Origin of the sequence: Microbulbifer zhoushanensis, from assembly GCF_021729055.1 — a bacterium.
GTDB lineage: Bacteria > Pseudomonadota > Gammaproteobacteria > Pseudomonadales > Cellvibrionaceae > Microbulbifer > Microbulbifer zhoushanensis.
In genome coordinates this window covers 690,125-805,467 of sequence record NZ_JAJSAO010000001.1, presented here as the reverse complement: position 1 = coordinate 805,467, position 115,343 = coordinate 690,125, and the positions used below count along the sequence as shown (strand labels likewise).

99 protein-coding genes and 6 tRNA genes (2 of these 105 running past the window's edge) are annotated in these 115,343 nt (G+C 60.9%); 65 read left to right on the top strand and 40 right to left on the bottom strand.

Features of this window, described 5'->3' with window-relative positions; translation table 11 throughout:
• The 4 genes from LVD10_RS03530 to LVD10_RS03515 all read right to left on the bottom strand — a co-directional run.
• Positions 1–358 carry the beginning of an Fpg/Nei family DNA glycosylase gene (locus LVD10_RS03530; protein WP_233005698.1) on the bottom strand. It extends 428 nt beyond the left edge of the window, so only the first 358 of its 786 coding nucleotides appear in the window; it begins with the start codon at positions 356–358; the stop codon falls past the left edge of the window.
• A 51-nt stretch (positions 359–409) separates the two neighbouring features.
• Positions 410–2,128, bottom strand: a complete 1,719-nt coding sequence (polX, locus tag LVD10_RS03525) for a DNA polymerase/3'-5' exonuclease PolX (RefSeq protein ID WP_233005697.1) — start codon at positions 2,126–2,128, stop codon at positions 410–412.
• 138 nt (positions 2,129–2,266) lie between these two features.
• Positions 2,267–4,318 carry an NAD-dependent DNA ligase LigA gene (ligA, locus tag LVD10_RS03520; RefSeq protein WP_237061867.1) on the bottom strand — a complete coding sequence of 684 codons (2,052 nt, stop codon included), beginning with the start codon at positions 4,316–4,318 and terminating at the stop codon, positions 2,267–2,269.
• Positions 4,319–4,536: 218 nt separating this feature from the next.
• On the bottom strand, positions 4,537–5,541 hold the full coding sequence (locus LVD10_RS03515; RefSeq protein WP_233005695.1) for a tRNA dihydrouridine synthase: 1,005 nt from the start codon (positions 5,539–5,541) through the stop codon (positions 4,537–4,539).
• A 164-nt stretch (positions 5,542–5,705) separates the two neighbouring features.
• Here LVD10_RS03515 and LVD10_RS03510 point away from each other — a divergent pair, with 164 nt between their 5' ends.
• Genes LVD10_RS03510 through LVD10_RS03500 form a run of 3 tightly spaced genes read left to right on the top strand, consistent with a single transcriptional unit; the run spans position 5,706 to position 9,203 of the window.
• Complete coding sequence (locus LVD10_RS03510) at positions 5,706–6,029, top strand: OadG family protein (RefSeq protein ID WP_233005694.1); 324 nt, start codon at positions 5,706–5,708, stop codon at positions 6,027–6,029.
• A gap of 57 nt (positions 6,030–6,086) precedes the next feature.
• The gene (gene oadA, locus LVD10_RS03505) at positions 6,087–7,877 is read left to right on the top strand and encodes a sodium-extruding oxaloacetate decarboxylase subunit alpha (RefSeq protein WP_233005693.1); all 1,791 of its coding nucleotides are present in this window, start codon (positions 6,087–6,089) and stop codon (positions 7,875–7,877) included.
• A 12-nt stretch (positions 7,878–7,889) separates the two neighbouring features.
• The gene (locus tag LVD10_RS03500; protein ID WP_233005692.1) at positions 7,890–9,203 is read left to right on the top strand and encodes a sodium ion-translocating decarboxylase subunit beta; all 1,314 of its coding nucleotides are present in this window, start codon (positions 7,890–7,892) and stop codon (positions 9,201–9,203) included.
• Positions 9,204–9,271: 68 nt separating this feature from the next.
• Here the strand turns inward: LVD10_RS03500 and LVD10_RS03495 are convergent, their stop codons facing one another.
• The 4 genes from LVD10_RS03495 to LVD10_RS03480 all read right to left on the bottom strand — a co-directional run bounded on the left by LVD10_RS03495 (position 9,272) and on the right by LVD10_RS03480 (position 14,858).
• Entirely contained in the window at positions 9,272–11,440 is a 2,169-nt protein-coding gene (locus tag LVD10_RS03495) for an NHL repeat-containing protein (RefSeq protein WP_237061865.1), read from the bottom strand.
• A 138-nt stretch (positions 11,441–11,578) separates the two neighbouring features.
• Entirely contained in the window at positions 11,579–13,753 is a 2,175-nt protein-coding gene (locus tag LVD10_RS03490) for a xanthine dehydrogenase family protein molybdopterin-binding subunit (RefSeq protein ID WP_237061864.1), read from the bottom strand.
• On the bottom strand, positions 13,750–14,214 hold the full coding sequence (locus tag LVD10_RS03485) for a (2Fe-2S)-binding protein (RefSeq protein ID WP_233005686.1): 465 nt from the start codon (positions 14,212–14,214) through the stop codon (positions 13,750–13,752). Before LVD10_RS03485 ends, LVD10_RS03490 begins: the two co-directional genes overlap by 4 nt.
• Positions 14,211–14,858 (bottom strand): hypothetical protein, encoded by a 648-nt coding sequence (locus tag LVD10_RS03480; protein ID WP_237061863.1) that lies wholly within the window; start codon positions 14,856–14,858, stop codon positions 14,211–14,213. The genes LVD10_RS03485 and LVD10_RS03480 overlap by 4 nt, the downstream gene beginning before the upstream one ends.
• Positions 14,859–15,093: 235 nt before the next feature.
• Here LVD10_RS03480 and djlA point away from each other — a divergent pair, with 235 nt between their 5' ends.
• From djlA to LVD10_RS03465, 3 genes are all read left to right on the top strand, one after another.
• On the top strand, positions 15,094–15,867 hold the full coding sequence (djlA, locus tag LVD10_RS03475; protein WP_237061862.1) for a co-chaperone DjlA: 774 nt from the start codon (positions 15,094–15,096) through the stop codon (positions 15,865–15,867).
• Positions 15,868–15,890: 23 nt separating this feature from the next.
• Positions 15,891–16,196, top strand: a complete 306-nt coding sequence (locus LVD10_RS03470) for a BolA family protein (protein ID WP_233005683.1) — start codon at positions 15,891–15,893, stop codon at positions 16,194–16,196.
• Between the two features lie 359 nt (positions 16,197–16,555).
• Complete coding sequence (locus LVD10_RS03465; protein ID WP_237061858.1) at positions 16,556–17,374, top strand: OmpW/AlkL family protein; 819 nt, start codon at positions 16,556–16,558, stop codon at positions 17,372–17,374.
• An 80-nt stretch (positions 17,375–17,454) separates the two neighbouring features.
• Here LVD10_RS03465 and LVD10_RS03460 read toward each other — a convergent pair whose 3' ends face one another.
• Positions 17,455–18,951 carry a CoA-acylating methylmalonate-semialdehyde dehydrogenase gene (locus tag LVD10_RS03460; protein ID WP_233005681.1) on the bottom strand — a complete coding sequence of 499 codons (1,497 nt, stop codon included), beginning with the start codon at positions 18,949–18,951 and terminating at the stop codon, positions 17,455–17,457.
• A 226-nt stretch (positions 18,952–19,177) separates the two neighbouring features.
• Positions 19,178–21,010, bottom strand: coding sequence for a DNA helicase RecQ (gene recQ, locus LVD10_RS03455; protein ID WP_233005680.1), 1,833 nt, complete (start codon positions 21,008–21,010; stop codon positions 19,178–19,180).
• A gap of 185 nt (positions 21,011–21,195) precedes the next feature.
• Between recQ and LVD10_RS03450 the strand changes: the two genes are divergently transcribed.
• The gene (locus LVD10_RS03450) at positions 21,196–21,618 is read left to right on the top strand and encodes a hypothetical protein (RefSeq protein ID WP_237061856.1); all 423 of its coding nucleotides are present in this window, start codon (positions 21,196–21,198) and stop codon (positions 21,616–21,618) included.
• On the opposite strand, the gene LVD10_RS03445 is transcribed toward LVD10_RS03450, so the two are convergent.
• Positions 21,606–22,421 (bottom strand): glutaminyl-peptide cyclotransferase, encoded by an 816-nt coding sequence (locus tag LVD10_RS03445; RefSeq protein ID WP_237061854.1) that lies wholly within the window; start codon positions 22,419–22,421, stop codon positions 21,606–21,608. The two genes, LVD10_RS03450 and LVD10_RS03445, sit on opposite strands and share 13 nt — an antisense overlap.
• A 33-nt stretch (positions 22,422–22,454) precedes the next feature.
• Here LVD10_RS03445 and LVD10_RS03440 point away from each other — a divergent pair, with 33 nt between their 5' ends.
• Positions 22,455–23,111: a DUF502 domain-containing protein gene (locus LVD10_RS03440; protein ID WP_233005677.1), complete on the top strand. Its 657-nt coding sequence runs from the start codon at positions 22,455–22,457 to the stop codon at positions 23,109–23,111.
• A gap of 9 nt (positions 23,112–23,120) precedes the next feature.
• Here LVD10_RS03440 and mnmC read toward each other — a convergent pair whose 3' ends face one another.
• From mnmC to LVD10_RS03420, 4 genes are all read right to left on the bottom strand, one after another.
• Positions 23,121–25,130, bottom strand: a complete 2,010-nt coding sequence (gene mnmC / locus LVD10_RS03435) for a bifunctional tRNA (5-methylaminomethyl-2-thiouridine)(34)-methyltransferase MnmC2/FAD-dependent 5-carboxymethylaminomethyl-2-thiouridine(34) oxidoreductase MnmC1 (protein ID WP_237061852.1) — start codon at positions 25,128–25,130, stop codon at positions 23,121–23,123.
• Positions 25,127–25,651, bottom strand: coding sequence for a flavodoxin FldB (fldB, locus tag LVD10_RS03430; RefSeq protein ID WP_237061850.1), 525 nt, complete (start codon positions 25,649–25,651; stop codon positions 25,127–25,129). Before fldB ends, mnmC begins: the two co-directional genes overlap by 4 nt.
• Before the next feature lie 19 nt (positions 25,652–25,670).
• Positions 25,671–26,135 (bottom strand): tRNA (uridine(34)/cytosine(34)/5-carboxymethylaminomethyluridine(34)-2'-O)-methyltransferase TrmL, encoded by a 465-nt coding sequence (trmL, locus tag LVD10_RS03425; protein ID WP_237061848.1) that lies wholly within the window; start codon positions 26,133–26,135, stop codon positions 25,671–25,673.
• Positions 26,136–26,226: 91 nt separating this feature from the next.
• Positions 26,227–26,757: a glycine cleavage system transcriptional repressor gene (locus LVD10_RS03420; RefSeq protein WP_233005673.1), complete on the bottom strand. Its 531-nt coding sequence runs from the start codon at positions 26,755–26,757 to the stop codon at positions 26,227–26,229.
• Between the two features lie 203 nt (positions 26,758–26,960).
• On the opposite strand from LVD10_RS03420, the gene LVD10_RS03415 reads away from it, so the two are divergent.
• From LVD10_RS03415 to LVD10_RS03400, 4 genes are all read left to right on the top strand, one after another.
• Positions 26,961–27,272 carry an MTH1187 family thiamine-binding protein gene (locus LVD10_RS03415; RefSeq protein WP_233005672.1) on the top strand — a complete coding sequence of 104 codons (312 nt, stop codon included), beginning with the start codon at positions 26,961–26,963 and terminating at the stop codon, positions 27,270–27,272.
• An 88-nt stretch (positions 27,273–27,360) separates the two neighbouring features.
• Entirely contained in the window at positions 27,361–28,302 is a 942-nt protein-coding gene (locus LVD10_RS03410; RefSeq protein ID WP_233005671.1) for a class I SAM-dependent methyltransferase, read from the top strand.
• Positions 28,303–28,387: 85 nt separating this feature from the next.
• Positions 28,388–28,612 carry a YheU family protein gene (locus tag LVD10_RS03405; protein ID WP_237061846.1) on the top strand — a complete coding sequence of 75 codons (225 nt, stop codon included), beginning with the start codon at positions 28,388–28,390 and terminating at the stop codon, positions 28,610–28,612.
• Positions 28,605–29,258, top strand: coding sequence for an alpha/beta family hydrolase (locus LVD10_RS03400; protein WP_233005669.1), 654 nt, complete (start codon positions 28,605–28,607; stop codon positions 29,256–29,258). Before LVD10_RS03405 ends, LVD10_RS03400 begins: the two co-directional genes overlap by 8 nt.
• Before the next feature lie 72 nt (positions 29,259–29,330).
• Here the strand turns inward: LVD10_RS03400 and LVD10_RS03395 are convergent, their stop codons facing one another.
• Positions 29,331–29,618 carry an antibiotic biosynthesis monooxygenase family protein gene (locus LVD10_RS03395; protein WP_233005668.1) on the bottom strand — a complete coding sequence of 96 codons (288 nt, stop codon included), beginning with the start codon at positions 29,616–29,618 and terminating at the stop codon, positions 29,331–29,333.
• Positions 29,619–29,765: 147 nt separating this feature from the next.
• Here LVD10_RS03395 and tusA point away from each other — a divergent pair, with 147 nt between their 5' ends.
• Complete coding sequence (tusA, locus tag LVD10_RS03390) at positions 29,766–29,999, top strand: sulfurtransferase TusA (protein ID WP_233005667.1); 234 nt, start codon at positions 29,766–29,768, stop codon at positions 29,997–29,999.
• A 32-nt stretch (positions 30,000–30,031) separates the two neighbouring features.
• On the opposite strand, the gene LVD10_RS03385 is transcribed toward tusA, so the two are convergent.
• Positions 30,032–30,718 (bottom strand): hypothetical protein, encoded by a 687-nt coding sequence (locus LVD10_RS03385; RefSeq protein WP_233005666.1) that lies wholly within the window; start codon positions 30,716–30,718, stop codon positions 30,032–30,034.
• A gap of 305 nt (positions 30,719–31,023) precedes the next feature.
• On the opposite strand from LVD10_RS03385, the gene LVD10_RS03380 reads away from it, so the two are divergent.
• The 5 genes from LVD10_RS03380 to LVD10_RS03360 are packed head-to-tail and all read left to right on the top strand — an operon-like array spanning position 31,024 to position 35,765.
• Entirely contained in the window at positions 31,024–31,605 is a 582-nt protein-coding gene (locus LVD10_RS03380) for an elongation factor P hydroxylase (RefSeq protein ID WP_237061844.1), read from the top strand.
• Positions 31,602–32,543: a 5'-3' exonuclease gene (locus LVD10_RS03375; protein WP_237061841.1), complete on the top strand. Its 942-nt coding sequence runs from the start codon at positions 31,602–31,604 to the stop codon at positions 32,541–32,543. The genes LVD10_RS03380 and LVD10_RS03375 overlap by 4 nt, the downstream gene beginning before the upstream one ends.
• The gene (locus LVD10_RS03370) at positions 32,540–33,682 is read left to right on the top strand and encodes a 4-phosphoerythronate dehydrogenase (protein WP_237061839.1); all 1,143 of its coding nucleotides are present in this window, start codon (positions 32,540–32,542) and stop codon (positions 33,680–33,682) included. Before LVD10_RS03375 ends, LVD10_RS03370 begins: the two co-directional genes overlap by 4 nt.
• Positions 33,679–34,818 carry an ATP-NAD kinase family protein gene (locus LVD10_RS03365; protein ID WP_237061837.1) on the top strand — a complete coding sequence of 380 codons (1,140 nt, stop codon included), beginning with the start codon at positions 33,679–33,681 and terminating at the stop codon, positions 34,816–34,818. Before LVD10_RS03370 ends, LVD10_RS03365 begins: the two co-directional genes overlap by 4 nt.
• A complete protein-coding gene (locus LVD10_RS03360; RefSeq protein ID WP_233005661.1) occupies positions 34,815–35,765 on the top strand; it encodes a class I SAM-dependent methyltransferase in 951 nt (316 codons plus the stop codon). The genes LVD10_RS03365 and LVD10_RS03360 overlap by 4 nt, the downstream gene beginning before the upstream one ends.
• 37 nt (positions 35,766–35,802) lie before the next feature.
• Here LVD10_RS03360 and LVD10_RS03355 read toward each other — a convergent pair whose 3' ends face one another.
• Positions 35,803–36,201, bottom strand: coding sequence for a hypothetical protein (locus LVD10_RS03355; RefSeq protein WP_233005660.1), 399 nt, complete (start codon positions 36,199–36,201; stop codon positions 35,803–35,805).
• Positions 36,202–36,215: 14 nt separating this feature from the next.
• Positions 36,216–37,430: a pyridoxal phosphate-dependent aminotransferase gene (locus tag LVD10_RS03350; RefSeq protein ID WP_237061835.1), complete on the bottom strand. Its 1,215-nt coding sequence runs from the start codon at positions 37,428–37,430 to the stop codon at positions 36,216–36,218.
• Between the two features lie 130 nt (positions 37,431–37,560).
• Here LVD10_RS03350 and msrB point away from each other — a divergent pair, with 130 nt between their 5' ends.
• The 12 genes from msrB (at position 37,561) to LVD10_RS03290 (ending at position 45,878) form a co-directional block, all read left to right on the top strand.
• The gene (msrB, locus tag LVD10_RS03345; RefSeq protein WP_233005658.1) at positions 37,561–37,965 is read left to right on the top strand and encodes a peptide-methionine (R)-S-oxide reductase MsrB; all 405 of its coding nucleotides are present in this window, start codon (positions 37,561–37,563) and stop codon (positions 37,963–37,965) included.
• Positions 37,962–38,726 (top strand): DUF1499 domain-containing protein, encoded by a 765-nt coding sequence (locus tag LVD10_RS03340; protein WP_237061833.1) that lies wholly within the window; start codon positions 37,962–37,964, stop codon positions 38,724–38,726. Before msrB ends, LVD10_RS03340 begins: the two co-directional genes overlap by 4 nt.
• Before the next feature lie 178 nt (positions 38,727–38,904).
• Positions 38,905–38,980 (top strand) — tRNA-Glu (locus tag LVD10_RS03335).
• Positions 38,981–38,982: 2 nt separating this feature from the next.
• Positions 38,983–39,058, top strand: a tRNA-Gly gene (locus LVD10_RS03330).
• 119 nt (positions 39,059–39,177) lie between these two features.
• A tRNA-Glu gene (locus LVD10_RS03325) sits at positions 39,178–39,253 on the top strand.
• Between the two features lie 40 nt (positions 39,254–39,293).
• Positions 39,294–39,369, top strand: a tRNA-Gly gene (locus tag LVD10_RS03320).
• Positions 39,370–39,550: 181 nt separating this feature from the next.
• On the top strand, positions 39,551–40,915 hold the full coding sequence (locus tag LVD10_RS03315; RefSeq protein ID WP_237061825.1) for a patatin-like phospholipase family protein: 1,365 nt from the start codon (positions 39,551–39,553) through the stop codon (positions 40,913–40,915).
• 140 nt (positions 40,916–41,055) lie between these two features.
• Positions 41,056–41,988 carry an ABC transporter ATP-binding protein gene (locus tag LVD10_RS03310; protein WP_233005655.1) on the top strand — a complete coding sequence of 311 codons (933 nt, stop codon included), beginning with the start codon at positions 41,056–41,058 and terminating at the stop codon, positions 41,986–41,988.
• On the top strand, positions 41,988–42,761 hold the full coding sequence (locus tag LVD10_RS03305) for an ABC transporter permease (RefSeq protein ID WP_233005654.1): 774 nt from the start codon (positions 41,988–41,990) through the stop codon (positions 42,759–42,761). The genes LVD10_RS03310 and LVD10_RS03305 overlap by 1 nt, the downstream gene beginning before the upstream one ends.
• Before the next feature lie 85 nt (positions 42,762–42,846).
• The gene (gene queF, locus LVD10_RS03300; RefSeq protein ID WP_237061823.1) at positions 42,847–43,683 is read left to right on the top strand and encodes an NADPH-dependent 7-cyano-7-deazaguanine reductase QueF; all 837 of its coding nucleotides are present in this window, start codon (positions 42,847–42,849) and stop codon (positions 43,681–43,683) included.
• 176 nt (positions 43,684–43,859) lie between these two features.
• Entirely contained in the window at positions 43,860–44,381 is a 522-nt protein-coding gene (locus LVD10_RS03295) for an HdeD family acid-resistance protein (RefSeq protein WP_233005652.1), read from the top strand.
• Between the two features lie 54 nt (positions 44,382–44,435).
• Positions 44,436–45,878, top strand: coding sequence for an alpha/beta hydrolase (locus LVD10_RS03290; RefSeq protein WP_237061821.1), 1,443 nt, complete (start codon positions 44,436–44,438; stop codon positions 45,876–45,878).
• Between the two features lie 56 nt (positions 45,879–45,934).
• Here the strand turns inward: LVD10_RS03290 and LVD10_RS03285 are convergent, their stop codons facing one another.
• Entirely contained in the window at positions 45,935–47,341 is a 1,407-nt protein-coding gene (locus LVD10_RS03285; protein WP_233005650.1) for an adenylate/guanylate cyclase domain-containing protein, read from the bottom strand.
• A gap of 262 nt (positions 47,342–47,603) precedes the next feature.
• On the opposite strand from LVD10_RS03285, the gene LVD10_RS03280 reads away from it, so the two are divergent.
• A complete protein-coding gene (locus tag LVD10_RS03280; RefSeq protein WP_237061820.1) occupies positions 47,604–48,167 on the top strand; it encodes a nitroreductase family protein in 564 nt (187 codons plus the stop codon).
• A 213-nt stretch (positions 48,168–48,380) separates the two neighbouring features.
• Positions 48,381–48,468, top strand: a tRNA-Ser gene (locus tag LVD10_RS03275).
• 131 nt (positions 48,469–48,599) lie between these two features.
• On the opposite strand, the gene LVD10_RS03270 is transcribed toward LVD10_RS03275, so the two are convergent.
• Together LVD10_RS03270 and LVD10_RS03265 are read right to left on the bottom strand one after the other, a co-directional pair.
• Positions 48,600–49,049 (bottom strand): hypothetical protein, encoded by a 450-nt coding sequence (locus LVD10_RS03270; RefSeq protein WP_237061818.1) that lies wholly within the window; start codon positions 49,047–49,049, stop codon positions 48,600–48,602.
• 5 nt (positions 49,050–49,054) lie between these two features.
• Positions 49,055–49,546 carry an ImmA/IrrE family metallo-endopeptidase gene (locus LVD10_RS03265; RefSeq protein ID WP_237061816.1) on the bottom strand — a complete coding sequence of 164 codons (492 nt, stop codon included), beginning with the start codon at positions 49,544–49,546 and terminating at the stop codon, positions 49,055–49,057.
• Positions 49,547–49,886: 340 nt separating this feature from the next.
• On the opposite strand from LVD10_RS03265, the gene LVD10_RS03260 reads away from it, so the two are divergent.
• Complete coding sequence (locus LVD10_RS03260) at positions 49,887–53,384, top strand: class I SAM-dependent DNA methyltransferase (RefSeq protein ID WP_237061814.1); 3,498 nt, start codon at positions 49,887–49,889, stop codon at positions 53,382–53,384.
• Between the two features lie 504 nt (positions 53,385–53,888).
• On the opposite strand, the gene LVD10_RS03255 is transcribed toward LVD10_RS03260, so the two are convergent.
• The 4 genes from LVD10_RS03255 to LVD10_RS03240 all read right to left on the bottom strand — a co-directional run bounded on the left by LVD10_RS03255 (position 53,889) and on the right by LVD10_RS03240 (position 60,516).
• Positions 53,889–56,354: a DUF3987 domain-containing protein gene (locus LVD10_RS03255; RefSeq protein WP_237061812.1), complete on the bottom strand. Its 2,466-nt coding sequence runs from the start codon at positions 56,352–56,354 to the stop codon at positions 53,889–53,891.
• 667 nt (positions 56,355–57,021) lie between these two features.
• The gene (locus LVD10_RS03250) at positions 57,022–58,287 is read right to left on the bottom strand and encodes a tyrosine-type recombinase/integrase (protein ID WP_237061811.1); all 1,266 of its coding nucleotides are present in this window, start codon (positions 58,285–58,287) and stop codon (positions 57,022–57,024) included.
• A 625-nt stretch (positions 58,288–58,912) separates the two neighbouring features.
• Positions 58,913–59,473 carry a cytochrome b gene (locus LVD10_RS03245; RefSeq protein ID WP_237061810.1) on the bottom strand — a complete coding sequence of 187 codons (561 nt, stop codon included), beginning with the start codon at positions 59,471–59,473 and terminating at the stop codon, positions 58,913–58,915.
• Positions 59,470–60,516 (bottom strand): catalase family peroxidase, encoded by a 1,047-nt coding sequence (locus LVD10_RS03240; protein WP_237061809.1) that lies wholly within the window; start codon positions 60,514–60,516, stop codon positions 59,470–59,472. The genes LVD10_RS03245 and LVD10_RS03240 overlap by 4 nt, the downstream gene beginning before the upstream one ends.
• Positions 60,517–60,605: 89 nt before the next feature.
• Here LVD10_RS03240 and LVD10_RS03235 point away from each other — a divergent pair, with 89 nt between their 5' ends.
• Positions 60,606–61,100 carry a MarR family winged helix-turn-helix transcriptional regulator gene (locus LVD10_RS03235; RefSeq protein ID WP_233005646.1) on the top strand — a complete coding sequence of 165 codons (495 nt, stop codon included), beginning with the start codon at positions 60,606–60,608 and terminating at the stop codon, positions 61,098–61,100.
• 266 nt (positions 61,101–61,366) lie between these two features.
• Here the strand turns inward: LVD10_RS03235 and LVD10_RS03230 are convergent, their stop codons facing one another.
• Both LVD10_RS03230 and LVD10_RS03225 read right to left on the bottom strand, forming a co-directional pair.
• The gene (locus tag LVD10_RS03230) at positions 61,367–64,507 is read right to left on the bottom strand and encodes an efflux RND transporter permease subunit (RefSeq protein WP_237061808.1); all 3,141 of its coding nucleotides are present in this window, start codon (positions 64,505–64,507) and stop codon (positions 61,367–61,369) included.
• A gap of 12 nt (positions 64,508–64,519) precedes the next feature.
• A complete protein-coding gene (locus tag LVD10_RS03225; RefSeq protein ID WP_233005644.1) occupies positions 64,520–65,695 on the bottom strand; it encodes an efflux RND transporter periplasmic adaptor subunit in 1,176 nt (391 codons plus the stop codon).
• A gap of 436 nt (positions 65,696–66,131) precedes the next feature.
• On the opposite strand from LVD10_RS03225, the gene LVD10_RS03220 reads away from it, so the two are divergent.
• The 8 genes from LVD10_RS03220 to LVD10_RS03185 all read left to right on the top strand — a co-directional run bounded on the left by LVD10_RS03220 (position 66,132) and on the right by LVD10_RS03185 (position 75,684).
• Positions 66,132–66,791, top strand: a complete 660-nt coding sequence (locus LVD10_RS03220; protein ID WP_233005643.1) for a LexA family protein — start codon at positions 66,132–66,134, stop codon at positions 66,789–66,791.
• A complete protein-coding gene (locus tag LVD10_RS03215) occupies positions 66,788–68,071 on the top strand; it encodes a Y-family DNA polymerase (protein ID WP_237061807.1) in 1,284 nt (427 codons plus the stop codon). Before LVD10_RS03220 ends, LVD10_RS03215 begins: the two co-directional genes overlap by 4 nt.
• An 810-nt stretch (positions 68,072–68,881) precedes the next feature.
• Entirely contained in the window at positions 68,882–70,117 is a 1,236-nt protein-coding gene (locus LVD10_RS03210) for a cation:proton antiporter (RefSeq protein ID WP_237061806.1), read from the top strand.
• A 25-nt stretch (positions 70,118–70,142) separates the two neighbouring features.
• Entirely contained in the window at positions 70,143–72,332 is a 2,190-nt protein-coding gene (locus tag LVD10_RS03205) for an FUSC family protein (protein WP_237061805.1), read from the top strand.
• Between the two features lie 50 nt (positions 72,333–72,382).
• On the top strand, positions 72,383–72,595 hold the full coding sequence (locus LVD10_RS03200; protein ID WP_233005639.1) for a DUF1656 domain-containing protein: 213 nt from the start codon (positions 72,383–72,385) through the stop codon (positions 72,593–72,595).
• 3 nt (positions 72,596–72,598) lie between these two features.
• On the top strand, positions 72,599–73,723 hold the full coding sequence (locus LVD10_RS03195; RefSeq protein ID WP_237061804.1) for an HlyD family secretion protein: 1,125 nt from the start codon (positions 72,599–72,601) through the stop codon (positions 73,721–73,723).
• Positions 73,698–75,218 carry an efflux transporter outer membrane subunit gene (locus LVD10_RS03190; protein ID WP_237061803.1) on the top strand — a complete coding sequence of 507 codons (1,521 nt, stop codon included), beginning with the start codon at positions 73,698–73,700 and terminating at the stop codon, positions 75,216–75,218. The genes LVD10_RS03195 and LVD10_RS03190 overlap by 26 nt, the downstream gene beginning before the upstream one ends.
• Before the next feature lie 16 nt (positions 75,219–75,234).
• Positions 75,235–75,684, top strand: a complete 450-nt coding sequence (locus LVD10_RS03185) for a potassium channel family protein (protein WP_232942984.1) — start codon at positions 75,235–75,237, stop codon at positions 75,682–75,684.
• Positions 75,685–75,691: 7 nt separating this feature from the next.
• Here the strand turns inward: LVD10_RS03185 and LVD10_RS03180 are convergent, their stop codons facing one another.
• A complete protein-coding gene (locus LVD10_RS03180) occupies positions 75,692–75,919 on the bottom strand; it encodes a hypothetical protein (RefSeq protein ID WP_232942983.1) in 228 nt (75 codons plus the stop codon).
• A gap of 374 nt (positions 75,920–76,293) precedes the next feature.
• On the opposite strand from LVD10_RS03180, the gene LVD10_RS03175 reads away from it, so the two are divergent.
• The 4 genes from LVD10_RS03175 to LVD10_RS03160 all read left to right on the top strand — a co-directional run bounded on the left by LVD10_RS03175 (position 76,294) and on the right by LVD10_RS03160 (position 80,782).
• Positions 76,294–78,219 carry a glycoside hydrolase family 3 protein gene (locus LVD10_RS03175; protein ID WP_232942982.1) on the top strand — a complete coding sequence of 642 codons (1,926 nt, stop codon included), beginning with the start codon at positions 76,294–76,296 and terminating at the stop codon, positions 78,217–78,219.
• A gap of 147 nt (positions 78,220–78,366) precedes the next feature.
• Positions 78,367–79,071, top strand: coding sequence for a 5-oxoprolinase subunit PxpB (gene pxpB, locus LVD10_RS03170; protein WP_232942981.1), 705 nt, complete (start codon positions 78,367–78,369; stop codon positions 79,069–79,071).
• Positions 79,064–79,993: a 5-oxoprolinase subunit C family protein gene (locus LVD10_RS03165; protein WP_232942980.1), complete on the top strand. Its 930-nt coding sequence runs from the start codon at positions 79,064–79,066 to the stop codon at positions 79,991–79,993. The genes pxpB and LVD10_RS03165 overlap by 8 nt, the downstream gene beginning before the upstream one ends.
• 54 nt (positions 79,994–80,047) lie before the next feature.
• Positions 80,048–80,782 (top strand): 5-oxoprolinase subunit PxpA, encoded by a 735-nt coding sequence (locus tag LVD10_RS03160; protein ID WP_237061802.1) that lies wholly within the window; start codon positions 80,048–80,050, stop codon positions 80,780–80,782.
• 36 nt (positions 80,783–80,818) lie between these two features.
• Here LVD10_RS03160 and LVD10_RS03155 read toward each other — a convergent pair whose 3' ends face one another.
• From LVD10_RS03155 to LVD10_RS03145, 3 genes are all read right to left on the bottom strand, one after another.
• Positions 80,819–81,508 (bottom strand): aspartate/glutamate racemase family protein, encoded by a 690-nt coding sequence (locus tag LVD10_RS03155; protein ID WP_237061800.1) that lies wholly within the window; start codon positions 81,506–81,508, stop codon positions 80,819–80,821.
• Positions 81,505–81,840 carry an antibiotic biosynthesis monooxygenase family protein gene (locus LVD10_RS03150; RefSeq protein ID WP_232942977.1) on the bottom strand — a complete coding sequence of 112 codons (336 nt, stop codon included), beginning with the start codon at positions 81,838–81,840 and terminating at the stop codon, positions 81,505–81,507. Before LVD10_RS03150 ends, LVD10_RS03155 begins: the two co-directional genes overlap by 4 nt.
• Positions 81,841–81,946: 106 nt before the next feature.
• Positions 81,947–82,834 carry an N-acetylmuramoyl-L-alanine amidase gene (locus LVD10_RS03145; RefSeq protein WP_237061798.1) on the bottom strand — a complete coding sequence of 296 codons (888 nt, stop codon included), beginning with the start codon at positions 82,832–82,834 and terminating at the stop codon, positions 81,947–81,949.
• Between the two features lie 726 nt (positions 82,835–83,560).
• Between LVD10_RS03145 and LVD10_RS03140 the strand changes: the two genes are divergently transcribed.
• From LVD10_RS03140 to LVD10_RS03130, 3 genes are read left to right on the top strand one after another with little or no spacing between them, the layout of a single operon-like run.
• Positions 83,561–84,937, top strand: a complete 1,377-nt coding sequence (locus LVD10_RS03140; RefSeq protein WP_237061796.1) for an SH3 domain-containing protein — start codon at positions 83,561–83,563, stop codon at positions 84,935–84,937.
• Entirely contained in the window at positions 84,934–86,028 is a 1,095-nt protein-coding gene (locus tag LVD10_RS03135) for a dipeptide epimerase (protein WP_237061794.1), read from the top strand. Before LVD10_RS03140 ends, LVD10_RS03135 begins: the two co-directional genes overlap by 4 nt.
• Before the next feature lie 41 nt (positions 86,029–86,069).
• Positions 86,070–86,861, top strand: a complete 792-nt coding sequence (locus tag LVD10_RS03130; protein WP_232942973.1) for a MurR/RpiR family transcriptional regulator — start codon at positions 86,070–86,072, stop codon at positions 86,859–86,861.
• 101 nt (positions 86,862–86,962) lie between these two features.
• Here LVD10_RS03130 and LVD10_RS03125 read toward each other — a convergent pair whose 3' ends face one another.
• Positions 86,963–88,462 carry a transglutaminase-like domain-containing protein gene (locus LVD10_RS03125; protein ID WP_237061792.1) on the bottom strand — a complete coding sequence of 500 codons (1,500 nt, stop codon included), beginning with the start codon at positions 88,460–88,462 and terminating at the stop codon, positions 86,963–86,965.
• Between the two features lie 231 nt (positions 88,463–88,693).
• Between LVD10_RS03125 and LVD10_RS03120 the strand changes: the two genes are divergently transcribed.
• From LVD10_RS03120 to glcF, 10 genes are all read left to right on the top strand, one after another.
• Complete coding sequence (locus LVD10_RS03120) at positions 88,694–90,337, top strand: serine hydrolase (protein WP_232942971.1); 1,644 nt, start codon at positions 88,694–88,696, stop codon at positions 90,335–90,337.
• Positions 90,338–90,348: 11 nt separating this feature from the next.
• Positions 90,349–91,395 (top strand): S66 peptidase family protein, encoded by a 1,047-nt coding sequence (locus LVD10_RS03115; protein WP_232942970.1) that lies wholly within the window; start codon positions 90,349–90,351, stop codon positions 91,393–91,395.
• Positions 91,396–91,520: 125 nt separating this feature from the next.
• Positions 91,521–92,915, top strand: coding sequence for a Na+/H+ antiporter NhaC family protein (locus tag LVD10_RS03110; protein ID WP_232942969.1), 1,395 nt, complete (start codon positions 91,521–91,523; stop codon positions 92,913–92,915).
• Between the two features lie 18 nt (positions 92,916–92,933).
• Positions 92,934–94,856: an aminotransferase class I/II-fold pyridoxal phosphate-dependent enzyme gene (locus LVD10_RS03105; protein ID WP_232942968.1), complete on the top strand. Its 1,923-nt coding sequence runs from the start codon at positions 92,934–92,936 to the stop codon at positions 94,854–94,856.
• A gap of 131 nt (positions 94,857–94,987) precedes the next feature.
• Positions 94,988–95,656 (top strand): M15 family metallopeptidase, encoded by a 669-nt coding sequence (locus tag LVD10_RS03100; RefSeq protein WP_439651207.1) that lies wholly within the window; start codon positions 94,988–94,990, stop codon positions 95,654–95,656.
• Positions 95,657–95,739: 83 nt separating this feature from the next.
• Positions 95,740–96,924: an exo-beta-N-acetylmuramidase NamZ family protein gene (locus LVD10_RS03095; protein ID WP_237061789.1), complete on the top strand. Its 1,185-nt coding sequence runs from the start codon at positions 95,740–95,742 to the stop codon at positions 96,922–96,924.
• A 3-nt stretch (positions 96,925–96,927) separates the two neighbouring features.
• Positions 96,928–98,118 (top strand): acyltransferase family protein, encoded by a 1,191-nt coding sequence (locus LVD10_RS03090; protein WP_237061787.1) that lies wholly within the window; start codon positions 96,928–96,930, stop codon positions 98,116–98,118.
• Positions 98,119–98,139: 21 nt separating this feature from the next.
• Positions 98,140–99,588, top strand: a complete 1,449-nt coding sequence (locus LVD10_RS03085; RefSeq protein WP_237061785.1) for an FAD-linked oxidase C-terminal domain-containing protein — start codon at positions 98,140–98,142, stop codon at positions 99,586–99,588.
• Complete coding sequence (gene glcE / locus LVD10_RS03080; protein WP_237061783.1) at positions 99,581–100,645, top strand: glycolate oxidase subunit GlcE; 1,065 nt, start codon at positions 99,581–99,583, stop codon at positions 100,643–100,645. The genes LVD10_RS03085 and glcE overlap by 8 nt, the downstream gene beginning before the upstream one ends.
• Positions 100,646–100,648: 3 nt before the next feature.
• Positions 100,649–101,920, top strand: a complete 1,272-nt coding sequence (gene glcF / locus LVD10_RS03075; RefSeq protein ID WP_237061781.1) for a glycolate oxidase subunit GlcF — start codon at positions 100,649–100,651, stop codon at positions 101,918–101,920.
• 122 nt (positions 101,921–102,042) lie between these two features.
• Here glcF and murQ read toward each other — a convergent pair whose 3' ends face one another.
• From murQ to LVD10_RS03060, 3 genes are all read right to left on the bottom strand, one after another.
• Entirely contained in the window at positions 102,043–103,017 is a 975-nt protein-coding gene (gene murQ, locus LVD10_RS03070) for an N-acetylmuramic acid 6-phosphate etherase (RefSeq protein WP_237061779.1), read from the bottom strand.
• Positions 103,018–103,155: 138 nt separating this feature from the next.
• Positions 103,156–104,025, bottom strand: a complete 870-nt coding sequence (locus LVD10_RS03065) for a glucosamine kinase nucleotide-binding domain-containing protein (protein ID WP_237061778.1) — start codon at positions 104,023–104,025, stop codon at positions 103,156–103,158.
• A complete protein-coding gene (locus LVD10_RS03060; RefSeq protein WP_232942959.1) occupies positions 104,022–105,596 on the bottom strand; it encodes a sodium:solute symporter in 1,575 nt (524 codons plus the stop codon). The genes LVD10_RS03065 and LVD10_RS03060 overlap by 4 nt, the downstream gene beginning before the upstream one ends.
• 216 nt (positions 105,597–105,812) lie before the next feature.
• On the opposite strand from LVD10_RS03060, the gene LVD10_RS03055 reads away from it, so the two are divergent.
• Positions 105,813–106,682, top strand: a complete 870-nt coding sequence (locus LVD10_RS03055; RefSeq protein ID WP_232942958.1) for an SIS domain-containing protein — start codon at positions 105,813–105,815, stop codon at positions 106,680–106,682.
• A 429-nt stretch (positions 106,683–107,111) separates the two neighbouring features.
• Here the strand turns inward: LVD10_RS03055 and LVD10_RS03050 are convergent, their stop codons facing one another.
• Together LVD10_RS03050 and LVD10_RS03045 are read right to left on the bottom strand one after the other, a co-directional pair.
• Entirely contained in the window at positions 107,112–107,804 is a 693-nt protein-coding gene (locus LVD10_RS03050) for a 2OG-Fe(II) oxygenase (protein ID WP_232942957.1), read from the bottom strand.
• A 288-nt stretch (positions 107,805–108,092) separates the two neighbouring features.
• Positions 108,093–108,767, bottom strand: coding sequence for a type 1 glutamine amidotransferase domain-containing protein (locus tag LVD10_RS03045; protein WP_232942956.1), 675 nt, complete (start codon positions 108,765–108,767; stop codon positions 108,093–108,095).
• Between the two features lie 238 nt (positions 108,768–109,005).
• On the opposite strand from LVD10_RS03045, the gene LVD10_RS03040 reads away from it, so the two are divergent.
• From LVD10_RS03040 to LVD10_RS18025, 3 genes are all read left to right on the top strand, one after another.
• Positions 109,006–110,022, top strand: a complete 1,017-nt coding sequence (locus tag LVD10_RS03040) for an isoaspartyl peptidase/L-asparaginase family protein (RefSeq protein WP_232942955.1) — start codon at positions 109,006–109,008, stop codon at positions 110,020–110,022.
• 94 nt (positions 110,023–110,116) lie between these two features.
• Positions 110,117–110,242 (top strand): hypothetical protein, encoded by a 126-nt coding sequence (locus LVD10_RS17900; protein ID WP_255701151.1) that lies wholly within the window; start codon positions 110,117–110,119, stop codon positions 110,240–110,242.
• A 158-nt stretch (positions 110,243–110,400) separates the two neighbouring features.
• Complete coding sequence (locus LVD10_RS18025; RefSeq protein WP_237061777.1) at positions 110,401–112,419, top strand: mechanosensitive ion channel family protein; 2,019 nt, start codon at positions 110,401–110,403, stop codon at positions 112,417–112,419.
• An 11-nt stretch (positions 112,420–112,430) separates the two neighbouring features.
• Here the strand turns inward: LVD10_RS18025 and LVD10_RS03030 are convergent, their stop codons facing one another.
• Together LVD10_RS03030 and LVD10_RS03025 are read right to left on the bottom strand one after the other, a co-directional pair.
• Positions 112,431–113,882, bottom strand: a complete 1,452-nt coding sequence (locus tag LVD10_RS03030; RefSeq protein ID WP_237061776.1) for a hypothetical protein — start codon at positions 113,880–113,882, stop codon at positions 112,431–112,433.
• A 316-nt stretch (positions 113,883–114,198) separates the two neighbouring features.
• Positions 114,199–114,274: transfer RNA gene (locus LVD10_RS03025), tRNA-Arg, on the bottom strand.
• A gap of 369 nt (positions 114,275–114,643) precedes the next feature.
• On the opposite strand from LVD10_RS03025, the gene LVD10_RS03020 reads away from it, so the two are divergent.
• Entirely contained in the window at positions 114,644–114,823 is a 180-nt protein-coding gene (locus tag LVD10_RS03020; protein WP_232942952.1) for a PA3496 family putative envelope integrity protein, read from the top strand.
• Positions 114,824–115,135: 312 nt separating this feature from the next.
• Positions 115,136–115,343, top strand: the 5' portion of a protein-coding gene (locus LVD10_RS03015; RefSeq protein ID WP_232942951.1) for an STAS domain-containing protein. Its footprint extends 140 nt past the window's final position; only the first 208 of its 348 coding nucleotides appear in the window; the start codon lies at positions 115,136–115,138; its stop codon lies beyond the right edge, outside the window.

Genomic DNA, 115,343 nt, shown 5'->3' with positions numbered 1-115,343 from the left:
TGAGAGCAATACGCCCCAGTTTACGCGGACAGCGGTAGGCCAGCCGGTAATTACTATCAAAGTCGATCTCGAGTTGTGTATATTGCGGCGGGCTCTTGACCGACTTTGAATAAGACAGATTTCCACTCATGCCGAAATGCAATACCAGGCAGCTACCCGAGTCCAGCAGCGCGAAGAGATACTTGCCGTGGCGTTCGGTTTGCGTGAACCTGGCCCCGTGCAGAGCGCGGCCCAGTCCCTGGGGGCTTGTTTCCACCAGCAGCTCGGGTCCGGGCACGCGCACTTGTCGGATTACCTGGTGTAGCGCAGTGGCATCGAAGTAGCGTCTATAGGTTTCAACGTCGGGAAGTTCGGGCATCTGGGGTCGTGTCCAGTAGCATGACGACGGGCGGAGGCAAGGTGCCGGCGCTCAGCGCCTGAAGAGCTTCATCAACTTGTCCAGTGGCAGGCAATTGACCACATCGGCTTTTTCCAGCCAGCCCCGCCTCGCCTGGTCGACACCGCAGCGCATATGCTGCAGGTCAGAGGTACTGTGGGCGTCGGTGGCAATTGAAATTTTCACTCCCAGCTCCCTGGCCATCCGGCAGCCCTCGTCGGTAAGGTCGAGGCGCTGGGGTTGTGCATTCAGTTCCAGGATGCAATTCCGTTCCTTCGCCCGCTCCAGTATTTTCTCCAGGTCCGTCTCATAGGGGGATCGCTCATTGATCAGGCGGCCGCTCGGGTGGGCGAGAATATTGAAGTAGTCGTTATCCATGGCCCGAAGAATGCGCTCGGTCTGTTTTTTGCGGGAAAGGTCAAATTTGTGGTGGATAGCGCAAACGGTAAAGTCCAGCTCTTTGAGAACGGTGTCTTCCAGGTCGAGGGAGCCATCTTCGAGAATGTCTACTTCACTGGATTTCAGCACCACGATACCGTCGAGCTTTTCGTTGAGCTTGTCTATCTCCCGCACCTGCGCCAGCAGCCGTTTCTTGTCGAGGCCATTGGCGACAGTCAATCGCTGTGAGTGATCGGTAATCGCAAGATACTCATAGCCGAGTTCACGGGCGGCCTCGGCCATTTCTTTCAAACTGTTATGGCCGTCACTGGCCCTGGTATGGGCATGCAGGTTGCCGCGGATGTCTTCCAGGGTAATGAGCTGTGGCAACTTTCCTTTTCGCGCGGCTTCAAGCTCCCCATGATCCTCCCTAAGTTCCGGGGGAATCCACTCCAGTCCCAGCTTCTCATAGACGGCTTTTTCCGTTTTACCCGAGATACGCTCGTCGTCCTTGAATACACCGTATTCATTGACTTTGAACCCTTTTCGGATTCCCAGCTTGCGCAGGGCAATGTTGTGGGACTTGGACCCGGTGAAATAGACCTGCGCCGCGCCGAAACTGACCTGGGGAACGACCCGCAGGTCCACCTGCATGCCGGAACGAAGAAACACGGTTGAGCGCTTTTTACCCTTGGAGTCGATCTCATTGACTTCGTCATAGCTGGTAAAGTGATCCATCACCGACGAGTCCTGCTTTGCGGTCACCAGGATATCCAGGTCGCCCACCGTCTCTTTTCGCCGCCGGTAACTCCCGGCAATAATGATATCCTTGAGTCCCTCGGCCTCTTTCAGGTATTGGACCAGTGGCCTGGCAACTTCCTCCGCATCAATCAGGCGAGTGCGTTTCTCTTCACCGGAATATTTTTCCAGGCGGCTACGAATTTTTTCTTCACTTTTTTCGCCAAATCCGGACACTTCCCGGATCTCGCCGGCCTCGGCAGCTCTCTCAAGGTCCTTGAGGCTGTTGATAGCGAGTGCATCATGAAGCGCCTTGACCTTTTTGGCCCCGAGGCCCTCGATCATCATCAGCTCACTGAGGGCCTCCGGAGTCCGCTCCTCCACCTCCTTGAGAAGGGGAAGTTCACCGGTTTCAACAATCGTCTTGATTTTCCCTGCGAGGTCGTCGCCGATATCCGGTAGCTCGCTCAGGTCCTCGCCGTCATCGAGCAGGTCCGACATGCTTCTCGGGTAGCCGCGGATGGTGCCCGCGGCGTTGCGGTAGGCACGCACCCGGAACTGGTTGGCACCCTCAATCTCCAGCAGGTCTGCCAGTTTCTCGAAGCAATCCGCGATCTCACTGTTATGAACCGTCATTTGGGGAGGTCAGTTGATTTCAAATGGTATACTGCCACTGCCGGATTCAGGGAGGGCCCTCAGTTGCTGCTACTCCCCGGATATACTGGTGCTAAGACGGGATTATAGAAGAGTGATTGCCTGTGTCTTGCTGCCTGCTCAGCTTTCATCCATGAGCTTGAAAAACTCCTCTTCGTCGATGCAAGGCACGCCCTGTTCTTTGGCTTCGTCCAGCTTGCTACCCGGGTTTTCACCCACTACCAGGTAGTCGGTCTCGCCACTGACGCTGGACGTGGCGCGGCCTCCCAGTGCCTCGACTCTCTCCCGGGCCTCGTCCCGGGTCAGCCTGTCCAGGGCGCCGCTGAAGACGAAAGTCTTACCTTCCAGGGGCTGCCTGTCCCGCCGTGGCATGGGTGTAACCTCAACTCCCTGCTGCTGCAGGCGCCGCAGGATTTGCCGGTTTTGGCTGTCGTGGAAAAAGGCGGTGGTGGCCATTGCGATCTCGCTGCCGATACCGTCGATCACTGAAATGTCGTCCTCTTTGGCGGAGGCGACCTTGTCCAGTTTCCCGAACTCCCGCGCCAGTTGCCGCGCGACCCGCTGTCCGACAAGGGGGATTCCCAATGCGTACAGGAAACGGTCCAGGCGGGCCTTGTGGGCCGCCTGGATTGCGTCATGCAATTGCTTCGCAGAGCGCCGGGCAAACCCCTCCAGGGATTCCAGGTCTTCCACAGCAAGCCCATAGAGGTCGGCAAGGTTGTGCACCAGGCCGCGCTCAACCAGCTGTCTGGCCGCCTTTGCGCCCAGGTGATCGATATCCATCGCGTCCCGCCCGGCATAATGCTGAATTCTCCCCCGTAGCTGGGCGGGGCAGGCGAGCCCCGCTGTGCAGAGATAGTAGGCGCCATCGCGGGAGACTGGCGCTTCGCAGGATGGGCAGTGCCCGGGCATGCTGAATGGCTCAGCGCGTTTCTTTCCGGGACGCTTTATTCGCTCTTCGATTTCCGGAATCACATCGCCGGCGCGAATAACACGAACGGTGTCACCGACCCGGATATCCTTACGCCGGACCTCGGCTTCATTGTGGAGCGTAGCGCGACTGATAGTGACGCCCCCCACATCCACCGGGGTTAGCAGGGCTACCGGTGTCAGCATGCCAGTTCGACCCACCTGGACGACGATATCCTCGACTGTGGTGGTTTCCTCCCGGGGCTTGAATTTCCACGCAAGCGCCCAGCGGGGGCTACGGTCGCGGTTTCCCAGTTTTTCCTGCAACTCGACCTGGTCCACCTTGATGACAATGCCGTCGATTTCGAAATCCAGTTCGTCCCGCTTTCCCTGCAACTGCGCATGATAGTCCCTGACCTCCTCAAACGAACTGGCAGCCTTGTTCAGTGGGCTGGTCCTGAGACCCCAGTCGGAGAGTTTCTGTAGCGCTTTCTGGTGGGATTGCGGCCGCTCGTCGTCCATCTCGAGGATTTCGTAAAAGAACACGCTGACAGGCTTGCCGGCTGCCTGCCGGGATTCATACTGGCGCATCAGCCCCGCTGCAGCATTGCGCGGATTGGCAAAGGGCTCTTCACCACTTTCCACCCGCTGGCGGTTCAATGCAGTAAAGCCCTTTTTACGCATATAGACCTCACCGCGAACAGCCAGCAGGCCTGGGGCATGTGCAACATCCTGCAATGACAGCGGCAGGGTACGAATCGTCTTGAGGTTGTGGGATATATCTTCGCCGGTTTTGCCGTTGCCGCGTGTGCTGCCGTGTTCGAATTGGCCCTCGCGATAGACGACTTCGATCGACAGGCCATCGAACTTGGGTTCCAGGATGAGGCGGGGGAATTTCCTGTCTGCTGCCTTGCGGATCGATTCCAGGAAAGTGCGGACATCATCGGCATCCAGCTTTGCCTGCAGGCTCAGCAGGGGCTTCCGGTGTGAGATCTTTTCCAGTTTGCTGACCGGTGAGACACCCACGCGCCGGGTGGGGGAGTCGTCGGTGCGCAGGTCCGGGAATTCCTGTTCGAGGTCTTCCAGTCGTGCGAACAGCTTGTCGTACTCGGCGTCCGAAATTTTCGGCGAGCCCTTAACGTAGTAGAGGTGGTCGTGGTAGTTGATGCCCTCGCGTAACGCGCGGGCCTCTTCGGAGGCCTCGTCCTTATCGAGGTCCTCTACTGGCCTGAAATCAGTATCCGGTTTGCTGGTGAAATCCATGTCACTTTCGCATACCGGGCCCGGGGACCGGCCAGGCCGCTATTGGGTGTGGATTGGCTGGTGGGACACTCGTCAAGTTCGGTAATAAAGGCACACCGCCAAAGCGATCAGATCAAGGCGAGAAAGCGCTGGGATAGTAGCGTTGCTTCAAGCGTTTCTCAACGCAGGGCCGGACGATTTGGCGAAGCAAACTTTGATCGAACTATACTTACGGCCCACTAGGCTGCCGCGGTCTCTCCCATGCTGGCAGCGAGCTCTTCGGCAAAGGCCTGTTCGATGGGCCCCTGGTCGCGAAGGCGCTTGAAGCCATCAAAGAAGACCTGTGCCTCAGGGTAGGCCAGTTTCAGGTAGGCCAGCCACTGCTTGACCCGGTTGCCGAGGTATTTGGCCGGGTATTCGTCGCGGGTGGCCTGGTAGTAGTTCCACAGGAGCTGGACGACCTCGCCCCAGGGCAGGGGGGTGTATTCATGTCCGGCGCAGTGCGCCTTGACCTGCAATGCCAGGTCGGGCCGGGCCAGCAGGCTGCGACCGAGCATAAAGGCGTCACACCCTGTGACCTCCCGGCAGCGCTGGAAGTCCGCCACGGTCCAGATATCGCCATTGGCAATGACCGGTATCGCGAGCTGTTCACGAATTTCACCAATATATTCCCAGTATGCCGGGGGACGGTAGCCGTCTACCTTGGAGCGGGCATGAACGGCCAGTTCGGAGGCGCCTCCGTTTTCCGCGGCGCGGGCATTGTCCATGTAGCTGGAGCGGTCCTGGTATCCCAGGCGGATCTTTGCAGTGACCGGTATCTCAGCGGGGACGGCGTCTCGTACGGCCGCCACGATACTCTCGACCCGGTGCGGACTCTGTAACAGGCAGGCGCCACCGTCACTGTTGTTGACCGACTTGGCCGGGCAGCCGAAGTTCAGGTCGATGGCCCGGGCACCGGAAGCCACAGCGCGGGAGGCATTCAGGGCCATCGATTCCGGGTTGCCGCCGAGCAGCTGCAGCCGCACCGGTACACCGTGGCGGGTCCGGGCACCGGCTGCCAGTTCAGGGCAAAGCCGGGTAAAGACCTTGCGCGGCAGGCGCGTATGGGTCACACGGACGAATTCGGTCACGCAGATATCCACGCCACCAATCCCGGACAGCAGGGCCCGGACGTGATGGTCGATAACGCCTTCCATGGGAGCCTGGTATATCAGCGGGGTGTGTTTGTGGGACTTATCGGTCATGATTCTGCGGTGCCAGCTTGGTGATGCAATTCATCCCCATGGCAGGCCGTGGGGTGGTTTCCGGCTATTTTACCAGTGCTATGACGCGTCTACTAATTAAAAGTGCGTAATGTCATTTAAGGCAGTTTGTGGGTGCGGTTTGCGTGTCTTCCGGGATGTAATTCATGGTTGCGGCTGTAACTAATAAGTATTTGATTTTAAAAGGTTGTTGTATTGATAATAGCGCCCGCCAAAGTGGAAATCAGGGGGCAAGCGTGGAAGAAACGCTATTGCAACAGGGACTGGACATCACACTGTTCGGTATGGGAATTGTTTTTACATTCCTGCTTCTGCTGGTGATCGGCACCAGTATCATGTCCCGCATTATTATCCGTAACTTTCCCGAAGCGGAGCCCGTCGCTCCCGCTGCCGGCAGTCCCGCCACCGACGATGCGCGCCTTCGCGCAATTATCAAGGCCGCCATTGATCAGCATCGCAAACGCCGCTGATCTTATTTTTCAAGCGACTGCCAGATAAACCCGAATAGATAGCGAGAGAAATAACCCATGACTGAGGTTAAAAAGCCACTGGGGATTACCGATGTAGTCCTGCGCGATGCTCACCAGTCACTGTTCGCCACCCGCATGCGGCTCGACGATATGCTGCCCATTGCGGAGAAACTGGACAAGGTTGGCTTCTGGTCTCTGGAGTCCTGGGGCGGGGCCACCTTCGATGCATGTATCCGTTACCTGGGTGAGGATCCCTGGGAGCGGATCCGTGAACTGAAAAAGGCCATGCCGAATACTCCACAGCAGATGCTGTTCCGCGGCCAGAATATCCTTGGCTATCGCCATTACGCCGATGACGTGGTGGAGAAGTTTGTCGAACGCGCTGCGGAAAATGGTGTGGATGTATTCCGCGTATTCGACGCCATGAACGATATGCGCAACCTGCAGACGGCCCTGAAGGCTGTGAAGAAGCAGGAGCGGCACGCCCAGGGCACCATCTCTTATACCGTGAGTCCCGTTCATACCATGGACCTGTGGGTAGACCTGGGGCGCCAGATCGAAGATATGGGCGCAGATTCCATTGCCATCAAGGATATGGCGGGCCTGCTGCGCCCGTACGAGGGTTACGAGCTGGTCAGGCGGCTGAAAGACGCGGTGGATATTCCCATCCACATGCAGTGCCATGCCACCACCGGCCTGTCGACTGCTACCGCGCTGAAGTGTATCGAGGCGGGAATTGACAATATCGACACCGCTATCTCTTCCATGTCCATGACCTACGGCCATAGCCCCACAGAATCCGTGGTTGCCATTCTCGAGGGGACCGAGCGGGATACCGGGCTGGATATCAACCTGCTGGAAGAGATTGCCGCATACTTCCGCGAAGTGCGGAAGAAGTACGCCAGGTTTGAAGGTTCCCTGCGCGGGGTGGATTCACGCATCCTGGTCGCCCAGGTACCGGGTGGCATGCTCACCAATATGGAGAGCCAGCTGAAAGAGCAGGGCGCCGGCGACCGACTGGATGAAGTACTGGAGGAAATTCCCCGCGTGCGTGAGGACCTGGGCTTTATCCCCCTGGTGACCCCCACCTCGCAGATCGTCGGTACCCAGGCGGTGCTGAACGTACTGACCGGAGAGCGTTACAAAACCATCTCCAAGGAAACTGCCGCGGTGCTCAAGGGCGAATATGGCGCTACAGCGGCGCCCGTGAACAGCGAGCTGCAGGAACGCGTACTGGAGGGCGGCGAGCCGGTAACCTGTCGCCCTGCCGACCTTCTGGAGCCGGAGCTCGACAGGCTCACCGGTGAGCTGAAGCAAAAAGCCAGCGATGAAGAGATCTGGCTGGAACAGGGCGAGCGCGAGATCGACGACGTGCTGACCTATGCGCTCTTCCCGCAGATCGGCCTGAAGTTCCTCAAGAACCGGGACAACCCGGACGCTTTTGAGCCGGTGCCCACCGGCAATGAGGGTAGCGCGGTTACCAATGACAAGGGCGAAGAGGTCTATACGGTCTCCGTCGAGGGCCAGAGCTATACCGTGACTGTAGCCGACGGCGGTGACCTGACCGGTATTGCACCGGTGGGCAGCGGCGGCAGCACGGCGCCATCAGGTTCTGGGGCGGCCCCCACCTCCGGCGGCGAGCCGGTGTCCGCACCGCTGGCCGGCAATATCTTCAAGGTACTGGTAAAACCCGGTGACCAGGTGACCGAGGGACAGACCATCGTTGTCCTCGAGGCGATGAAGATGGAAACTGCGGTCAGTGCGCCGCGGTCCGGTGCGGTGACGGAAGTGTCAGTAAAAGAAGGCGATTCTGTCGCCGTGGGCGATGCCCTGCTGAAGATCGCTTAAACGGGGGCATGTGTGGATAACCTACTTAATCTCTGGCTGGCCTCCGGCGCTTACAAGATGTCGAGTGGCCAGTTCATCATGATCCTTGTGGGACTGGCGCTGCTGTTCCTGGCCATCCGCAAGAACTTCGAGCCACTGCTGCTGGTTCCCATCGGTTTCGGCGGCATACTCGCCAATATCCCTGGTGCTAACCTGGCCCTGTCCGCGGCAGAAACCGCACTGGTATCGGGCGACCCGGAAATGCTGCGGCAGATGGCCCAGTTGCTGGGGGTTGGTGCCACTGACTCCCTGTATGCACTCAAGGAGGCGCTGGCTAATGCCCCGGCAGCCTTACAGTCGCGGGCGGCGGAGCTGGCGACGGATGCCGGTTTCAATAACGGCATGCTGTACAACTTCTACAACGTGGCAATTGCCTCCGGTGTGGCGCCGCTGGTGATTTTCATGGGCGTGGGCGCGATGACGGACTTTGGCCCGCTGCTGGCCAATCCCCGTACCCTGTTCCTGGGCGCGGCGGCCCAGTTCGGTATCTTTGCCACGGTACTGGGCGCGGTGGGGTTATCAGTGGCCGGGATAATGGATTTCTCCATTGCTGATGCGGCGGCCATCGGTATTATCGGCGGCGCGGATGGTCCCACGGCAATTTACGTATCCAGCTTGCTGGCTCCGGACCTCCTGGGTGCCATTGCAGTAGCCGCATACTCGTATATGGCCCTGGTACCCCTGATCCAGCCGCCCATCATGCGCGCGCTCACCACCCCCGAAGAGCGTCGTATCGAGATGGTGCAGCTGCGCCATGTGACCAAGCGGGAGAAAATCACCTTTCCCCTGCTGCTGTTGATCCTGGTAGCCCTGTTCCTGCCGGACGCGGCGCCGCTGCTGGGGATGTTCTGCTTCGGTAACCTGATGCGCGAGTGCGGCGTGGTAGCGCGCCTGTCCGATACCGCCCAGAATGCGCTGATCAATATTACCACCATCTTCCTCGGCCTCTCCGTAGGCTCCAAGCTGGCAGCAGACAAATTCCTGGACCCGAAAACACTCGGGATCCTGGCGCTGGGTATCGTGGCCTTTTCCATCGGCACTGCGGCGGGCGTATTGATGGCCAAGCTGTTGAATGTCTTCAGCCAGAACAAGGTCAACCCCCTGATTGGTTCCGCTGGTGTATCGGCGGTGCCCATGGCGGCGCGCGTATCCAACAAGATCGGGCTGGAGGCCAATCCGCACAACTTCCTGCTGATGCATGCCATGGGCCCGAACGTGGCTGGTGTGATTGGTTCGGCAGTGGCTGCCGGTGTGATGATTACCATGGTGCGGGCAATGACTGGCTGATTGGCCTTTTCCTGCCTCGAAGTGAAAGGGCGAACCAGGTGGTTCGCCCTTTTTGTTATCTGCCTGACTCAGTGAAAAGTTCTTGGCGGCCCGATTAATGGGGTCTTCACTGGCTTGGCGGCACCCGGTACGATCACAAATGAATTAGCCCCTGGATTGGTGCTGTAGAACAGTGGCCCGTCCTTGCGCCAGTTGTTGAGCAACCAGATATTGCCGGAGGGGTCGATAGCCCCTCCGGTAATTCGTTCCAGGGCGTCACTGGTGTACCCGGTGTCGGGGGAGATCGCGTCCCCGAGGCCCAGCCCATGGGGGCAGCTGCCAATGCCACAGAGGCGGGTGATGCCGGTATCCGGCCACTCCTGGTCGTCGTCGGCGTCCTCTAGTGGCACGCGGCCGAAATTGAACACCCACAGGGTATCTTCGCCGTCCACTGCGCTGCCCCAGGGTATCGTCAGCCCGCCGCGCTGGTTGAATTGCTTTGGTTTGCCTCCGTCCGCGGGGTAAAAGATTACCGAGGGATTCTCTCCACCCTGCGAATCCAGCGGGTCGATACAGACGATATTGACGGTATCAGAGCTGGATACCCACATGTTTCCCCGGCTGTCACTGGAGATCCCCATCGGCCAGGAAACCGAGACCTGTGAGGAATCGACGGTATCGACTGAACCGTCGAGGGACACGATATAGATTTCCTGTGCTTTGTTGCCGGTTACCCAGGCGCGGCCCTGTGGGTCGATGGCAATGGCGAAGGGTTTCAGCAGCGGGGATTGCGAGTCGGGTTCGGTACCTCCGCCGGGCAGTGCAATGTTGCGGGCCAGCCAGGGGTTCCCCTCCGGAATGACAGTGATGCTGTCACTGCCACAGTTCGCGACCCAGATATTGCCTTTGCGGTCTGATACTGTCGCCTGGGGCCAGAATATCTTCCCCTGCGTGAACCCCCTGAATGGTGATATCGGGACGCCATTCGGAAGGAATAGGGACACACTGTTATGGGTCGCTGGTATCTTGTTCCCGGGGGCAGGTGGGATGGTGCCGTCGGCACAGGCCTCTGCCTCAAACCCAAAATTTCCTACCCAGATATTGCCCCTGGTGTCCAGGGTGATACCGTACCCGGCGCCACTCAAGCCGCCGCCGAAGTACGGGGAGCCGGGAAAGGTCTCACCCCAGGGAAAGAACTTGAGCAGGCGCTGGCCAGCACAGGCAAAATCCGTGGGGGCGGCCGGGACATAGTTGTCATTGATCCAGGCAAAGCCGCGGTGGTCGAGGGCGATATTACCCGGGCCGTTGATCAGGTTGTCATTATCCTGCTCGCTGTACTGGCCCCCGGTAAACTTCAGGAACAGCAGCCAGTTTGTCGGGCGTTCAAGGCGCAGCGGTCGGTAGATCGGTGAAGCGAGGGACAGCAGGAAGATCGGGTCATCTGCGTCCTTCGGGTAATTGGGATAAGACGGGTACCTTGTTAGGTTTGCGAGCGCCTGCAACACGGTCTTCGGGCGCTCGCCACCTGCTGGCGTGGTAGCGGCAAAGAGCAGCTGGCAGTAACCCGCATCTGCGATACAGGCGGCCACCACGTTGGCCAGGGAGTTGAAGGTCCTCAGGGTTGAGGTGTCTGTGCCATTGGGGGAGTTCGCCAGCACCGAAGCCAGGGCACCGGTGCGGGGGTTGGCCATATTCGCGGCCATGCGCACGGCATTGAGCATACCGTAGCGGTTTCCCGAGATACTCTTTTCGCCAATGAACTGGGCAAAGGCGGTGCCGGTGGCGACAGTGGTGCGTTCGTTGATTTCTATCTGCCGCGGGAGCCGGCGACCAGACCCGATTGCGCTGGCCAGCATCGCTGTGTGTTTTTTTGCGATGACATAGTAAATGGGATCAAGCCTGTGTGAGAGGATCAGTGGCAAGCGAAGGTGCAAGTCGAATTTCCCATCCAGCCGGGAAGTAGTGGTATCGAGCACCAGGTCGTAACCGACCCCGGGGTACGTAACATGGAGGCTAACCCGGTAACCTGCGAGCGGGTTGCCATTGCCGCTCAGGCGTCCGGCAATACGCTGTTCCCGGCCCAGGATTGGCCCGAGTCCCTGAGGGAAGTTTTGCTGTGGATCTGCCGCAGGCTGTTTTTCACTGGCAACAACCTGTAGCGCTGCCGTAAGCAGGCCCAGTAACAGGAGCAGGGAAAAAAGCTGGGGCAGGATCTGGCTGCAGGAACTGCTCGACGGGAAACTGCGGACATCATCCATGAGTCGTACTTCCTAATGCTTTCCTCTCCAGTCACTGCCCGGTACCAGAGCTGCAATTTAACTCCCGCCGGGCACCTGAAATCAGTATGGCACAGGCCTGCCACCGGGAGACGATTCCCGGCGGAAGGCACTGTATCGTCAGGTCATCAAGAAGGGCATGGAGTACATGCGTTTGCCAGTCGCTGCGGTAATCGCGTTACCGACTGAGGGCGCCAGGGGAGGCAGGCCCGGTTCGCCGAGTCCGGTGGGGGTGCCGGTGGAAGGGACAATATGGACTTCGACCTCCGGCATATCCGCGATGTGGGTGGGAATAAAGTTGTGAAAATTACTCTGCACGACCCGGCCTTTATCCAAAGTTATTTGATTACGCAGTAGGGTGGAGAGGGCGAAGCCGACGGCGCCCTCCACCTGCGCAGCGACAATATCCGGATTGATGGCAGTACCGCAGTTAACCGCCGCCGTGATTTTCCGGACCTGGAAGTCGCCCTCACCGGCGTCCACCTCCGCGACCAGGGCAACCGGGGTGCCGAACGATTTGTGGAATGCCAGGCCGCGCTTATCACCGGCACCCCGCCAGCTTGTCTTCTCGGCGACCAGTTGCAGCACGGACTTGTCACGCTCATCCTCGAGTAACTGCAGGCGAAATTCCAGCGGATCCTTGCCGGCGAGCTTCGCTAGCTCATCCAGGGTGGTTTCCATAACATGGGCAGTATGGGTATTACCCACCGAGCGCCACCAGTTGACGCTGACCGGTGATTTCGCGTTGTATGACAGGACGGAAAAATTGTCGATCTGGTAGGGCGTATCGGCCACGCCCTCGACACTGCTGTGGTCCACGCCATCCTTGACCATGAAGGACGTGAACGGAGTCTCGGTGCTGGCAAAGATCGACTGTGTGACAATCTTGTGTTGCCAACCGGCGATATTACCATCTTTATCGATCCCGGCCTCCACCCGGTGGAGTACCATCGGCCGATAGTAGCCGCCCTGGATATCGTCCTCGCGGGTCCAGACAAGCTGAATCGGCGTCTTTTCCTTTATCGCCTTACTGATCGAAGCCAACTCTGCGACCCAGTCACCGACTGCGGTGCCGCGGCGACCGAAACTGCCACCGCCCAGGGTGGTGTGTATTGTTACTGCTCCCGGCTCGATCCCCAGGGTTTTGGCCAGCACGTTGGTATCGATCGTCTGCAGCTGGCTGCCGCCCCAGAGCTTGGCCTTGTTGCCATCGAATTCCAGCACCCCATTCAGTGGCTCCATTGGCGCGTGCGCAAGGTAGGGGAAAAAATACTCCGACTTTACTTTCTTCTCCGCGCTGGCAAGTGTGCCGGTGGCATTGCCCCGGTTGGCCGCCACCAGCCCCTTGCCATCGGCGAGCTTGCCGTATTCCGCCTGGATTTCGTCGGTGGAACGGGTCTCGGCATTTGCCGAGTCCCACTCGACCTTCAGGGCATCGCGACCACGCAAAGCGCTCCAGGTGTCCTCAGCCACCACTGCAACACCGCCCGGGACTTTTACCACCTCGCGGACGCCGGGGACTTTCTTGCTGGCACTGGCATCGAAGTTCTTCAGGGTGGCGCCGAATAGTGGCGGGCGCGTGATAACCGCCCGGCGCATACCCGGGCGGCGTACATCCAGTCCGAACTGGCCGCTGCCATCGGTCTTGCCGCGGGAGTCGATGCGTGGCAGTTGCTTGCCGATCAACTTCCAGTCCCCCGGCGCCTTGAGTGCCGGTTTTTCGGGGACCGGTTGTTGCATTGCCTCCTGGCCCAGCTCGGCAAAGGTGGCACTTTTGCCAGATTTGTGGGTGATGGTGCTGTTCTCGGCTTTAAGCTCCGCCTCCGGCACCCGCCACTTTTCAGCAGCGGCGGCCAATAGCATGGCCCGCGCTGCAGCGCCGGCCATGCGCATCTGCTCCCAGGAGTTGTGCATGGAGCTGGAACCGCCGGTGCCCATCATCGGGCCGAAATCCAGATTGTTGTAGACACTGGTGTCGTTTGGTGCGAAAGCAAAGCGCATTTTCGACCAGTCGGCTTCCATCTCTTCTGCCAGCAGCGTGGCCAGGCCGGTGGTGACGCCCTGGCCCATTTCCAGGTGCTTGCTGATCACGGTGACCCAGTTGTCACTATCGATTTTTACAAACAGGTTGGGCTTATGGATCGGGGGCGCATTGTTGGTGGGCTGCTGTGCCAGTGCGCGGCGTGAAAAGGGCACATGGCAGGCGAGCAGGAATACTGTGGCTGCAGCCGAACCCCGCAGGAAGCGGCGGCGCGACGGGGAACTGAGTCCGGCTTCTGCGTCGGTATCGTTCATGCCTCACCCCCGGCTTTTTTGGCTCCCTGGTGGATGGCTGCGCGGATGCGCTGATAGGTTCCGCAGCGGCAGATATTGCCGACCATACTGCTGTCGATATCCGCGTCCGTGGGTGAGGGGTTCTTGGTCAGCAGGGTTATGGCGGACATAATTTGCCCGGACTGGCAGTAGCCGCACTGGACCACGTCCAGGTCGCGCCAGGCACCCACCACGGCCTCGGCCACCGGACCGGACACGCCCTCGATGGTGGTGACTTTCTTGCCGTCGACATCACCCACCGTGATCGAGCAGGAACGCGCCGCCTCTCCGTCGATGTGCACAGTGCAGGCGCCGCACAGGGCCCGCCCGCAACCGAACTTGGTACCTGTCAGGTCGAGGTGATCCCGTAGCGCCCACAACAGCGGCATCTGCGGATCCACATCCAGTTCCCGCTGCTCTCCGTTGATCTCCACACTGATCATGCTGAGTCCTCACTTTGCTCTTGCTGTGGGCAGGGTGTGCCGGCCGCCACCCAGGCCCTGAACACCTCCATGAACTTGTCGTGCTGGATTGGAACCGGCTCGCGGTCGGCACCGGGCTGCCAGCCCCACAGCACCAGCGGGTCCTCTCCCATATGCTTGGCCAGGTCGTCCGGGGTCCGCCCACCATTGCGCTTGGGATCAAGCAGCTGCTGGCAGAGCTCGGCCGTCGAGAGGCCCGACCAGTTCATCGACTCCGGCGCCAGGGACCAGTGGGGGGCGCCGGGAACTCCCGAGGCCTGGTTGTTGCCAGACTTGTGACAGTTACTGCACCGCATGGCCGCAACGCCCATATTGTCCGGCCCGCGTTCTACCCGCGGGATATGCGGGCGACCGTCGCCCTGCAAAGGCATTTCGACCTGGTGGCAATTGAGGCAGCGTGGATGCGTCAGTACGCTGGCGATCTGTTGCCAGTGATCACCGTCCTGGCTTGCCCGGGCAGGGGGGGGGTTGTCCGGCCTTTCGGCCTTGCGCTCTCCACAGCCTGCAACGAGTAGCAGGGCTGCTAGGGCGAGGGTGGCAGCGGGGCCGACCCGTTGGGAGGGGGGCAGGGGCGAAGGCCACCCGTATTCATGTCGCAAGTCCATGTTGCGAATCCCGGTTGTTGTAGGGTTGGGAAACAGTAACCAAGCGGTGGCGACCGTGACAGGTTCGCGGGCGAACTCAGGTGGCAACTAACGCCGTTTGAGCCCGGGGGTGGATACCCGTGCCGAACGGGCAATGACCGGGGAGTCCGGCTGCAGCGGGATATGGGGGGCGCGTGATATGATGGGCGCCTGTTTTTACATGACTGGGTGCCAAGGGGCGCCGAGAGGAGCATATATGTCCTGGCTTGGGGCCGGCATCGGGGCCGGTATCGGGTTAATGTTTGGCGGTCCCATTGGCGCCGCACTGGGCGCCTGGGTCGGCAGTTCGTTCGGGTCCGGGCTCAAGCGGGTTGGCCACAATGCGGCACTCGGGCGCGACGGGGCCCAGGCGGTGTTTATCGTTACCGTATTCTCCATGCTGGCCAAGATGGCCAAGGCCGATGGGCAGGTGAGCCGGGCCGAGATCAACCTGATCGAGGAGTTCATTGCCAATAACCTGCGCCTGGGCGCCGAGGATCGCAAACAGGCGATCCAGATTTTCCAGAACGCCAAGTCCGATGGCTACAGCATTTACGACTATGCCGAGCAATACCAGCAACTGGTCCGCAACCAGGCCATGCGCGAAATGGTTTATCGCCTGCTCTTTGCCGTTGCCCATGCAGACGGGGAACTGCATGCAGCAGAGGAGGATATCCTGCGGCGCATACCGGAGTACCTGGGCCTGCACGCTTCCATCTTTGCCGCCATGCAGGGCGAGTTCGGTCGCCGCGGCCCCGCAGCCACCGGTACCCTGGAGCAGCACTATGCGGTGCTGGGCTGCTCGCCAGATACCAGTGACCGCGACCTTAAGCTGGCCTACCGGCGCAAGGCGGCGGAATTCCACCCGGACAAGATTGCCTCCAAGGGGCTGCCGGAGGAGTTCATGCGCTACGCCGAGGACCAGATGAAGAGCGTCACCGTGGCTTACGACACCATCATGGAGGCGCGCAAGAGCCGCGCGGTTTCCTGAGTACAGCATTGAGGAGGTAACGCATGAGCCTGGCCAGGCAAATTGAGACCAAATTGTTGTCCGCTTTTGATCCTGAGCATATAGAGGTGGAGTGTGAGAGCCACCTGCACAATGTGCCAGCAGGCTCCGAAATGCATTTTCGCGTGGTGCTGGTGAGCGAGGCTTTTGCGGGCCTGCGCAAGGTGCAGCGGCACCAGCGAGTATACGGTGTACTGGCCGACGAGATGGCGGGGCCGGTGCACGCCCTGGCCCTGCATATCTTCAGCCCCGAAGAATGGCAGGGACGGGCACCGGATAGCCCCCAGTGCCTGGGCGGCGGGAAGCACTGATCGATTGCCCGCAGCGGTTTGCCACCATTATTTACTGTCCCTCCTGGCGCGCCACCTCATGGCGCGCTTTTGTTTCCGGATGACGTTGATGCTGAAGTCATTCCGGGACTTGCCCCGCCAAATTTGACGCGAAACTCATTAAGTTGCCGCAATTTTATTTTTCTATTCTGGCGCACGAATTTTCTTAAAAGTATTTATCGCGCCAAAAGAAATATTCTGCTGACAGAATTACGCAAAAGTTCCACTTTTGCGGTGAGAAGTTGGATGTTTTTTCTACAGGGGTGTCTTTGCCTGTCTAGACTGAAAAGTGATTGGGTTAATTGCTGTTCAATTTGCCGAATATCAATGGAGTAAGACCTATGAAAATGACGCGCATTCTGACACCTCTGGCTATTGCTGTATCTGCCATCGTTGGAGCGCAGCAGGCCGTGGCCGGCCCGTCCGGCTATGCACCGCCCGCCGGACCGGTACCGATTTATCATGCCGGTACCGCAGTGGTTCGCCTGGGTGCCGGTTATGTCGATCCGGATTCCACTTCCAGCAACCTGAGGAACCCGGACATTTTCCCGGAGTATTCAGGCCTGAAATACGACCTGGATGACAACACCACCTGGCAGTGGAGTGCCATGTTCATGCCGATTGACCACTTCTCAGTGGAATACGGCTACGTCGGCGAGTCCGATCATGACCTGGAAATCCGCCGGCTGGGACTGCTGGAGCGTGAGGACCTGCAGGGCAACCGTCGTAACCTGGGCAGCCTGGAGCGGACTTCCAGCACCCTGATGGTTAACTGGTTCCCCGTATGCCAGGAGTCCTGGGTTCAGCCCTACATCGGCTTCGGTGCTGTCTACACGGATTTTGACAGTGTTACCGTACGCGAGCCGGTCAATGAACTGCTGGTGCAAGTCGGTGACGCAATCGGCCCGGGCCGGGTCAGCGTGGATGATACCTGGGGCTGGGCAGGCCAGATCGGCATCGACATCATGTTCGGTCGCGAGAGCAACTGGCTGGCCAATGCCGCAGTGCAGTACCACGATGTGGAAACCACTTCGAGCCTGCGTTACGCAGTCCGCGGCCTGGACAACTCTGGCGATGAGCGGACTTTCTATAACACCGTGAGAACGGACCTGGATGTGGATCCCTGGGTATTCAACCTGGGTATCGGCTACAAGTTCTGAGTAGCCTCCCAATCCGGAAAAAGGCGCTTCGGCGCCTTTTTTCGTTGTGCGGCCAAAAACCGCAGGTACAGCCTGGTGACTCACCCGTTACTGGGAAAACTGAATTGTGCGCCCTCACGCAGTCCCGAAGCGGGCCAGCGCTGGGTGACTGTCTTGCGCCGGGTGTAAAAGCGCACCGAGTCGGGACCGTAGGTACCCAGGTCCCCGAAAAGTGACCGCTTCCAGCCGCCGAAGCTGTGATAGGCTGCAGGGACAGGCAGCGGCACATTGATGCCCACCATGCCGATACGAATATGATCGGAGAAATACCTGGCCGCCTCGCCGTCCCGGGTGAACAGGCAGGTGCCATTGCCATATTCGTGTGCATCGATGATATCCATGGCCTCTTGTAGCGTTGCCACCCGCATCACGCAAAGTACCGGGCCAAAGATCTCCTCCCGGTGTATCACCATGTCCTCGCGTACCCGGTCGAACAGGCAGGCGCCCAGGTAGTTACCTCCCTCCAGACCGTTCACTTTGCGGTCGCGGCCATCCACTACCAGTTCCGCTCCCTCCCCGATGCCGCGATCGATATAGCCCAGTACCCGCTCCAGGTGGGCTCGGGTTACCAGTGGGCCCATATCATTGTCGTTATCCCTGCCATCGCCGAGCCGCAGGCCGGCAATCTGGTCGCGCAGCTTGCTTACCAGGGCATCGGCGGTGGCATCGCCCACCGCCACCACCACGGAAATCGCCATGCAGCGTTCGCCGCTGGAACCGTAAGCAGCCCCCATGAGCGCACTGGCGGCATTGTCGAGATCCGCGTCGGGCATGACGACGGCGTGGTTCTTGGCACCGCCGAGTGCCTGTACACGCTTGTGGTGGGCGGTGCCAGTGGTGTAGACATACTCGGCCACCGGCGTTGACCCGACAAAGCTTACCGCGTCCACTCGCGGGTCAGCCAGGAGTGTGTCCACGGCTTCACGGTCGCCGTTGACGACATTCAGGACACCGGCCGGGACGCCGGCCTGGTGGCCGAGTTCAGCGATCAGGAGTGCGGCGCTGGGATCGCGCTCCGAGGGTTTCAGTACAAAGGTATTGCCACAGGCAATTGCCATGGGCCACATCCACAGGGGCAGCATCGCGGGAAAGTTGAATGGTGTAATCCCCGCACACACACCCAGGGGCTGGAATTCACTCCATGAATCGATGGCCGGTCCGACATTCCTGCTGTGTTCGCCTTTCAGCAGCCCGGGGGCGCCGCACGCGTACTCCACAACTTCGATGCCGCGCTGCAGCTCGCCCATGGCATCGTTCAGTACCTTGCCGTGTTCACGGGTAATCAAGGCGCAGATCTCGTCGGCATTTTGCTCCAGCAGGTCCTTGAGGCGAAACAGGATCCGGGCCCGCTTGATCGGCGGGGTATCGCGCCACTGCGGAAATGCGGCCTGTGCTGCGCTGATGGCCTGTTCGACAGTTTGCCGGTCTGCCAGGGTGACGGTTGCCGTTATCTCGCCGGTGGATGGGTCGACAAGTTCCTGCTCTCGCCCGGTGCCGCGGGTGCGATTGCCATTGATCAGCTGGGTGATGTTATCCATGGTGCTGCTCCCTCCAAAATATCCGTGTTCGAATACTGCTTGCAGGGGCGGCCGGCTAGCGCGACTGGAGCCCGGGGTAATGCGGGCGATAAAGGGGGACCAGAGTCGTGTTATATCGGTCGCCGAAGCAATTTATGCTTGTGCTGCAGCGAGTTTAGGAGTGCCGCTGCGGATCGGCAACGGCACGGGTTTGCGGTGCCCATGGCCCGGTGGCGGGAACCTGTGGTTATTGCGCGGGCTGGGGGGCAAACCCCTGCAGCACCTCGAGGAAGTCGGCGCCAAAGCGGGCCAGCTTGCTGTCGCCGACGCCGGAGATTGCCAGCAACTCGACCTCGCTCTGAGGTTTCGCTGCGACCATTTCGCGCAGAGTGGCGTCGTGGAATACCACGTAAGGAGGAACGCCCCGCTCGTCGGCGAGGCGTTTGCGGCAGGCACGCAGGGCCTCCCAGAGCGGTTGGTCGGCGGTGTCGATTTCCGTTGCAGAAGTTGTACGGCGTTCGCCGGGCCCCTGGCGGGCGGCGGCTGGCAGTTTGCGTAGCTGGATTTCTTCCTCACCTCGCAGGAGCGGGCGACAGGCCTGGGTCAGCTTGAGGGCGCCAAAAGCCTCGCCGTCCACCTCCAGGTAGCCGCGTACAACCAACTGGCGGACAACACCGCGCCACTCGGCAGTGCTGAGTTCCGTGCCAATGCCCCAGGTGGAGAGCTGGTGGTGATCAAAGCGGTGAATTTTTTCGCTGTTGCTGCCGCGCAGCACATCAATCACATGGGCGGCACCGAAGCGCTGGCCGGTGCGGTATACACAGGAGAGCAGCTTGGCGGCAGCCTGTGTACCGTCCCAGGTCTCTGGCGGCTCGAGGCAGGTGTCGCAGTTGCCGCAGGGCCGGGGCAGCTCCTCGGCAAAATAGCGCAGCAGGGCCTGCCGGCGACAGCTGGTGATCTCACACAGCCCCAGCATGGCATTGAGGCGCCCCCGCTCGCCGCGCTTGTGCTCCTCGCTGCCCTCGGAGCCCGCCATCATCTGCCCGAGCTTTACCACATCCTCGAGCCCGTAGAGCAGCAGCGCTGTTGCCGGTTCACCGTCGCGTCCGGCGCGGCCGGTTTCCTGGTAGTAGGCCTCGACACTCTTGGGCAGGTCGAGGTGGGCGACGAAGCGCACGTCCGGTTTATCGATGCCCATGCCGAAAGCGATGGTGGCTACCACGATCACACCTTCCTCGCGCAGGAACTGCCGCTGGTGCGTGGCGCGGGTGTCCGCGGGCAGCCCGGCGTGGTAGGGCACGGCGGTGAAGCCCTGCTGGCACAGCCAGTCCGCGGTGTTTTCCACCTTGCTGCGCGACAGGCAATAGACGATACCGGCATTGCCCTGCTGCTCGTCGCGCAGGAACTGCAGCAGTTGCCGCCGCGGGTTGTTTTTCTGCGCAATCCGGTACTGGATATTGGGGCGGTCAAAGCTGCTGACGAAGTGCCGGGCGGACTCCAGGTCCAGGCGACGGGCAATTTCCCCGCGAGTGCGCTGGTCCGCTGTGGCGGTAAGCGCGATACGCGGCACGTTCGGGAACTGCCGGTGCAGGCAGTCGAGTTGCAGGTAGTCGGCACGGAAATCATGTCCCCACTGGGAGACGCAGTGGGCCTCGTCAATGGCAAACAGGGATAGCTGGACCCGCTCAAGCAGCCCCAGCGTGCGTGGCTGCAACAGTCGTTCCGGAGCCAGGTAGAGCATGTCCAGTTCGCCGTGCAGCAGCTGGGTCTCGATATCCTGGGCCTGGTCGAAGGGCAGGGAGGAGTTCAGGAATGCGGCACGAACCCCGGCCGCCTGCAGGGTTTCCACCTGGTCCTGCATCAGGGCGATCAGGGGCGAAATCACCACTCCGCAACCCGGGCGCGCCAGTGCCGGGATCTGGTAGCAAAGCGACTTGCCACCGCCGGTGGGCATCAGCACCAGCGCGTCCCCGCCCTCCATCAGGGTGGAAATGACTGCCTCCTGGGGGCCGCGGAAATCGGCAAAACCAAAGGTATGTTCGAGGACGTATCGGGGGGATGGGGGTGCCTGGGTACTCATGGGCGGCAGTATAACGCGCGGCGGCACTGCCGTCGCCGGCGCTTGAAACTAATGAATGACAGTTATGTCGGCATGAGTGTTCAGTGAGCGGGTGAAATGGTTCACAATAATGTCGTGAATTGAGTCTCCCGAGGCCTTTGGACGGTCTATAATTGACCGCCGCAGACATAGACAAGGATAAGCCTATGCGCGCTGTAATCACGATTTCCCTGCTGGTGGGGATACTCGCAGGATGCGTTGCCACCTCCCCCCGCAACCTGGTCCAGTCGGGCCTTGCTGATACTCACCTGGGCTGGCAGCCGGCACCGGAAAACCAGCTGGCTTTTTCCCTTGCCACCGCTTCGGGTATTGCCCGGATCGAGCTTCGGCCCCTGCCGGGTGAACTCGAGGTCCTGTCCCTGGACATGCCGGGCATGGAAAAGGTGGAGGGAGTCCAGTGGCTGGGCAGCGATGGCGGTCACGCCATGCTCTTCAGCGGTGTCCCGGAGGCGACGGGTGTTACCCTGGAGCGCAAGCCCCGGGGATTCCGGCTGGTAATCGCCGGGGAGGCCCTGGAGCTGATTCGCGGCGGCGGTGTGCTGACCGTGATCGATTACTACCGGGGCTGACTGCCGGTGTTGGGTCCCCCGGTCGCTTTCCGGTCTTCCCCAGCGGAGCCTGTGCTGGCACCAGTGGCAAACCCCAGGCCCTGCGGCCGTATCAGGTAGAGTCGCGGCCAGTACTTGCCGGTCACCCACAGCGCATTGCGCTGGCGATCCCAGGCAATCCCGTTGGCGACGGTGCCCGGCTGACGCACGTCGGGTTGCAGGGCCGCCAGGTCCACCTGTCCCCGCACCTCGCCGGTTTCCGGATCGATGGCGATAATCCGGCTGTCCTGCCAGATATTGGCCCACACGAGTCCGTGGGCATACTCCAGTTCATTCAGGTGCGACCAGTCGCCATCCCCGCCGTGTACCTGGAGGCGGCGCTTGATGGCGAACGTGTCCGGGTCGCGGAATGTCAGCTCGTCACTGCCGTTGCTCATGATCAACAGCTCGCCATCGGTGGTCAGGCCCCAGCCTTCACCGGCGTAATGGCGGGTGCCCAGCCGCGACAGGTCGTCGCTGCGGTAAACCTGTAATTCCCCCGCGCGCCAGGTCAGCAGGTAGAGCTTGCTGCCCAGCACTGCCAGTCCCTCGGCAAAGCGGTTGGCCGACAGCCACTGGCGCCGTACCGGCGACTTGCCCGGATCGGTATACTGGGCCAGCCATGACTGCCCGTAGCGGCCACTGCTCTCCCACCAGCGCTCACCATCGTAGTAGAGCCCCTGGGTAAAGTGGTCGGTACCGCGATCGCGCTGCTCCAGCAGTACATAGTCGTGCTGTGGTACTGGCGATTCGGCCATCACGCCGCCAGCGAGCAGGGCGGCCATAAGTGTAATCAATCTTCGCATCAGAACTGGCATATGACCCGAATAAAAGCGTTTATCACCCTGACTCTCCTCGGTGGCCTGGCGGTGGTACTTCCCATCGTGATTTTTGCGCTCCTGTTCCAGTGGCTGTTTGGCCAGGTCAGTGACCTGGTGGCGCCAGCGGTACAGTGGCTGGAAGCGCATACCCGGTTAAAGGATACCCTCGCCAGGCTGGTGGTAATAGCCGTGATACTGGGTGCCTGTTTCCTGATCGGGCTGGCGGTCAAGACCAGCGTGGGTCGCTGGCTGCACCGCCACCTCGACCTGTGGCTGGGACGGCTGGCGCCCGGCTATAACACCATCAAGGACCTGGTGCTGCAGTTTATCGGCGGCGGTGGCGGGGAGGGGGTACTGTCGGGGCAGGTGGCGCGGGTGCGGATCCACGGGATCGATAATCCGCTCTCGGTCACCGCAATCGTCACCTCCCGGCACGACAACGGCGATTACACCGTCTATGTCCCCACCGCACCGGTGCCCACCTCCGGGTTTGTATTCCATGTGCCGCCGGCATGCGTGGAGTTCCTGCCGCACGTGAGCGTCGAGGCCGCAATGAAATCGATTGTTGCCTGTGGTTCCGGCAGCGGTGTGTTGTTGGCGGAGGCCAGTACTTCCGGAAACGAGGCCGCTGCCGGTACCGCTGTGCGGGAGTGATCTTCGGGGTCAGCCGTCGCGGTTCCTGCCCAGGGCGCGAATCGCAAACCGCGCCGGATGCAGGGCCCTGGCCAGGCCTGCGGTCACCGGCAGGGGGTGTCCCAGCAGCCAGGCCGATACCGTCTCCGCTGCCAGTGGCGCATAGGTAAAGCCACGGGAGCCCAGTCCCCCCAGTACAAACAGGCCCGGGTAATAGGGCGTGGTGTGGGGAATCAGCTGCTTGCGGTTTTTACGCAGGGCAGCATAGCTCTCCCCCAGTGCATCCCAGCGCGGCACCGGGCCCGCCATCGGCAGGTAATCCGGCGTGGCGGCACGTACCGCGGCGCGTCCCTCCAGGTGCTGTGGCGCAAATTCCCGGGCCACCCGCGGCAGCATGCCCGCCAGGGTCTCCAGGTTTTCCCGGTGTTCGCTTTGCCGGGTCTCCGTTGCGGTCTCGCGGAGTTTGAAGGTGGCGCCGAAGCTGTGCCAGCCCCCGGCGGCCGGCGCAACATAACCCTCTCCGCAAAGCACCCGCTGCAACCTGCGCGAAGATTCGCCCTCGGCGGCCCGGGAAACCTGGCCGCGAATCGGATTCAGGGGCAGGGGAGCGGTCTGTGCAAAGCCCGCCAGGCCGGTTGCGCTGCAGACTACGACGGCACCGGCATGGTGGTCGTCCTTCCCGGCACGCAGGGTCCAGCCACCGCGGTCGTCTCCTTCCAGAGTGTCGATCCGGGTATTGCATTGCAGCTGGATATTTTCGTGAGCGAGCAGGGTCTCGCAGACCCGGCGCGGCTCCAGCCAGCCGCCCCCGGGAAAATACAGCCCGCCGAAGTCCAGCGGCAGTCCCGCCAGTTCACCGGCCTCGCGGTCGTCCACCGGCCGGGCCAGGCCCGTCGCATCGTGATGGCGCAGCCAGACTGCCACCTGCGCCTGCAGTGCGGCTTCTTTTTCTGTCTGCGCCAGTTGCAGCATACCGCAGGGGTGGAACACACCTGGGCAGTAACGCCGGTAGTAACGCAGTGCGAACATCAGCGCGTGCAGGTTGAAGTCACCGTTGGGTCCCGGTTTGGGTGAAAGCTTGGCGTACAGGATGCCCTGGTCATTGCCGGACGCACCCGCCCCGGCGTGGTCGCCCTGCTCGAACACCAGCACCCGCCGACCCTGTTCCGCCAGGTTCCGGGCCACCGCGGCGCCGGAGATACCGCCACCGATCACTGCCACGGCAGCGGCCCCATCGCGGGGGGATTTCCCCACTGGTGGCAGATGCCACGGGGTTGCCGAAAACCCTGGTGCGGCCCCTGCAGCACTGGTGAGGCGGCCGCGCAGCATTTCGCGCTTGCGGCCGAAGCCGGGTACCTTCTCGATCCCGAAGCCGACATCCTTCAGGCCGCGCTTGACCAGCCCGGCGCAGGTAAAGGTGGCGAAGGTGGCCTCCGGATGGCTGAGGGCGCTGATCTCGCGAAACAGGGATTCGCTCCACATGGCGGGATTCTTGGACGGGGCAAAGCCGTCCAGGAACCAGGCGTCTACCTGCCGGTCCCGTGCCGGGTCCTCCAGTCGCAGGGTGCGAAAGGCTTCGCTGGCCTCGCCGATTACCAGGGTGAGGCTCACCCGGTCGAACAGCAGGCGGTGTACACCGGTAGCCAGCAGGGGCGGGTAGGCCTCCACCAACTGGTCGGCATAGGTCGCCAATTGTGGCCATAGCGCCAGGGCCCGGGACAGGTCGCGGGGATGGAGCGGGTATTTCTCCACGGAAATGAAATGCAGGTGCGCATCCGCCGGGGCTGTTTCTTCCCACAGTGCGCGGGCGGCGAGGAAATTGAGCCCGGTACCGAAGCCGGTCTCGCCGATGGTGAAGGTCGCGGATGGCGGCATTTCCCGCCAGCGTTCCCCGAGCCCGTTCTGCTGCAGGAATACATAGCGGCTCTCTTCCAGGCCCGAGGCACTGGAAAAGTAGACGTCGTCAAACGCGCGCGAGAGTGGCTGGCCGTCTTCGCGCCAGGCGATCTCCGCGTGCCCGCTGCCGCGCCGGTCCGTCACTGCTGCAGCCCGAACTCGCGCATGACCTGTTCGCACCAGCGGGCAATGCGGTCTTCCGACAGGTCGAATTCGTTTTCCTCGTCCAGGGCCAGGCCGACAAAGTGGGTCCCATCGGCTGTCAGTCCCTTGGACTCCTCGAATTCATAGCCTTCGGCGGGCCAGTAGCCCACTGCCCGCGCGCCCTGTGCCACCAGCTGGGCGTGCAGGTAGCCCAGGGCATCCTGGAACCATTGCGGGTAGCCCTCCTGGTCCCCCAGGCCGAACAGCGCGACGGTCTTGCCCTGCAGGTCCAGCCCGGCCAGGTCCTCCCAGGCTTCCTCCCAGTCTTCCTGGAGCTCGCCGTAATCCCAGGTGGGAATGCCGAAGATCAGGAAGTCGTACTGTTCGGCGAGGCGGATATCGTCTTCGGCCACATTGTGGAGGTCGATCCACTCGGCGCCGATGCGGTCACGGATTTTCTCCGCGGCCATTTCGGTGTAACAGGTGCTGGAGCCGTAAAACAGTCCGATAGGTGCAAGCATGTTCCGATTCAATTCTGTGTCATTGGGCGCCGGTAAAACCCAGCTGGCGCCAGGCCTCGTAAATTACGATGGCCGCGGCGTTCGACAGGTTGATACTGCGGCTTTGTGGGCGCATGGGGATTCGCAAAGTGTTTTCCGGGCCGGCGGCGGTGAGAAAATCCGCCGGCAGGCCCCGTGTCTCCGGGCCGAACACGATGGCATCGCCTTCGCGGTACTGGATTTCAGTGTGGGGGCGCTGGCCCCGGGTGGAGAGCGCCAGAACCCTGGGCGGCCGCTCAGTGTCCAGAAAAGCCTGCCAGTCGCGGTGTCTGACGACGCGGCTGTATTCGCCGTAGTCGAGGCCCGCGCGCCGCAGGCGTTTGTCGTCCATGGTAAAGCCCAGCGGCTCGATCAGGTGCAGCTCTGCGCCGGTATTGGCGCAAAGGCGGATGATGTTGCCGGTATTGGGGGCTATTTCTGGCTGGTACAGGACGATCTTGAACATTGCGTCTGCTTGTCGGCGGCGTCATTGCGACCGGCACGGGACTCCGGCCCCGGGAAGGGCCGGCCCCTTCGAGGCGCGGATTATTTCACAGTTACTGGGGGGAGGCGATCTCCTCGCAGTCGATTTCGACCCCGAGTTCGTCCGCTATGCTGTCCAGCTCGTCCTGCAGGCCGTCCAGGTCCATATCGCCCGCTACCTGGATCACGCACTCGGCGGTAAACAGTGGCTCACCGCTCCAGGGCGTGCTGTCATAGCCGGTATCGAGCTGTTCCATGTTGATATGCCGGGCCGCAAGGGCGCGGGAGATCTCCCGCACGATGCCCGGGCGATCGTTGCCCACCAGCTTGAGGGTCAGTGTCTGCCGGTCGCCGGCAGCCACCGCTGACGCTTCCTCGATCTGGAGCTTGTAGCCCTCGACGGACAGCGCTACCAGGGCATCCTTCAGTGGCTGGCAGGAGTCGCTGGGCACGCTGACCCGCAATATGCCGGCAAACTTGCCGGCGAAGTGCGCCATGCGGCTGTCCTCCCAGTTACCGCCCTTATCCGCGATAACCGCAGAGAGTTTCTCCACGACACCGGGCTTGTCGTCACTGATGAGGGATATCACGAGATGCTGTTGCATGGCAGGGTCCTTCAGGTTAATTCCGTAAGCTGGCGCCCGATCTGTCAGGCCATCGGCATGCCAGCGGCCATTAGTATGGGCCAGCCGGCCGGGTTACACTCAACCTATTGTAGCGACTGGCGGCGCGCCTGATAACTGCCCGTGCCTGGCAGGCGCCGCGCCGGTCCGTGACCGCAACCGGGATTGACCAGGAGGACCGGAAGATGAAAGTCCATGCGGACCTGTGTGTAATACCCATTGGCGTCGGCGTGTCTGTCGGTGAGTATATTGCGGAGTGCCAGCGGGTACTGGAAGAGGCGGGGCTTGAGCATCGCATGCATGCCTACGGCACCAATATCGAGGGAGACTGGGACCGGGTGATGGCGGCGGTAAAACTTTGCCATGAACGCATCCACAGGATGGGAGCGCCGCGTATCAGTACCAGTCTCAAGTTGGGAACCCGTACCGATCGTGCACAGTCTTTACAGGATAAACTCGACAGTGTGGAATCGAGGCTGGACAGCTCGGGCCACTAACTAGATTCTGCATCAATCCCGTGACCGTACTTGTGGCAACGGGGTTGCCTGGAGAATTCTTGGAAAACAACTCACAGGAGGGGGTTATATGAAGATAAAAGATTTGTCAGCCGGGTTGGCATGTGCTGCGCTGCTACTGGGCGCCGTTGGCTGCACTGAGAAAGAGAGTGTGGATGGCCAGGAGATGGAGAGCATGCAGGCCACCGATAATGGTGGCATGGAGAGCGCCACCGAAAATGGTTCGATGGAGCAGCCGGCGGACTCCGGCAGCGATGCGATGGGTGGCGGCAATCTCGACGCGGTGATCGCCGGCGACCAGCGCACACCCAAGAATGCCGAGCGCGACCAGTTCCGCCATCCGGCCGAGACCCTGAAATTCATGGGTATCGAGCCCACCATGACCGTGGTGGAAATCAGCCCGGGCGGCGGCTGGTACACCGAAATCCTGGCTCCATACCTGAAAGATTCCGGGACCCTTTACGCGGCACATTTCCCGGCGGACAGCGAGGTCGGCTACTTCAAGAAATCCCTCAAGGGTTTCGAGGAAAAGGTGAAGGGCAACAGCGACGCCTATGGTGCCATCAAGATGGCCGAATTCGACCCGGCCGATGGTTCGCTGGAAAATGTGCCCGAGGGCAGTGCCGATGCCGTGGTGACCTTCCGCAACGTGCATAACTGGATGGGCGGCGGCAAAGAGCAGCAAGCCTTCAATAACTTTTTCGCCGTGCTGAAGCCCGGCGGCGTACTGGGAGTGGTGGAGCATCGCGCGAAGCCAGGAACCAGCAAGGAAGATATGAAGAAAAGCGGCTATGTCACCCAGGACTACGTCGTGGAACTGGCGGAAGGGGCCGGCTTTGTGCTGGAAGAGGCGAGTGAAGTCAACGCCAACCCGAAAGACACTGCGGACCACCCGAAAGGTGTCTGGACCCTGCCACCGTCCCTGCGCCTCGGTGACGAGGACCGGGACAAGTACCTGGCGATCGGCGAAAGCGACCGCATGACCCTGCGCTTCCGCAAGCCGGCCGAGTAAACCCGGCCCCGCAGCCGGCACCGGGAATCCCCGGTGCCGGTATTGTTCTTCAAGTAGTTTTTACCAGCAGTATTTACCACTCCCCATGATTATTCCCCACCAGCAACTGGATCCCGGCACCCTGCAGAACCTGCTCGAGGAATACGCGACCCGCGACGGCACCGATTATGGTGAGCGTGAAGTGAGCCTCGAAGACAAGGTGGCGAGCCTGCGCCGGCAGCTGGCGTCGGGCGATGTGGTGATCTGGTTCGAGCCCGGCGATGAGTCGGTCAACCTGGTACTGGCACAGGACCTGCCGGCCGATGAGTGAATACCTGGTTGACTCCCCGACCGGCACACCAGTGGCCCGCTACCTGTTTGCCCACGGTGCCGGCGCGCCCATGGACAGTGATTTCATGGTGGCGATCAGTGCGGCGCTGGCGGGGCGGGGTATTGAAGTGCTGCGCTTCGAGTTCCCCTATATGGCCCAGCGGCGCCATGGGGGCACGCGCCGGCCGCCCAACCCGGTCGCGCAGTTACAGGAGGATTTTCGCGAGGTGCTCTCGGAAGTGAGCGCACGCGACCCGCGGCTGCCGCTGTTTATCGGCGGCAAGTCAATGGGGGGGCGCGTCGCGAGCCTGCTTGCCGATGAATCATACGCGGCGGGTAACATTGCCGGGCTGGTGTGCTTCGGCTATCCGTTCCACCCCCGCGGCAAGCCGGAAAAGCTGCGCACCGGGCACCTGCTGGAGATGGCCTGCCCGGCACTGGTGGTGCAGGGGAGTCGCGATCCGCTGGGAAGCCGGCAGGAAGTGGAAGGGTATGGGCTGGCGCGGCAGATCCAGGTGGGCTGGCTTGAGGATGGTGACCATGATTTCCGGCCGCGCCGCGCCAGCGGTTTTACCCGGGAGGGACACTGGCAGGCGGCGGCGGATGCGGCTGCCGATTTCATCCTGGGTTGGGTTTCCCGGGATTGATACGGGGCGGCATTGCCCCGTGCGTTACCCCGGGCTCGGTGCCGTGTCTTACTCCGCGGCTTACCCCTCGATTTACTCGGCGCCCTCGAGAATGGTGATGCGCTCGGGCTCGGACAGCAGCGGGCCGAGCAGTGACATCTGCGCGCGGCGGTCCTCGCTGGTGTACCAGTGCTGCCAGTGAATCTCTGACTGCCACTTGGACAGGGTGAAACGCCGCAGCGGATCCTCCTTCGACTGGTAGGTGTGGCCTTCGATAAAGCCCACGGTGCGATATGCGTGGGTCAGCAGTTTGCGCGCCGCCTCTTCATAAGTGCTGCGCATATCCTCGGCGATGTGTCGCTCGATCAATACGTAGATCATCTTCTCTCTCAGGTTGCCCGGTTAGCCGGCAGGGGCAGGGTAGTGTGGATTCTATCGCGGTCACGGACCAGTCGGCCGGGCATATTGGCCGCGGAAGCGGGCAAATTTGCAGGTGACGACCCGGCGGAAATTTCCGACAATAGCACCATGAATTCAGATCATACCCTCGATGCCCGCGGCCTGCTGTGCCCCGAGCCTGTCATGATGTTGCACTCCGCGGTACGCAAGGTCGCGCCCGGCGAGGTGCTGCAGGTTATCGCCACCGATCCCTCCACGCAGCGGGATATACCCAAGTTCTGCCAGTTCCTGGGGTATGAGCTGGTGGAGCACCGGGAAGAGAACGATGAGTTCTATTACTGGATAAGGAAGGCGGGGGACTGAGGCGGGCGGTCCGGGACCGCCCGCCTGCCGTGTTAAGGGTTGGTGACCAGTGCCGCGATGGCCGCGAGGGCCTCGGGGTCCTCGGACTTGATCTTGTTGGCGATGTGGTGCTGGAAGAAGTAACGGAAATCCGTCGCTTCCTGTGCCGGGTACAGGCACAGGTCCCCGGGCAGTACCGGTGTGGTCACCACGCTGTCGTGGTCGATCAGCATGCCGTGGATCTCACCACTGGCGTGGAGGCGCCAGCTGACCACTTCGGTAAGGGTCAGGTTCTCGCGCGGCTCATCCATGAATACCGCGTGGGTGCCGATGGTATCGGGTATTTCCTGCATCACCTCGTCGGCCTTGTTGCTCTCGTACTCGAAATACTCCGCCGCAGTCTCCAGCTCGACGATCTTGTGAATGGGGGGCTCGTGGAATATCTCCTCGATTCCCGGGTCGTAATAGCCTTCAAAGCGTCCGTCCAGAGGGTCCTTGATCTCGGGGCACGGGACAATGGAGTTTAACCAGGGGACGAGACCTACAATCTCGCCATTCGCCTTGAGGCCCCAGCACAGGATTTTCAGGCTGTAGAGGTCAGAGCCGCTGGAGCTGTTGGAGTAGAGCATTTCCAAGCCATCGAGCTCCGGCGAAAGGCGGATAAAGCGCCTGCTCGCTGAAGTTTCGATCGGCTCGCCGGTGAAGAGGTCAACCACGTTGGAATCACTGTGGTCGGTCATGGAGCACCTCCTTGCAGGGCCGGTTGTGGTGCCGGAGGGCGTTTTTACTGCTTGTTCCCCCCATGAAGGACCCCGGGCCGGGCGGGCGCCATTACCGGAGTCCCTGCTACTAAAGGTATATGCTGGTATCACGAAATACAACCAGCGTGACGGTCCCCGGCCGGCGCCGCTGCCTTTCCGGAGGCGGCTGAATGCCCCGGGTGCCGCGTATCCCTGCAGCCGGAGGGCAATACGTGCCCTTGAACTGCGCTGCGCGGTTGCTATAGTCCGCGGCTTTCCAGTAAACCTGTATTGTGGAGCCGCCCGTGACCGCTGAGTCCCGAGCTAATGCCTATCCCCTGGCCGACCCGGTTGCGGCGCGCATTGTCGCTGTATTCGACCAATGCTTCGCGGCCCCGGACGGACTCAACACCCGTCTCTGCGGTGGCTGCGAAGAGCCTTTTTACCGCCCGGCGGGAAGCGGCCGCAGTCACCACCAGATCGAGTTCACCCGTGATTACCCGGCCAGCGCCCTGCATGAAGTGGCTCACTGGTGTGTCGCTGGCGCCGCGCGCCGCCTGCAGCCGGATTACGGCTACTGGTATGCCCCGGATGGCCGCACCCTGGCGCAGCAGCAACTGTTCGAGAAAGTGGAGGTGCGGCCCCAGGCGCTGGAGTGGATCTTCGCCCGCGCCTGCGGCCTGAAGTTCCGGGTCAGTGCCGACAACCTGGAAAGTGGACTGGGTCCCAGTAGGGAGTTCCGGGAAAACATCTGGCGGCAGGCGCGCGACTACTGTTGCGGGGGCGTCAATGAACGCGCCGGTCGGTTCGCCCGTGCACTGGCAGTGGAATTCGGGCGACCGGACCCATTCGCCGTCGACCTCTACCAGCTGGAGCATCTTTTGTGAGCGAATTTCCCGGCGGCCGCGCCCAGGGCAGCACCCTGCTGGTGGATGCTTCGGTTTATATCTTCCGCTACTACTTCGCGCTGCCGCCCAACTGGGTCAGCAGCGCCGGCTACAGCACCGAGGCGGTATACGGTTTTACCAACTTTCTACTCGACCTGCTGGCGCTGCGGCCCGCGCGCATCGCCTGCGCCTTTGACGAGTCCCTGGGCAGCTGCTTCCGCAACGAAATCTACCCGGATTACAAGTGCAGCCGGGCCCTGCCGGACGAGGCACTCGCCTTCCAGCTGGTGGCGTGCCGGGAGATGGCAGAGGCACTGGGGATTGCCAGTTTTGCCAGCGAACGCTACGAGGCGGACGACATCCTGGCCACTCTCACCTGGCTGAGTCGTGAGCACAGGCCGGTGATCATCAGCCGCGACAAGGACCTGGGCCAGCTGCTCGATCGCGGTGCAGTGTCCCTTTGGGATTTCGCCGCCGATCGCCATATGGATGCGGCCGCGCTGACCGCGCGTTTTGGTGTGGCACCCGGCCAGATTGCCGACTTCCTGGCCCTGGTGGGGGATCCGGGGGACGATATCCCCGGTGTGCCGGGGGTCGGGCCCAAGACCGCCGCACAGCTCCTGGCCCATTACGACAGTGTCGACGCGCTACTGGATAATCCTTCCGGGGTGGCGGACCTGCCCGTGCGCGGGGCGAAGGGGCTGGCGCTGAAGCTGGCGGAATACGCCGGGCAGATTGCCATGGCCCGGCGCCTGGCAGCCCTGGAAGAAGGGGTGCCACTGGCCAGCAGCGCCCGCGACTTGTGCTGGCGCGGCGCCGACACCGAATTGGCGCAGTCACTTGCGGACGAGTTCGGTATCGGCGGCCTCAAGGCTAAAATCGGGCGGATACTTGCCGCCAGTCCCGGCGAATTAACAGAAAACAGGGAGACCGTGTGAGCCAGAGACCGCTGAGTATCGTTGCCGACGAGAATATCCCGGCCGTCGAGGAGTGTTTCGGTGACCTGGGAACCATCACCCGGGTAGCCGGCCGCAACCTGCAGCCGGCCCAGCTGGTGGATGCGGATATCCTGCTGGTGCGTTCCGTGACCCGGGTGAACAGCGAACTGCTCACCGGCTCGCCGGTGCGCTTCGTGGGCAGCTGCACCATTGGCACCGATCACCTGGATACCGACTGGCTGGAACGCCAGGGGGTCGCCTGGAGCGCGGCGCCGGGCTGCAATGCCAACTCGGTGGTGGAGTATGTCTTCTGTGCACTGGCGGCGCTGGGCGCGGACTGGCGCCGGCGCGACTTCGGCATCGTTGGCTGCGGCAATGTGGGCGGGCTGTTACAGCGCCGCCTCCACACGCTCGGAATCGACTGTGCCGTCTACGATCCCTGGCTGCCCGACAATCCCGACGCCGCTTCACTGCACACCGTCCTGGAGCGGGATGTAGTCTGCCTGCACGCGCCGCTGGTGCGTGGCGGTCCGCATCCCAGCCATCACCTGCTGGGTGCAGCGGAGCTGCGGCTGTTGCGGGATGACGCGGTACTGGTGAGTGCCGGCCGCGGGGCGGTGGTGGACAATCGCGCGTTGCTCGAGCGCCTGCGCGCTGGCAATGGCCCCATGACGGTGCTGGACGTCTGGGAAAACGAGCCCGATATCGACCTGGAACTGCTCCGGCAAGTGGATATCGGCACACCGCATATCGCCGGTTACAGCCTGGACGGCAAGCTGGCGGGCACGCGCATGGTGCGCGCCGCCCTGGACCGTTTCCTGGGCATTGCCGGGGCCGGCACCGCGCCAGAGGATGATCACCGGGCCACGGCAGCCGGCCGGGTGCTGGAAACGCCTGCCGCCCGGGGGTTCGGGGCCATGGCGGAACTGTTGCTGCAGGTCTATGACCCCCGCGCCGATGACCGGCGCCTGCGGGCGGCGGCGGAGCGGGCGGCTGCAGGCGGAGAGCCAATGAGTCTCGGTTTTGACCGGCTGCGCCGGGAGTACCCGGAGCGGCTGGAATTCTCGCACTATCGCATCGATGACGCCGGACCCGGGGAAGGGGAACGGCACCAACTGGCAGTACTGGGATTGTTGTGAAACTGAAAAAACTGGGACTGGTAATCAATCCGTGGGCGGGGGTCGGCGGCCCAGCGGGGCTGAAGGGTAGCGACGGCGCCGAGACGGTGCAGCAGGCGCTGGAAGCCGGGGTGGAGCCCCAGGCGCAGAAGCGGGCGGCCACGGCCCTGGCCGGGCTGGCCGACTTTCGCGACCGGCTGGAGATTCTCTGTTTCGCCAACGATATGGGTGAAACCGTGGCCCGTGATGCGGGATTATCCGTGACGGTGGTGGGGGAAGCCGCAAGCGAGCCAACCACCCCCGCAGACAGTGAGCGCGCCGCACAGGTGATCCGCGACAGCGGCGCCGACCTGGTTGTATTTGTTGGTGGTGACGGCACGGCGCGCAATATGGTCAATGCCCTGGGGGATGACTTCCCGGTGCTGGGCATTCCTGCCGGGGTCAAGATGCACTCGGCCTGTTTTGCCATTTCCCCGCGCGCCGGCGCCGAGGTGTTACGCCGGCTGATGGCGGGGCAGCTGGTGGACCTGCGCGAGCGCGAAGTGCGCGATATCGATGAGAAATCCTTTCGCGAGGGCCGGGTGAGTACCCGCCATTACGGTGAACTGCTGGTGCCGGAAGAGGGGCATTTCCTGCAGGCGGTCAAGAACGCCGGCCGCGAGGTTGAAGAGCTGGCGGTGGCGGATGTCGCCGCCGATGTGGTAGAGGACCTGGACCCGGAAACCCTCTACATCGTCGGGCCCGGCTCCACCACCCTGGCAATCCTCGATGAGGTGGGTTGTGACGGCACCTTGCTGGGGGTGGACCTGTTGCTCGATGGTGCGCTGGTGGCAGAGGACATTGGTGCGGCGGAAATCGAAGCGGCCATCGAGGGCCACCAGGGCCCGGTAAAAATTATCCTCACCGCCATCGGCGGCCAGGGGCACCTGATTGGGCGGGGCAACCAGCAGTTTTCCCCCGCAGTACTGCGTGCTGTGGGCAGGGACAACCTGATTGTGGTGGCCACCAAGACCAAGATAACCGAGCTGGGCGGGCGGCCACTGCTGGTGGACAGCGGCGATGCCGGGCTCGATGAGCAGTGGAGCGGGTTTATCCGGGTGATTACCGGTTACCGGGATGCAATTCTCTACCCGCTCAGCAATGGAGAATTTGAATGATCAGCGCCGATTGGGGCCCCCTGCTGGAACAGGTGGTGGAAAAGCTCGAGCAGGACAGGGCCGCCGGCAATCGAGACAGTCGCCGGCTTTTCCACGGGCGCGGCCGTCGCTGGCCTGGGCTGGAGCAGGTGTGTGTGGACAGCTTCCACCCGGCAATGCTGGTGACCTTCTTTGAGCCCCATGAGAGCGAGGAGGCGCTCTGCCAGGCGTTATGGGCGCTGGCTGGGCCCCATGGCTACCGCGGTGTGGCCGCCCAGCGGCGCTACCAGCAGGGTGCGCCGGTAGAGTGGCCCTGTGGCCTGCCGGTGGCCGAGCCTGTGGCCCGGCGCGGCGAACTGGCTTTCCCACTCACCTTTGCACGCCAGAACGTAGGGTTTTTCCTCGATATCGAGCCGGGCCGGCAGTGGTTAGAGCAGCAGGTGCGGGAGCAGCTTGCGGCAGGCGCTGACCTGAAGATGCTCAACCTGTTCGCGTTTACCTGTGCTTTCTCGGTGGTGGCGCGGGCCTGCGGTGAACTGAAAGTGGTGAATGTGGACCTGAACGGCGGTGTCCTCAAGCGGGGCCGGCAGAACCATGCCTTCAATGACCTGCCGCAGAAAGGGATCCAGTTCCTGAAAATGGATGCGCTGCGGGAGTTCGATCGCTTTGACCGGCGCGGCCCATTCCAGCTGGCGGTGGTGGACCCGCCCACGCGCCAGAAGGGCCGCTTCGACGTCAATGAGCACTATGCAGAGCTGTTGCCCTTGCTGCCCGCATGCCTGGCAGACGAAGCCGATCTGTTGCTGGTGATGAATTCGCCCGGGCACAGCGAGCAGCTGTTCCGTGAGATGATCGAGCGTGCCGACGCACGCTACGAGATCGTGCGGCGTTTGCCACAGAATCCCGACTTCCCTGATCGCGATCCGGATGCGGCACTGAAAATGCTGCATGTGCGTTTTCGCCGCTGACCTTCCCTGTTGGCTTTCCCCTGAAGCCGGCCCCGCGTCAGAGCAGGGCCATCTCACGCATCAGGTGTTCCATCAACTCCTGTAGCTGGGGGGAGGAACCGCTGCGCACCACCTGGTCCAGGCGCTGTGCGTTGCTGATCCCGTCGCCGTCGCGGCGCACCAGCAGCAGGAAAGCGCTGTGGGTGAGACTCGCCTCCTCCACTGCCTCCTGGCGCACCAGCTGGGTGAAATGGATATAGCCACTCTGCTTCAGCCAGGTCATGGCACCCAGGCAGGCCAGGTGGCGCGGTGAGTGCAGGCCGAATTCGTCCGGGGTATCGGGCCCCGCAATATCCTCCACATACACCGTCGACGGTGCGGGAAACTGCAGGAACAGTGCCAGCAGGGTGCGGCCGGCATCGCGGTAAAAATCGTGTATGTGCAGGTCGTCCAGCATATCCAGGCTTCGGTTTATCCCGTGTAACGCTCGAGGAAGTTGCCCAGCCGGCCAATGGCGTCGGACAGGTCGTCGACGCGGGGCAGGAAGACAATGCGCAGGTGGTCGGGTGCGTCCCAGTGAAAGGCGCTGCCCTGTACCAGCAGGATTTTCTCCTGGCGCAGGAATTCCAGCACCAGTTGCTCGTCATCCTTGATGCGGTGGCGGTCCAGGTGTATCCGCGGGAAGAGGTAAATGGCTCCCTTCGGCTTTACGCAGCTGACCCCGGGGATGTCGTTCAGCATATTCCAGGCCAGGTCACGCTGCTGGCGCAGGCGGCCGCCGGGCAGTACCAGGTCGTTGATGCTCTGGTAGCCCCCCAGGGCGGTCTGCACGGCGAACATCGCCGGTACGTTGCCGCACAGCCGCATGGAGGAGAGGATATCCATGCCCTCGATAAAGCCCCCGGCCCGGTGGCGGGCACCGCTGACAATCATCCAGCCAGAGCGGAACCCGGCCAGGCGGTAGGACTTGGACAGGCCATTGAAGCTCAGGCACAGCACATCCTCGGCCAGGCTGGCCATGGGGGTGAACTCGGTGTCGTCGTACAGGATCTTGCTATAGATCTCGTCGGCGAAGATCACCAGGTCGTGCTGGCGCGCCAGTTCCACTATTTCTTCCAGCAATGCGCGCGGGTAGACGGCTCCGGTGGGGTTGTTGGGATTGATGACTACAATTCCCCGGGTACGCGGTGTTATCTTTGCCCTGATGTCGTCGATGACGGGTAACCAGTCCGCCTGTTCGTCACAGCGGTACAGGACCGGGTTGGCGCCGGTGAGATTGGTGGCTGCCATCCACAGGGGGTAGTTGGGCATAGGCAGCAGGAGTTCATCGCCATCATTGAGCAGAGCCTGGGTGGCCATGGAAATCAGTTCGGATACACCATTGCCCAGGTAGATATCATCGATATCGACATTCGGGATCCCCAGGGTCTGGCATTCCTGCATGATGGCCTTGCGGGCGGCAAACAGCCCCTTGGATTCCACATAGCCCTGGGCGAGGGACAGGTTGTGAATGACATCCTGGATAATTTCATCGGGCGCGTCGAAACCGAACGGGGCCGGGTTGCCGATATTCAGCTTGAGGATGCGATGGCCTTCCTCTTCCATCCGGTAGGCGTGCTCCATGACCGGGCCACGGATTTCGTAACAGACGCCGTGCAGCTTTTCCGATTTCAGAATGTCCTTCATGGTGAGTCAGGTAATCCTTGGCAAGGTGCTAAACGTAGGATGTTGCTCACAGGCGATGATGATGGCCGGGGGGCCGGCATCACCCGTATGCGGGGTTCCCACTGCGGTAACTGATTAGGGACAGGAGAGTATGTCAAAAGAGAAAGACGATAACTACTGGCGCGAGCGACTCACCGATGAAGAGTTCCATGTCTGCCGCAAGGCGGGCACGGAGCGGCCCTTCTCCGGTGAATACTGGGACTGTTTCGAGGACGGCACCTACCGCTGCCGCTGTTGCGGCGAAGTGCTGTTTCACTCGGAATCCAAGTTCGATGCCGGTTGCGGCTGGCCGAGTTTCGATGCCGCAATTCGCAGTGGGGCGGTCGAGGAGCGTCCGGACAATTCCCTGGGGATGCAGCGTATCGAAATTCTCTGCGCGAGCTGCAACTCCCACCTGGGACATGTATTCCCGGATGGGCCCACGGAAACCGGGTTGCGCTACTGCGTCAATTCGTTGTCGGTGAAACTGGATCCGGACAAGGGGGGCAAGGAATGAAACATACCCATTGGAGTCGTTGGCTGGTAAGGATCCAGCTACTCCTGATCGCCATCATCTTTATGGCCGGCCTGGCACTACGGCTGGAGCTGTTACATTTCCGGCCGGTGTTCCAGGTATTCAAGTATGCCGGCCTGGGGGCCCTGGGAATGGCGCTGGTCAGTATGCTGGTGTTTATCTGGGGTCTGGTGAAGCGCCACGCCGATGCCAGGCGGGCAGCACTTTGGGGGGTGGTGCTTGGCCTGCTGCCGGTGGCCGTGCCATTGCTGACAGTGGGCAAGGGCAACTTCGATGTGCCCCCGATCCACGATATCACCACCGACCTCAGTAACCCGCCGGAATACCAGGCAATCCTGTCGTTGCGTGAGGAAGGTGATAACAGCGCCGCCTACGATGGTGAGGCGGTAGCGCAGCAACAGCGGGAGGCCGATATCTACGAGGACATCAGGCCGCTGGAGCTGGACTTGCCGGTCGCAAAAGTGACCGGGATGGCGGCGCAGGTGGCGGAGGACCTGGGCTGGCGCATCGTGGCCAGGGACGACGAGACCGGTCACCTGGAAGCGGTCGATCGCACCGCCCTGCTGGGATTCAGTGACGACGTGGTGGTGCGGGTGACCCCGGCGGAGGATGGTTCGCGGGTGGATATTCGCTCCAGTTCCCGTGTCGGGGTCAGTGACCTGGGGGCCAATGCCCGGCGTATCCGGGAGTTCCTGGTGGAGCTGGAAGAACTCGCGGCAGAGCAGGGCCAGCAAGAAGGGTAGGGCGCCGCGGGGCCGCGGATCTGTGATTCGGGTAAGTGCCTGACTATAAAAGAAAAAAACAGGAAATTTTTTTCAATCGGGTGTTGACAGCTTCCCGGGTGCTCCATAGAATGCGCCCCACTTCTGAAGCACAGCGGATCACTGAGACGCCAAGAGTGCTGAAGAAGAAAGTTCTTGGGTCCCCTTCGTCTAGAGGCCTAGGACACCGCCCTTTCACGGCGGTAACAGGGGTTCGACTCCCCTAGGGGACGCCATTGCGGGAATAGCTCAGTTGGTAGAGCGCAACCTTGCCAAGGTTGAGGTCGCCGGTTCGAACCCGGTTTCCCGCTCCAGTTTCTTTCGTGGCGATGTGGTGCAATACCCTGTCGATGCGAAGTATACCAAGGGGCAACCCGAGGTAATGCCACGGCAGTGTGGTAGCGCATGGTGTAATAGCCTGTGCAAGTTTTCTGTCCCCATCGTCTAGAGGCCTAGGACACCGCCCTTTCACGGCGGTAACAGGGGTTCGACTCCCCTTGGGGATGCCAATACCGCGGGGTTGCAAATGCAGCCCCGCGTTACAGGATCGCGGGAATAGCTCAGTTGGTAGAGCGCAACCTTGCCAAGGTTGAGGTCGCCGGTTCGAACCCGGTTTCCCGCTCCAGATAGAAAAGCCGCTCATTTGAGCGGCTTTTTTATTTTCCGCTCCTTCCTTTCTTCATTCCGCCATCACTCCCTTTCCGGATACTGGAAACGAGCACCGCGCCAGCGGGAGCCATGCCTATACTTGCAGCCGGAGACGACCGCCCGGCGGTATTCACAAGGCCATGGAGGAAGGAGTGACAGTGCGCAGGGATGTTTCGGTCGCAGTGGTACGTATTCTGGTCGCCGGCCTCTTGCTGGCGTGTACGGCCTGTTCCTATATGCCTGAACAGGCAGTCCCGCTGGCGCGCTGGTCGCCGGAGCGGAATGCGGCGGCACGCGAGAAAATGACCGGTGACCGGTCCACCGAGATTGCCGTGCTGCTGGCCTTCTCCGGTGGTGGGACACGGGCTGCGGCGCTGTCCTATGGGGTCCTCAGGGAGCTGGACCGGACCCCGGTGCGAACCTCTGCCGGGGAGCGCACGATGCTGCAGGAGGTGGACATGATTTCCTCGGTATCCGGCGGCAGTTTCACCGCAGCCTATTACGGCCTGTACGGCGAACGCATCTTTGCCGATTACGAGGAGCGCTTCCTGCGCCGGGACGTGCAGGGGGAGCTGGTCCGGCGGGCCCTGAGCCCCTCCAACTGGCAGCGACTCGCCAGCCCGACATTCGGCCGCATCGACCTGGCGGCGGAATACTACGATGAGCTGCTGTTTGACGATGCCCCCCTGGGCGCACTGGTCAGGCCCGGTGTGCCCAGGGTGGTGATCAACAGTACGGACCTTGCCACCGGTGAGCGCGTGCCATTCGTGCAGGAGATGTTCGACCTTTTCTGCCTGGACCTGGAAAGCTACCCGCTGTCCCGGGCGGTGGCCGCGTCATCGGCGGTGCCACTGGTGTTCTCACCTGTGGCAGTCCAGAGCCACGCCGGCAGCTGTGGTTTCCGGCAGCCCGCCTGGGTGGACCTGGCGCTGGAGGACGACCAGCTCACCTCCAGGAAGATTGCCGCGCGCAGTGTGAAGGCATATCTGGACCAGGAGCGGCGGCCGTGGCTGCACCTGGTGGATGGGGGGATCTCCGACAACCTGGGGCTGCGCAGTTATTACCGCACCATTACCCTCACCGCGGACCCGGCAATCGACTCCAGCCTGCTACCCCACCTCAACGCCCGCCATATCCTTGTGATACTGGTCAATGCCAATTCGCATCCCCATCGAGAGTGGGCGCAGGAGCCGCATTCACCTCCCTTCCTGGAGGTGGCGGGCAGTGTCAGCGGCAGCCAGATACAGCGCTTCAGCGACGACACCATACTGATCACCCGCAAGATGTTTGAGCAGTGGGTGGATGAGAGCTCGACACCGGATCGGCCGCTGACCTTCCACTTTGTGGAGGTGAGTTTTGACCGGGTGCGTAACGATGCTGACCGGCAGTACCTCAACAATATCGGCACCACATTCCGCCTGACGGATACAGAAGTTGACCGCCTGATCGCAGCTGGCCAGCAGGTCCTGGCCGATTCACCGGCCTACCGGGATTTCGTGCGGCTGGTGCAGGGCGCCAGGTAGGGGTCCCGGCCCTGCAGCAGTCTGGGCGGGCAGGCCGCTTGCCCCGGTCCCCCGTGGTAGGAAAAACCCCCATAGTTTGTCCGGTTGCAATATGGCAGCTAAGGGCGTTGAATATGCGCCCTTATCCGCAGGAGGATTCAATGACAGCTGCGCTTTCCATTCGCAACCTCGAAAAGACCTACGACAACGGCTTCCAGGCCCTGAAGGGCATCAGTTTCGATGTCCAGCCGGGGGATTTTTTTGCCCTGCTGGGACCCAATGGCGCGGGCAAGTCCACCACAATCGGTATTATCTGCTCGCTGGTGCGTAAGACCGCCGGCAGTGTGTCGATATTCGGGGTGGATATCGACAAGGATTTTGCAGCGGCCAAGCAACTCCTCGGCGTGGTGCCGCAGGAATTCAATTTCAGCCAGTTCGAGAAAGTGTATGACATTGTCTGCACCCAGGGCGGCTTCTACGGCATGCCACGAAAACTGGCAGAAGAGCGCACCGAGAAGTACCTGAAGCAGCTGGGCCTGTGGGACAAACGCAGTGTGCAGGCACGTATGCTGTCGGGCGGCATGAAGCGCCGGCTGATGATCGCCCGCGCGCTGATCCACGAGCCGCGACTGCTGATCCTGGATGAGCCCACCGCGGGCGTGGACATCGAGCTGCGCCGTTCCATGTGGACCTTCCTGCAGCAGATTAACGCCGAGGGCACCACGATTATCCTCACGACCCACTACCTGGAGGAGGCGGAGAGCCTGTGTCGCAATATCGCCATTATCGACCAGGGTGACATTATCGAGAACACTTCCATCCGCTCCCTGTTGAAAACACTGAACCGGGAAGTCTTTATCCTGGATGTGCGGGAGCCGCTCGCTGAGTGCCCCGACCTGGGAGGCTTCGAAGGCCGGCTGCAGGACGAGACGAGCCTGGAAGTGACGGTTGAGAAGGGGCAGTCACTCAATGACCTGTTTACCCGGTTGGGGGAGCAGGATGTCGCCGTGGTGAGTATGCGCAACCGGGCCAACCGGCTGGAAGAGCTGTTTGTATCGCTGCTGGCGGATGCGAAGCAGGAGGGAGAGGGGTAATGTATTCAACCGCAATCTGGACTTCATTCTCCACCATCCTGCGTCGCGAGGTGCGCCGCTTCACCCGGATCTGGCCGCAGACACTGGTGCCGCCGGTGATTACCATGTCGCTGTACTTTGTGATCTTCGGCTCCCTGATCGGCAGCCGTATCGGCCAGATGGGTGGCTTCTCCTATATGGAATTCGTGGTGCCCGGCCTGATCATGATGGCGGTGATCACCAATTCCTACTCCAATGTGGCCTCGTCTTTTTACAGTGCCAAGTTCCAGCGCAACGTTGAGGAACTGCTGGTATCGCCGACCCCCAACTGGGTGATTATGGCCGGCTATGTGCTGGGCGGCGTATCGCGCGGGCTGATTGTTGGTTTTGTGGTGACATTGATCGCGTTGTTCTTCACTGACCTGGGTGTGCAGCATTTGGGTATGACAGTGGCGATCGTCTTCCTGGCCGCAGTACTGTTCTCACTCGCCGGGTTCATCAACGCCATTTTCGCCAACAGCTTTGACGATATCTCGATTATCCCCACGTTTGTGCTGACACCGTTGACTTACCTCGGTGGGGTTTTCTACTCCATCGACCTGCTGTCACCGTTTTTCCAGGGACTGTCGAAGCTCAACCCCGTGCTCTACATGGTGAACGCCTTCCGCTACGGCGTACTGGGCGTTTCCGATATCAATGTGGCCTGGGCTTTTGTTGGGGTTCTGGTATTTATTGCACTACTGTTTGGCTGGGGACTGCACCTGATGTCCCACGGCAAGCGCCTGCGTCACTGACGACAAACATTACCTGGTGGCCGGGCGATCCCGGTACGTTATTGGCTGCCTGCCCGCAGGCCACTACCCTGGGCTCTGAGAATCAATGGATAGAGAAGACTGGCAGAACCTGCCGCTGGGGCAGGAGACCGAGTACGAATCGCAGTACAACCCCGAGCTGCTGCACCCGATTCCCCGCCATGTGTCCCGGGCCCACCTGGGTATCACCGAGGGGGACCTGCCGTTCGTGGGATACGACGAATGGTGGGGTTTTGAGCTGTCATGGCTGAACCGCAGGGGCGTGCCACAGGTGGCGGTGGGCAGGTTTCATTTCCCGGCCAACAGCCCGCAGATGGTGGAGTCCAAGTCTTTCAAGCTGTATTTGAACTCCCTCAACCAGACCGAGTTCGGTTCTCGGGAAGAGGTGCGGGACACCCTGGCCGCGGACCTGTCCCGCGCTGCCGGGGAGCAGGTAGGCGTGACCCTGTACGATGTGGCGAGCGAGGAGCTTGCCGTACACCGGCCGAAGGGCTACTGCGTGGACCAGCTGGACATCGAAACCCACCGCTACCAGCCGGATGCCGCGCTGTTGCGCCTGGACGGGGATGCCGAGGGCCGGATCGTCGAGGAGACCCTCTACAGTCACCTGCTGCGCAGCAACTGCCCGGTGACCGGCCAGCCGGACTGGGCCACGGTCTTTGTCCACTACCATGGGCCTGCACTCGACCGGGAAGGGCTGCTGGCTTACGTGGTTTCCTTCCGGGAGCACCAGGATTTCCACGAGCACTGCGTGGAGCGCATCTTCTGCGACCTGGAGGGGCTGGCTGAATTCAAGGAACTCACGGTCTGCGCCCGCTATACCCGTCGCGGCGGGCTGGACATCAACCCCCTGCGCGCCAAGAGGGCGGGTGCGGAGCTGCCGGGACGCCTTGCCCGCCAGTGAGCCCTGGGCCGGGTCGCTGGACCCGGTCTCCCCCCCCCTGCCGCCTGCTTCCCTGCCATCCTCGGCTCGAATTTCCGCACAATACGCCGGCAGTGACAAAAGAATGTGCGCAGTATCCCGCTGAGGGTCTTTACTACTGGTACATCCATTGAGCCTGTTGGCTCCGGGAGGTAACCATGAGCGACACTGCGAACCCCGGGAAATCAATGACGCTGCTCGGCGTGATTACGGTCATCCTGGGAATCCTTGCAATTCTGGCCCCCAGTTTTACCGGGTTTTCCATCGCACTGCTGATCGGGGGGCTGGTTTTGGTCGGCGGGCTGTTCCGCATGTTCTGGGCGTTTCGCGCCGGTAGTGTAGGCAAGGGACTGCTCGGTTTCGCACTCGGCGTGCTGACTGTCCTGGCCGGCATTATCCTGCTCGCCAATCCCATTATTCTCTCGGGCGCACTGACCATCATGCTGGCGCTGTATTTCCTGGCCGACGGTGTGGCGGAACTGGCGGCGGGGTTCAGTGCCGCGGGAGCCGGAAGCCGGGGATGGCTGATTTTCGGCGGGGCAGTATCCATATTGCTGGGCATCATGCTCTGGGCCCAGTTCCCGTTTTCCGGTGTCTGGGCGCTGGGGATCCTGTTCGGGATCAAGCTGTTTTTCGTCGGGATGATCATGATTGCGGGCGGCAGGGCAGTGCGTGCCTAGCAGTTGCGCGCGTATCCATGCTGACGGCAGCTGGCCCCCACCCGGTATGATGTCATGCTACTGGGCAGGGCTCTGAGGTTTCTCGTTTGCGCTGCCAGTGGCGTCCTGCTGGCGGCTGTGGTGGGGCTGGTGCTCTATATCCAGCGTCTGCCCGACCTGCAGGTCTGGCATACCGCTGAACTGGATGCCGAATTCACCCGGGCATCCCCGGTAGCCACTTTCGAGGAATACCTGCTACTGGAGAAGCGCCTGTTTGCGCAGCTCGAGCGGGAGGTATATGCGAAAACCCGGCCCGCTTCCCCCAACACGATCAATCGCTACCGCCGCGGCAGTATGGCGGACCCTGGCCGCTGGCCGAAAAACTGGAATCACAGTTACCTCCTGGAATCCGAGGACCCCAGGGCGTCGGTACTCCTCCTGCATGGCCTGACGGATGCCCCCTACAGCCTGCGACACCTGGGCCGGCGCCTGCACGCTGCGGGGGCGAATGTGCTGGGGCTCCGTATCCCGGGGCACGGTACGGCACCGTCGGGCCTGGTTTCGGTGCACTGGCGGGATATGGCCGCCGCGGTGCAACTGGCCATGCACCACCTGGCCGATGCCGGCGGCGGGCACCCGATCCATATCGTCGGCTACTCCAACGGTGCGGCCCTCGCCGTGCACTACACACTCGCCGCCCTGGACGATAGCGGGTTGCCGCCGGTGGCAAGCCTGGTGTTGATTTCGCCGGAGATCGGCGTATCGCGGATGGCGGCGCTGGCAATCTGGCAGGCACGCCTGGGATGGCTGCTGGGCATCGACAAGCTCCAGTGGGACAGCGTGCACCAGCTGGAGTACGAGCCATTCAAGTACGGGTCTTTTGCGGTCAATGGGGGCACGGTCACCCATGAGATCACCGTCGAAATTCAGCACCGGCTGCGCGAACTTGCCTCCGGGGACGGCTTGCAGGCAATGCCTCCTGTCCTGTCTTTCTCGTCGGTCGTGGATGCCACAGTGGAGGCTACTGCGGTTGTCAGCAACCTGTTCAACCTGCTGCCTGCCGGTGGGCATGAACTGGTGCTGTTTGACCTTAACCGGCAGGCGGATATCGAACACCTCCTTACCTGGGATCCCCAGCCCATGATCGCCGCCGTGCGGGATGTGCCGCGCCGGCGCTATACGCTGACCCTGGTCACCAACGCCGGCCCCGAAACCCGGGAGGCGGTGGCCCGGCAATGGCCACCGGGTGCGAACCGCGACCGCCGGTGGCCCCTCGGGCTCAGCTGGCCAGCGGGGGTATATTCACTGTCCCACGTGGCGCTGCCGTTCCCGCCGTCCGATTTTATCTATGGCGGCAGCCCGGCCGGCCCGGGGCCGGGTATCCAGTTGGGCAACCTGGCTCTGCGGGGGGAGCGCGGTGCCCTGGCGATTGGCGCTTCGACGCAATTGCGCCTGCGCTGGAATCCCTTTTACAGTTGGCTGGAGGACCGGGCAGTGCAGTTTATGCAACTGGATTGATGCTGCCGGGGGTGTGATGGGGGGGAGGAGCTCTCGGCGGCGGGCGGCCGCCACGACTAGATAATGACCTTGTTCTTCAGGGTGTTGGTGGCTTTCTCCAGCGCCTGCAACACTTTGTCCTTGTCGTAATTGCGGATCTTGTCCAGGTCCATATGGATGGAGAAGCCGGGGGCGTGGTCCTCCAGGTAACTCTGCTGCCCGCCCAGGTTCTTGCGCAGGTCGGTGACCTGGTAAACCTTCACCGGGGTACTGAAGCCCTTCACCGTTACATGGCCCTTGTCGCGGCACATTACCGATTGCTTGATCAGCGCCCAGGTCTCGTGGCTGATCAGGATCTCACCCGGCTGGGCGGCACCCTCGAGGCGCGCCGCCAGGTTTACATGGGTGCCCATCACTGTATAGGACTGGTGGTTGGCAGTGCCGAAAATACCCACGGTGCAGTAGCCGGTGTTGATACCCATGCGTACCTGCAGCGGACGGGCGATGCCCTTGTTGTACCACTCCTGCTTCATTTCCCGCACGCGCTTGCGCATCGCCAGTGCCATGGCCACGCAACGCAGGGCGTCGGACTTGGGTCCCTTGCTCTCGTCATCACCGAACACCACCATCACCGCGTCACCGATAAATTTGTCGATGGTGCCGCCGTACTGCCCGGCGATCCGCGCCATTTCCGACAGGTAGCTGTTGAGTAGCTGGGTGAGGGTATCGGCCTCCAGCTCCTCGGTGAGCTGGCTGAAGTCCTTGATATCGGAAAAGAATACGGTAAGCAGCTTGCGCTCGGTTACCAGCTCTTCCTCTTTGCCGGTGGTAACAGCGCGCCACAGACGCTGGGGGAGGTACTTGGACAGCTTGTAGGTGCGCATCTTGGCCAGGTGCTGGTCGGCGGTCAGCGAGCGATTGGCGCGCTTCAGGTGGTCAATCTGGGAATGGGTATAAAACGCATAGGCACAGAAATAGGTAAAGACGCCGATCAGGCTGGCAACACTGATACTCAGGTCAGCGTTGATCACCAGTGCCGGGCGGTGCAGCATGTAGCCCACCGCGACACCCAGCAACAGGCCGGTATTGTGCTCGAACCAGCGTCGCCCGCCGCCCTGGGTCAGGGCATTGAACTGCACCATGGTAACGAACAGCATGGTGGGGAGCAGGCTGAAGTCGGCAAGGGCAATGGCAACGCCGATCAGGGTGGTGTCACAGAAGGACAGGCAGCGGCCGACAAAATCCGCATTTTCCGGACCCGTCCGCCGGTTGATCTGGAAGGCGACGCCGGTATAGAGCAGCAATATCACTGCCACGCCCGTGACCAGCATCTTGTCCGGTGTCCACGGCGACGACCACTCGACAGCATTAAACAGGGTGCCGGCGGCGGCAAAGCAGATCAGGGTGCGGAAATAGACCGGATACAGGGACTCCAGGTCACGCCTGGCCCCGGCGGTGGTCTCTGACTGGTCCAGCATCGACATTATGGTTTTCTATATGCCCTTGAACGAAAAGTAGCCAGCATTGTGGCTGGCGTTGTTCTTATTATCCGGCTTGTTATGACGCTTATCCTGTCCCCCAAGGACAGGAGTGCAGTGTACTCCGGAACAGTGAATAATGTGAAATCTTGTTGCCGCATTCGGTGTGACAGGTATGTCAGTTTAGGATAATGAGTGCGTCAGGTGAATCCGTTAGAATAGCCGCCAGTACAACAAGTCCCAGATTTTCTTGAAGCAGGAGACAACCATGGATGCGCTCTACGCCCTCCACAACCGGGTATCCGTAGGCAAGCTGAGCGAACCCGCACCCCCGGTGGAGCAGCGCGAGCGGATATTCCGGGCCGCACTGCGCGCCGCCGACCACGGCTGCCTGCGTCCCTGGCGATTCCTCCAGGTAGAGGGACCGGCGCGCGAAAAACTGGGCCAGGTTTACCTGGAGGCGATGGAGCGGGCCGAAGGCCCGCTGTCCGAGGCGAAACGAGAGAAGACCCTCGCCATGCCCCTGCGGGCGCCGCTGGTGCTGGTGGCCATCACCACCCTGCAGGATCATCCCAAGGTGCCCCATATCGAGCAGCGCCAGTCCACCGCCGGCGCCGTGCAGGCGATGCTCACCGCTGCCTTTGCCGAGGGCGTCGGTGCCTACTGGCGCACCGGCCCGCTGGCCAGCGACCCACTGGTCGCCCGGGGCCTGGGGTTGGCCGACAATGAGCGTATCGAGGGCTTCATCTATCTGGGCACCCCGGCCAAGGCACCCCGCGAGGCTCCCGAGCTGGCAGTAGAGGGCTATTTCGGTCATTGGCATGGCAACTGAGTGCATGATCGGGGCCCAGAGAGCTGAATTTTCACTCTTTTTGCCCCCAAGGCTTGCGTCCCGGCCTGCGTTTATGTAAAGTGCGCGCTCGCTGGACGGGAGCTATGTTCCTGATTAGCAAGACAATTTTCCAAGCAAATGCCCCAGGGCAAGGAAAGTTGATGCAGGCGTGCAGAGGCAGCAACCAGCGCCCAAAACGCAACAAGCAGTTTCGGTGAGGTGTCCGAGTGGCTGAAGGAGCACGCCTGGAAAGTGTGTATACCGAAAGGTATCGAGGGTTCGAATCCCTCCCTCACCGCCATATCATGAGGAAAATCAAGGGGTTATAGCGGCCTGTTTGATCTACCCAACAAAAAGCCCAACATCCGGTAAGGTTGTTGGGCTTTTTTCGTTATGGGGCATGGGTGCTGCTGGCAGAGGTGATATGACGAATCACTTACCCTTAGGGGCGAATAAGTATTTAGTGATGACGAGTACTAGGCCGAAGATCTCTGCGAGGGTGCCTGCCATATAAAGGTTTAGCGACCACTGTTCATAGTCAAGCTGCCCAAGCCCCACGAGGAAAAAGACCAGGTTCATTATCCCTAGTTGGAGAGCCAGTATAACCAAGAGTCCTTGAGCATACCCTTTGCGTAAAGCTCTATCGGTCTTTAGGTCCTCGACCTTCTGGCCCGTGAGTGGGTCTGTTACCTTGGTTTTAGAGTTATCTTTGAGCCTAGACCTGATCGCATTGAGTAAAGTGTTCCGGTCTCGTGCACCTGCCGCTTCAGCTCTGGCTCGATCTGCCGTCTCTTCAGCTCTGGCTCGCTCTGCCGCCTCTTCAGCTCTGGCTCGCTCTGCCGCCTCTTCAGCTCTGGCTCGCTCTTTGGCCTCTGCATCCATACCAGTCACCGTAGGCCCAGCTTATTCAGTCGGTATTGCATTGCCTCGGCAGACACGCCGAAGAATAGCGCCAACTCTATGTGGCTTTTTCCTTCCTTATGGAGTTTCTGTACGGTGGCCTTAGGCATCAGCAGGTTTGCTGCAAATTGGTTCGCGAAAACCTCTTCAGGGTCCGTTCCCTGAGCTGCGAGCGATCCTCGGTAGTCGATGAATTCGTATTCTTCAGCGTTGCCAGATTCAGCCCTGGCTACAAAGTGACCAATTTCGTGGGCGCAGGAGAAGCGCTTACGATTTGGGTGGTCTTCGCTGTGTAAGGCAATCACAGGATCCTCCCCAGCCTCTTTAATAAGGGCTCCTGACACCTCTGGGGGGAGGTCGGTGTCAAAAACGTCCAGTCCTAGCTTTCGAGCGATGGTTACTGGATCGACGGGAAACTCGTCATCTGGCCACGCGGCCCGAAGCACCTTTTCCGCAGTATTTTCTGGTGTTAACGACATTTGTCTGAATTTTAACCATGTTCAAGGTGGTAGGCTGAGTATATCCTGCGGTAATGTTGCCGTATGAGCAAGCGCTACGTCATAGGGGCTGCATGCTTGGGCTTTTTGGCACTTGTGATATGGAGGGTGCTTTTATGAGTCTGCATTGGGGGCAGGGGAGAGCGCCGGATGAGCAGAGACAAGAGGCCTGCATAGGCACTTTTAAAAAGTCCGGTCACCCAAGGGCCTCCGCCAAAGACCTTCCAGAATAGGCCGTCAGCTTCGTTGCTCAAGCAGCAAGCCGGCCATGATACTATTCCCGCCATGAATAAAATAACAAGCAATAGGATGTAGGGCACCCATGTCACTAGATGTCTCACGCTCACTGAAAAATTTGAGCTTGCCTCATGTTGAGGCAGAAGGAGTTCAGGCGTTTATAAGTCGGTGGAAGAACACGCAGGGATCTGGAGCCGAGCTGGCAGATTTCCAGTCCTTTCTTCGTGACCTATGTGATGCGTTAAACCTTCCAAAGCCGGATCCCAAGAGTGACGCGAGCAAGGCAAACGAATATATATTCGAGCGCCCCGTAGACATTTACGACGCTACCGGTGCTGCCAAACCCGGTAAAAATCGCATTGACCTTTATCGTCGTGACTGCTTCGTGATGGAGGCGAAGCAGACTGATAGAGAGATTGGCTCACAAAGCTGGTACAACGCCATGCAGAAGGCCAAGAACCAAGCGGATGAGTATGTGCGGAGCTTGCCTGGTGACGAGGGAAGGCCGCCTTTTATCGTACTCGTAGACGTTGGTCGAAGTATACAGCTATACGCCGAATTCAGTCGCAGTGGCGGCATATATGTGCCTTTCCCAGATCCTGGCCACTACACAATCAAGCTGGAAGATATAAGCGAGCCTGCAGTTCAGCAGCGCCTGCAATGTCTCTGGCTGGCCCCTGATAGCCTCGATCCAAGCAAGTATGCAGCAGAAGTTACTCGTGATGTAAGCGCGCGCCTAGCCGAACTAGCGAAGTCTTTGGAGCAAGCGGGTTTTCGTGTAGACCGTACTGCGCATTTTCTTAAGCGCTGCCTATTCACCATGTTTAGCGAGGACGTGGGGCTTATTCCCGAGGGTAGCTTCACAAGCTTGCTAGAAAGGCTGCGGCAGCGCCCAGAGCACTTCGTGCCAGCGATGGAGAGTCTCTGGCGCACAATGAATGCTGGGGGCTTCGAGGGGCAGCTAGAAGAAATCTTGCCGCGTTTTAACGGCGGCCTCTTTACTGATATTGATCCCATCCCTCTAGATGCACAGCAAATTGAGCTCTTAATCGAGGCGGCTAGGGCAGATTGGCGATACGTCGAACCAGCAATATTTGGCACACTTCTAGAGAGAGCTCTTGATCCGAGAGAACGTCACAAGCTAGGTGCTCACTTTACACCGAGAAGTTATGTAGAGCGCTTAGTAATGCCTACGGTTATTGAGCCATTACGCAAAGAATGGAGTACGGTCAAGGTAGAAGTAGAGATGCATTTACAGGCTGGCAAGGATGCTAAGGCCCTAGAGTGTATGCGACAGTTTCATTACCGCCTCTGTAGCACGAAAGTGCTTGACCCCGCCTGTGGAAGTGGAAATTTTTTGTATGTTGCATTGGAGCACTTGAAGCGATTAGAGGGGGAGGTCCTTAACCGCCTTCGAGATCTCAGTGCAGGGCAAACTTCCTTTGATACCGAAGGGCTGACTGTAGACCCTCACCAATTCCTAGGTTTAGAGCTCAATCCGCGCGCTGCAGCTATTGCTGAAATAGTACTTTGGATAGGGTACTTGCAGTGGCATTTCAAAATTAATGGAAAGCTGGATCTGCCCGAGCCAATTTTGCGGGACTTTAAAAATATTGAGAACCGAGATGCTCTTATAGAATTTGAGGATAAGGTACCTGTAAAGGATGAGGCTGGAGAAAAGATAACTATTTGGGACGGGATTTCCTATAAAGCTAGCTCTGTTACGGGAAAGCTTGTCCCTGATGAAACTGGCCGGCTTCCCCTTTACCACTATATCAAGCCCAGTAAAGCAGAGTGGCCTGAGGCAGACTTCATTGTAGGGAATCCACCATTTATTGGTGATAAGGCTATGCGCAGAGCCCTTGGGGGTGGCTACGTTGACGCAATACGAAAGGTGTGGGGGGAGCTGGCAGAGTCCACGGATTTCGTGATGTATTGGTGGCATATAGCGGCACAAAAGGTCCGTGCAGGCAGCGTAAAACAATTCGGATTTATTACAACAAATAGTCTCAGGCAGACCTTTAATAGACGCGTCATTGAGACGCACTTAAACGATAATAAGAAGCCGCTCTCTATTGCCTTTGCAATTCCTGACCACCCTTGGGTCGACAGCAACGACGGCGCGAGTGTTCGGATAGCTATGACAGTGGGGGTCGCGGGAGAGAGAAGCGGTTTACTGCGACAAGTTCTTAGAGAGGAGTCTGGAGAGGACGAGGCCAGTAATATTGAGCTGGCCTCCCGTCAGGGAAAAATTTTCTCTGATTTGACCGTTGGGGCAAATGTGGCGGGGGCGGGAAAACTCCTAGCTAATGGCGGAATATCCTCTAACGGCATGATGCTTGCCGGTTCTGGCTTTATCGTTACGCAAGATGAGGCGGAATCGCTAGGCTATGGCGTGAAGCCGGAGCTGAGTGAGATAGTGCATCCATATCGAAATGGTCGGGATTTGGCCCAGTCTCCAAGAGGAGTAATGCTGATAGACCTGTACGGCTATGAGGCGGAAGAAGTCCGGGAAAAATTTCCCCACGTATACCAGTGGATCCTAGAGAGAGTGAAGCCCGAGCGTGATAATAATCGCCGGAAGCGGCTAAAAGAAAAGTGGTGGCTATTTGGCGAGGTGCGTAAAAGCTGGCGCTCGATGTCTGAAGGGCTTTCGAAATACATTGCCACGGTTGAGACAACAAAGCACCGAGTTTTTACGGTGCTCGATAAGACGATAAAACCTGACCACATGCTAGTTAATATCGCTGTTGAAAATAATGCGATCTTAGGAGTTCTGTCGAGTAGGGTTCATGTTTGCTGGGCCTTGGCTGCGGGTGGGCGTCTTGGCGTAGGGAATGACCCTAGATACAATAAGAGTAGGTGCTTCGAAACATTTCCTTTTCCTGTTCTTAGTGATTTTCAGGCCGAAAGAATAGGTAAGCTTGCTGCACGTATTGATGCCCAGAGGAAAGAGCGGCAAGCCGAGTATTCCAGTCTAACATTGACAGGTATTTATAATGTGCTCGACAAACTGCGTAGAGACGAAGCTCTCACGGAGAAAGAGCAGGAGATAAATAGTCGCGGACTCGTTTCGACACTCCGGGAGCTCCACGATGAGCTTGATCGTGAGGTTATGAATGCTTATGGCTGGAGCGACCTCGCAGAGGCGTTGGTGGGCTTACCTGGTGCGACTACACCGCTAGTGGAGAAAGCTGCTGTACAAACTGAGGCAGAGGAGGAGCTTCTAGCCCGCTTAGTGAGGCTAAACCATCGACGAGCCCTCGATGAGATCAAAGGGCGAGTCCATTGGCTTCGGCCGGAGTATCAGTCCCCAGAGTCCGAGCAGGATGGTATTGACATCGTAAGTGCTGAAGCGAGCGACGCTGATAAGCAGGTTGCCACCGCCCAGAAGTCTTCCTGGCCACAGACAATGGCTGAACAAATTAGCAGTGTTTTAGACTGTCTGCAGAGTCCAGCCACGACAGAGCAGATAGCTGGAAGCTTCAAGAGAAAGCCTGTTAAAGGGGTGGAGGCGGTGTTGCATGCACTGCTTGCCTTGGGCAAAGTGAATGACGCTGGTGGCAAATGGGTGCGTGTATAAGTGTTCAGTTTGTCGATACCCCCCTAGCTGTAACCTGCGGGGGGGTGGCTAGAACTTGCCGCGCGGTGTAGGTGAATACCACTAGAGATTTCTCGTCCCCCCCCCTGCTGATCGGACCGGTTAATAGCTGTGTCTACGTTTTTGTGCTCTCTTAGCCATGTATTTGCTGCATGGCGTCCAGTGTTTTGCTTCTTGTGCTGGATAGGTTCCTCGCTAGCCGCTTGCCTCCATACTCTCATGTATTCATCCATTGCTCGTAGGCGGGCCTGTACCTCGTATGGCAACCGCCCTAAGATGAAGCGGCTATCATCGAGCAATAATTGCAGCCCCGAGGTTGCGCAGTAGTCGCTCAGCTCTTGGGCGCTGAAAGGTGGCGCTATTCGATTCGGAGGGTTGCTACTGCTATAGTCGCTATTGTTGCTATTTCCTCTGGTATTACGTAGCTGCGTGATAGCATGAATAGCCGAAATAGCAGTAGCACTTGACCAATGGTGTCCACGTCCCTTAATCAACTTTGCCAGCATTACGTGCCTCTAGCAGTGCGGGGTTCAATCGGATCACACATCTACGACCGTCGCTCTCCAGTCTGAGGCGGCCTAATGCCGTCAATTCCTGGAGCGCGGGATCTAGCTTTGTCTTTTTGCGTATTGAGTTAGGGCCCCGCTGAGCAATATCATTCTTAGGCACTGTACTCTCGCCGCCTTCCCTGCACCTATCAATTAGCCATTTTTCTAGGGCTGCGGCATCTATGAGCGACTGAGGCATATCTACCTCGTTAAAGAACCGACGGGCTTCATTCAAGTGCCAGGCTGCTAAGCGACACGCGCCGGCGATAGCCTCAGTCCCTATTGCGCCTGTACTGCCGTGTTCGAATACGTGGAAAAGTGCTGCCAGCCTCGCCGCATTGTCTGCGGCCTTGCTGGCTGCGTCTTTTATACTCGCAAGGCTGGCCCCCTCACCAAGCTCCCTCTCGATCGCATTGTAGAAGTCTACCCATAGTAATTTAGCCTCTGGCGTGAAGGACAAGAGCGCCGGCTCTAGGGTCCCCTTTGGGGTTAACGGTGCTGGTATTTCTTGGATTTCCCTCATTCGCTGAATGAACTGCTCTAGCGCCGGCGTATCTTTCGGGGGTTCCCTGTATAGCCGGGTGCCCTGTGTTGAGAGGGGGCGAGCCATTAGAAAGCGTGCCCAAAAACCGCTACCGCGAGCTAGTGGGCCAGACCGACTAATAAAATTCTTTAAGGTTTCTTCCTGTACTTGCAGGGAAATAGTCAATCGAACCCCTTCCATGGTGAGACTTCCAGTGCCGACCCGGCCGACGTCTAGGGCGCCACCATCCCAGAGGACATTTAGGGTCGACAATGTGCGCATTACACTGTCATTACCCATAGAGTGAGATCCTAAGATCGCTCCTCCCTCACTGCTCGATATTCCTCCAGAGGGGTACTCTGAAGCCAAGGTGCGAATAAGGCTCTCTTGTGTGCGGTCTCCCAGTAGCAGGCGCGGCACCCTTGGAGCTTGTGGCTCACATCGCTCTAGCTCATCTAGCTTTCTCTCTTCCTTTTCGGAAGATTGTCCGTTCTTACCATGATTCTTAATCGCTGCTAACAGCCCCGCTTTCTTGGCCTCCCATGCTGCATGCTCTGCTCTGTATCGCTTTATCTCTGGGCCCAGTATTTTCAGCTGCTCTCTCTGGTACTCAGCGATTGGCTTGGTGAAGTATCCCTCGCAGGTCGATTTTCGCTCGCCGGAGTCGGCTATTGTCAGCAGAAAGAGGCTCGTAGGCCCCATAAGCTTTTGATCGCGCTTAACGTCAGCCAAGTGCTGAGTGGTAATTGAAACCGCGCCCAGTGCCGTTGCTGCAACAAGAGGGAAGGGCGCTTGTGTGAAGCTCTGGACTTCGTGTACGGCGTTTCGGATACGCGGAGGTAGGGCATCCTCAGGGTAGGGCTCACTTTCATGAATGCCGATGATGGGCTGTGGCTCCGGCCAATCCGTCTCTGATATTGCTACCTCTGCTATTTTCGCCACTTTTGAGACTGCGCTTCCTAGAAAGCTGTTTGCAGCACCTTTTGCGCTTAGTGGTCTCTTGCGACCCTCGACAACAGCGCCTTCCAATGTCTTCTTTGCCTCGTCGGCTCCCAGGCCCGCGCCAGCCGCAGCGGCGCTAAGTGCGTTTATGCCATCTTGCTCGTCTATTTCACCCCCGGCGATAAAACCACCGATTTTATAAGCCTCTAGGTTAAGCGTGTCATTGCGAGTTCCCTCTTCGGCGCTAAGCACGGCAAGATGTGCATTTTGTAGCACGGTACGCCCGTAGCTAGTGGTGCCGGCCCCCACGGGTTTGCGAGAAGGTAGATCGGAGATGTAAGGGGTGGAGAGGTTCCTCCTCCTATCCCGATGAAGAGCTATTTCGTCTAGCAGCCACTCAGGAGGCTCAGGGAGTTGGCTCGTGAGGGGATTAATCCATTCGTACTCTACTCCCGATACGTGAAGGCTAGGGGGGGCTACTACGCATGCGGTATTTCCGCGGATGTCAAAACAGCCGCACACCGCCGTGGCGGCCTTTATTCGCTCGCCCTGTGGATTGGCAAAATACAAATGGAAACCTTTCCCCGTTTTAGCAGTGGGGCAGTCAGGCATGTTCGCAGAGTGTTTCTCCAGCAGCTTATGGAAGCCAGTCGGATCATCTACATCTACGATAAGTGCATCCGGCAGAAGCCCAATGTTGGCCTCTGGCCGTGCGTACCACCAGGATCTAATTTTCTCTGGATCTGTGGTTGCATCCTTGATGCCGTTTTTCGTCAGTGGATGCTTTCCCGGCTTACTGTGGCAGGGTGCCTTATTGCACGTGCAGTTGCCGTCTGACTTAATAGAGTGAAGAGGCAAAACAGGAAATCCCAGCGCTGCATAGTTAAGCGCACTAGGAAGTAATTTTTTAGTGTCTCTGGTTAGTGGTTTTGTGCTCACGATTATTGCATCTTTGTAGTGCTTAGATTCGAAGGGAGTAGGGGCTGAAGAGGGCTGCTTTCGGCCACTTCTACAACTATGAACGCCTCCGCGCCAACGGAGTGGCGCGTTAGCTACTCGAAGCAGTCAAGGTCGCCTGGAGGTCGCGCACATAGCCAGCCTTCCATACAGAAGTCTGCGGCCCAAGTTTATTGGGCCGCCGGACTTTTCCTGACCCTACCCATGCCCACCATGTGCTTAGGCCAATACCCAGAAAGCGAGCACAGTCGGCAGCGCGAACGAAGGCGTCAGGGTCTTGGGGGAAGGTGAAAGCTGTTTCTGTTTCCATTACTCAATACCTATCTAGGTTGCTTCAGGTTCGAGTGAAAACTATGAGCGAGAGAGATCTGCCGTGTAAACGCGGTGATTTTCCAGGCGATTTGAGATGGTGTGCCACACCGGGAGATACATTAGGACGTGGTAATACGGGGTTTTATTAAGTGCTGGAGAAGTTGGCAATGGCAGAACTTTGCACTTAAATGAAAAGAAAAAAGGAGAAACCTGCTAGGCAGTCATTGCCTAAATGGTGCCTATTTGGTTGTGAAGGCGGCACACAGGCGACTCGCCCGAAAGCGGAGTCGGCACAGCTAGTGGAGAGGGGAGGGTAGCTTCAGCAGCCCCTAGGATTTTAACTGAGGATGAACTTTGCCCACTCCTCCATCATTTTACGCCTTTCATCGACGAGCTCACCTCTAGCATATGCCGCCCTTGTTTTGTCATCATTGACGTGCGCTAGTGCTAGTTCTGACCAGTGATCTGGGAAGCGCCCGCCTTGTAGGCACCAGTCTTTAAATGTGCTTCGGAATCCATGAGGAGTGGCTATGCGCTGCAGCTTGGGATCTATAAAGCCGGTTCCACCTTTAGCAATATCCGCCTCATGGGCGCGACGTATTACCGCTCCCATCGCAGCATTACTCATGAAGTCACCCCGTGCTCCCGGGAATATGATTTCCCTTCCTCGGGGGAGGTCAGCTAGCAGTTCTTGAGCTGGCGTAGAAAGTGGGATTTTATGGCTATTACCGGCTTTCATCCGGCCCTCGGGAATTTCCCATAGCGCTTTCTTAAGGTTGATCTCTGGCCACCGGGCAGGCGGCTTCTTATCGACCTTAGAGCCTACGACTTCTGAAGGTCGTGCGGCCGTAAGTATTGCAAACTTTAAGGCCCGCGCGGCCAACCCTTTTTGTTTATCTATTGCTTCTATGAACCTGGGCATATCTTCAGGAGGGAGCGCCGGATGATGATCTTTTCCTTTCTTCTTTTTGAGCCTATCTGATCTAGGGAGGAGGGGCTTCAGTAACTTAACCCGTGCAGGGTTCCCTGTTTGCCGCAGGTTGGCAGCGATTGCATAATCGAACACGTTCTCTATCCGCTGCCGAACGCGATTTGCAGTTTCGGTTTTCTCAATCCAGATCGGTGACAGAACAGCAACTAACTCGTCATGACCTACATCTGCAACTGGTCGCTCACCTATTGCTGTGAAAACGTGGTTCTCCAGAGTTCGTAGCCATTGCTTACCGTGCTTGTCATTTCTGAACTCGTGGACTTTTACGGCGTGACAGGCAATAGCAGCTTCACGAAAAGTGGTCGGCTTCGCCTGAGCTTCGATCAATCGCTGGCGGGCTTCTGCTCGCTCCTTCACTGGATCGCGCCCGCTCCTGATCGCCTCTCGCATATTTCGTGCATTTTCTCTAGCTGCTGCGAGCGACACCTCAGGGAAAGCACCGAGACCTATATCTCTTCGTTTGCAACCTATGGTGACCCGCAGGATCCAGCTCCTGGCTCCACTCGGCTGTACCTGAAGGTGAAGGCCCGCCACCCCGCCTACTGAATGGAGCCCTGAGCTTGTTAGACGGCGAACTTCGACTGCTGATAGTTCTCGCGCACGCTTTGGCATTATTTTCTTGCTAGCCTTGTTTTATACCCAACATACTGCCCCACAAAAAGAGCTAGATCGGAGTATATTGGCTAAGGCGGGTAGAGACAAAGAATATTCTTAACTATTTGATTATTATGGTGTTTATAGATTGGTTGAGACCAGTTAAGGTTCGAAGGAGGCGGACTCCCTCACCGCCATTAAACAAAAAAGCCCGGCAAACGCCGGGCTTTTTTGTTTAACCGCGTTGCGGGGAGGGTGAGAACCCTCGCGGTTCGACCAGCTCGCGTACGCGAGTTGGGACCGAGGCGTCCCGCCGAGCCCGCAGGGTCAAAACACGCTCAGCGTGTTTTGAGTCCATCCCTCCCGTATTTTTACTCCGATCTGGTTTTCCGCCTACTCCGGGATTTTTGTTTACCGCGACGAGGGGGATTTGGATGAGAACCCCCGTTCGAGCCGGAGGCAGCGGAGCTGCCGGAGACCAGCGAGCGAAGCGAAGCTAATCCCGTCAGGGTGATACCCGCTTGACGCTCTTTGAGGCACAGAATGAAAGCCCGGCAAACGCCGGATTTTTTTGTTTAACCGTGCTGTGGGGAGAAAAGGGCTCTTCTTTAATTCGGTCTCAGTCCCGCTCCTGTCCCTTGTTTTATGCCTTATCCAGTTTGCCCTTCGGCAGGGTTATGCTCTGCAATACCCCATCACGCCGGACCAGGCCGTGGTGAAGCGCGGCCCCGATATGTATGAGAACCAATACCGCAAGGCTTGCTGCGAGCGCAAAGTGGGTTTCGCGGAACAAACCGTAAAGCTCCTGGTTTACCGGAAAGGCGGTGGGAATGGTCAACCAGTCGAAAACGTGAATAGGGCGGCCCGCGGCGCTTTGCATCAGGTAACCGGACAATGGCAGGGCGATCATAAGCACATATAACAGCAAGTGGCTGGACCTGGCTGCTGCACGCTGCAGCGGGTGCATCGCCTGTGGCAGTCCAGGGCTGGCGCTGTCCAGGCGCGCAGAGAGCCTGGTGATGACCGCAATGAAAGCAATGGTCCCGAGGGATTTGTGCAATCCCAGCAATGCGGGTTGCCAGGGCTCGAGGCTGCGGACCATGGTAAGCCCGGCCAACAAGAGCGAGAGCAGCAGAACGGCCATCCCCCAGTGGATGATGCGCACGGTGAAGCTGTAAGTTGCCACAGTATTATCCGGTTTCATTCTCCAGCCTCCCCGGCACGGCCCAACCAGTGTTCCCTTGCGCGGCGGCGATATGACTCGGCGTAGGCTGCGGAGCGGGCGCGCAGGATGGGGTCCCGGGTCGGTTCCATACCGTGCGGAAGAACCAGGGGATCAAAGCTGATTCCCTCGCAGGCGCCGCCCGCCTGGGGTGTCGCGCTATTAATGACAAGCTGGCCAGCCACCAGCTGTCGGCGGGATTGCGGCCATGGCCGGGTGGGGTCATCCGCGTCATCTTCCGGGGCGGCGAGGGTAAATACCAGGTCAAATTTTACCGGGCCCTGCCCGAGCCTGCGGAAGAACTCCCGGTGCAGCGCGTCCCTGCCCGGGGCCGGGCGGATGCCTGTTTCCCGGGCGACCGGTCGCGCTTGCCAGCGGACTGCCTGCCGCTTTCCACCCGAATTAACGAGATAGAACGCATTGATGCTGTGGTACTTCTCCGTGGCCAGGCTGCCAGTGGGCTGGTAGTTCGAGGCCCAGTCGGTGAAGGCCTTGCTTTCAGGGTGCTCGTCGAAAAAACGGCTGATCTTGCCCGGGTCGCGCTTGCCAGTTTCCCGGTCAGGTGCCAGTGCCGAGAGCTGCAGGAAAAAGTCTTCCGGTGTGCGAACCGCCATCACCGGTGGGGTATTCATTGCTGTGCGCCAGGCCTCACGCTCACCCACAGCGAAACTCAGGGCCAGGCTTCTTACCGGGGCCTTCAGGTCGGGCGCGGTCGGGTTGCTGCCGGCGATGGAGAGCCGCCCCACAAAGGGCGTGGTTTGGCTGGCGAAGAGCGTCGCGGTTGTGTGGGGTTCCAGAGCCCCGCTGGAAACGAATTCACCGGCCACACAAAAGCCCTTGGCGTGTGCCCGGCGAAACCCCGCATGCACAGTGCCGCCCTGTTGCAGGTCGACGAATTCCTGTGCCGTGACACCGGTCCCTCCCAGACCGCCTGCGGCGAAGGTCAGCAGCGCGGCCAGTCCGCCGACAATCGCGATGATCAATGCATATCGTGCAACCAGGAAAGGCGGGTTTTCCGTGTTCATTGCCTGGGATACCTCGAGTTCCGGATTTTACCTTGAATTCAAGATAATGCATGATTGCCTTGAGTTCAAGATAGTAGGGCGATACCGGTATGGATAACCTGGACCGCATTCAGGAGCTTTGGGCGGCAGAAATGCCCGGGCTGGACACTTCGTCGATGGCCCTGATCGGCCGTTTACAGCTGGTCAATAAACAGATGACGCAGGCAATGTCGGCGACATTTCGCCGTCACGGATTGACTGACGCCGGCTTCGATGTCCTCGCCACGTTATTGCGCAGCGGACCGCCGTACACGCTCACCCCCTCGCAGTTGCTTGACCAGATGCTGGTGACTTCCGGCTCGATGACGAGCCGCCTGGACTCCCTGGAGAGGGGAGGCTTTATTGAGCGGGTGGTGAGCCCCGGGGACAGGCGCAGCAGGCAGGTAAAATTAACCACCCGGGGGCGGGCGGTGATTAGAAAGGCGATTGTTGACCACGTTGCGACCCAGGACAGGCTCCTGTCAGTCCTTACGGATACAGAGAAGTCAGGCCTAATCAAGTTGCTGCGCCTGTACCTGGCCCGGTCGGCGGCCGGTAATGAGTGAGCCATAGCCGTGATCAGGTTGGTCGTGGGCGAGGGGGGCTGCGCCGGATGGCAGTGGCATTCGCACTATAGGAGGGTGTGTCGGCAGTGCCAGCCGGTAAAGATGCCCGTGTCAGTACTGCCGGGAGAGTCGGGTCCGGCATACTGCAGGGTTGCCGCCTGGCAGGACTGGCTCCTGAATGAACAGGCCCGGCATATTGCCGGGCCTGTTCATTCAGTGAAGTTTCAAGTGGAAACCGCGTCTGGTCGCGCTCCAGTGATGTTGGCTCAGTCGCTGGCGGTATCGGCGCTGTGGTTCGGGCCTGCCAGCAGGGACTTCACCCTGTCCCTGGCACGACCGGTTGCCGCACCAATATCCACGCCGACCCCATAGAGCGCCGGTACCAGCAGCAGTGTCACGAAGAAGGCCACAAATACCCCGAATGCCAGTGCCACCACGATCGGCTGCAGGAATGCCGCCTGGATGCTGCGTTCCATCATCATTGGCATCAGGCCGACAATGGTGGTGACGGTGGTCAGCAGGATGGGGCGGAAGCGGGCCACACCGGCTTCCACGATGGCCTTGAGTGGATGCATGCCCTGGTCACGCAGCCGGTTGCTGTGATCCATCAGCACCAGGTTGTCGTTGACCACCACACCCGCGGCAGCAGCGATACCGAAGTAGCTGAAGATCGCCATGGTCATGCCGGTAACGGCGTGCCCGAAGATGGCGCCGACAAAAGCAAACGGAATGGCAACCAGGATCAGGATCGGCTGGGAGTAGCTGCGGAAGGCCACTGCCAGCAGGCTGTACATGGCGAAGAAGGCCATGGTGTACAGGCCCAGCACTTCCTGGATAAAGCGCTTCTCGCCCTCTGCCTGGCCCACGGCACCGCGGATGATACCCGGGTAGCGCTTTTCCCAGGCGGGGAAGAAGTTCTCGTTCAGGTCCTTCATGATCTCGCCGCGCACATCGTCCTTAAGGTCCGCCATCACGCGCGCGGCGCGGTTGCCGTTCCAGCGCTGGATGCGCTTGATGCCCGGTGCGTATTCCAGTTCTGCCACCGCCAGCAGGGGCACTTCTCGGCCATCGGCGGTGCGCACGCGGAAGTCCTTGAGGCTCTCGATGGAGCGGCGGGATTCCAGCGGGTAGCGCACCATTACTTTCACGTCCTGGCCGGCGCGGGGCAGGCGCTGCACTTCCTCACCGAAGTAGGCCTGGCGCACCTGGCGGTTGACGTCTGCCAGGGTCAGGCCAAGCTTGGCAGCGCCGGGCTGCAGGTCGATGCGGATCTCCTCCGATGCGCCCTCCAGGTTGTTGCGCACATCGTAGAGGCTTTCATAGCTGCGCAGCTGGCCTTCCAGTTCGGCCGTGGCCGCGCGCAACACCTCCAGGTCCGGGTGGCGGATGGAAAGCTCGAAGCCGGGCCCGTTGTTACCCATGGAATACTGTACCGAGACTTCCTTGGCATCCGGAATCTCGCCCAGCAGTTCCCGCAGGCGCAGCGCCGCATCCTTGGCGGACATCTCGCGCACTTCCGGCGGTGCCAGCTTGACGATGGCCAGTACGCTGTCCCGGCGGGAGCGGGTATACCAGTTCTCGATCAATACGCCCTGGCCGTCGGTGCGCTGGTTGACCTCCTCCACGAGGCGCTTTTCCGCGTCCTGCAGCTGGGCCAGCACTTCGAGTGCGCGGCTATAGGGCGCGCCCTCGGGCATCACAACGTTGACAATGACTTCGTCGGACTCGATCTCGGGCATAAAGCTCTTCTTCACCCAGCCACTGCCGAACATGCCGAAGCCAATCATCAGCACTGCGATAAAAATGCTCAGGGTCAGGTAGCGGCGGTCCACCGCCCACTGGCCGATACGGCGGTAGTGGTTCTGTGCAAAGTAAACGATGCGGTCGGCAATACCTTTCTGCAGGCGCCCGAAGCGGCCCATCTCGGTGCGTGGCTTCAGCTGGCGCAGGTGCGCCGGCAGGATAAACAGGGACTCGATCAGGGAGAACAGCAGCGCCAGGATCACCACCCAGGTGATATGGCGGGTGAAATCGCTGGTGGAGCCACTGATAAACAGCCACGGCAGGAATGCCAGGACAGTGGTGACCACGGCAAAGACCACAGGCTTGGCGACCAGTTGTGTGCCGAGCACCGAAGCCTTGAGCCCGGCATCGGGATGCCGGTAGTCAACATTGTGGGACTGGGTATGGATACTCTCACCCACCACGATGGCATCGTCCACCACGATCCCCAGCACCAGCAGGAAGGCAAAGGTGGACAGCATGTTCAGGGACACACCCACGCTCGGCAGTAGCACGAAGGCACCGGCATAAGCGGTGGCAATACCAATGGCCACCCAGAAGGCCACCTTCGGGCGCAGGCTGAACACCAGTACCAGTAATACCAGTAACAGGCCCTGGAAGGCGGATGAGCCAATGGTATCCAGGCGACCCTTGAAGTCCTCGGCGTTATCGGTCCAGAGAGTAAGCTTGGCGCCCGCCGGCATGGTTTCCTGCCGCTCGGCAATCCATTTGCGAATGGACTGTGATGCGGTGATGATGTCCATGGTCTCGGTGCTCATCACCTGCAGCAATACCGCGGGCTCGCCGTTGAGGGTGGCGAGGATTTCGTTGTCCTCGAAGCCGTCCACCACTGTGGCCACATCGCCCACGCGAATGGTGCCGCCGTCCGCCGTCTGGCGCACGATAATATTGGCAAACTCCTGTTCGGTGTCGGCCTGGTTACGTACCTTCAGCTGGTAGGCGCCTACCTCGGTGCGCACGGTGCCGGCGGACTGGTTGATGGAGCTGGCACGGATGGCATCGGCCACTTCCTGGAAAGTAATGCCGTAGCGGCGCAGGTCCAGTTCACTGACCTCGATGGAGACTTCCTCCATGCGGGTGCCGAACAGCTCCACCACGGAAATTGCAGGCAGGGTAGCGGCCTCGCGCCGCAGTTGCTCCGCCAGTCGTTTCAGTTCACGCTCGCCCAGGTCACCGTGTACCGCCACACGGATATATTCCTGGCGATTCACCCACTGGTGGACCTGCGGCGGTTCTATGTCCCGGGGAAAGGACGAGATGCTGTCCACGCGGATCTTCACGTCGTTCATAAACCGGCTGAAGTCCACTGAGGTCTCTGCGAGGATGTAGACTTCACCGAAGCCCTCGGACGAGGTTGAGCGGACCCACTCGATATTATCGAGGTCGCTGACCGCCTCCTCGATCCGGGCGACGATCTGCTCTTCCACTTCCTCGGGGGCGGCGCCGGGCCAGGCGACGCGAATTTCCAGGCCCGGGAAGCGCACCTGCGGGTCCATCTCCCGTTCCATCAGGCCGAAGCCGATAATGCCGGCGACGAAGATACCCACCATGGCCAGGTTGGCGGCGACACTGTTGCGGGCCCACCATTCAATCAATTTGTTCATGCGCGCACTCCGTTACTTGCGGGCCAACTGGGTAATGGGCTGTACGGCCATGCCGTCCACCACATTGGCGACGGTGGAGGTCACCACCCGCTCGCCATCAGCGACGCCAGAGGCGACCACGACCCGGCTTTCAGAAGTGGACAGGACTTCCACCGTGCGGATATCCAGGCGATCCTCTTCGTCGATCACGTAGACTTTGTCGGCATTGCGCAGGGCCTCCCGGGGGAGCACCGTGGCGCGGCGCTCCTGCACGCTCTCTGTCTCGGCAGTGACAAACAGCCCGACAGCGAGCGGGACGCCGTCACTGGCGCCCGCCCCATAGGGATCTTTCACTTCGGCCACGGCATAGATCAGACGTGTCTGCTGGTCCACCGCAGCCTGGGTGCGGACGATGTGTCCCTGCCACTGGCGCTGTTGCCGGCCCACCTGGGCTGACAGGGTTACCTGCGGGCCCGGGTTGTCGTTGCTGGCGACAAAGCCCATGGGCAGCTCCAGTTCCTGTAGTTGTGCATCGGTGAGTGGCAGGCGCACCTCAACGCGGTCGGTGGCAAATACCCGGCCCAGGGGCATGCTGGCAGTGACATACTGGCCCACGCCGATATCGCGGCTGATCACCCGGCCACGGAAGGGCAGCTTGATGCGGGTGCGTGCCAGGTTCAGTTTCGCATCGGTGAGCTCTGCCCTGGCGGAACGTAACCTGGCCTCGGCTTCCGCTACCTGGGGCTGGTTAACCTGCAGTGGGGTGGGCTTTTTGTTGGGATTGATGGATTCCCATTGCTTGCGCTTGATGTCGGCAGCGGCTTTCGCCTGCATCAGCAGGACCTCGGCCTGTCTTACGCCGGTTTCGGCACGGGCCACCGCCAGGCGATAGTCGGCATCATCAAGCTGGATCAGGGTCTCGCCGGACTCAAAGCCGGCGCCCTCGGCAAAGTTTTCCGAGATGGCAATAATGCGGCCGGAAACCTGTGGTGTCAGGTCGATCTCAGTGTGCGCCCGCACTTCCCCCTGGGTGCTCACCGCGAGGTGTACCGATTCCTCCCGGGCCTCGCTGAACAGCAGCGATACCGGGCGCTGCTCTTCCTCTTTCTTTTCCGGTGCCGGCTTGGCGGCGGACATGAATTGTACTACCCCGAACCCCAGCGCCAGCACCATTACTGGTGCGGCAGCTTTCAAAACTTTCTTCTTCATTTGTCTCATCTCGCCAGATTCGCCGAAATCCTTGCCGGCGTCAGTTGGTGTGAGTTGGTATGGACCGTGTGCGATAAGATCACGAAACCCCAAGAGCGGCTACAGGTGCGAAGCCGGGTTGAGCCGGTCGAGCGATGAATTCCTGTTGCCAACGATTCTATTGACGGGATGGGGGAGTAGTTTGGATGCAGCCGGTTACAGATTTTATTGATCGACCGGAAAAGAGGCGCAGCAGTATGTTTAATTTAGCGCCAGAAGGGCCGGTGCAATAGCCAGTGCCCGGCCCCCGGAAGCCGATGGTTCACCATGTTGGCATGGGGTGCCAAGTGCAGGCGCGCGGATACCGGGAGCGACTGGCGTGGCGCCGGACTGCCGGTCAGTCCTGTCGGCACCGCGGTGCTTGACCTGCTGGGGCTGCCTGCCGAAAATACTGGATATGTGTACAGTATTTTCTAACCCTGTCCCGTTATTGCCAGTCGCCGTGTCCGCCGGCTTCCCGTCACCGGCGGCAGCCTATGCCGCCCGGCCTCTGGTGCTGGATGACTGGCTGTGGCCCAGCCGCGCCAGTTGCCAGCTGGTTCCCCTGGGCGGGCATGGCCGGGTGCACCTTGTGCTGGACCGGTCCCTGCAGCCGGTGGCGGGCGACCGGGTATGGGTCGGCGCCGATGCGGAGCCGCTGCAGTGGCCGCCGGCAGGCGCGGAAACAGGGGAGGGGACGGGGGTCGTGATCGCGGCCACCATCGCCCTTTACCGGCGGCGGCCCGATCCCGGCCCCGCGCCCGGCAGTATCCACGACTGGCTGATCCGGCGGCCCCACGCCAGTTACCTGGTGCGGGCCGAGGGGCATTCCATGACCGGCTTTGGTATTCACCACGGCAGCCTGCTGGTGGTGGATCGCAGCTGCGAGTTGCACGATGGTGACATTGTCATCGCCGGGTCCGAAGAGGGCTTCCTGGTCAAGCAATACCGGGGCAACCCGCCCCGGCTGTTGGCGGGCCACGGGGACTACCCGGATATTGTCCTGGCGCGCTCGCCGCAGTTCGACCTGGACGGGGTGGTGATTGCCAGCCTCACCCGGCACAGGGGGAAACCGTGAAGCGCTGGGACCAGCAGCCCGACCAGGTCGCCCTGGTGGACGTCAATAACTTCTATGTGTCCTCGGAGCGCGCCTTCGACCCCCGCATCCGCCACCGGCCGGTGGTGGTGTTTTCCAACAACGATGGCTGCGTGATCGCCCGTAGTGGCGAGGTCAAGGCGATGGGGGTGAAAATGGGCGTGCCGGTGTTCGAGGTGCGCCAGCTGTTCCGCGACCGCGGTGTTGTGGTGCGCAGCAGCAACTACGAGCTCTACCACGATATGTCCACCCGCTTCGTGGCGTCGCTGGAACAGTTCTGCCCGGATGTAGAGCAGTACAGTATCGATGAGAGCTTCCTGCACTTTGCCGGTTTCGGCGAGGGGCTGGCGACACATTGCCAGCAACTGGTGACGTCGGTACACCGGTGGACATCCATGCCCTGCTGCGCGGGGATTGCCCCCACCCGTACCCTGGCGAAGGCGGCCAACCATTTCGCCAAGACCCTGGGTGTCCCCGGGGGTGTCCTGCACATCGGTTCCGAGTACCACCGCCAGCAGCTGCTCAGGCAGATGCCGGCAGGCGAAGTGTGGGGCGTCGGCCGCCGGCTGGCAAAGCGGCTGGCAACGCTGGACATCCACACCGCCTGGGACCTGGCGTCGTCCCATGTCCCCACTATCCGCAAGGCATTTGGGGTAACGCTGGAGCGCACCGTGCGGGAACTGCAGGGGATTCCCTGTATTGAACTGGCGCCGCTGGCGCAGGCGAAAAACGAGATCGTCTCCGGGCGTATGTTCGGCCGTTTGCTCGTGTCGTTTGACGATGTAATGGCGGCGGTGGCCAACCATGTGCAGCTGGCGGGAGAGAAGCTTGCCGCCCAGGATGGCGTCACCGGCCGGCTCACCGTGTCGGTCCAGACCCGGGCTGCCGGGCAGGAGTGGCGGCATGTGTCGGGGCAGGCGGAATTCCGCCCGGCAACGAAAGACAGCAGGGCGCTCACGTCTGCCGCCAGGGGCTGCCTGGAGGAGATATATGTAGCCGGGCGCGACTATCGCCGCGCTTCGGTCAGTTTTTCGGCTCTGGAACCGGCGCAGGAACAACAGGACGACCTGTTCGGCAATGCCGGCGACGACGACAATGAACGCCTGTCGGCTTGCCTGTCGGAAATCAACCGCCGGTTCGGGCGGGGCGGGGCGGTGCTCGCCAGTGCCCGGCTGTCGGACGAATGGCAAATGAAACGCGAACACCTGTCACCGGCATATACCACTGACTTCCGGCAGCTGCCGGTGGCGCGGACGGGATAGCAGGCAGTTACCGGAAGGTGGGCGATGCGGGGGCGGCGTTGTTGGGAATATGCAGGAGGTGGGAGAGTAACCGAGTCCTCTCGCACATTGAGAGACATGTGGGCGTGATCACCGTCCCGAGCTGGCTTTGACTGGCCAGGTTCAGGAAACAGGCTAAAGATATTCCGTGCCATCCCAGTCAAGTACTGGCAAGTCCTGTCCCTGTGCAAACTTCTCAGAGAGCACTTCCTCCGCCCTTGTGCCATCGATGGGAATGCCACTCCTCCACAAGTCGCCCGCCACGCCGTACGGCTTGCCGCCAAAGCAGGTGCTGCAGGTGACTTTATAGTAGTAGCCTTCGGTTACTTCGGCTTCCCTTCCGCAAATGACACACTGATCCATAATGCTTTCCGGTAATGGCGCTGATTTAGATGGGCGGGCTGTTAGTTGCCGCTAACACGATCTGCTGGCCCGCATTGAATGCCCGGCTTCTACTCATGTCGTTTGTCCGCAGTTCGCCGGGGCGCGGCGGCCTGCCGCGTACTCCCGGCTGAAAGGTAGTGCAATAAACACCCTAGCGGCCATACCAGGGGCACTTCAGGGCGGATGGTACATTCCATGGTATGGCAAAGCCCCAGCCGCCCAAGCCCGCCAGCACAGTGGCCCTATACAGCGCTGACACCGCCCGATCCGATGGCGTTCGGTTTGCCTGCATGCTCAGTGGGCAGGCGGGTAGGGCGATAGTGTCATCTAGACTAAGGGCAGCTTCCAGGTCCCTGCGCTGCCGTGGGTGGGCAATGGCTGGAACGCGCCACAAGGTTTGGGTTACCCATGAATTACCAGAATGTCTGTATCCTGGCGCTGTTTGTATTTCTCTACAGCGTCATCGGCGGTCGTGCGGACCGGACACCGATCAACGGTGCCCTGGTATACACCCTGTTCGGGTTCCTGATGGGGGCCCAGGGCCTGGGATTGCTGGATCTCAATGTTGACTCCGGGGGGATGCGTACGCTGGCGGAGCTGACCCTGGCCCTGGTGCTGTTCACCGATGCCGCCAACGCGGACCTGGGCGTGCTGCGGCAGACGATCAGGGTGCCGCGGCGCCTGCTACTTGTGGGCCTGCCCCTGACCATTGTGCTGGGTGTTGTCGTGGGTGCTTTCCTGTTCGACGGGCTGAGCCTGTTCGAAGTGGCGGTACTGGCGACGATGCTGGCACCGACGGACGCTGCGCTGGGCAAAGCGGTAGTGACCAATACCGCGGTACCTCCCTATATCCGCCAGGGGCTCAGTGCGGAGAGCGGGCTCAATGATGGTATTTGCGTCCCGATATTGTTTGTATTCCTGGCACTGGCCTCTGGCGCGGTGACACCGGAGGCCTCCAAAGGACTGGGGCTGATGCTCGTGCTGAAAGAGCTGGGCCTGGGGTTGCTGGTGGGGCTGGGATTGACGCTTTTGATGGCGCACCTCCTCCGGGCTGCGTCAGGGCGTGGCTGGGTCACAGAGACCTGGGGCCAGGTCCCGGTACTGGCCATGGCGTTGGGATGTTTTTCCGCCGCGCAGTGGCTTGGTGGCAGCGGCTTCATCGCAGCATTTTCCGGCGGGTTGCTGTTCGGCTGGCTGGCCCGGGCAGAGAAAGAACCGCTCCTGACGGCCGCGGAGGAGACCGGGGATACCCTGGCCCTCCTGACCTGGGTCGCCTTTGGGGCTGGGGTGGTCGGGAATTATCTTCACCTGCTCTCCTGGCAGGTGTTCTGGTATGCAGTCCTGAGCCTGACGGTGGTGCGCATGTTGCCGGTTTTCCTGTGCCTTGCTGGCGTCGGTTCCTCGACGTCGGAAAAGCTGTTCATAGGCTGGTTCGGCCCGCGCGGGCTAGCGAGCATTGTCTTCGGCGTAATTGTACTGAATGAGAGGCTGCCCGGCGGAGGGACGATCGCAGTGACAGTGGTGTGTACGATCCTGCTGAGCGTCATTGCCCACGGCCTCACCGCCAACTCCTTTGTCCGCCGGCTGGCCGCCGGTGAGCCCAGCCGGCTCGCGCGCAGTGAAACCGACCATCACGAACGGTGAGCGGGGCAGGGGAGGACTTACCTTGATGCTGAAATTGCCCCCACTGAGCGTCGCTACTCGCGAATCAATAAAGACCGCCCTGGCGATGGTGTCAGTCTATGGCATTACCCTCAGCCTCGACTGGGGTAAGGCGGCGTGGGCGGGACTCGCGGTGGCAGTGGTGAGCCAGTCGTCGCTCGGTATGTCGCTCAATAAGGCAGCATTACGAATGCTGGGCACGCTGATGGCTGTGGTGGCCGCGCTGGTGATAGTGGCGCATTTTCCCCAGGACCGGTGGCTGTTTATGGCTGCACTGTCATCGTGGCTGGGAGTGTGCACTTATCTCTCGCTGGGGGCAAAAGACTCCTACTTCTGGCAAATTGGCGGCTGGGTCAGTGTGATCATCTGCGTCAACGCAGCCACCAGTCACAGCGGCGCCTTTGAAATCGCGATGCTGCGTACCCAGCAGACGGGACTGGGTATCCTGGTGTACTCCCTGGTGGCCCTGCTGATATGGCCACGCAACAGCAGAGGGGATCTCCGGGAGGCTTTCGAGCGGTTACAGTCTGCCCAGCTGGCGCTTTTTCAGGAGTGCCGGGCAGTGCTTGCCGGCGCCGGGCGAACAACGGCACTGGTGAACGCGCGCAGCGACCTTGTCCACGCGCAGTCGGCGGTCAGTCCGTTGCTGGATGCGGCCATTGCAGACAGCCACTTGGTCCACGAGAGACGCCGCGAATGGCAACAGCTGCTGGCATCGTCGACAGAGCTGACCGAGTTACTGGAGCGGCTGAGCGAAAGTCTCTACCAGGTGGATGACAGACTGTTGCGGGAACTGCTACCCGGTATCGACAGTTACTGCTCCGGAGTTGAAAGGCGCTTGCAGGCGCTGACGGGGCCCGTCGGAGAAATGCAGCCCGGCGAGCCACAAGAATACGGCAAAATAGCTGTCGAGGCGGCGCGCATTCCCGATTCCCGGTTACTGGATTCGGCTGTAGTCGCCGTCCTCAGGAGGCTGTTGCAGCGGGTTTCCGAGCAGGTGGATAGCGTAGCCCAGGCCGCATGCGCGATTAGTAATGAAGCTAAGAGTCGCGGTAGTAAATTCCCGGCCGTGGCCGACACGGGTGCGGCGTCGAGGATGTTGGGGAACCTGATGCCCGATCCAGACCGGCTCGGCGGGGTTGCCCGGGTAATATTCACCATCTGGCTGGCTTACCTGGGTTACCTGTACGTTGACGGCCTGCCGGCAGGGCCACTGATCCTCTCCCTGGCCGCTTCACTGTCGATTGCACTGGCGGCAATGCCCTTTGTTGCACCGCGCAAAATATTCCTGCCAGTGTTGGTGGCCATTCTCTGTTCCGGGGCCATCTACCTGCTGGTGCTGCCGCACTTATCAACTTTCTGGTCGCTGGGACCATTGATCTTCGGCGTGACATTCGCCCTCTGCCTGCTGTTTTCCGGTCCCCGCAGGGCTGCCGGGCGGTCCATAGCGCTGGCATTTTTCGTGTCCGTGATGGGTATCAGCAACTCACAGGTTTACAGCTTCAGCGCTGTCGCCAACATGCTGGTTGTTGTCACCCTCCTGCTGATACTACTGTCCTTTGCTGCCTATATACCCTTCTCGCCACGCCCTGAGCGCATGTTCCAGCGCCAACTCGGGCAGTTTATGTGCAGCTGCGCGTGGCTCCTCACGGGCCGACCCACCGGTTGGCGCAGCCGCTATCACCGCAACCTGGTCGCCCGGATTCCTGCCAGACTCTCCCTGTTAGCGGGGGTTATTGAGCGGCGCTACCTGCCAGGGGATAGTGAGGCTAACTTGCGGGCTGTGGTTGCCCGGTGCGAGGCACTGGCCGCGCGTATCAATGCGCTCGTGGAGGCGCGCCTGCACGCCGGCGATGTTGCGGGCAAAAACGCTACAGGGGCGGCACTGGAATCCTGGCAGGGGGCCGCGGCTGATGCGCTGGAGCGATTGGCGGCTGTTACCCGGAAGGGGGAGCGTCCAGCCCCCGCCAATTCCAGCGCACGGGAAGGTGCACAACTGCGGGAAATCGAAAACCTGCTGCGCCAGTACCATGGCGCGACAGGGGCGCCTGCCGGTAGTCAGCCGGACGGGCGTCAGCTGGAAGGGGCACTATTACTGCTGGGGGTGTCCCGGAGTGTCAGTGAGCTACTGGCCTCCCTCACCGAGCAGCTGCGCGGGATTGACTGGCGAAAATGGAGTGAACCGCGTTTTTTCTAGCAAGGAACAGCAATTGCCAGGGCACAGCAACTCACGGAGTGATATACACGATGTTGCCAATACCTCATGAAATATCCCTGGGAGGGATTTACCTGCCCCCCCTGCTGCTTGCCGCTGTCCTGGGGTTCGGGGCGGCCACGATGACGGCACGAGCATTCGATCATTATCGACTCTCCCGGTATTTTGCCAGTCCCCCACTGGTCCTGATTGGCATGGTGATCATATACACCCTGCTGTTCGGCATTTTTTTTATTGGCATCTGAAACATGAATGCCGCGAGAAATTACCTGTTTTCCGGGCTGGTCCTGCTGCTTGCAATGGTGGTAGCACTCCTGGCCGTATGGAAGTTTCTCGAAAACCCATGGACCCGAAACGGCCAGGTGCGAGCCTGGGTTATTCAGGTGACGCCTAACGTGACCGGGCAGGTAGTGGATGTACCGGTGAGTGATAACCAGTATGTGCAGCGTGGCGCGCTCCTGTTCCAGATTGACCCGCGCCCCTTTGAGACGGAACTGGCGCGTGCCCGCGCAGAATACGACAAAACCGGTGATAGCTACCTGGCCACCGAGCAGCAGGTACAGGTTGCGGCGGCGCAGGTTGAGGCGGCCGAGGCTGCTGTCTGGCAGGCTGAGAGCGCTATAAAGGAAATTGATGCCGAGATCGAGAAGAGCCGTGCCGAACTCCAGCGGCAACGACAATTGTTGCCGCAGCGCGCCACGTCACGAAAATCGCTAGAGCGCGCGCAGGCGGAACACGCCATTGCGCGGGAAAAGCGAAAGGGGGCAGAGGCGAAACTGGCACAGGCGCGGGCTTCGCTCGACGGGGCCCGTGCTGACCTGGAAGAGGCCCGTGCACGGCTGGGTACTGTCGGTGAGGCAAATGCCAGTATCCGGGCTGCGCGAGCGGCCGTCCGGCAGGCGGAACTCAACCTGGAGTTTAGCCGGGTAACTGCGCCAGTGGATGGTTACATTACCAACCTGAGGCTGCGCGATGGGAGCCAGGCTGTCGCCAATAAGGCCGCCCTGGCAATTGTCGACGCCGGCAGCTTCTGGGTAGAGGGTTATTTCAAGGAAACCAGCATTGCACGGATTGCGCCGGGAGATCGTGCCGTCGTTACCCTGATGGCATATCCGGACCGGCCACTGGCGGGGCGGGTAGACAGTATCAGCCGCGGGATTTCACAGCAGGATGGCAGCACCGGCAACGAACTGTTGCCTGCGGTGAGCCCGACCTTCGACTGGATTCGCCTGGCGCAGCGCGTGCCGGTGAAAATCGTGTTGGACAATGTGCCCGACGATGTCGAGCTGCGGGTTGGAATCACCGGTTCGGTGATGGTGAAAAGCGGCACCGCCGCCCGGGAAGAGAATGGACCGGTATCCTCTGGAAAGTAGGTCCTTGCCACAGGCCGTGCGGGCGCTTGAGAGCCCGTGGACCCTACTGGTACTGGTCTGTTGCCTAGCGGGCTGCACCCTTGGGCCGGACTATCGGCCCCCGCCGGTGCCGCTCGAGGACAGCTGGAGTAAAGAGCGCAGTGCACGCCTGGACAGCGGCCAGCCAGTCGATCCGCTCTGGTGGGAGCATGCATTCAGCGACCCGGTTCTGGACCAGCTGGTGGCTATATCGCTGGACCGGAATCTCACTCTTCGCTCGGCTGCCTTGAGGGTAATGCAGGCACAGCAGCAACTGGCTATTGCCGTCGGTAACCAGTACCCGCAGCTGCAGGAATTGGCCGGTTCTGTCTCGCGTACCAAGGAGAGCGAGCTGATCATCGAGGAATACGATATTGGCTTCAATCTCAGCTGGGAGCTGGATATGTGGGGGCGATTCCGACGCCAGGTGGAGTCCGCCAGCGCCGACCTTGGCGCCAGTGTGGCCGATTACGACGGTGTCCTGGTTTCGCTGGTAGCCCAGGTTGCCCAGACGTATGTGGCGATCCGAACCACGCAGGCACGGCTGAAGGTGGCCAGGAATAATATCGACCTGCAGGAAGAAAGCCTGCGTATCGCCCGGGCGAAGTTCGAGGCCGGGGAGGTCAGTGCGCTCGATGCCGAGCAGGCCGAGGCGCTGTTGTATAACACCCGCGCGGCTGTACCCAGCCTGGAAACCACGCTGCAGCAATTGAAGAACACGCTGGCGGTGCTGCTGGGAATGCCGCCCACGGCAGCCACATCACTGGCGGGGATGCCGGGCGCGATTCCGGTTGTCCCAGCACAGATTGCCATCGGTATGCCCCAGGACCTGTTGCGCCAGCGGCCGGATGTGAGGGCGGCGGAGCGACGCCTGGCGGCACAGGGACCGCAGATTGGTGTCGCCGAGGCTGAGCTGTACCCGGCCTTTTCCATCGGTGGCTCGATCGGCTCGCGCGCGATGGAAGCCGGTAGGCTGTTCGAGGGGGAAAGTGAAGCCTGGAACCTGTTCGGGGGCTTCCAGTGGAACCTGTTTAATTACGGCCGGCTGCGTAGCAATGTTCGCTTGCAGGATGCGCGCTTCCAGCAATTGTTGGAGGACTACCGCCAGGCCGTGCTGCAGGCCCAGGCTGACGTGGAGAATGCGATTGTGGCGTACCTGAAATCCCACGAACAGTTGGAAAGCTATCGCCGCGCCGCGGCGGCGTCGAGCCGCTCGGTGGCACTGTCGTCCGCCCAGTACACCAACGGGCTGGTCGGTTTCAACACGGTGATCAGTACCCTGACCGCTGACGCACAGCAGCAGGACCTGCTCGCCCGGGCCCGGGGTGCAGTGGCTGCCAACCTGGTGCAGGTATACCGATCACTGGGCGGCGGCTGGGAGGTACGTGAGAGCCGCAGCGTTAAGCAGCTGCTGCCGGTGCCGGTCCGGGATGAGATGCTCGATCGTACCGGTAAGTGGAAGAAGGTGCTGCAATAGGGAAGGCGGGAAAGTAATGCTCAAGGTGATCCTGATCGCATCGGTACTAATCATCCTGACAACCATGGTTCACGCGGTTGCCATGATAATTGCCATTCACTGGACTCGCGCCCTCAACCAGTTGCGCCCGGGGCATCCGGTTCTGGTGCCCGGCCGCCCCGCGGTGGTCTCACTCACTGTGCTGCTGATGTTCCTGACCTCGACATTCGAGGTCTGGATCTGGGCCACCGCCTACCGCATGCTGGGAGCGTTCCGGGAACTGGAACCGGCCATGTATTTTTCGATGGTTTCATTCACCACCCTGGGATACGGCGATATTGTGCTGGGGGAAGAGTGGCGCCTGCTCTCATCATTGCAGGCAGCCAGTGGCATCATCATTTTCGGCTGGACCACGGCAATCGTGATCATGGTGGTCCAGCGCCTGTATACGAAGGATTCACTGGGCTCCCCTCGCGACCCTGAATAAGCTGGAATTAACGACTGGATAAGCGCACCGCGCTGGTTACAGCCTGGATGGGTGGCTGTGGCCCCGCCCCCGCCTCCTTGTGCGGCTTGTCGGTGACAAAGGCCTTGGCCGTCGCCACCCAGGCCGCACCAGCCTCGGGGAAGATCACCAGGGGCAGGGTGACCGCCATCAGCAGGAACAGCGAGCCGAGAAAGGTCGGCTTGTCGATGATTTCATTCCAGCTGCTCGATGACACGCTTGCCTCCATGATCCCATGGACCAGAATGCAGGCATCCGTATCCGGCCAGGTGGTTCACTTTGTGAACCGTTTACCAGCCATATGTTGAATTAAGCGTAAACAATCCTGTGCGTTTCATCGCCGCGGGCCGCCCCGGGGTGGGATAAGCTTGCCGAATGTAGAAATCGCCGCCTCAGGGGCTGCCCTGATGAGGGACTTTTGTCATTTCCCGGCTGTCTGTGTCGGTATCCGCTGGAAATGTCGATGCGTGCCCCCGAGCCGGGCGGACAGCGGCCCGACGCTGCGCGGTTTTTCCTTGTGAACGGGAAAGATCTTCGGCAGAATAAAATATTCCATCCAGAAAGCCGCAAAATAATGGATTATCTCCCGCGATGAAGATTCCCAGCCTGTCCAGAATTGCCCGGCCCGCGGCCCTGCTGGCCGCCTTGTTCTCACTTTCCGCGTGCGACGACACTGAGGTGGCAGCCGTATCGGACCTGGACCTGCGGCAGAAAATTGCCCAGAAGATCATGCTGGACCTGCGTTATTACTGTGGGACGACCAACCGCGGAGATGGCATGCGGGAGAACTGCCGGCAACCGGTCACCGAGCTGCCGCCGGAATTGGGGGACTTGATTGCCCGCAACAGCCTGGGGGGGGTGATCCTGTTTGCCGATAACCTGCGGGACAGTGGCCAGATGGTGCGGCTGAATCACGCATTGCAACGGGCGGCACTTGAATCTGCTACCGGCTGGCCGCTGCTGCTGGGGATAGACCAGGAAGGGGGGCGCGTGAATCGCCTGCCCCGCAATGAGAGTGCGGCATTTGCCGGCAATATGGCCATCGGTGCCACCTACCCGAAGCACGGTGATGTGTTCGCGCGCCAGACCGCCCTGGCCATGGCAGAGCAGCTGAAGGTACTGGGGTTCAATGTCAATTTTGCCCCCACGGTGGATGTGAACAGCAACCCGGATAACCCGGTGATCAATGTCCGTTCCTATTCCGAGGATCCACAGGTGGTGGCGGAGCTGGGGACTGCCAGCGTGCAGGCTTTCCAGCAGGGCGGTATTGCCGCAACCCTGAAGCATTTTCCCGGCCACGGTGATACCTCGGTCGACAGCCACACCGGGCTGCCGCGGGTTGAGCGCAGCCGGCAGCAGGCACGGGCCACGGACCTGCTGCCATTCCGGCATGTGATCGGCGCCGCTGCGCCGGCACTGACCATGACCGCGCATATCCAGTACCCGGCACTGGATGACAGCACTCTGGTTGCGAAAAGCGGTGAGGAAATCGTCGTGCCCGCCACCCTGTCACGGAAAATCCTCACCGGAATTCTTCGGGACGAATACGATTATCAGGGGCTCATCATTACCGATTCCCTGCATATGGCCGGTATCAGCCACTACTTCACCCCGGAAGAGGCGGTGGTGCGCACTTTCGCCGCCGGTGCGGATATTGCCCTGATGCCGATCAAGGTGCGTTTCCCTGAGGACCTGGAAAAGCTGGACCAGCTGATCACCGACGTGGTGGCGGCAGTGGAGCGGGGCGAGCTGTCCCTGGCGGAAATTGATGCTTCGATCGACCGCATTGCCGCCCTCAAGCAGCGTGTGATCGATCGCGACTGGATTGGTGCGGGGGAGCGGGAGAAAGTCGCCGCGGCGCGACAGGTAATGGCCAGCCCGGGGCACCGGACAATTGCCCGTGAGCTGGCCGGTGCGGCGCTCAGCGCCATTTACCCGGTCGAGGCCGGGACGCTGCCGGTGATCGACCAGGGGGTGCAGACCATCCAGGTTGTCGCCCCATCGGAGGAGGTGGGCCAGGCTTTCCGCCTTTCGCTGGAGGCGGTCACCCGTGCCCGGATCGAGATAGTGCCACCGCAGGAAGCAGCGGCGCGGATCGAGGACCAACCCGCCGACCTGGTGATTGTCGCCAGCATTGTTCCCGGCGAGAGTGCGGTGGAATGGGGTGGTATGGAAGACTTGCCGGGACTGCGCCGCGCGCGCCTGCCGGTGCACGCACTGTACCGCGAGTATCGCAAGACACTGGAACGCGCACGGGCGCGGCAATGCAAGACCGTGTTTGTCAGCATGCGCTCGCCGTACGAGGCCGCGGGCTTCCGTGAACTGGCGGATATCCATATCGCCAGCTTTGACTACAAGGCGTTTATCGACAATGACAACCGGCTACATGGGCCGATTTATATGGCCCTGGCCGAGGCGCTGACCCGGAAAACCCTGCCCGCTGGTGCGGTACCGGTGACGGTATTGCCAGTGGAATCGCCCTTGCCGGCCGGCTCCCCGGGTAACCCCGGTACCTGATATAGCGGATGGAATGCGGCGCAATTACCCGGCTCGCCGGTGCTGCGCCGGCGGGCTGTTTTGAGATAACCTGTAGGGGAATTCCAGGGGATATGTACGGCCGGTGCCCCGTTATCCCGGGGTGCGGCGAGAGCAGGGAGTGGCCTTATGATGCGGATCGCAGATTCCAGCGACGAATCCCTCACACTCTACCTTTCCGATGATTATGACGAGCGGACGCTGGCGCGTATCGCGCGACTGACCGCGCTGGTGCGCCGCGAGATGGGTGACCGGGTCACCGATGTGGTGCCCTCTTACTGCAGTGTCACCGTCTTTTACGACCTGTTGCGCAGTGAATACCGCGAGGTTCACCGGAAACTTGAAGAGTGTGCGGAGCAGGTATTGCTGGAGCCGGATGAGGTAGAGGCAGCCCCGCAGGGCCGGATGGTGGAGTTGCCGGTCTATTACGGCGGGGAAGCTGCGCCGGACCTGGAACGGGTGGCGGAATTCGCCGGCCTCACCACCGGGGAAGTTATCGATATGCATGCGGCGGAAGAGTACCGCGTGTACGCACTCGGCTTTCGCCCGGGCTTTGCTTTTATGGGTAAAACGCCGCAACCCCTGCGAGTGCCCCGGCTGGATTCGCCCCGGCCCAGGGTGCCTGCCGGTGCCGTGGCCATTGCCGGTGCGCAGGCGGCGGTTTACCCGGACAGCTGCCCCGGTGGCTGGAACCTGATCGGCCGCTGTCCGGAGACGTTGTTTGACCGCAGCAGCAACCCACCGCGCGTCCTGCTGGCCGTGGGCGACCGGGTGCGCTTTGTGCCGGTGACCAGGAAAAAGTTCGAGCAGCTGGGGGGCGAACTCGATGGGTGAATTCGCCACGGTGGAGCGTGCCGGGCCCCTGACCCTGATCCAGGACAGCGGTCGCCATGGCCAGCGGCACCTGGGCGTCAGTCCCGGCGGTGCCCTCGATCGGCACGCGGCTGGCTGGGCCAATCGGTTACTGCGCAATGCACCGGGGGATGCCCTGCTGGAGATCACCCTGGGTCCCTTTGCCATGCGCTTTTCCCACGCCACCACATTTTCCCTGGCCGGTGCCGAGTGCAACTGGCGCCTCGACGGCAGGCCGGTGGCCAACTGGGCTGCACACCGTGCTGAAAGCGGCAGCCTGCTGGAGGCTGAGGTGGCCCGCAGTGGTGTCCGCAGTTACCTGGCCCTGGCCGGGGGAATCCAGGCTGAACCGGTCTGGGGCAGCAGGGCCACAACGGTGGGCGAGCGGATTGGCGGCATTGCCGGCAGGTCGTTGCGGTCCGGCGACCGGTTGCCCTATATCGCCGCTGCCGAGACGCTCTTGGCCGGGGTGCCGCGCGAGTATATTCGCGAGTACGGCGGCGATATCCCGCTGCGGCTGGTGCCTTCCAACCAGTTTGAGCTTTTCTCTTCCGCGCACCGGCAAACCCTGCTGTCGCAGGCTTACCGGGTGTCGCCCCTTTCAGACCGGATGGGGGTGCGCCTGGAGGGCTCACCCATGACCGGGTTGCCGGGAAGTATGATTTCGGAGGCAGTGGCGCCGGGCGCAGTCCAGGTGCCAAGTAACGGGCAGCCGATCGTTTTGATGGCAGATTGCCAGACGATCGGCGGTTACCCGAAAATCGGCCATGTTTACAGCGTGGACCTGGACCTGTTGGCGCAGGCGCGCCCGGGGGCGACGGTATTATTCAGCCTCGGCACGCTGGAAGGGGCGCAGCAGGCCCTGCGGCAGCAGCGGCGCTTTTTCGAGTGCGAAACCGGTTAGCGAGAGTGATGGAAACGGGCGCATGAAGCGAGATAAACCAGTTGGGAGGCCGGCATGAAACTGAACTGTGACCTGGGGGAAGGCTACGGCCGCTGGCAGGTGGCCGGGGAAGCCGCGGTAATGCCGCATATCGACATGGCCAATGTTGCCTGTGGTTTCCATGCGGGCGACCCGCTGACTATCCAGCGTACCCTGCGCCTGGCGGCGGATCACCAGGTACAGGTGGGTGCCCATCCGGCTTACCCGGACCTGGCGGGATTCGGCCGCCGCTCGCTGCAGTGCTCCCCGGATGAGATTTCCGCGATGGTGCTGTACCAGATTGGTGCCCTCGAGGGGCTGGCCAGGGCAGTGGGCACCCGGGTGGAGTACGTCAAGCCGCACGGGGCCCTGTACCACGATATGCTGCGGGACGAGTCGGTGTTACGCGCAATTCTCGCGGCCGTGGCCAGTCACGGGCGCAACCTGCCGCTGATGCTGATGGCAACACCGGATGCCGAACGGCACCGGCAGCTGGCGTCGGAATACGGGCTGGATGTGCTGCTGGAAGCCTTTGCCGACCGGCGCTATACCCCTGCCGGGCTGCTGGTGCCGCGTAGTGAGGAGGGGGCGGTGCTGCACCGGCGAGACGAGATACTGCGCCAGGTACAGGAAATTGCTGCCGGTAGTGTCACCACCAGTGACGGCCGGCAGTATGCCCTGCAGGCGGACACCATCTGTGTGCACGGGGATAACCCGGAAGGTGTCGCCACGATTGTGGACATCCGCCGGGCGCTGGGTGAGCGGCGCTAGCCCCGGCTCCTTTTCCTGGCATCAGTCTTCCCGGCATCAGTCCAGTGCGTATGCCACGGCCCTGCCTGTATGGATGGCGGTGGTATCGAACAGCGGCACCGGTGTATCGGGCTGTTGCACCAGCAGTGAAATCTCCGTGCAACCGAGGATAACGCCCTCTGCGCCGCGGCCTGCCAGCCCGGCGATAATTTCCAGGTAGCGCACTTTTGAGTCGGGGTTGGCCCTACCCTGGCACAGCTCGGTATAGATCACCCGGTGTACCAGCTCCCGCTCACCCTCGTCGGGGACCAGCACCTCAATCCCCTGTTGCCGCAGGCGCTCGCGGTAAAAGTCCTGCTCCATGGTAAATCGCGTGCCCAGCAGGCCAACTTTCCCGATTCCATGCCGGCGCAGGCTGTCGGCTGTGGCATCGGCGATATGCAGGAGCGGTATGCCGACCTGCGCCTGCACCTGGTCTGCGACTTTGTGCATGGTGTTGGTGGCGATCAGCAGGAAATCGGCACCGGCCGCCTCTACTCCCTGCGCGGCGCGGGCCAGGATCTCGGCGGTGGCTTCCCAGTTACCCTCGTGCTGCAACTGTTCGATCTGGGCGAAGTCCACACTGTAAAGTGCGATCCGCGCCGAGTGCTGGCCACCCAGTGCCTCGCGTACACCCTGGTTGAGCAGGCGGTAATACTCCAGCGTGGATTCCCAGCTCATGCCGCCCAGGATGCCAATGGTTTTCATGGCGTCCCGCTCCGGTCAAAGGTGTAATCCCGCTCGACCCTGCAAATCCGCGTGCTGAAAGCGGTATACCATTTTTCGCGGCCCAGCCGGCGGGCCTCGCAGTGCTCCGTGTGGTGCTTCCAGCGCTGGATGGATTCCAGGTCCCGCCAGTAGGAAACCGTAATGCCCACACTCTCGCGGGCGCTGTCGGCGCCCAGGAAGCCGGGCTGGTCCGTGGCGAGTTCCAGCATCCGTGCGGCCATGGTGCCGTAGCCATCGTCGATGTCGCTGCGCAGGCTGGTGAAGATGACCGCGTAGTAGGGGGGCTGCGGGGTTCGGGCAATGGTGTCCATACTGGTTCAGGCTCCCGTGTTTCTCCTGCGGGAATTCTACCCCGTCCCGGGGCAGGGAAGACACCCGGCGCGCGGCGAGCTCGGGCGTCCGTCATTTGCCCGCGGATTATTCGCGTTCCAGTTCGGCCAGCACGCTGGTATTGATTTCGGGGTAGCCGCTCAGTTTGCGAGGGAAGTATTTTTCCAGCAGTGCCAGCAGGATCGCGCGGGACTGGTTGTCCACTTCGCCGTCCACTTTCCAGGGGCGGAAATGGTACTGGAAGGCACGGGTATAGAGGCTGATGTCCTCGTCGGTGGCGGACTCCGGGTCAATGCCGTAGCCGTAGTCCGCGAGCCACTGGGCAAACCGGCGACGCAGGCTTTCCCGGTCACTGGAAGTATTGCCCTGCAGGTGTTCCAGGTGACGCTGGACGGTTTCTTCTTCGTACCAGGCGCCGATGCCGGCCTCGGCCAGCTGTTGCCAGGGGAAGCGAGGGCCCGGGTCGATCTTGTACTGGGGAATCACGTCGCCGTGGCCAATGATATTGGTAGGCGTGATGTCCGGGTAGCGGGCGAGGATATCCTTCGACAGGGCGATCAGCAGCTCGATCTGGGCCGGGTCGAACTCGGGGAAAAAGCAGTTTTCATCGCCGACGGCTACTTCGCCACTTTCCACTGGTGTGACGCAGTGGCTCTTGTTGACGATCTCGATACCAATCGACTGGTCATTGACCTGGGTGCGGTCTTTCCACTTGCCCGGCCCCGCGTGCCAGGCCCGGCGATTCTCGTCCACCAGCTGGTAGACACGCAGCTCGTCGTGGGGGTAACTGGGGTCGTCGCTTTCGGGAATCAGGTAATGGGAGCTGACCGGTGCGGAGCTGGGCTGGGTGAGGACCCGCAGGGAAGTGCCGAAGTCGATGGCGGTAAAGTGCATCACCAGGAAGCGCACCCGCTCACTGGCATTCTGCGATTCCACCGTCTCGATACGATAGTCACTGCCGGGGGTGTGATTCATTCCTGCGCTGCTGCAGCCGGCCAGTGCTGAAGCTGCGACAGCGGCGGCAAGGATTCGTCGCCAGCCCGGTATGGTGGAACCTCTTACATGGCCGGTGCTGGTCATAGGGTGGGAAAACCTGCTGGACGACGGGTTCACTGAGTGGGGACAGCGGCTGTCTTTATTAGTCATTTGTTCTTCATCCTGGTCTTTGCGGGATTGCGCGTGTCGTCGCTGGCGCCATTCACTACATCGGAAGCTTTACCCCCAGCTCCCAAAGCTGCACCAGTGTGCAATCCTGCCTATTAAACATAAATAATTCTTGACCGTCCAACCCTCGATTAATATTTTATTCCTTGAGACAGCGTTGTCTTCAAGGCGGCAGTGGCAGCCGTCGATAGGTGCGGGTGGTAAGTCCTCTCTCTTATCTCCCTGGCATGTGGGCTGGAGGTTTGGCGTCGGTTCGCATGATTTTCTCGTCCTTGTCATTGGCCGGCGCTCTGCGCCGGTTTTTTTATTACGAGATTATTCTTTGTTGTTGTGGTTGATTGAATAATGTATTCTTCTACCATGTCGGTTGTTGTGGTGATGCGCGTCAGTCCTGTTGGGGCAGGTACAGGATCCGTCATCCAGGCCACCGAATAACCGGATAATAAAAACACGGGGCCGAGGCATCCGTGACGACAACAAGGTAAGGCAGCGTTGATTCTCAAGGTTTCCCTTCACATCCTGATCGCGGGGCTCGTTTTGACGGGCACCGCACATGCTGGCGACCGGGCAGGTCCCGGGGCCGGCGGGGCCTCTCCCGTCTTTGTCAGTGACGTCCCCGGTATCTCTGAACAGATGCTCTCTGCCGACTACTGGGTGCAGCGGCTCGACGGCGATCCGTTGCGCATGGGCTCTGAGCAGGTCCATTCATTCAATGCCCGCAATTTCGCCCGGGGCGAATATCTGCACGACCTGCAGGCGCTGGGCGAAACCATGCCGGGTGAGCAGGTGCGCGATCTGCTCGACGGTATCAGCCGGCCGGCTTCCTCGCCGCGCTACTACCGCGATGGCCGCCAGGTGAGTGAGGCCGACTACGGGCGGATGCAGGCAGCTGTTCAGCGCGAGCAGGTTCCTGACGTCGTCGAACTGCAGTGGGGCGTGGTGGTGGAGCGGGCCAGTATGCGCAGCTTCCCGACCGGCGAGCGTATTTTCAAGGCACCCGACGACCAGGACCTGGACCGCTTGCAGGAGACCGGCGTGTTTCCCGGCCAGCAGGTGGTGCTCCTGCACGAGAGTGCGGATGGCGAGTGGTGGTTTGCCGTCAATTACCACTATGCTGCCTGGCTGCCCAAGTCCGCGGTGGCGGTGGGTAAGCGTGGGCAGGTGGAGCAATGGCTGGGCATGGCTCCTCGCCTGGTGGTGACCGGTGCGCAGGTCAGTACCAACTTCAACCCTGTCGATACGCGCACATCCGAAAAGGCGCTGGACATGGGTGTTTCGCTGCCGCTGCTGAGTGCTGCGGAGGTGGGGCACAATGTGAATGGCCAGAACCCGGTTGCCAGCCATATCGTCAGCCTGCCGGTGCGGGGAGAGGATGGCCGGCTCGAATTCGAGCCCACCCTGGTGGCGCGCAGCCGTGACGTCAATGTGGGGCACCTGGAATACCGGCCCTCGCTGGTTCTGGAACAGGCGTTCAAGTTCCTGGGTGAACGCTATGGCTGGGGACACGACTACAATGGCCGCGACTGCACCGGGTTCGTGGGCGAGGTTTACAAATCCTTCGGGATCCTGATGCCGCGCAATTCCGGCCAGCAGGGCAAGGGGGCCTTTGCGCCGACACAGTTTTTCGAGCCGGGGGATGACCGGAAGCGGCTGCAGGCCCTGGACAACCTGACCGTTGGCGACCTCATTTATATTCCCGGCCATGTGATGATGTATATCGGCCACGCCGGTGGCGAGCCGTATGTGATCCACGATGTAACCGGCTTGAGTTACTTTACCCGGGGTGACGAGCTATATCGCGGTACCCTGTCCGGCGTCTCGGTGACGCCCCTGAAACCCCTGCAGCTGGGCCGTGAGCGCAGCTTCGTGGACAGCATCTACGCCATCAAAACCATTCAACCGGTGATGCCATGAAAATAGTTGACGTCAAGCTGGGCATGCTCAAGGTGCCCCTGATCACGCCGTTCAAAACCGCGTTGCGGACTGTCGAGTGCGTGGAAGATGTGATCGTTATGCTGGAGACCGATGACGGTCGCATCGGCTACGGCAATGCGCCGGCGACCGCCGTCATTACCGGCGATACCCACGCCTCGGTTATCGCGGCTATCCGCGAAATCTTCAGCCCGCTGCTGCTCAACCGGGACGTGGGCGACCTGAACCAGCTGGCGCGCGAAATCGACGGCGCCATGGTCAATAACACCAGTGCCAAGGCCGCAGTGGAAATCGCACTTTACGACCTGTTCGCACAGGGCTTCGGTGTGCCCCTGTACCGTGCCCTCGGTGGTGGCGAGAACAGCCTCACCACGGATATCACGATCAGTGTCGACTACATCGACAAGATGGTGGCGGACGCCGAGAGCGCCGTGGAGCGGGGCTTTGAAATCCTCAAGCTGAAAGTGGGCAAGGATATCCGCCTGGATATCGAGCGCATCAAGGCAGTCTACGCGGCAGTGAAGGGCAGGGCGTTGCTGCGCCTGGATGCCAACCAGGGCTGGAGCCCCAAGCAGGCCGTGCAGGCCATCCGCAGCCTGGAGGATGCCGGTGTGTTGCTGGAACTCGTCGAGCAGCCGGTCAAGGCCCGCAACCTGGAGGGCATGCGCTATATCTCCGAGCGTGTGAAAACGCCGATCATGGCCGATGAGAGTGTTTTCGGCCCACTGGAAATGATGGATATCATCCAGGGGCGGGTTGCCGAGATCATCAATATCAAGCTGATGAAAACCGGCGGCATCACCAATGCCCTTAAGATGACGGACCTGGCCGGCCTGTACGATGTGGAATGCATGGTAGGATGTATGCTGGAAACAAGCATTGGTGTGTCCGCCGCCGCGCACGTGGCTGCGGCCCGCTCAGCGGTGGTGTCAAAGCTGGACCTGGATGTGCCATCCCTGTGCGAGTTTGACCCTGTCATTGGCGGGGCAACTTATACCGATGCCGATGTCATTCTCAATGATACGCCGGGGCTGGGTATCGAAAAGATTGAAGGGCTGAAATTACTGGCCTAGTGGTATGCGCCGGTGAGCTGCCACCGCTGGAACAGAAAGCGATGACCTGTTTACTGAAAATGCGCGCGATGCGCGAACAGATGTCGGTGAACGAGCGCAAGCTCGCCGATTTTATTCTGGACAATACAAAGCTGCTGCGGGACTACTCCTCCCAGCAGCTCGCCGATGCGGTTGGTGTGAGCCAGTCGAGTGTGGTGAAGTTCTCCCAGAAGCTCGGTTACAAGGGTTACCCGAGCCTGAAGCTGGCGGTATACGAAAGCTATGCCGGCGGCATCTCCAGCCCGGTCGGCGGCGATGATGCGCCGCTGCCTTTCGGTGGGGCCAATACACCGCTGAGCGAACTGGGCCAGAAAAAACTCGAGGTACTGGAAAACACCGCGGGCATCAATGACCTGGAACATTTGCGTGCGGCGGTCAAGGCGATACGCAATGCCCGTTGCATCCAGGTTTCCGCCTGTGATGGATCTGTGTCAGTGGCCCAGTACCTCACCTACCAGTTGCTTGAGCTGGGCTGCTGGGCCGTGTTCGACCAGGGTGGAATGCTGCAGCGCTCCATGGTGGATAGCCTTGGCGAGGAGGATATGCTGTGCATCATCTGCGATATGCACGGTGAGGAGTCCCTGGTTGAAGCGGCCAACCACGCCCGGGAAAAGGGCATCAAGGTGCTGAGCCTGACCCGCTACAACTACAACGCAGCCAGCATCCACGCCGACATACGCCTGTATGTCATGCCCTCCGAAGAAGAGCAGCCGCTGCAGCGCCTGTTGTTCCGCTCTGGCCAGCTGCACCTGATTGAGAGCCTGGTCAGCGGCCTGCTGGTCGCCGAGCAGTAAGCCGGCGACCTGTTTTCCCTCATTCCTTTCCCGTTCGCGCCGGTAGTGGTTGACCGAAAGGCGGGGCCAGCCGGGGTAGAGTCCCGGCTGGGCCGGTCTGGTTACCTGGTGGCCAGTGTGGATTTGTCGGCGCCCTCGATTTCCCACTCCATGTTGTAGTCCCACTGGTCGAAGTACAGGTTGCCGCCCTGCCACTCAACTTCACCGCGCTGGGAGTCCACAGTCTCCGAGCGGAAATGCTGTTTTTCCGGTGAGAAGGGGCGGCTGTAGTCCGTGTTGAAAATTAGCCGGTAGGCATCCAGCCCGCCCAGGTAGAACCAGGTCTCGGACTCATTGGCGCCGTCCAGCTTGCCGTGGGTGACATCCATTGGTAGCCAGCCATAGGGGGCCAGGTAGAACTCGCCCCAGTCGTGCATGGTGTCAAACGATTCCGGTGAAAATTCCCAGCCCGACTGCCAGCGTGCAGGGATGCCATTCATGCGCATCAGGGTCATCAGCAGCAGCGTCTGCTGGCCGCAGTCGGCGTGGCCGGCCCGGGCCGCGTACTGGCTGATATTGCGGATGGTGGAATATTCCCGCGCGCCGGCCCAGGGTATCTGGTCGACATGGGCAAAGAGTTTCTGCGCGATGCGGTAGGGGTGCTTCTCCTTTCCGACGATACGCTCGGAAAGCGCGCGCAGCTCCGGGGTAAACACCACATGCGGTGCGCGCTCGGATAAATAGGGTTCCAGGGCCGGGGTGAATTCCACTGGTTCTACCTGCTGTGGATCGATCGCGGTATGACGGGCGAGGCTGTCATAGCGGTAGCTGACGCGAAATTTAGTGGGCTCGCCGGCCCGGGCGGGCTGCTCGAGATAGACCGTGCGCTGGGCCTGGTCTGTCGGTGCCAGCTGGAACTCAGCCGGGGAGGTCGTGACCAGCTCGATATTTTCCTGCTTGCCGGCAATTTCCTGGGGGAAGGGAATCCAGGCCCGGACCATCTCCCCGTCGGGAACCGCGTCGGGATCGACAGTGAGTGTGTACTGGATACGGATACGGTTGCGCGGCGGTGTGTCGGCGGCGATCACCTTGCGGTGGTGCGGGTGCAATGCATAGAGCGGTGCCTTGCCGGTAAAACGCTGGTAGTCATCTGTACGTTGTGCCGCGGCATCTGAGATATGTACCAGGTTGTAGGCGGTCTTGTTAAAAAAGCGGCGCTCGCCGTCGATTACCTTGGACTCAAGCAGGCCCTGCTGGTCCCAGGCGAGAATATCCTCGGCGGTGGCGTCGGGGATGTAACGCTGGATGGATGGCAGCAGTTCATCACCGGTGAGCTGGAAATCCATTTCGATACGGCGCATGCGCTCGTGCTCGAATTGCAGGGGCGCGGCTTCACTGTCGGCGGGATCGCTTTCCAGCATCTTCCTGATCTCCTCGCGTGCTTTGCTGTAATGCCCCTGGTCGGCCAGTTGCTGCACCCGGGTCAATGAGCTTTCTGCTGCACTGCATCCCGCCAGTGCCATCGCCGCTACCAGTGCGGCGGGAATAAAAGCTTTGAAAGATGGGCGGCTCACCCGCACGGACAACATCGGGTTTTTTCTTCTCAAAAAGGTCTTGCGCACAGTGGGGCTCCGGGGTCGTTTGCCTTCGGTTTGAATAAATTATATTTACACGGCAAATTCGTATTGATAAATTATTCTGAAAATTATTCTAAACCAGTGCCAGCGTCAAGTCAGTCGAGGGCAAATGGAGCGCCAAAGGGTATGCCGCTTCGCCTGTGCCAGGCCTGTGGCGGCTTCGGCGATGTGCGTTTACTGCGAATGGCTGGCGCCTGACGGCCGATTGGAGATCCGATGCGACCCACCTCCCTGAAGAAACGATTATTCCTGTCGGCTACTGGCCTGGCGGTAGTCACGCTGTTACCCGGCTGTGGCAGTGACCGCGATGCGGACCAGTCGCCCATAAACCCTGAAGCCCTGGTACAGCGGGTAATTGAGGAGGAGCGGGTGCCGGGGGCAGCAGTGGGGATCTGGCGCGATGGCGAGCCGGTGCTGGTCAGGGGGTTCGGTGTGACCAACGTCGACAGTCCGCGCCCGGTTGACCAGGAAACCCTGTTCAAGCTGGCTTCCACGACCAAGGCGTTCACCACCGCGGCGCTGGCGCTGCTGGTGGAAGAGGGCAAGCTGGACTGGGACAGCCGCGTGGCGGATTACCTGCCGCAATTTGCCCTGGGGGACGAGTGGATTACCCGCGAGTTCCAGGTGGTGGACCTGCTTACCCACCGTTCCGGGCTGGGTCCCGGCGCGGGCGACCTGATGCTGTGGCCGCAGCCCAACAGCTTCAGCCGTGCGGATATCCTGCAGGGGTTAAGGCACCTGCCGGTGACCGGCAGCTTCCGCGCCGACTACGCCTACGACAACCTGCTCTACATCGTTGCCGGCGAGCTGATCGCCGCGGTATCCGGAATGAGCTACGAGGAGTTTGTGCAGCAACGCCTGCTGGCGGAGCTGGGCCTGGAGCACTGTTACGCCGGACCGGTGCCGGAGGCGGCGCGGGACAACCTGGCCGACCCCCACCGGCTGGAGGGCGATCGCCTGGTGGTCGATACGCCCAACCTGGCGCCCGACCACCCGATTGTCCTCGCCGCTGCCGGGGGCATGCACTGCAGTGCCGGCGATATGCTGCGCTGGTTGCGCACATTGCTGGCGGGCGGTGTGAGCCCGGACGGGCAGCGCCTGCTGAGCGAGGAATCCCGCGATCGGCTGTGGCAGCCGGTCACCCTGATGCCAATGTCGCCCGAGCGTGCCGAGCGTGATGGTGGCCACTTCTATGCGTACGCGCTGGGATGGCGGGTGCAGGATATGTATGGCAAGCGGGTGATTCACCATACCGGTTCGCTGTCGGGCATGTATGCGTGGACGGCGATCGTACCGGAAGAAAAGCTGGCCATGGTGGTGTTGATGAACCGCAGTGCCGGTGTCGCACGCCAGGCACTGATCCACGGGCTGCTGAAGCCCTACCTGGGGGCCGAGCCGCGGGACTGGCTGGCGCACTTCCAGGAGCTTTGGGGGGGCGCCGCGGCGCCCAGCGAACCGGAACTGCTGCCCCGGCCCGAGAGCCGTGCACCGGTCGCCCGCAAGCAGGTTGAGGGGCGCTACCGTGATCCCTGGTTCGGGCCGATGGAGATCTACACAGGCGCGGCGGGCAAATTGCGCTGGCGCTCACTGAAATCCCCGCGGCTTGTGGGCACTATGGAATCCGCTGCACCGGGCGTCTGGAGCCTGCGCTGGGACGACCGCAGCCTGCAGGCAGATGCCTGGTTGGTAGCCGAACGGGGCGACGATGGGGAGCTGGTGGTCACCATGCAGCCCCTGTCCCGCGGGGTGGACTTCAGTTATGACTTCCCGGACCTGCGCTTTGTCCGTACCGGCCCGGCCGGGGAAAACGGCGAGGCGGTGGGTCTGTTGGCACAGAAGAAACAGAAGAATAAGCAGTGACAGGAGCGAACGTGGACAGAAGAACCCTGATCAAGAGCCTGGTATCGGCGCCATTACTGGGCGCAATGGCCGGTGCCGCCACCCATGTCGCGGCCGCCGGGGAGCAGCGGCCGCGTAGACCCGCCAGGCTGCGCAAGGGCATGACCGTAGGCCTGGTCACCCCGGCCAGCAACGCCTGGGAGGACGAGGATATCCGCTTCGCCATCGATGTGGTGAAGTCGCTGGGATTCCGGGTAAAGGAAGGCGAACACCTCTACCAGCGCACCCAGTACCTGGCCGGCCCGGACCTGGCCCGGGCCCAGGATATCAATGCCATGTTTGCCGATGACAGTGTGGATGCGGTGTTCTGCCTGCGGGGCGGCTACGGCACGCCGCGAATCCTGCCGATGCTGGACTACGACACCATTGCGGGGAATCCCAAGGTATTACTGGGCTACTCCGATATCACCGCGCTGCTGAATGCCATTTACCAGCGCTGCGGTTTCGTTACCTTTCACGGCCCCATCGCCGCGCAGAACTTTACCGATTACACCCTTGAGGAGTACCGCAAGGTGCTGGTGCGCGGTGAGTCCCCGACCCTGCTGGGCGCGCCGCCGCCCTTCGAGGCCCGGCCGGGCAGGGCGGAGCACCGCAACCGCATTACCCGCTTTCGCGGCGGGCGCGCCCGCGGTCGCCTGGTGGGGGGCAACCTGACCCTGGTGTGCAGCCTGCTGGGCACCGAGTTCGAGCCCGACTTCCGCGACCGGTTGCTGTTCCTCGAGGACGTGGGTGAGGCGCCTTACCGTATTGACCGGATGCTGACGCAGTTGTGGCTGGCCGGGAAGCTCGACCAGGTGGCGGGTATCGTGTTTGGCAAGTTCACGGAGACCGACACGGACGGCAACACCTTCAGCGTCGAGCACGTGTTGCGGGAGCGCTGTGCGGGGCTGGAGGTTCCCGTGGTGCGGGGCCTGATGATCGGTCACGTGGACGACCAGACGGTCGTGCCGGTGGGGGCCATGGCGGAACTTGACGGTGATGCCGGCACTCTGAAACTGCTCGAGCCGGTAGTTACGTGATCACAAAACCACTATGATGCGTTCTGCCGGGCCTGTCGCCCGGCGTCCGGGTGACCGGGCGATGCCTGCCGGATTGGCGGGAGCCGGGGGCTGGCCGGCGAAATCAATAATAAATAGAAGCCTGTATGACTGATTTGACCTGGATTACCCTGCTTCCCCCGTTTATCGCCATCGGCCTGGCCCTGCTGACCCGCCAGGTATACCTGGCCCTGTTTGCCGGTATCTGGCTTGGCTATTTCCTGCTCAACCAGTCCGGGGTGCTGCCCTCCCTGGCGGAAGCCCTCGACGGCGTGCTGGCGGTACTGGCCAACCCCGGGGATGCGCGCGTGGTCATGTTCACCCTGGTGATCGGTGCCTTTATCCTCACCCTGGAGCGCAGCGGTGCCGTTACCGGCTTTGTGCGCTTCCTGGAGCGCAGCCGCTGGGTCACCAACGGCAAGCGCGCCCAGTGGATGGCGTGGCTGGTGGGGGTGCTGATCTTTATTGAATCCAATATCACGGTGCTGGTCTCCGGCACCGTGTCGCGCCCGCTGTTCGATCGTTTCCGCGTGGCGCGGGAAAAACTCGCCTATATCATCGACTCCACCTCTGCCCCGATCTGCATGTTGATCCCCCTCAATGCCTGGGGTGCTTTCAACCTGGGCCTGCTTGAGGGACTGGATGTGAGCGACCCGCTGACAGTGCTGCTGTCCAGTATCCCCCTGAATCTCTACGCCATTACGGCAGTGGCCCTGACGGCTTTTACCATCTCACGCAATTACAACCCGGGCCCCATGGCTGCAGCGCAGGCGCGGACTGATGGTGGTGAAGTGGACGGGATTGAGCTCACCGCGTCGATCAAGGGTGAGAAGACCAGCAAGCCGCGAGCGGTCAATATGCTCCTGCCGATCCTGGTGCTGGTGCTGGCGATGCCGGCGAGCCTGTGGATTACCGGCAACGGCGAGATCTTTGCCGGCTCCGGATCCACCTCGGTGCTATGGGCCTCGCTGGCCGGGCTCGCGGTGATCTCGGTGCTGGTACTGGCGCAGCGGATCATGAAGCTGGACGAGCTCAGCCATACCTGGATGGAAGGTGCCGGGCGTATGCTGCCGCTGGCAGTGATCCTGGTACTGGCCCTGGCACTGGGATCGGTCTCCAAGACCCTGGGCACCGGGGACTATGTGGCCGGCATGGTGGGTGACGCGATTCCACTGTGGTTGCTGCCACTGGTGATTTTCCTGGTCTCGGGCCTGATTGCTTTCTCGGTAGGCTCCAGCTGGGGCACTTTCTCGATCATGCTGCCGATCGCGATTCCGGTCGCATCGGCACTGGGCGCTGAACCCGCCCTGTTCGTTGCCGCCGTGCTTTCCGGCGGTATTTTTGGGGATCATTCCTCGCCAATCTCGGACACCACGATTGTCTCTTCGCTGGCGTCCGGCACTGAACATATCGACCACGTCCGGACACAGTTGCCCTACGCGCTGCAGGCCGGTGCCATCAGCGCGGCGGGCTTTGTCCTGCTGGGTGTGGTCATGCTGTAACTGAATATGGGTTTGGAAATGGATTGTAAAGTTGTACTGGTTACTGCGGATGCCCAGTTCGGCCGCCGCTGGGTGAATGAACTGGCACAGGTAGCGGAGAGCGATGAGGGTTCTCCGCTGGGCCTGGTGTTCAATTACTGCGAACCTGGCCAATCGCTGACGGAACAGCTGGGCGATGGCGCCACCCAGGTGGTGGCGCTGGATGACGGCGCGCTCGATGCCGACTCCCTGGTGGAGTGCTACCGCGAACTGCGTCGCCTGCGGGCAGAGATCGACTGTGTGCTGCTGACCGCGTGTAAGACGCCGACCGAGGAACGCATCTATGAGTGCGTCATCTCCCGGGCCGAATCCAACTATGGTGTGGTTTACCGGACACTGCGGCGAATCCTGCTGGAGCGCATCGCCACCCCGTTTGCCGACGCCCTGAAGGAATATGTTTATGCCGCGCGGGACTCCTGGCATACGCCCGGTCACTCCAGCGGCGACAGCCTCAGCTCCAGTCCCTGGGTGGTGGATTTCTATCGCTTTATGGGTGAGCACATCTTCAACACGGATCTGTCGGTCAGTGTGAAAATGCTGGACTCGCTGATGGATCCCATCAGCGTGATCCGCCAGGCCCAGAACCTGACTGCGAAAACCTTTGGGGCGAAGCACAGTTACTTCGTCACCAACGGCACTTCCACTTCGAACAAGATTGTACTGCAGCACCTGTTGCGCCAGGGCGATCGCGTAGTGGTTGACCGCAACTGCCACAAGTCGGTCCACCACGCGATGATCATGAGCGGCGCAGTGCCGGTGTACCTGGAGTCATCGGTGAACCAGCACTACGGTGTCTACGGCCCGGTGCCGAAAGCGAGCATCTTCCGGGCAATCGAGGAAAACCCGTCGGCGCGCCTGCTGGTACTGACTTCCTGCACCTATGACGGCCTGCGCTATGACCTGAAGCCGATCATTGAATTTGCGCACCAGCACGGCGTGTACGTGCTGATCGATGAGGCCTGGTATGCGCACGGGCGATTCCACCCGGAACTGCGCCCCACGGCGCTGGAGTGCGGGGCGGACTTTGTCACCCAGTCGACTCACAAGATGCTGTCGGCGTTTTCCCAGGCGAGCATGATCCACGTGGGCGAGAGCGTGGAGAATTTTGATGCAGCTGGCTTCCGTGAAGATATCAATATGCACACTTCCACCAGCCCGCAGTACGGGATGATCGCCAGCCTCGATGTGGCGCGCAAGCAGATGAGCATCGAGGGTTTCAATGTCATGAGCCGCACGCTCGGGTTTGCGGAAGAGATCCGCAGTTTCGTGCGGGAGTCCACCGCCTTCCGCTGCCTGGGCGTCGATGACCTGTGCAGTGAGGAGGTGGCGCAGGACGGCATTCGCCTGGATCCCACCAAGGTCACCATCGATGTCGGCTGCGCCGGCCTGTCTGCGCCCGCGGCGCAGTACCGGCTGTTCAATGAGTTTGGTATCCAGGTCGAGAAAAATACCCACAATACCCTGTCTTTCCTGGTCACCATCGGCACCACCGAGAGCAAACTGCTGCGCCTGAAACAGGCGCTGCGCAAGCTGTCGGAGAGCGCCGGCGATGCCGCCGGGGCCGACCGTGGCCAATCGCTGCCGCCACTGGCGGATATCGTTGCGCTGCCGCGCACGGCCTATTACGCCCGCGGTGAGTTACTGCCGCTGGAGCGCGAGGACATGTCCGCGCTGGTAGGCCGGATTTCCTGTGACGAAATCGTTCCCTACCCACCGGGCATCCCGCTGCTGGTGCCGGGGCAGGAAATCACCGCGGAGATACTCGCGGCAATCCAGTCCTATGTCTTCGAACGTGAGGACCTGGAAATGCATGGCGTACGCCATACCGGGGGCAGGGTGGCTTTGCGGGTGATGACCGATTCCGAAGCACAGCCTGCACGCCGCGAACTGCAGGATATCTGATCGGGAGATTACCCATGGAAGGACATGACAGGGACAGTAGATTGAACGAGCGGCAATACCCCGGATCGCACGGGCCATTGCAGTGGAGGGCCGGCTGCCAGCCGGCCCTCAGGCCGCACCGAAAAAGGTTCCTGGCATGTTTCTCGCCGCTGATTCTCGCGCTGGCCGCCTGTGCGGGCGATGACGTCGGGGCTGACGCCGGTTTCCAGCCGGTATCGGTACAGGGGGATGGTATCCGGGTCGAAATGAAATATTTTACTGGCGATAACCTGGTGGGTGAGCCGCTCGACGGTTACCGGGCCAACCACTGCCTGCTGGTCCCGGTTGCTGCCGAAGCCCTGCAAAAGGTCGCCGATGACCTGGCGAGGCGGGGGCTGGGGCTGGAAGTCTTTGATTGCTACCGGCCCCAGCGCGCGGTGGATCATTTCGTCCGCTGGGCCGGCGCGCCAGAGGACTTTTCCACCAAGTCGCAGTTTTATCCCCGCGAGAAAAAATCACAGATGTTCGAGCGCGGCTATATTGCCGAGCGTTCCGGCCACAGTCGCGGGGCGACAGTGGACCTGGGTCTGTACAACCTGCAGAGCGGGGAATCGCTCGATATGGGTACCGGCTTCGACTTTATGGACGAGCGTTCCGCGACTGCATTCGCGCTGGAAAACCCTGAAGCCGTGCGCAACCGGCAGTTGCTCAAAGATTCCATGGCGGCGCACGGATTCGTCAATTACGCCCAGGAATGGTGGCACTATACCTACAAGCCGGAACCCTGGCCGGAGCAGTATTTTGATATTCCAGTGGAGTGACAGCGGCCCCACCGAATAAATTTCCCGGCGGGAATTCCCGGTAAGTTTCTGTATCAATAGTTCGACAGCAGGGGTATTGGAAAATGCAAAGGCAATGGTTTGGTCGACTCTGCCTGGTCCTGGTGGCGCTGGTGGCCAGCGGCTGCCTGCAGGCAGAACAGGAGAATCCCCTGCTCACTGGCGCTGAGCGCGCCGACGCCTACCTGCCGCTGCTGGGCGATGAGCGGGTGGGCCTGGTGGTCAACCAGACTTCCCGGGTCGGCGACCGCCACCTGATCGACTTCCTGCGCGACCGGCAGGTAAAAGTGCAGAAGATATTCGCGCTGGAACACGGTATCCGTGGTGATGTGGAGAATGGCGGCAAGGTCGAGGGTGGGGTGGATGGCCCCACCGGACTGCCGGTGGTCTCCCTCTACGGTGGCAGCTATGCCCCCAGTGAAGCACAGGTCGCGGACCTGGACTGGCTGTTGTTCGATATCCAGGATGTGGGCGTGCGTTTCTATACCTACATCAGTTCCCTGCATTACCTGATGCAGGCCTGCGCCGATTACGGCGTGCCGCTGCTGGTGCTGGACCGGCCCAACCCCAATGGGGATTACGTGGACGGCCCGGTGCTGGAGCCGGACTTTCGCAGTTTTGTCGGCATGCACCCGATCCCGCTGGTACACGGGCTGACTGTGGGTGAGCTGGCGCAGATGATCAACGGCGAGGGCTGGCTGGAGGGCGGCGCGCAGTGCGAACTGACCGTGATCCCGTTGGCGGGCTACGAAAAATCCATGGCTTATTCGCTGCCGGTAAAGCCCTCCCCGAACCTCCCCAACGACCTGTCGGTTCGCCTGTACCCGTCACTGGGATTGTTTGAAGGTACCAGTGTCAGTATCGGTCGCGGGACCGATTTCCCGTTCCAGGTAATCGGCCACCCGGCTGACACTGTGGGTAAATTCAGCTTTACCCCGCGGCCGGTGCCGGGTGCCAGCGAAAATCCCAAGCACCGTGGCAAGCAATTGAGTGGGCAGGACCTGCGTAGAGAGCCGCTGTCGATCCGGTTTAACCTGGAGTACCTGGTGGACTGGCAAAAGCGTACGGGCGAGGGTGGCGAGCAGTATTTTTCCCGCCCCGGTTTCTTCGACAAGCTGGCCGGTACCGATGAGCTGCGCCGGGCGATCCTGGCTGGCCAGGGGGCAGAGGAAATCCGCCACAGCTGGCAGCCGGATATCCGCGCCTACCTCGAGCGGCGCCAGCCCTACCTGCTCTACCCGGAGGGCTGAGGCATGTTGCGGCAGCATATCGACCGGATCATGGCACTGCAGCCGCAGGGGCGGCTGGTATCGGTGGACCTGCTGCGCGGACTCGCTATCGCCGCAATGGTGCTGGTGAATAATCCCGGCAGCTGGTCCTACGTTTATGCGCCCCTGGCCCATGCCGATTGGCATGGCTGGACCCCCACTGATGTGGTATTCCCGCTGTTCCTGTTTGTGGTGGGCATTTCCCTGGTACTGGCGAACGGCAGCCGCAAGGCGTTCCCGCCGGTGGGCTGGCCACAATGGTCGCGGACTTTGAAGCTGTTCGGGCTGGGGCTTTTCCTGGCGGTATTTTTTTACAATTTCCGCGATGCTTCTTACAGCTGGCTGGAGGACCGCATCGAGGGCATCCGCTGGCTGGGTGTCCTGCAACGTATTGCACTGGTATATATCGTCACCTGTTACCTGCTGCGCTGGTGTTCGCCGCGCGCGCTTGCCGGCGTTGCAGTGCTCCTGCTGGCGGTGCCCTGGGGCCTGATGCTGCTTGTCCCTTACCAGGGGGCCGGCGGCGAAATATTCCTGGGGCAGCTGGAGTTCGGCAATCATTTTTCCGCCTGGCTCGACCAGCAGTTGCTCGGCAGTGCCCATGTCTATTACCGCACCGCTGAGCCTTTCGCCTTTGACCCGGAGGGGCTGCTGACCACCCTGCCGGCGGTGGCCACCTGCCTGCTCGGGGTCTTCGCCGGGTTGCAGTGGCGAAAGGCCGGGAAATCCATGGCAGAGCAGAGAACCCTCTGCCTGCAGTGGCTGCTGGCTGGCCTGGCTTTGCTGGCGGCAGGGCAGCTGATGCATCCCTGGATTCCCATCAACAAGGCCCTGTGGTCTCCCAGCTTTGTCCTCGTGACTGGCGGTGTATCCCTCATGTTGCTGGCGGGCCTTTACTTCCTGGCTGACATCAATGGTCACCGCCGCACGCTCGCGCCCCTGGCGGTTTTCGGGGTCAATGCGATCGCGCTGTTTATGCTGGCGGGTGTGGTTGGGCGCCTGCTGATCATGATCCCGGTGGGTGACATGACACTGAAAGGCTGGGTGTTCAACACGCTCTACCAGCCCCTGTTCGGCGGTTACGGAGGTTCCCTGGCATTTGCACTGACCTGCCTGCTGGTCTTCTATTGGGTGATGTGGCAGATGTACCGGCGGCAGATAATCTGGAAGGTATAGAACCAGTAAAGGATTCACGGCATGACTGAGGGGCAGGGAGCACCGATCATATCAGCGCTGCGCCGCGCCGTTGGCGCAGGACGAGTACTGAGCCGGCGCGAACAGGTAGCACCATTCGAGTGCGATGCATTGCCCGTTTACTGTGAGCGCCCCGTGGCCGTGGTGCTGGCCCGCAGTGAGGCGGATGTGGTGGCGACGGCGCGCCTGTGCCACCAGCACAGTGTGCCACTGGTCACCCGCGGGGCCGGCACCGGCCTGTCGGCAGGGGCAAAGCCCTATGGGCGTGGCGTATTGCTGGTGACTGCGCCGATGAGTGAAATCCTCTCCCTGTGCCCGGACAGCTTGACCGCCCGGGTGCAGCCCGGTGCCATCAATGAGCAGATCTCCCGTGCTGCTGCGGCACATGGCCTTTATTATGCCCCCGACCCCTCGTCCCAGATCGCCTGCTCGATCGGAGGCAATGTGGCGGAAAACGCCGGTGGCGTGCACTGCCTGAAGTATGGGGTCACGGTGCACAATGTGGTCGCCCTGCGCATTGTGACAATCGAGGGAGAAGTGCTGTCTGTAGGCGGTGATACATTGGCGCGGCCCGGCTATGACCTGCTGGCACTGGTGCATGGCTCTGAGGGATGCCTGGGTATTGTTACCGAAGTCACCGTGAAGCTGACGCCCCTGCCGGAGCAGACCCGCACCCTGATGGCTGACTTTCCGAGCGTCCGCGCCGCTTCCGATGCAGTTTCCGCAATCGTCCGTGCCGGTGTGATCCCGGCGGCAATGGAAATGATGGATGCCCTTGCCATCTCCGCGACAGAAGAGTTCTGCCACGCTGGCTATGCGCTGGATGCGGCGGCGATCCTGATTATTGACCTGGACGGCGCACCCGATGAGGTGGAGGCCGAACTCTCCCTTGTACGGGAGGAGCTGGGCCAGTCCGGGGCCAGCCGGGTGCAACTGGCGGACAGTGAGGCCCAACGGGCATTGTGGTGGAAGGGCCGCAAGAGCGCCTTTCCCGCCATCGGCCGCCTGAGTCCCGATTATTACTGCATCGATGGCACGGTACCGCGACACCGAATCGGCGATGTTCTCGAGGCCATTGACGCCTTTTCCCACCGTTACAATCTCCGTGTCGCCAATGTGTTCCACGCCGGAGACGGTAACCTGCACCCGATCATCATGTTTAATGGTGAGGAAGCCGATGCCCTCAAGCGGGTGGAACTGCTGGCCGCAGATATCCTCGAGTACTGCATCGAGGTGGGCGGCACGATTACCGGGGAGCACGGCGTGGGTATGGAAAAGATCAACCAGATGGCGGTGCAGTTTTCCGATGCGGAAATTTCCCAGTTCCTGGCGGTCAAGCAGGCCCTCGACCCCAGGGGCCTGTTGAACCCGGACAAGCTGATTCCTACCCTGGCGCACTGCCAGGAATACCGGGCGATCCGTGAGCAGCGACGGGACACGGGCAATGGCTGAGCACAATATGAGTGAGCAACTACAGCGGGCGGTGCGCCAGGCCCTGGAAAATCCCGCCGGCAAGGGCCTGCGGATCCGCGGTGCCAATACCCGTGCGCACTTGTTGCCGGGGGACTACACGGATGAGGCGGTACCGGTGCTCGATAGCAGTGCCCATTGCGGCGTGATCCAGTACCAGCCGGATGAACTGGTTTTGCGCGCGCGCGCCGGGACACCACTGTCGGAGCTGGAGTCCCTGCTCGCCAGCCACGACCAGGAGTTTGCCGCGTCAATGCCGCAGCCCGGTCTGGCCAGTACCCTCGGCGGTGCCATTGCCTGCGGCTGGGATGGTCCGGCGCGCCCCTATGGTATGTCCCTGCGCGACGCGGTGCTCGGTTGCCGCATGATCAACGGCCGTGGTGACCTGGTAAATTTTGGCGGGCAGGTGATGAAAAACGTCGCCGGCTACGACCTGGCACGACTACAGGCTGGTGCACTGGGTACCCTGGGCGTGCTGCTGGACGTTAGCCTGCGGCTGTTGCCGCGCCCCGAGACCAGTGCCAGCCGGTTCTTCCGGGTGACACCGGAAGACCTGCCGGAGTGGTGGCGCCGCGCGCGGGCCCTCGGGCCCCTGCTGCGGGGGACCTGTTATCTCGACGGGGAGCTGCACCTGCATTTGCGGGGCCGCGAGCGGGCGGTGTCCGCCGCGCTTGCTTCCCTGGGCGGGGAGCAAAGCCACCTGGACTGGCTCGCAGTGCGCGACCTGCGCCACCCGTTTTTCTGTACCGACCAGCTCGCCTGCGTAAACCTGCCGCCGCGTTCGCAGTTCCGGCCCGCGACCGGGGAGGCAATGGTGGAGTGGGAGGGCGCACGAGTCTGGGTTCGTGGCGGGGACCATCTGCAATTACAGCGGCAGGCGCGGGAGCAGGGCGGTTTCCTGCAGGTATTGCGCGGCAAGGCGCTGGCACTGCCGGCGCCTGCCAGGGACTGGCAGCGACGGGTCCGCAATGCCTTTGACCCCGCGGGCCTGTTCAATCGTGCCCTCTATTCAACCCATTTCCACGGTGCGGGAGACTGACGCATGCAGGTCAACATCATCGACGGCCTGCTCACTCCCGGTGATGCGCAACGGGCTGAAAAAGTACTGAATGCCTGCGTTCACTGCGGGTTCTGCACTGCCACCTGTCCCACTTACCTGCAGGAATACAACGAGCTGGACAGCCCGCGCGGGCGAATTTACCTGATCAAGGAGATGCTTGAGACAGGTACCTCCAGTGATGTCACCCGCCTGCATCTGGACCGCTGCGTTACCTGTCAGAGCTGTGAGACAACCTGCCCCTCGGGTGTCGAGTACCACAAGCTGGTGGCCATCGGTCGTGCCACCACCGAGCGACTGGCGCCGCGCGGGCGTGTGGGTGACGGCCTGCGCGCTTTATTGCGGAAGCTGATGCTGACTCCCGGTTTGCTGTCCTCGCTGCTGCGCCTGGGACGGTTTGCCGCCCCGCTGATGCCGCCACGGTTGCGGCGGGTTTACTTCCCCCGGCAAAAGGCGCGCAGCAGCGCTGCCAGCGCCCCGCGGGTTTCGGCGACGTCAGCCGAGGGCGGGGCGGTGATCCTGTTGCCAGGCTGTGTGCAGCCCGACCTGCGGCCAGGTATCGACGGGTCGCTCAGGCGCATCCTGTCCCACTGCCGGGTACCACTGCTGGCGCCAAGGGCCGCAGGTTGTTGCGGGGCCGTCAGTGCCCACACCAGCGCCCCGGATGAGGGAAGGGAATACGCACGCAACAACATCGACACCTGGTGGCCGATGCTGGAGCAGGCGGAAAGTGAGGGTGGCAGGGGTATCCGGGCGATCGTCTCGACAGCCTCCGGTTGTGGGGTGCAGTTGAAAGATTACCCGACATTGCTGGCCGATGACCCCTACTATGCGAAACGCGCGCAGATACTGGCGGATAAAATGCGCGACCCGGTGGAAGTGGTCAGAGACCTCATCAGCGAGGGACGCCTGGGTATCGATGCCACAAAACTGCCGGCACGGGCGGTATTTCACTGTCCCTGCACACTGCAACACGGCCAGGGGCTGGCAGGCAGTGTGGAACAGGTTTTCCAGCAGCAGGGGGTGGAATTGCCGGCGGTAAAGGATGCCCACCTGTGCTGCGGTTCCGCCGGAACCTATTCCATCCTGCAACCAAAAATCGCGCGCGCGCTGCGCCGGCAGAAACTCGAAAACCTGGAAGCGAGTGACCCGGAGGAGATCCTGACCGCCAATATCGGTTGCCTTTTGTACCTGCAGGGCGGTACCCGGCGGCCCGTACGCCACTGGCTGGAGGCCGTGGCTGCGGCGCTGGATTGACGCTGAGTCGAAAAGGGGGCTACTGCTGGTTACCGGTCGCAGCTCCGCCAGTTAAAGGTAAGTCTGGCCCGGTGGCCGGGCCCGACGGGAGGTTTGTTAAGGCGAGAGAGCCGGGCGGCGGGTCAGCCGTTGACGGCTGTGCCGGCACCACCACCCGGGCCCCCGGGGTCGTTATCCGCTTTGCCCAGTTTCTGCAGGGCCAGTCGCAGGAATCCGTCTGCCTCATCGAGGGCCTGCCGCGCAGCCTCGGTATCCAGGTCTCCCAGGATCATCATTATGGCAAGCTTGGCGTTGTGGTCGCACTGGCCCAGTACCTGGTCTGCCTCCTCGTAAGAAACGCCGGTTGCTTCCATCACAATCCGGCGAGTGCGGCCCACCAGTTTTTCATTGGTGGCCTGCACATCCACCATCAGGTTGTGGAAACTCTTGCCCAGTCGCAGCATGCTGGCAGTGGTCAGCATGTTGAGTACCAGTTTCTGGGCGCTCCCGGCTTTCATGCGGGTGGAACCGGTGAGGATTTCCGGACCTACTTCCGGAAGGATGGCAATATCGGCCTCTGTGGCGATGGCCGCCGCCTTGTTGCAGGAAAGTGCCACGGTTGTAGAGCCGACCTGGTTGGCATATTCCAGCCCGCCCAGCACATACGGGGTGCGACCGCTGGCGGCGATCCCCACTACCACATCCTCGGCGCGCAAATTTATGTCCTGGAGATCCTTGCGGCCCATGGCGGGATCGTCCTCGGCGCCCTCCTGGGCGCGGTAAACTGCCGCATCGCCACCGGCGATCAGGGCAACCACCATATCCTCGGGAACGCCGTAAGTGGGCGGGCATTCCACTGCGTCCAGGATCCCCAGCCGACCACTGGTGCCCGCGCCCATGTAAACCAGTCGGCCGCCACTCTTAAAGGCGCTCACGATACTCTCGACCGCAGCGGCAATTTCCGGCAACACTTTACCCACCGCCTCGGGTACCTCGCGGTCAGCACGATTGATTTTTTCCAGCACCGCGGACGTGGGTAGCAGGTCAATATCCTGCGAGTCCGGATTGCGCGCCTCGCTGGTCAGGCGACTCAGTTCCTGAATCAGATTTTGCTTCATCGCTATGGCTTCCACCTGTGTTCCATTTTGCTGTGTTCCATTTTGGTCGCTTCTGGTAATGGTAATGGCCCGGTTACGGATTCCCCTGCCAGTGGAGGCGAAGTGGGCGTGTTGGCCGGGGCAGCTGAACGGGGCAGGTCAGGCATGTTCCCGGACCTCCTGGCGGGCGAGGGCACAGGCGCCATCGAGCGCACTGCCCCGGGGCGGGACCAGCCGCGCCCGCAGGTCTGCCGGAAAGTGTGGCGCCAGGCGATCTGCCAGCCCCCCGAGCAGGGTCAGCGGCAGGTCGTCGTCGCCGAGGGCAGCACGAACCAGGCGCTCCACCTCGGCCACACGCTCGGTTACGATCGCCCGCGCACGGGCGCAAGCGGGCAGGTGTTCGAAGACGGCAGGAGCCAGCGCCGCGTACTCGTATGACCCTGCAGTCTGCAACCACGGTAATATCGATGCGCGATCACCGCCCACGCGCTGCATTATAGTGCGGCAGAAATCACTTTCGGCCCGGCCGTGCAGGTCCAGCTCCCACAGCAGGGCGCGCACCGCTCCCTTGCCGATGGCGGCTCCGCTGCCCTCATCACCAACCGCCAGCCCCCAACCGCCAAACTGGCGGCTGGTACCGTCGCGGTTCAGTCGCATCACCACCGAGCCGGTTCCCACCGCGGCCACCACCACCGGGGTGCCGCCGGCCGCGCCGAACAGTGACGTTATGGCATCGGAGCAGACCCGGACACTGCGAAAGCCCATGGATTCCAGGTGGCCCTGAAGCGATTCGGCCGCGGCGCTGTTACCGGCCCCGGCCACGCCGCAGGCGAGTGCGACCTGTTCTGGCGCCAGCTGCCGCTGTGCCAGCAATTGCCGGCACAGCGTGGTGATATTGCCAATGGCGCCGGACTGGTCCTGGGTCAGCGACGCCGGTCCACCGCGGAGTTCCAGTGTTTCCCCGTTTCCCTGGAGCCGGGCCAGTGTCTTGGTGCCACCGCCGTCGATGCCAATGCTCCAGTCGCTCATGCGCTGGCACTCCGCATTGGCTCCGCGGCCTTTTCGACGGCCGGTTTGCCCAGGCAGCAAAGGGCGAAGGCGATGGCTGTACCCAGGCAGAGCTGCCAGGTAAAAGCCAGCGCCACCGGGTTCTCGTCGCCGGTATAGAGGCTGATCATCCAGGGTTGCTGCAGCAGCGTGGCGACAAAACCGGCCGCCAGTGCCAGGGCGGCACTGGTGCCATTGCCGCGGCGGGTAAACAGCACGGTAAAGAAAACCCCCAGCAGGCCGGAGTAGGCAAAGACCATCACCGACAGGGCGAAAGTGAGTAGTGGCAGGTCGCTGACCTGTTGCCAGTAGAAGCACAGGATGGCCATACCGCTCAGAGCTGCCGCAATTGCCGCCATGGACACACGCCCGGCAACGACAAAATGCCGTGCCGGTTTGTCCCCGCCACGCTTTTCCTGCCAGGGGCGATAAAGGTCCTCGGTCAGGACGCTGGCCATGGAATTGAGGCTGGAGTTCAGCGTCGACAGGGCGGCGGCAATCACACCGATGGTAACCAGGCCACGCAGGCCGGCTGGCATTTCGTTCAGTACATAGTGCATGAACACGGTGATATCACCGCCGGAGGGTGTGGATACCGCCATACCCCCCATCAGCTCGGGGCGCTGGTAGAAAACATACAGCAGCAGGCCGATACCCATAAAGACAGCCATGACCGGTGCGACCATTACCACCGAGGTAATCATTGCCCGGGCACCGTCGCGCTGGTTCTTACAGGTCAGCAGGCGCTGGGTGACATCCTGGTCCAGCCCGAAGGCGGCGATGTTCAGCAGTACGAAGCCGGTAAAGGTGGACCAGATATTGAAGGGATCACCCAGGTCCCAGCTGGTATCCACCAGTGCCAGTTTGGATGGCTCTCCCCCGGCGGGCTGGTTCAGTGCGGCGAATATCTCCGCGGGACCTGTGGGAATCTGCCAGAGCAGCACTGCGATCACCGCGAACGCGGCACTGACATAAACCATGCACTGGAGAACGTCGCTCTGGATCACCGAGCGCACCCCGCCGACAAAGGTCTGCAAAAGGCCCACCAGGGTCAGTAGCAGGACCGCGAGCACCACGTGGTCGGAGTCGATATCGTTGAAGAGGATCATGGAAACGGCTATCGCCGCCATGTAAAGCCGGGCGCCGCTGGCGAAGACCCGCCCCAGCAGGTACATCCCCCCGGCCTGGTATTTCGAATTGGCGCCGAAGCGGGATTGCAGCAGCTCGTAGACGGTGGTGACCCGCTGGGCGTAAAACCGTGGGATCAGGTGGCGTGCCACGACCAGGGCCGCTAGCAGTGCGCCCAGGTTGGTGAACAGGTAGGTGAGATCGCCGCGGTAGCCCAGGTCCGGACCGCCAAGGAAGGTTGCCGCGGACTGGGTGGTAGCCAGCGTGGAAATGGCCACCATCCACATGGGCATACTATTGTGGGCGAGGAAATAATCGCGGCTGTCGTCTGCTCTCTGCCGGCTGAAATACCAGCCACTGGCCACCAGCACGGCGCCATAAATCGCAAAGATGGCCCAATCCAGGGCGGTGAACTGGAGATTCATAACCGGCATACCTGTCGATTCATATACTGGCGGCCAGCCTGGTTGGCACGCCATTCACCATGCAGTGAGTAATTATTCCTTAGTTATACTCTTATTGGTATCATTTATTCCTTTGCGGCGCAAAGGCTGCCAACCGGGGACCGCCCGCGGGGCACTGGCATGTTATCGTTGGCATCTTTTTCACGTTCGGGTTAGCCCCTGCAGAGAGAAATGGTTATGGGCTCAATCGCCAAGATCCGCACGATGCGGGAATCCATGTCCAATCATGAGCGACGTATCGCGGACTTCCTCCTGGAAAATGTCGAGGAAGTTCGCAGCCATTCGTCCAAGTCACTGGCAGAGTCCGTGGGCGTATCCCAGTCCAGCGTGGTGAAGTTCAGCCAGAAGCTCGGCTACAAGGGCTATTCGGACCTCAAACTCTCACTGACTGAATCGCTGGCAAGGACGTCGCTGCTGCCGAAAGTGATTCACGGTGACATTTCTACTGACGATGATCTGTCGACGGTGGCGCAAAAATTGATTGCGCGCAAAACCGTGGCCCTGAACGAGAGCCTCACCGTAAACAGCGAGGAGCACCTGCAACAGGCTGTGGAGCTGCTGCACAGTGCCGACAGGATCCTGCTCGCCGGGGTGGGCGCCTCATCGCTGGTGGCGCGGGACCTGGCATTCAAGCTGATGAAGCTGGGTAAGGCAGTGCTCGCGGAGAGTGACAGCCATGTCCAGGTGGCCAACGCTGCGACCCTGGGCAAGGGTGACCTGGTGTTTGCCATTTCCGAATCCGGCCAGACCCAGGACGTCCTGCAGGTGGCGGAGAACGGCCTGAATTGTGGGGCCGATGTGATTTCCCTGACCGGCTTTTCCCGCAATGCGCTGGTGGAACTGGCCGGGATTAACCTTTTCTGCGTCTCTGATGAGTCGGAGGTGCGCAGCTCTTCAATTCTCGCACGCACGGCGCAGCACATGATTACCGACTTGCTGTTTATCCTGGTTTCGCAGCGAGATGGGCAGGCGAAGGAGCTGTTCGAGCGCAGCCGGGCAGCGGTAAATGTGTTCCGGCGCGGCAAGGGCGGCAAGCGTACCCGGTGAACAGCGGGGTCGCGACTAGATACGGCGACGCATCCCCGGTGAGTTGTGGGTGCGACTAAGCTGTCATTTGTGGCAGGTGTCCTGCCAATCATCCCTTTAATTTTGCAATTGCACCGCTTTTCAGTCGCAAGGGTTGATGCGGGCGTGTAGGAATAATATATTCTTATCTGTTCCGTAAGCAGTGATATTTGGTCACAGCATCGAGCCAGTGTTACTGCCGGGGACGCCGGGTTTTCCTTCCGTTTGCTTCATTGCGGGAAATCCGGATTTTCACCTTGAACTGTCCAATTCCGTATTCTTCCGAGGTCGGGTTGGGTTTGAAGCGGTGGGCGTTGCCCACCGCTTTTTTGTGGGCTGTGATTTTCCGGAGTGGAGGGTGGACTGCGTGGGGGCGGGAGGCAACCAGGGGTTCCGGTGGCATCATGTCGGCTATCCCGGATTGCGACCACCGAGCTTTTTTCCCAACCAGGCTTGTAGCCTTTTCAGCTTGTGGGACAGTCGGCCGCGTTTCGCCTTGCGCAGTTTCTCATCTGCGTTTACCAGCCAGGCCACCTGGATAACATGGCGTTCGCCCTGGAATGGCAGATGACCGTGGAAAGAATTATCGGCCCTTTTGAAGGCCGCCAGTGTGCCATATACGGGGGGGATTTCAGGTATGACGGTATCGTCAAAGTCATCGATCCGATTGAGGAACCGCAGGCAACCATCGCGGCGGCCTTTCCAGTCCTGATTCAGGTAGAGCAGGGCGGTGGCTACCTTGGACTTGCCGTCGGTGTGGATCTTGCCATGGCGCTTCTTCAGCGTGCGTGAAATCGACACGTAGGTAGGGTATTGCGCCAGGTTGTCGATACCAAGCCTGTCGCCCAGTGCATTGGCAAACTCGTGATCGACCAGTCGTGCGACCAGGGCATTTACACTGTCTCCACACTGTTCAGCTTCATAGGGCAGGTAGCCTGCGCCTTTAAGCTTTGGGAAGTGGGCCGACACTGAGTCCATCATGCCAGTCGGCAGTAGGTTCCTTGCAACCAGGAAGTGGAAGGGTTCTGACCTGACAAGCGGTTCTGCATTGTTCAGCGAGGCTGGGGTCAGCCACTCAGCACATTCTTCGATTACAGCTGTCATCTTATTATGTCCTCTATGAGGCTGCCAATCAGCCCGAGCAGACCTTTTCTTGACGAGTGTCCCGTAACCCTTGTCGCGATTATTGTTTTAAGTGATTCGCAATAAAAAATTTATCAGAAGCCTGGGAAGAAGCCAATTGTGATCTCTTTTGGTGCGGTTTAATACCGCGCCAAAACACCTGTTGGGATATTGAGGATGCCCCGGCAGTGACCTGCTTGATGGGCAGGAACGCGGTTTTGGCCAGCGGGAGGGGTGCGCCGGCGATTCGTGCATCGCCGGCGCCAGGAGCTAGAGTAACTTGAGCAGGGCTTCTGCAGCCGCTTCCGAGGAGGCGGGGTTCTGGCCGGTTACCAAGTGGCCATCCTTTACAATAAAGCTTTCCCAGTCGCTGCCGCGACTATAGTTTGCGCCTTTTTCCTTGAGCATATCCTCGACCAGGAATGGTACGACATCGGTCAGTCCCACAGCATCTTCCTCGGAATTACTGAACCCGGTCACATTCTTGCCCTTTACCAGGGGCTGGCCCTCGCTATTCCCGGTATGCCGGAAGATGGCCGGGGCGTGACATACTGCTCCCACCGGCTTGCCGGTGGCATACATGGACTCAATCAGCTTGATGGAGTCCTGGTCTTCCGCGAGGTCCCAGAGCGGGCCGTGGCCACCGGGATAAAATACCGCGTCGAAGTCCCCCGGGTTGACACCTGACAGCTTGCCTGTATTTGCCAGCTGTTGCTGGGCTTCCTGGTCTTTGGCAAAACGCTCAGTGGACTCTGTCTGGAAATCGGGGGCATCGCTTTTCGGGTCCAGGGGTGGCTGTCCCCCCTGCGGGGATGCCAGGGTGATATCGGCACCGGCATCTTTGAATACATAGTAGGGGGCGGCAAACTCTTCCAGCCAGAAGCCGGTTTTCTCGCCGGTGTCGCCCAGTTGGTCGTGGGAAGTCAGAACCATCAGGATCTTCATCGTTCGGTTACCTCGATACTTGGTTGCAATTGTGGCGCACGGGTCGCCCCGAACACGGCGCACACTCTGTTGGCAATCATAGGCTGCCTGAGGTTCCTTTATTCGTGTATTTCAGCTTTTGGATTACCCCGTTGATGATTTGTCTGCAAGTGCGGTCTGTCGGTGAACTCTTTCGCTACCCGGGCCAAAGTGGTACTAATAAATGCTGCAAACGTAAAAGAAAAAGGCGTCAACTCCCATGAAAAGAATGATCTCCTTGGCCGGTATCGTCGGTATGCTGCTGTGTGGCGTGGTGACGGCGGCGGAAGACCGCCCGCTCGCCATCGCTATTCACGGCGGTGCCGGTACCATCGAGAAAAGCAAGATGACTGCTGAGCGTGAAAAAGCTTATCGCGCCAAGCTGGAGGAGGCCCTGGCAAAAGGCTATGCGATCCTGGAGGCGGGGGGCACCAGCCTGGCCGCGGTGACGACGGCAATTAATGTGCTCGAAGACTCGCCGCTCTTCAATGCCGGCCGGGGCGCCGTCTATACCTATGACGGCACCCATGAACTGGACGCCTCGATTATGGATGGGCGCACCCGTCAGGCGGGCGCTGTGGCCGGGGTATCCCGCATAGCCAACCCCATTGACCTGGCGCAAATGGTGATGGAGAAGTCACCGTTTGTGATGCTGGCCGGCGAGGGCGCAGAGGAGTTTGCCCGGGCGCAGGGTATGGCCATGGTCGAGAACAGTGTTTTTGATACCGAGCACCGGCGGCGGCAGCTGGACGAGGCGAAGCAGAAGCTGGACCGCAAGGGTGGTGACCAGGCCTCGGTAAACGCGCTGCCAGTGCCATACCGAATGGGCACTGTCGGCGCCGTTGCCCTGGATCGCGAGGGCAATATTGCCGCGGGCACTTCTACTGGTGGTATGACCGCCAAGCGCTACGGGCGTATCGGCGACTCGCCGGTGATCGGGGCGGGAACCTTCGCCGACAATGATTCGTGCGCTGTTTCCGCCACCGGACATGGGGAATACTTTATCCGTTTCAGTGTTGCCGCGGATATCTGTGCGCGGGTGCAATACCAGGGCAAGACTGTCCGCGAGGCAGCAGAAACCGTCATCAACGATGTGCTCAAACCGGTGGGCGGCACCGGCGGAGTCATCGTCCTCGATGCGCAGGGGAATGTCGCACTGGTATTCAATACCGCCGGCATGTACCGGGGCAGCCGGACCAGCAGCCAGCCGGCGAGCGTAGCGATTTTTGGGGAGTAATTCCCGCCCCGCGTGACTTGCAGGCCCCGCGGCCGATGGCCGCGTCGCCCTGTGCTACATTTGCAGTGCATTCGTTCTGAAAGGGGGAGTCCGTATGACACGCAAAGCAACGCGACATCGCCGCAACCGCCAGGCAGAGCGCTCGGTGCGCATTTTCTGGGGCTGGGTATTGCTGGCGGGACTGTTTGCGGTCCTGCTGATGTACCAGGCTCTGGGCTAAAACGCGACTGGCAGGTGATTTCTTCGTGGACACTGCCGTGACCCCACTGGCCGCGCGGTGCCCCCATTCGTGCCACAGCGCCCAGCTTCGTCTATCTTCTTGGGATACTGGTTTCGAGTTGACCGGGCTCCTGTCGGGAGCCCGCTGCTGGGGTGTGCGTGCGGCTCTTACGAATTGGTCTCGCCTGTCTCTTGTTTATCCCCGCACTGGTGTTCGGGCAGGCCACCGATGATGAGGCTCCACACGATCACAAGGAGCCCAGTGCGCCGATAGTCGAGGAAGTGGCGGGGAAAAAGCGCCGTAATTACCCCCTGGACCCCCTCGACCTGGCCAGTCCGCGTGCCACCATCACCTCATTCCTGGCCGTGGGTGACCAGATGGGGCAATTCGCCAAGGGACAGTTCTGGGGCGACCCGAGCCGTGAACTGGCTCAGAAGCTCGATGAAAAGCAGGCGCGGGTCAGGCGCATGCTGGACCTCAGTCGGATCCCACCGGCGGCGCGAGCCGACGTGGGTAACGATGCAGCAATTTACCTTTACGAGGTCCTGTCCCGCATCGAACTGCCGCCTCTTGAGGAAATCCCGGGCAGGGAGGAGGTGAACAGCCTGGCGAAAGTGGTTTCCGGAGCCGATGCATCTGCCGAAAAGCCGGTGACATCCCCGCTACCCGGGACTGGCAGCCAGGGGGATACGACCCAGGGGCAGTCCACCGGTATCGCCAGCTCGGTGAGCTGGACCATTCCCCACACGGATATCACCCTGGTGCGGGTAGCGGAGGGCCCGCAGAGCGGTGAATTCCTCTTTTCCGCCGATACGGTTGCGCGCGCGGCCGAGTTTTACCAGCGTGTGCGCCATCTTCCCTACCGGCGCGACGTGCCGATTCCCCATTACGCCGACATGCGTCCCTACCTGGCGATGCGCGGCTGGCTGGTGCCTCCCGAGCTGATTGAATCCTTTCCGGGTTGGATGAAGCGCAGCGTGTTCCGGCAGGCTGTATGGAAGTGGATTGCGCTGGTGGGGATTTTTTCCCTGTTTATTGCCGTCCTGTTTGTCGTTCAGCGCGCCATTACAAACTTCCGGAAAAGTCCCCACTTGCTGGTGAGGTTGTCCCGCTTTATCGTGCCACTGGCGGTGCTCCTGGTGATACAACCGTTGTCCGCTTTCCTGCACCAGCAGCTGACCCTGACGGACGTGATTGGCGGGGGAGTCTCATTGTTGGCGGAAGTGGTGAGTCACCTGGCCATGGCCTGGCTGGCCTGGACCCTGCCTCCGGCGCTGATGGAAATTTATATCAATCGCTCCAGCGTTCACGGTGAGAGCCTGGATGCCCACCTGCTGCGCTTTATTGCGCGGACGGTGGGAATCGCCGGGGTGATCGGGGTGGTCTTCCTGTTGAGTAGCCGCCTCGGGGCCCCGCTTTACAGCCTGTTGGCCGGTTTTGGTATCGGCGGTATCGCCATCGCCCTGGCGATGCGCGGTTCATTCGAGAATTTCATTGGTAGCCTCAACCTGTTTGGCGATAAACCGGTCAGGGTGGGTGACTTCTGTCGTTACGGGGAAGATTCCAGCGAGGATTTCCAGCGCGCGGGCACCGTGGAGAGTATCGGTATGCGTTCGACGCGCCTGCGGGGCATTGACAACAGCCTGACGACCATCCCCAACGCCGACTTCAGCCAGATGCATATCGTCAACTATTCCACGCGCAGCCATATCCTCCTGCGCACGATACTGACGCTGCGCTTTGAGACCAGCGAGGACCAGTTGCGCTACGTGCTGGTGAATATCCGTGAGATGCTGGTGGGGCATCCCCGGGTTGCCGACGATGAGCCCTCGGTGCGCTTTGCCGGCTTCGGCGACTCGGCATTGCTGGTGGAACTGCGGGTGGATGTCAGTACCAATGAGTACCCGGAGTTCCGTGCCATCTCCGAGGATATCTATTTCCGGGTTTTCCGGATCGTGCGGCGGTCAGGCACCGATTTCGCATTTCCTTCCCAGACCGTTTACTTTACCCGCGATGGCGGTATTGATGAGGAAGTCCAGAAAACAGCTGAAGCCCATGTGCGCGAGTGGGCCGCAGCACAGCAGATGCCATTCCCGAACTTTACCGCGGAACAGCGTGCGGCCCTCCGTAATACCGTCTACTATCCTCCCGAGGGCTCCCCAGGTTCGGAGGGCTAGGGCCGGCCGGGTCAGAAAGCCAGCATCAACTCGGTGTTGAATACGACACCATTGCCGCCGAGGGAGAAGGGCACGCTGTTGTAGCCTACTGGTGAATTATCCAGGTAGAGGAATTGTGCCGTCAGGCGCAGCTCGCGGCGTTTGAAGGGGTAGAAGTTGAAGCCCAGCGCCAGGTCCCAGGGATCGCCATACTCACCATTGATTTTCGAGCCGGCCACAAACATCTGCAGGGTCTTGGGCTTCAGCATGGTCGACCCCTGCAGCTGGAAGCCGTGATCCCAGAGGTCATCCACCGGCAGGCCGGTATCGGTATCGTTCAGGATAATAGTCCTGAAATCATTGACCTTGCGCCAGTAGTACTCCACGTCGAGAGAATAACCACAGTACTTGATGCCGCCGTTGACAGCTGCCATCTGGTACGTGGCGTCAGAGATATTAACGCCGACGTCAAAAGGGTCGGGAGAGAAAATCCGCGTGCCGTCCGACAGCCGGATCTGGCTGTTATCAAAGCTGTTTACCTGGGGCTGGCCCTGGGCGTCCTCGTCACTGCGGGTGTAGTGGATTCCGAACAGGGTGGCCGGCTCGGTATGGAACTCAAAATCGCCGAAGCCATTGGCGGGGCCGTACTCACCGGTGGTGGGCATCCACCACAGCGCGCCCGAGAGGGTGTTGAAATGGTCGTCCAGCTCATCGGCGTCCACGCCCAGCTGGCTCAGGTTGTTGCCAATCATGGCCCGGTACTCGATCTTGTCCGTGATCTCGCCCCAGGCCCACAAGCCAGTGGTGTATGAGCCACGGAAGAATTCATCGGCAATGGTGCGGTGGTCCACCTTCAGCCAGTTGGGGAAGGTGCCGTTGGTGGTGCGGTTGGTGGGCAGGGCATTGATGCCGGCGCCGAGCTTGAAATTGTCATTGAACAGGTAGCTCAGGTAACCGGCCACCACCACCTGGGCCGATTGGCCCTGGTTGGAGTTGCTGGTCCAGGTGTAAAAGCGATACTGGAATTTCGGGTCGAAAATCCAGCCCTTGAACGTGAGGTTGACCTTCTGCAGTTGCATCTGGTTGCGGATGCTGACATCGAAAGTCCTGTCGAAACTGTCGGTGTAGGTGTCTTCGAGGTTTTCCTGGTTCAGGTAGCGGACATAGCTGAAGATGCTGAAGTTCACCTCGCCCATATCCGAGCGCAACAGCACGAACCCCTTGCCGGGTTCGTAGGAGCCCCAGGCCGACGGCGGCGCCGGTGTGCCGCTGGGATAGTAGCTTGGCGCGGGGGCGCGATTCTCATCCGGGGCCGGTGCCCGGGGTGGGGCCTCGACTACTCGCTGGGCCAGTTTGGGCGTGTCGTGCCCGGTTGGGGGCGCGGGAGTATCCAGGGTCCCCGTCGACTGAGCTGTGAGCCCGGCGGCCGGGAGCACCGCGAGGCTGCCGGCAACCAGTGCGACGGCCGTACCATGCTTTATCACTTCGTTACCTTTTCCTTGTTTGTGACTCGTCCGGCATCCATTCCGGGCCCGCCCGCCTGGCGCTATAAGGACTGCGTTCAGGGCAGGTGCGCTCAATTGCCTGCCAGGGTATCGGGCGAGCACAGTCGGCACCGCTGGGCGAGAGGGCATTCGAGAGAATAGTCGACGAGTGCCAGCAGCGCTTTCAGGGCGTCATTTGGGGGCTGTAATTGGCAGCGTGGGCCTCCAGCGGCCAGTCCGGGGCGTGGGGCTGGTCGGGAGAGTGCCGCTGTTCAGCGGGAGGTTGGGTGGGGGAAATCGGCTTCCGGCGCAGAGTTGGCGCCCCCGGCAGGACTCGAACCTGCAGTGCGGACTTAGGAGGTCCGTGGTTTATCCTGTTAACCGACGGGGGCGTGAGGCCGGGTAGATCCGGGGATCGGGCGGCCTGGAGGGTCGGTATTCTAGCGCCTGTGGCGCCCAGTGTCACCGGTAGTAACAGGGGTGTTTCCGTGGCCCGGGCGGGGCGGGGAACATGGTTTCATATTCCTGACGAGAAATTGTCGCACGACGGTCACTTAAGACAGCTAATTTGCCGCCCCGGGTAGCCGGTTAAGGGGAAGTTTTCCCCGCCGGAACCCGGGTGTGTTACGACGGCGAAATAGCCGGTTTTGGGGATGCAAATTTTGCTTGACCAGCATCCTCGGAGCTGATTAATCTGCAGGTGCACAACAAAAACAACAAGGGTGAATCTGCCCTGGCAGATCGAAATATTGGAGTTTCGTATGAGCGGCAACGTTAGCGAAAAGACCTTCGATTTTGACTACGACGATATCCCCCAATTGGCAACAGAAGTATTGAAACAGGCAACCTCGCAGCCTCCCCGGGATGCCCGGCGAATGGTCGAGGACAAGCTGGAGGAAATACGACTGCAGCGCGAGTTGATGGATTACGATTTCGACTGACCTGCACCAGAAAGGCGCCCACTGGGCGCCTTTCTGCGTTCTGCAGGGACGATCGCTCGGGCAGGGTGGACTGCGGTAGTTACCCCCCCCCGGTGTGTTGTGTGCCGGTGGCGAGTTCCTGTCGGGGCACCCGGCTCTGCAGGTGGGTGCGTTGAGGTAAAACGGTTCAGAACCGTCCTGTTAAGGCTGTCGGGCAAACGTCGCCGGTCCGGTCCGGTCGTGCGATTACCCGCCCGGTGGATGGATGCTGTACCGGCAGGCCGCGTTCCACCGGTCGCGCCGGGTAAACGGGGATGAATAAGGAGATTCGCCATGCTGATGTTTGAACAGACAGCCTCCCGGGTTTCCACGCAATTGTCGGATGGCGGCGAAGCGCTGACCATTCGGATTGACGGGAACTTCGATTTCAATCTCCACAGTGAATTCCAGCGCGCGTACCGCGACTGTAACCCGGCACCGAAATCCTACAGCGTCGACCTTTCCGATACCCGCTACCTGGATAGCGCCGCGCTGGGAATGC

Coding starts and splice junctions, on each gene's coding strand:
- polX (WP_233005697.1), bottom strand. CDS start 2,128: ATGACGGTTCATAACAGTGAGATCGCGGATTGCTTCGAGAAACTGGCA.
- ligA (WP_237061867.1), bottom strand. CDS start 4,318: ATGGATTTCACCAGCAAACCGGATACTGATTTCAGGCCAGTAGAGGAC.
- LVD10_RS03515 (WP_233005695.1), bottom strand. CDS start 5,541: ATGACCGATAAGTCCCACAAACACACCCCGCTGATATACCAGGCTCCC.
- LVD10_RS03510 (WP_233005694.1), top strand. CDS start 5,706: ATGGTTGCGGCTGTAACTAATAAGTATTTGATTTTAAAAGGTTGTTGT.
- oadA (WP_233005693.1), top strand. CDS start 6,087: ATGACTGAGGTTAAAAAGCCACTGGGGATTACCGATGTAGTCCTGCGC.
- LVD10_RS03495 (WP_237061865.1), bottom strand. CDS start 11,440: ATGGATGATGTCCGCAGTTTCCCGTCGAGCAGTTCCTGCAGCCAGATC.
- LVD10_RS03490 (WP_237061864.1), bottom strand. CDS start 13,753: ATGAACGATACCGACGCAGAAGCCGGACTCAGTTCCCCGTCGCGCCGC.
- LVD10_RS03485 (WP_233005686.1), bottom strand. CDS start 14,214: ATGATCAGTGTGGAGATCAACGGAGAGCAGCGGGAACTGGATGTGGAT.
- LVD10_RS03480 (WP_237061863.1), bottom strand. CDS start 14,858: ATGGACTTGCGACATGAATACGGGTGGCCTTCGCCCCTGCCCCCCTCC.
- djlA (WP_237061862.1), top strand. CDS start 15,094: ATGTCCTGGCTTGGGGCCGGCATCGGGGCCGGTATCGGGTTAATGTTT.
- LVD10_RS03470 (WP_233005683.1), top strand. CDS start 15,891: ATGAGCCTGGCCAGGCAAATTGAGACCAAATTGTTGTCCGCTTTTGAT.
- LVD10_RS03465 (WP_237061858.1), top strand. CDS start 16,556: ATGAAAATGACGCGCATTCTGACACCTCTGGCTATTGCTGTATCTGCC.
- LVD10_RS03460 (WP_233005681.1), bottom strand. CDS start 18,951: ATGGATAACATCACCCAGCTGATCAATGGCAATCGCACCCGCGGCACC.
- recQ (WP_233005680.1), bottom strand. CDS start 21,010: ATGAGTACCCAGGCACCCCCATCCCCCCGATACGTCCTCGAACATACC.
- LVD10_RS03450 (WP_237061856.1), top strand. CDS start 21,196: ATGCGCGCTGTAATCACGATTTCCCTGCTGGTGGGGATACTCGCAGGA.
- LVD10_RS03445 (WP_237061854.1), bottom strand. CDS start 22,421: ATGGCCGCCCTGCTCGCTGGCGGCGTGATGGCCGAATCGCCAGTACCA.
- LVD10_RS03440 (WP_233005677.1), top strand. CDS start 22,455: ATGACCCGAATAAAAGCGTTTATCACCCTGACTCTCCTCGGTGGCCTG.
- fldB (WP_237061850.1), bottom strand. CDS start 25,651: ATGCTTGCACCTATCGGACTGTTTTACGGCTCCAGCACCTGTTACACC.
- trmL (WP_237061848.1), bottom strand. CDS start 26,135: ATGTTCAAGATCGTCCTGTACCAGCCAGAAATAGCCCCCAATACCGGC.
- LVD10_RS03420 (WP_233005673.1), bottom strand. CDS start 26,757: ATGCAACAGCATCTCGTGATATCCCTCATCAGTGACGACAAGCCCGGT.
- LVD10_RS03415 (WP_233005672.1), top strand. CDS start 26,961: ATGAAAGTCCATGCGGACCTGTGTGTAATACCCATTGGCGTCGGCGTG.
- LVD10_RS03410 (WP_233005671.1), top strand. CDS start 27,361: ATGAAGATAAAAGATTTGTCAGCCGGGTTGGCATGTGCTGCGCTGCTA.
- LVD10_RS03405 (WP_237061846.1), top strand. CDS start 28,388: ATGATTATTCCCCACCAGCAACTGGATCCCGGCACCCTGCAGAACCTG.
- LVD10_RS03400 (WP_233005669.1), top strand. CDS start 28,605: ATGAGTGAATACCTGGTTGACTCCCCGACCGGCACACCAGTGGCCCGC.
- LVD10_RS03395 (WP_233005668.1), bottom strand. CDS start 29,618: ATGATCTACGTATTGATCGAGCGACACATCGCCGAGGATATGCGCAGC.
- tusA (WP_233005667.1), top strand. CDS start 29,766: ATGAATTCAGATCATACCCTCGATGCCCGCGGCCTGCTGTGCCCCGAG.
- LVD10_RS03385 (WP_233005666.1), bottom strand. CDS start 30,718: ATGACCGACCACAGTGATTCCAACGTGGTTGACCTCTTCACCGGCGAG.
- LVD10_RS03360 (WP_233005661.1), top strand. CDS start 34,815: ATGATCAGCGCCGATTGGGGCCCCCTGCTGGAACAGGTGGTGGAAAAG.
- LVD10_RS03355 (WP_233005660.1), bottom strand. CDS start 36,201: ATGCTGGACGACCTGCACATACACGATTTTTACCGCGATGCCGGCCGC.
- LVD10_RS03350 (WP_237061835.1), bottom strand. CDS start 37,430: ATGAAGGACATTCTGAAATCGGAAAAGCTGCACGGCGTCTGTTACGAA.
- msrB (WP_233005658.1), top strand. CDS start 37,561: ATGTCAAAAGAGAAAGACGATAACTACTGGCGCGAGCGACTCACCGAT.
- LVD10_RS03340 (WP_237061833.1), top strand. CDS start 37,962: ATGAAACATACCCATTGGAGTCGTTGGCTGGTAAGGATCCAGCTACTC.
- LVD10_RS03310 (WP_233005655.1), top strand. CDS start 41,056: ATGACAGCTGCGCTTTCCATTCGCAACCTCGAAAAGACCTACGACAAC.
- LVD10_RS03305 (WP_233005654.1), top strand. CDS start 41,988: ATGTATTCAACCGCAATCTGGACTTCATTCTCCACCATCCTGCGTCGC.
- queF (WP_237061823.1), top strand. CDS start 42,847: ATGGATAGAGAAGACTGGCAGAACCTGCCGCTGGGGCAGGAGACCGAG.
- LVD10_RS03295 (WP_233005652.1), top strand. CDS start 43,860: ATGAGCGACACTGCGAACCCCGGGAAATCAATGACGCTGCTCGGCGTG.
- LVD10_RS03290 (WP_237061821.1), top strand. CDS start 44,436: ATGCTACTGGGCAGGGCTCTGAGGTTTCTCGTTTGCGCTGCCAGTGGC.
- LVD10_RS03285 (WP_233005650.1), bottom strand. CDS start 47,341: ATGTCGATGCTGGACCAGTCAGAGACCACCGCCGGGGCCAGGCGTGAC.
- LVD10_RS03280 (WP_237061820.1), top strand. CDS start 47,604: ATGGATGCGCTCTACGCCCTCCACAACCGGGTATCCGTAGGCAAGCTG.
- LVD10_RS03270 (WP_237061818.1), bottom strand. CDS start 49,049: ATGGATGCAGAGGCCAAAGAGCGAGCCAGAGCTGAAGAGGCGGCAGAG.
- LVD10_RS03265 (WP_237061816.1), bottom strand. CDS start 49,546: ATGTCGTTAACACCAGAAAATACTGCGGAAAAGGTGCTTCGGGCCGCG.
- LVD10_RS03260 (WP_237061814.1), top strand. CDS start 49,887: ATGTCACTAGATGTCTCACGCTCACTGAAAAATTTGAGCTTGCCTCAT.
- LVD10_RS03250 (WP_237061811.1), bottom strand. CDS start 58,287: ATGCCAAAGCGTGCGCGAGAACTATCAGCAGTCGAAGTTCGCCGTCTA.
- LVD10_RS03245 (WP_237061810.1), bottom strand. CDS start 59,473: ATGAAACCGGATAATACTGTGGCAACTTACAGCTTCACCGTGCGCATC.
- LVD10_RS03240 (WP_237061809.1), bottom strand. CDS start 60,516: ATGAACACGGAAAACCCGCCTTTCCTGGTTGCACGATATGCATTGATC.
- LVD10_RS03235 (WP_233005646.1), top strand. CDS start 60,606: ATGGATAACCTGGACCGCATTCAGGAGCTTTGGGCGGCAGAAATGCCC.
- LVD10_RS03230 (WP_237061808.1), bottom strand. CDS start 64,507: ATGAACAAATTGATTGAATGGTGGGCCCGCAACAGTGTCGCCGCCAAC.
- LVD10_RS03225 (WP_233005644.1), bottom strand. CDS start 65,695: ATGAAGAAGAAAGTTTTGAAAGCTGCCGCACCAGTAATGGTGCTGGCG.
- LVD10_RS03220 (WP_233005643.1), top strand. CDS start 66,132: ATGTGTACAGTATTTTCTAACCCTGTCCCGTTATTGCCAGTCGCCGTG.
- LVD10_RS03210 (WP_237061806.1), top strand. CDS start 68,882: ATGAATTACCAGAATGTCTGTATCCTGGCGCTGTTTGTATTTCTCTAC.
- LVD10_RS03205 (WP_237061805.1), top strand. CDS start 70,143: ATGCTGAAATTGCCCCCACTGAGCGTCGCTACTCGCGAATCAATAAAG.
- LVD10_RS03200 (WP_233005639.1), top strand. CDS start 72,383: ATGTTGCCAATACCTCATGAAATATCCCTGGGAGGGATTTACCTGCCC.
- LVD10_RS03195 (WP_237061804.1), top strand. CDS start 72,599: ATGAATGCCGCGAGAAATTACCTGTTTTCCGGGCTGGTCCTGCTGCTT.
- LVD10_RS03190 (WP_237061803.1), top strand. CDS start 73,698: ATGGACCGGTATCCTCTGGAAAGTAGGTCCTTGCCACAGGCCGTGCGG.
- LVD10_RS03185 (WP_232942984.1), top strand. CDS start 75,235: ATGCTCAAGGTGATCCTGATCGCATCGGTACTAATCATCCTGACAACC.
- LVD10_RS03175 (WP_232942982.1), top strand. CDS start 76,294: ATGAAGATTCCCAGCCTGTCCAGAATTGCCCGGCCCGCGGCCCTGCTG.
- pxpB (WP_232942981.1), top strand. CDS start 78,367: ATGATGCGGATCGCAGATTCCAGCGACGAATCCCTCACACTCTACCTT.
- LVD10_RS03165 (WP_232942980.1), top strand. CDS start 79,064: ATGGGTGAATTCGCCACGGTGGAGCGTGCCGGGCCCCTGACCCTGATC.
- LVD10_RS03160 (WP_237061802.1), top strand. CDS start 80,048: ATGAAACTGAACTGTGACCTGGGGGAAGGCTACGGCCGCTGGCAGGTG.
- LVD10_RS03155 (WP_237061800.1), bottom strand. CDS start 81,508: ATGAAAACCATTGGCATCCTGGGCGGCATGAGCTGGGAATCCACGCTG.
- LVD10_RS03150 (WP_232942977.1), bottom strand. CDS start 81,840: ATGGACACCATTGCCCGAACCCCGCAGCCCCCCTACTACGCGGTCATC.
- LVD10_RS03145 (WP_237061798.1), bottom strand. CDS start 82,834: ATGAATCACACCCCCGGCAGTGACTATCGTATCGAGACGGTGGAATCG.
- LVD10_RS03135 (WP_237061794.1), top strand. CDS start 84,934: ATGAAAATAGTTGACGTCAAGCTGGGCATGCTCAAGGTGCCCCTGATC.
- LVD10_RS03130 (WP_232942973.1), top strand. CDS start 86,070: ATGACCTGTTTACTGAAAATGCGCGCGATGCGCGAACAGATGTCGGTG.
- LVD10_RS03120 (WP_232942971.1), top strand. CDS start 88,694: ATGCGACCCACCTCCCTGAAGAAACGATTATTCCTGTCGGCTACTGGC.
- LVD10_RS03110 (WP_232942969.1), top strand. CDS start 91,521: ATGACTGATTTGACCTGGATTACCCTGCTTCCCCCGTTTATCGCCATC.
- LVD10_RS03105 (WP_232942968.1), top strand. CDS start 92,934: ATGGATTGTAAAGTTGTACTGGTTACTGCGGATGCCCAGTTCGGCCGC.
- LVD10_RS03095 (WP_237061789.1), top strand. CDS start 95,740: ATGCAAAGGCAATGGTTTGGTCGACTCTGCCTGGTCCTGGTGGCGCTG.
- LVD10_RS03090 (WP_237061787.1), top strand. CDS start 96,928: ATGTTGCGGCAGCATATCGACCGGATCATGGCACTGCAGCCGCAGGGG.
- LVD10_RS03085 (WP_237061785.1), top strand. CDS start 98,140: ATGACTGAGGGGCAGGGAGCACCGATCATATCAGCGCTGCGCCGCGCC.
- glcE (WP_237061783.1), top strand. CDS start 99,581: ATGGCTGAGCACAATATGAGTGAGCAACTACAGCGGGCGGTGCGCCAG.
- glcF (WP_237061781.1), top strand. CDS start 100,649: ATGCAGGTCAACATCATCGACGGCCTGCTCACTCCCGGTGATGCGCAA.
- murQ (WP_237061779.1), bottom strand. CDS start 103,017: ATGAAGCAAAATCTGATTCAGGAACTGAGTCGCCTGACCAGCGAGGCG.
- LVD10_RS03065 (WP_237061778.1), bottom strand. CDS start 104,025: ATGAGCGACTGGAGCATTGGCATCGACGGCGGTGGCACCAAGACACTG.
- LVD10_RS03060 (WP_232942959.1), bottom strand. CDS start 105,596: ATGAATCTCCAGTTCACCGCCCTGGATTGGGCCATCTTTGCGATTTAT.
- LVD10_RS03055 (WP_232942958.1), top strand. CDS start 105,813: ATGGGCTCAATCGCCAAGATCCGCACGATGCGGGAATCCATGTCCAAT.
- LVD10_RS03050 (WP_232942957.1), bottom strand. CDS start 107,804: ATGACAGCTGTAATCGAAGAATGTGCTGAGTGGCTGACCCCAGCCTCG.
- LVD10_RS03045 (WP_232942956.1), bottom strand. CDS start 108,767: ATGAAGATCCTGATGGTTCTGACTTCCCACGACCAACTGGGCGACACC.
- LVD10_RS03040 (WP_232942955.1), top strand. CDS start 109,006: ATGAAAAGAATGATCTCCTTGGCCGGTATCGTCGGTATGCTGCTGTGT.
- LVD10_RS17900 (WP_255701151.1), top strand. CDS start 110,117: ATGACACGCAAAGCAACGCGACATCGCCGCAACCGCCAGGCAGAGCGC.
- LVD10_RS03020 (WP_232942952.1), top strand. CDS start 114,644: ATGAGCGGCAACGTTAGCGAAAAGACCTTCGATTTTGACTACGACGAT.